Below are 113,213 nucleotides of genomic sequence, written 5' to 3' on the forward strand. Positions count from 1 at the left end.
TGGAACTGGTCGAGCGCACGCTCCGGCAGCTGCGTGACGTCCGGCTCGGCGGTGGCCAGCACCCGGCTCACGTAGCGGGGGACGCCCCCGGTCTGCGCGTGCAGCCAGCGGATCCACTCGGCGGAGGCGTCCCGGACCTGCATCGCGAGCTCTTCCTGGCTGAGCGCGGAGAGCAGCACCGGGGCACCCAGCTCGCCGATCAGCTCGCCGAGCGCGTCGGGCCGCGGACCCGGCCGGTAGGTGACCACCAGCCGGGCCTCCGGTGCCCGGGCGAGCTCGACGAGCCGACCGAGCACGGACTCGTCGAGCCGGTGCGCGTCGTCGACCAGCACCGCGCCCTCGTCCGCCCGGTCCAGGTCCGCCGTGCCGAGCACCGGAACTCCCGCGGCGCGGTAGGCGTCGGCCAGCTCGGCCAGCAGCGCGCTCTTGCCGTACCCGCCGGGGCCCTGGACACCTGCGGTGATCGGCGCGGCAGGCGCGGTGGCGACCGCCGACCGCAGCCCGGCCGCGTGCCCGTCCAGCAAGGAGATCGTCGATTGGTTCACGCCTGGAGTCCCTGTTCGTCCCGTCAGTGGCGCATCAGCTGCAGAAGTCCCAGCAACCCGCCGTTCGGCGGGGAGGTCGGCCAGAGGAAGGTGAGCACGAGGCCGCCGAGGACCAGCACGGCGGCCACGGACAGCTTGATGATCTTCATCCGCCGCGCGCGGTCCTCGTCCGGGGGCTCCAGCGGCATCGGCTCGACCTCGACCGGTGGCCGCGGGGCCTCCGGGACCTCGACCTCCTCCTCGTCCAGGTCCGAGCCCTCGATGCGCACCAGCACGCTGGTCTCGTCGACCGAGCCCTCGTCGCCGGTGGTCGACAGCACCTGCGCGGCGGCCGACGCGGCCCCGCTGGCGGCGGCCAGCTCCGGCGCGACGTCGACCTGCGGCGGCACCGTGAGCCGGTCGGCCACCAGCTGCTTGAGCAGCGGGACCCGGGCGGTGCCGCCGGCCAGCACCACCGCGTCGAGGTCCTCCGGGGCCAGCGTGGCCGACTGCACCGCCTGCAGGACGAGCTCCGGCACCCGCTCCAGGTGGGGCCGGACGAGCTGCTCGTAGCGGCCGCGGGAGACGGCGAACTCGGTGCGCACCCCCGGCAGTTCCACCCGCACCTGCACCCCGGCCTGGTGCGACAGGGCCTCCTTGGCCCGGACGCACTCGGCGCGCAGGTGGAACAGCGCGGCACGCTGGTTCAGGTCGTCCAGGTCCAGGGCGTCGAGCCGCTCACCGAACTGCTCGCGGACCGCGGCGAAGATCTCGTCGTCGAGGTCCTGCCCGCTGGGGTGGTCCGCGGTCAGCGGGGACCCCACCACCTCGAAGCCGCGCTGCCTGCGGCGCAGCACGGTGGCGTCCATGCCGCTGCCGCCGATGTTGGCGACCGCGATCGGCTCGTGCTCCGGGACGCGCTGCTTGGCGGCGTAGTCCAGGGCCACCGCCATCGGCTCCGGGACCATCGTGACGTCGCCCAGCCCGAGCTGGGCCAGGGCCTGCTGCACGAGCCGGACGCGGTGCGGCCCCCAGGTGGCGCTGTGCGCGAGCGCGATGTGCTCGGCCGGGTGCCCCTGCCGGGCGGCCACCGTGTCGGCGACCCACTCGACGAGGGTCGCCACCAGGCTCTGGGCGGGGACGAACTCGTTGCCCACCAGCAGCGGCAGGTCCTCACCGAGGCGGTGGGTGAACCCGCGCACCACCCACTCGTGGTGGGCGATCTCCTGCCGCTGGGCGGCTTCGCCGGCCACGTACGACCCGTCCTGCACCTTGCACAGCACGGTCGGCACCACCGGACCGGACGGGGACAGCGGGACCGGCGTCGCCGCGCCCCACCGGGTCCCATCGCGGCGCGCGATGGCCGCCGTCGTCACCGTCGCGCCCAGATGAACGCCCAGGACGTAAGGCATGCAATCCCTTCGTGTTACCGATCGGCCACCATCGGGCGATACCCGATGGCGGCGCAGGGTGGACACAATCTAGCGCGCTGCGGTTACGCAGAGGTATATGACTCCCCAACGCCGCCCCTAACGGACCACCTAGTGGATCCCCTAATAGAGGTTCAAGTAACTAGGAGTCGTACCCGATGGCGGGGGGGCTCCCGCCCAATAGCGTGATCGACACAGGAGTGAGGGACCGCGCGACCTCACTCGGACATCCCCAGTCGAGAACGCTGAGCATCGGAGGCCCAACGATGGCGAACTCTCAGCACGAGACCGGTCGGGCCGAGTCCTCCACTCCAGACCCCGGGACGCACTCTGCCGGCCTTCCGGACCAGCCGACGCTGCACGAGTTCCTCACGCGCCTCGTCAGCGACCCGGCGGCCCGGTCGGCCTTCGACGCCGATCCGCGAGCCACGTTGGATGCGGCCGGACTCGGGGACATGAGCGCGACGGACGTGCTGCAGGCGACGTCACTCGCTCTCGACTACGCGCCGGTCGAGGTGGTGGCGGAGTACGGGCGCTCACTCCAGAGCAGCGTCGAGAAGTTCGCTGCGAGCTCCCAAGCCGTCGCGTTCAACGAACTGCATCCCGCACATCCACTAGAGCAGGAAGAACAGAGCATGCTGCAGAACACCCCCGCACAGCCCGGCGACTTCGACAAGGACAACGACGTCGACGCGAACCTGCCGGCTCCGGCTCCGCAGGAGAACACCAACGTCGACGTCGACATCGAGCAGAACGACTCGCACAACCTGATCAGCGTCCACCACGTGCTGAGCGGCAACGACATCGCCAACGGCAACGTCATCGGCTCGGTCCTGGGCGACACCGTCGGCCAGGTCGGTGACACCATCGGTGGCGTGGTCTCCGAGGTCAACTCGACCGTCAACAACGTCTTCGACACCACCGTCGACGTCGCGGTCGGCGCCACCTCCACCGTCTACGGCGACGTGACCAACGTGGTCGGCGACATCGCCAGCGGCAACGCCACCGGCATCGTCGGCGACGTGACCAACGTGGTCGGCGACGTCACCGGTGTCGCGGGCGACGTGACCGGTGTGGTCGGCGACGTGACCGGCAACGTCGCGGGCGGCGACGTGACCGAGATCGTGGCCAACGTCCCGGTCGTCGGCGACGTGGCCGGCGAGGTCACCAACGTCGTGGGCAACGTCCCGGTCGTGGGCGACGTGGTCGGCGACGTCGCCAGCGGTGACGTGACCGGTGTGGTCGGCGACGTCACCGGCGCGGTCGGCGGCGTGACCGGCGTGGTCGGCGACGTGGCGGGCAACGTCCCGGTCGTCGGCGAGGTGACCGACGTGGTCGGCGGCGTCGCGAGCAACGTCCCGGTCGTGGGCGACGTCGTGGGCGGCATCACCGGCGGCGACGTGAACACCCTGCCGGTCGAGGACGCCACCTCCGCGGCGGCCGAGCCGGTCGAGGCCGTGACCGACACCGTCAGCAGCCTGCCGGTCGTCGGCGACGTGGTCGACACCGCCACCGACGCCCTGCCGCTGGACGTGGACGGCCTGCTCTGAACCACGCAGTGAGCGCCTGAGTGCCGGGATCCGCCGGACGGTGGATCCCGGCATTCCGCGCATTCCGCGCATTCCGCGACGATTCCCCGTCCCTCGGCGGCCCGGGGCGGTGTGAGTTCAGCCGATCGGGTTTCTTCCGCCGCGACGGCACGCCACAATCGACGCCGTGATCGAGACGGCGTTGGTGGATCTCATCGATCGCGCGACTGCGGAGTGCGCCGAGCAGCAGCGTGCCGATCTGCACAACCGCCTGCGCCAGATCCGCACCAGAGTCCTCGACCCGACCCAGCTCGTGCTGGTCGTCGGTGAATCGGGACAGGGCAAGAGCGCCCTGGTCAACGCCCTGGTCAACGCGCCGGTGTGCGCCTCCGGGGACGACGTCACCACCGTCGTGCCCACGCTCGTCCGCTACGCCGACGAACCCACCGCCCTGCTCCTCGAGCACGAACCCACGCACGGCCCGGCCGCGCTGGACCGCACGCCGGTGCCCGTCGAGCAGGTCCGCGAGCACCTCGACCGCGCCCTCGCGAACGGCCGCCCCGTCACCCGCGGCGAGGTCGGCATCCCGCGCGCCGTGCTCAAGAACGGGCTCGCCCTGATGGACACCCCCGGCGTCGGCAGCGTGTCCTCGTCGCTGACCGCCACCACGCTCGCCGTGGTCGCCGAGGCCGACGCGCTGCTCATGGTCTCCGACGCCACCCAGGAGCTGACCACCAACGAGCTGGCGTTCCTCAAGCAGGCCACCGCGCTGTGCCCGAACGTCGCCCTGGTGCAGCCCAAGATCGACCGCACCCCGCACTGGCGCAAGGTCGTCGAGGTCAACCGCAAGCACCTGCACAACGCCGGCATCGCGGCCAAGATCTTCCCGGTCTCGGCCGCCATCCGGATGCGCGCGATGCAGGCCAAGGACAGCAACCTCAACGCCGAGTCCGGCTTCCCGCCGCTGCTGGAGTACCTGCAGACCGAGCTGGCCGGCAAGCACGAGCAGTTCACCCGCCGCCTCGTCGCGCACAACGTCTCCGAAGCGCTGTCCCAGGTCAACGACGCGCTGAAGACCGAGCTCGCCGCCCAGAACCCGCGCACCGCCGCGCAGACCCTGGTCGAGCTGGAGACCGCGCAGCGCCGGGCCGAAGACCTCCGCCGGGTCTCCAACCGGTGGCAGAAGGCGCTCAACGACGGCATCGCCGAGCTCTACACCGACATCGAGTTCGACTTCCGCGAGCGCAGCTGGGCGATCCTGCACGAGGTCAACGAGATCTTCGAGACCGCCGACCCGCTGGAGGTCTGGGACGACTTCCGCGACTGGCTCACCGACCGGCTCCTCGACGCGATCTCCGAGACCTTCCAGTGGCTGGAGGCCCGGCAGGCGCAGCTCGCCGAGGTCGTCGCCGAGGAGATGCGCGCCGAGCACGACGCGATCGTCCCGCAGCTGGTGGACATCCAGCCGCCCAACCCGCTGGACGAGGTGCCGGAGCCGAAGCTGCCGAGCCGCAGCGAGTACAAGCGGTTCGACCAGTTCCTCACCGGGCTGCGCGGCTCCTACGGCGGCGTGCTGATGTTCGGCATGATCACCTCGTTCGGCCTGGGCCTCGGCCTGCTCAACGTGGTGTCCATCTCGGCCGGTGTGCTGCTGGGCCTCAAGAGCCTCGACGAGGAGAAGGACTCCCGGCTGCGCCGCCGCCAGACCGAGGTGAAGACGGCCGTGCAGCGCCACGTCGAGCAGGTGATCTTCCACGTCAACCGGGAGGCCAAGACCGCCATCCGCACGGTGCACCGCACCCTGCACACGCACTTCATGCAGATCACCGAGAACGCCCAGGCGGAGATCAGCCGGGTCATCCAGGAGATCAAGCGCAACGCCGAGCGCAGCGCGGTGGACCGCGACCAGCGGGCCCGGGAGATCCGGCAGAAGCTGGAGGAGCTCACCGCACTGCGCCGCAAGGCCACCATGCTCACCCAGAACCGGATCACCGCCGCATGACCGGGGAAGCCCTGCTGGACCGCGCCCGTGCGCTGCTGATCCGCACGATGACCTTCTACCGGGACGACCCGCGCACCTCCACCTGGCTGCGCGGCCGGCTGGAACGGCTCGACCAACCGCTGCGCATCGCGGTCAGCGGCCGGGTCAAGGCGGGCAAGTCGACGCTGATCAACGCGCTGGTCGGCGCCGAGCTCGCCCCCACCGACGCCGAGGAGCGCACCCAGGTCAGCACCTTCTACCAGTACGGTCCCGAGCCGAGGATCCTGGTGCACACCCCGCACGGCACGGTGCAGAACGTGCCGGTGACCACGCTGGACGCCGGGACCATCCGCGACCTGCAGCACTGGCGGCCCGACGAGGTGGCGCGGCTGGTCATCGAGTCGCCCACCCCCGGTCTGCAGTCCATCACGCTCATCGAGACGCCGGGCGTGGCCTCGGCGGCGGTGCAGGAGACCGGGCGGTCGGCGCTGGCGCAGATCCTGTCCGAGGCCGACGCCGTGCTGTACCTGACGCGCTACCCGCGGCAGACGGACCTGCAGTTCCTGCAGTCGGTCAACGAGCTGGAGACCGCGCGGCGCGTCCCGATCAGCACGATCGTCGCCTTCTCCCGCGCCGACGAGACCGGCGACGGCGGGCCGGACGGGCTGCAGGCGGCCGAGCGGATCGCGGAGACCTACCGCAACGACCCGACGCTGCGGTCGTTCACGCAGCACCTGATCCCGGTGGTCGGGCTGCTCGGGCAGGCGGTCGCGACCATGACCGACGAGGACTTCACCGCGCTGGGCAACCTCTCCCGGCTGTCGGAGAACGACCTGGACGCGCTGCTGCTGTCCGCGGACCGGTTCATCAACAGCAAGATCGAGTCGACGCCCGGGCCGGTCCGGCAGCGGCTCTTCGAGCGGTTCGGCCAGTACGGCCTGCGGCGCGCGCTGACCCTGCTGCGCAGCGGCGTGGAGCGGAAGGACCTGCGGGCGGCACTGCTCGAGGAGAGCGGGCTGAACACGCTGCACGAGACCCTGCACCAGCAGTTCGTGGAGCGCCAGGACGCGCTGCGCGCCCGGTCCGCGCTGCTGGCCGTGGACATGGTGCTGCGCGCCAACCCGCGTCCCGGCGTGCAGCAGCTGCGCGGCGAGTTCGAGCGGCTGCTGCTCAACTCGCACGAGTGGGACGAGCTGCGGCTGCTGTCCGCCCTGGACTCCGGTCAGGTGCGCTTCCCCCGTCCGCTGCAGGCGGAGGCGAAGCGCCTGCTGGGTGCGAACGGCACCAGCGCGTACGCGCGCCTGGGGCGGGACGAGACGACGCTGGCGGTGGACCTGGCCGACGAGGCGGCGGCCGCGCTCGCCCGCTGGCGCCAGCAGTCGGTGAACCCGATGCACGACCGCGTCCACCGCGACGCGGTCCGCACGGTCCTGCGCAGCTGCGAACGCCTGGTCGCCCACCAGATCCACAGCCCCCACCGTTCCCAGCAGTCGGCGGCGCAGCAGGCCGCTCAGCAGCAGGCGGCTCACCAGGCCGCCCAGCAGCAGGCCGCCACCCAACAAGCAGCTCAGCAGTCGGCGGCGCAGCAGCAGGCTGCGGCTCACCCGGCCCGAGCCGCTCGACCACCGGGCCACCAGACCGGCCGACACCAGGTCGCGGAGGTCACGCAGGGCGCGCAACCACCGCGGAGCCGAGCCCAGTCCGCCCACGCGCACGAGGCCCAACCCGAGCAGCCGAGCCAGTCCGGCCGCCGCCACGCCGCGCGGCACCAGGCGCAGCAGGCACAGCACCAGACCCGCCCACCGGCCCACTCCGGCCCGCAACCCCCGGGCGCCCACACCCGCCAGTGACCCAAGGCGCCCCGACGCCACCGCACCGCCCAGCGGCCGCCCGGAACTGCGGCCTCCCCACGGGCAGGCCGCGTCGAGGGGCTGGTGCTGGGCGGTCGGTGCGGGCGACGACCCCAGGAACGAGCGGAGGTCCCGGGAGCCGGGCGCTCCCAGGACCTCCGCGCGTGGTGGTCGCCGCAGTCAGCAGCGGGGGGCCGACGTCGTCGGCCCAGCTCCGGGCCTAGCTCAGCCCTGGACCTTCTCGGCGATCTTGTCGCCGGTGTCCTTGTCGACGTTGCGCCAGTACTCCAGCGCCTTCTCCAGGACCGGCTTGCTCACGCCCTTGGACAGGTGACCGGCCACGTTGTCCACGAACCGGGCCCGCTCCTCGTCGCTGAAGACCTTGCGGACCAGGGTGCCCGGCTGGCCGAAGTCGTCGTCCTCGGCGTGCAGGCGGTACGCCGAGCGGATGACCTCCTGCTCGATGCCGTACGCCGAGTCGTCGGTGCCGTAGGAGGCGTCGGCGTGCGGGCCGCCGTAGGAGTTCGGCGCGTACACCGGGTCGTGGTCGATGCTGAAGCGCATCGCACCGTCCTTGGAGTAGCTGTTCACCGGCGCGATCGGGCGGTTGACCGGCAGGTCCATGTAGTTGGTGCCGATCCGGTACCGGTGCGCGTCCGGGTAGGAGAACAACCGGCCCTGCAGCATCTTGTCCGGCGAGGCGCCGATGCCCGGGACCATGTTGGCCGGCTCGAACGCGGCCTGCTCGATCTGGGCGAAGTAGTTCTCCGGGTTGCGGTTCAGCACGAACCGGCCGACCTTGATCAGCGGGTAGTCGCCGTGCGGCCACACCTTGGTCAGGTCGAACGGGTTGAACCGGTAGTCCGCGGCCTCCTCGAACGGCATGACCTGGACGTACAGCGTCCAGCTCGGGTGCTCGCCCGACTTGATCGCGGTCCACAGGTCGCGGATGTGGTGGTCGGCGTCCTCACCGGCCATCCGGTCCGCCTCGGCCTGGGTCAGGAAGTCGTGGCCCTGGTCGGTCTTGAAGTGGTACTTGACCCAGAACTTCTCGCCGGCCGCGTTGATCCACATGAAGGTGTGCGAGCCGTACATGTTCATGTGGCGCCAGGTGCGCGGGATGCCGCGGTCACCCATCAGCCAGGTCACCTGGTGCGCCGACTCCGGGCACTGGGTCCAGAAGTCCCACTGCATGTCGTGGTCGCGCAGGTGGTTGTCGGCGCGGCGCTTCTGCGAGCGGATGAAGTCCGGGAACTTGATCGCGTCGCGGATGAAGAACACCGGCGTGTTGTTGCCGACGAGGTCGTAGTTGCCCTCGCTGGTGTAGAACTTGATCGCCGTCCCGCGCGGGTCGCGCCAGGTGTCGGGCGAACCCAGCTCACCGGCGACCGACGAGAACCGGACCAGCGTCTCGGTCCGGGTGCCCGGCTGGAACACGGCGGCCTTGGTGTACTGGCTGACGTCCTCGGTGACCTCGAAGAAGCCGAACGCGCCACCGCCCTTGGCGTGCACCACGCGCTCGGGCACCCGCTCGCGGTTGAACTGCGCGTTCTTCTCGATCAGGTAGTGGTCCTGCAGCAGCACCGGGCCGTTCGGGCCCGCGGTCAGCGAGTGGTCGTCGCTGGCAACCGGGATGCCGGCGTTGGTCGTCGTGGGTCGCACCGAACTCACGATCGTCCCTCCTCGTGGTGGTCGTTGTGGTGATCCCCCGGCCGGGCCGCCTGGGACAGGCAGTCGGGGCAGTACCCCCAGAACACGACTTCCGCCTCGTCCACCGCGTAGCCCGCGGTGGTCGAGGGCGTCAGGCACGGCGCCGCGCCCAGGACGCAGTCGACGTCCTCGGTGCGGCCGCACCTCCGGCACACCAGGTGGTGGTGGTTGTCGGCGATGCGCGCCTCGAACCGGGCCGGGTGGCCGGCCGGTTCGATCCGCCGCAGCAGGCCCGCGCTGCTGCACGCGTTGAGCACGTCGTAGACGGCCTGCGTGGACACCGAACCGAGTTCCCGCCGCACCGCGGTCGCCACCTGGTCCGCGGTGGCGTGCGGGTGGTCCGCGAGCCACCGCAGCACGGCGAGCCGCGGCTTGGTGACGCGGAGTCCGGCGGCGCGCAGCCGCTCCTGCGGGTCTCGTGCGCCCGCCGAGCCGGTGCCGGTGGATGCTCTGAGGGTCATGACGGCACCCAGTCTGCCACAAATAAACTGGAATGAGTCAAGAAAACACTCGGAAGTGTCGTTCCCCTCATCGCCCCCCGCCTGCCCGGCGGGTCAGGATCAGAGCGGCAGGTCACGCAGGGTCTCGTAGATCCGCTCCAGCGCCACCCGGCGCCGCGCCATGAGCCGCGCGGCCTCCTCGTCCGGCGTCGCCCGGCCCCCCACCACGACCAGCTCCGCGGCGCGCTCCAGCGAGTCGAACTCGCCGAGCGCCCGCCACCCGAGCAGCACCGCGCCGAGCCCGGAACCGCCGCTGCCCTCGGCCAGGCCGAGCTCCATGCCCAGCGCCGTCGCGATGGCGTCCGCCCACAGCGCGCTCCGGAACCCACCGCCGGTGGCCCGCACCGAGTGCACCTGGGCACCGGAGTCGCGCACCGCGTCGAGCACGAGCGCCAGCTGCTGCGCCACGCCCTCGACGACCGCGCGGGTCATCTCGGCGCGCCCGTGCGAGCGCCGCAGCCCCAGGAACGAGCCGGTCAGGCCGGGCTCCCACCACGGCGCGCGCTCGCCGAGCAGGTACGGCAGCGCGATGAGCCCGTCCGCCCCGGGCGGCACGGCGGCCGCCTCGTCGAGCAGGTCGGCCACGTCCACGCCGAAGGCCTCGGACGCCCACTGGGCGACGACCGCGCCGTTGCTCACCGCACCGCCGACCACCCACAGCCCGTCGGCCAGCGCGTAGCTGAACGTCCGGCACCGCTCGTCGACGCCCGGCTTGTCCCGGGTCACCCGGAGCGCCCCGCTGGTGCCCAGGGACAGCGCCGCCACCCCCGGCTGGACCGCACCGACGCCGAGGTTGGCCAGCGGCCCGTCCCCGCCGCCGAGCACGACCGGCAGGCCCGTCGGCAGCCCCACGGCCGCGGCGACCCGCGGCGCCAGCGGCATGGTCGTGGTCGGCGAGTGCAGCTCCGGCAGCTGGTCGGCGCGGACGCCCGCCACCTCCAGCGCCGGTTCGTGCCACTGCAGCGTCGACATGCCCTGCAGGCCGCTGCCGGAGCTCAGCGAGTGCTCGGTGACCAGCTCGCCGACGAAGTCCGCGACGACGAAGTCCTTCAGCGCGCACCACCGCACCACGTCGCGGGTCAGGTCGGGGCGGCTGCCGGTGAGCCAGGCCAGCTTCACCATGACCGACTGCGTGTGGACCGGGGTCCCGGTCGCCCGGTGCAGCGCGGCGGCGGTGTCGCGGTCGGACCGGATCCGCGCCGCGACCTCGGCCGCCCGGGTGTCCGCCCAGGTGAACGCCCGGGTGGCGGGAGCGCCGGAGCGGTCGAGCCCGACCAGCGTGTGCATGGCGGTGCTGAACGACAGCCCGGCCACCTCGTGCCCGTGCTCGGCCGCCCAGGCCGCGCACTCGGCCAGCGCCTCGACCGCGGCGTCGCGCACCTGCACGGCGTCCTGCGTCGCCTCCCCCGGCTCCTCGGTGCGCAGCGGGTACCCCCGCTCGGTCTGGTGCAGGACGTGCGCATCGACGCCCGCCGCGACGACCTTCGTCGCCGTGGTGCCGAGATCGATGCCGAGGACAACCGGGGCAGAGCTCATGGGCCCAACCTATCCGCCGGTCGCAGCCGATCCGGCCACGCCTCCACAGCGGACACCGCCCGGCGGTCGCGCTTGTCGTCGAACGCCGGTCGAGCGGCCACCCGCCCTCCGCTCACCCGCGACGACGAGGGCGCCTCCCTCCTGCGACCGGGGAGGAGGGAGGCGCCCTGTCGAGCCGGATGTGCTCAGGCCACGAGGGTCTCGGCGATCTCGTAGGTGTTGAGCGCCGCGCCCTTGCGGAGGTTGTCCCCGCAGACGAAGAAGTCCAGCGTGTTCGGGAAGTCCAGCGCCTGGCGGACGCGACCCACGTAGGTCGGGTCCTCGCCGACCACGGCGGCCGGCGTCGGGAACACGCCGTTGTCGTGGTCGTCCTGCAGCACGATCGTCGGCTGGGCCTCGAACACCCGGTGCGCCTGCGCCACGGACACCTCGCGCTCGAAGGTGGCGTGCACCGCCAGCGAGTGCGTGGTGACCACCGGCACCCGGACGCAGGTCGCGGAGACCTTGAGGTCCGGGATGCCCAGGATCTTGCGGGACTCGTTGCGGACCTTGAGCTCCTCGGAGGTCCAGCCGTCGTCCTTGCGCGACCCGGCCCACGGCACCACGTTGAGCGCCAGCGGGGCCTTGAACGGCGTCTCCGCGGGCAGCCCGGCCGCGGCCAGCGCCTCGGCGACGTCACCGGACCGCGCCCCGACGCCCTTGCCCGCCACCGCCGCGATCTCCGCGTGCAGCCGGTCGATGCCCTCCTGACCAGCACCGGAGGCGGCCTGGTAGGAGGAGACGACCAGCTCGCGCAGGCCGAACTCGCGGTGCAGCGCGCCCAGCGCCGCCATCATCGACAGCGTGGTGCAGTTCGGGTTGGCGATGATGCCCTTCGGGCGCTCGTGCACCTTCTCGGCGTTGACCTCGGGCACCACCAGCGGCACGTCCGGGTCCATCCGGAACGCGCCGGAGTTGTCCACCGCGATGGCGCCGCGCTCGGCGGCCACCGGGGCCCACTGCGCCGAGACCTCGTCCGGCACGTCGAACAGCGCGATGTCCACGCCGTCGAAGGCCTCCGGCGCGAGCTCCACGACGGTGCGCTCCTCACCGCGCACGGTGATCTTCTTGCCCGCCGAGCGCGCGGACGCGATGAGCCGGACCTCGCCCCACGGCACCGACTCGCGCTTGTTGATGATGTCGATCATCACGGTGCCGACCGCGCCGGTCGCACCCACGATCGCCAGCGTCGGCGCCATCAACGACCACTCCCCGCGTACACGACGGCTTCCTCGTCACCACCGAGCTCGAACGCCTCGTGCAGGGCACGCACCGCGTCGTCGAGCTGGGTGTCGCGGATCAGCACCGAGATCCGGATCTCCGAGGTGTTGATGATGTCGATGTTCACCCCGGCGTTGGACAGCGCCTCGCAGAAGGTCGCGGTGACGCCCGGGTGCGAGCGCATCCCGGCGCCGACCAGCGAGACCTTGCCCACCTGGTCGTCGTAGACGACCTCCTCGAAGCCGACCTCGTCCTTGATCTTCTCCAGCTCGGCGACGGCCACCGCGCCGTTGCTGCGGGCCACCGTGAAGGTGATGTCGGTGCGCCCGGACGAGGTGCTGGAGACGTTCTGCAGCACCATGTCGATGTCGATCTCGGCGTCGGCGACCACGCGGAAGATCCGCCCCGCGACGCCTCGGTTGTCGGGCACACCGCGCACGGTGACCTTCGCCTCCGACCGGTCGTGCGAGACGCCGGTGATCATGGCCTGTTCCACGGAAAGATCCTCCACTGAGCCGGACACGGTCGTACCGGGCTTGGGCGAGTAGGACGAGCGGACGTGCAGCGGCACGCCGTAGCGGCGGGCGTACTCCACCGCGCGCAGGTGCAGCACCTTCGCGCCGGTGGCCGCCATCTCCAGCATCTCCTCGTAGGTGATGCGCTCGAGGTGCTTGGCGTTGGGCACGATGCGCGGGTCCGCGGTGTAGACACCGTCGACGTCGGTGTAGATCTCGCACACGTCGGCGTTCATGGCCGCCGCCACCGCGACCGCGGTGGTGTCCGACCCGCCGCGGCCGAGCGTGGTGATGTCCTTGGTGTCCTGCGAGACGCCTTGGAAGCCCGCGACCAGCACCACCTGGCCCTGGTCCAGCGCCTCCTGCACGCGTCCCGGCGTGACGTCGATGATCCGGGCGTTCTGGTGCGCCGAGGTGGTGATCACCCCGGCCTGCGACCCGGAGAACGAGCGGGCTTCCGCGCCGAGCGACTCGATGGCCATCGCGACCAGCGCGTTGGAGATGCGCTCCCCGGCGGTCAGCAGCATGTCGAGTTCGCGCTCCGGCGGAGCCGGGTTGACCTGTTTGGCGAGGTCGAGCAGCTCGTCAGTGGTGTCTCCCATCGCGGAGCACACGACCACGACGTCGTTGCCCGCTTTGCGGGTCTCGACGATGCGTTCGGCGACGCGTTTGATGCGATCAGCACTCTCGAGCGAGGAACCGCCGTACTTCTGGACGACGAGCGCCACGTGAAACAAACCTCCTCGGCCGTCGCGGTCGTCCCGGGCACGGGTTGTACCCGCACTGACACCGGTGACGAAGAGCGCCGACGCCCCGTTGGTGCGCCGGGCCGCCCCATCGACCGAGCAGTCGGCAGCGTCGGCCGTGTACCGGCCGAAACGGCCTCTACCAGGTCGCTCCGCTGCCGGAACAGCCTACCGAACCGATCCCGCTCGACCCCAGTCCAGGCGACCGCCACTACGCTGTGGACCTCGATTGTCGACAAGCGCGGAGGACTGGGTTGCCCGCCACTCCAGGTGCGATCGAGCCGCCCCGGGGCAGTTCTGGACACAGCCCCGCTACGCAGCGGAAACACACCGAGCCTCGAACCCCGGGTCGATCGCTGGACGACTCGCCGCAGCAGCGCCGGCTCGTCACCGCGGCCGCACCGGCTGTGGTTTACCTCGCAATCCGGGCGGTCGGCCTGTTGGTGCTGGTCTGGCTGTCGGCGGCCAACGACGAGTCGATCGTGGACAACCTGACCGCGTGGGACGGGCAGTGGTACCTCGAGATCGCCCAGCACGGTTACGGCGGCGTGGACCCGAACATGGTCGACGGGTTCGGCAACCGCTACCCGGAGACGCCGCTGGCGTTCTTCCCCGGTTACCCGTTCCTGGTGGTGGCGTTCTCGCTCCTCCCGGGGTTCAGCCCCACGGGTGGCGCGATCACCGCGAGCCTGGCGTGCGGGGTGGCCGCCGCCTACGGGCTGGCGCGGCTGGGGCGCCGGATCGGCGGGTCCGAGGGGGTCGGGCTGCTGCTGGTGGCGCTGTTCGCGGCGGCGCCGATGTCGGTGGTGCTGTCCATGGCCTACTCGGAGGCGCTGTTCTGCGCGCTGGCGATCTGGGCGCTGATCGGGATCCTCGAGCGGAACTGGCTGCTCGCCGGGCTGTGCTGCGCCGCCGCGGGCCTGGTGCGGCCGACCGCCGCTGCCCTGGTCGGGGTGGTCGGGCTCGCCGCGGTGGTGGCCGTCGTGCAGCGCAAGGACACCTGGCGGCCGTGGCTGGCGCTGCTGCTCGCGCCGAGCGGGATGCTGCTCTACATCGGGTGGGTCGGGGTGCAGACCGGCAGCCCGACCGGGTACTTCGCGCTGCAGCAGCGCGGGTGGTCCTCGCACTTCGACGGCGGGGTCGCCACCGGGCAGTTCGTGCTGGAGTCGCTGACCACCGAGGCGTCGGTGTTCGAGACCTTCACCACGTGGGTCGTGGTGGCCGCGGTGGTGCTGTTCGTCATCAGCCTGTGGCACCGGCTGCCGTGGCCGCTGCTGGTGTTCGCCGCCGCGGTGCTGGTGCTCGACCTGGGGTCGGACGGGCTGATGTACTCCAAGGTGCGCCTGATGCTCCCGGCGTTCCCGGTGGCCATCGGGCTGGCCCGGCGCCGGACGACCACCGCGGTGGCGACGGCGGTGCTGCTGGTGTTCTTCGGCTCGTGGTTCGGCGCCTACTCGCTCACCGCGTGGCAGTACGCGATCTGACCGTTGGACAGCGGCGGGTGAGCGGGACAGACTCGCGGACGACGACCTGGGAGGTGCCCCGTGACCGCTGAGGACCGCACGCTCGAGGTCCCCCCGAGCAAGCCCGCGCAGACGTCCGTGCCGGTGCACCCGCTGCTGGCCGAGCGGTGGAGCCCGCGCGCCCTCGACCCGGAGACGACGGTGACCGACGAGCAGTTCACCGCGTTGTTCGAGGCCGCCCGGTGGGCTCCGTCGTGGGGCAACACCCAACCGGCGCGCTACATCGCCGCACGGCGCGGGGAGCCGACCTTCGACCGCATCCACGGCACGCTCTCGCGCGGCAACAAGGGCTGGACCAGCAGCGCCGCCGCGCTGGCGATCGGTGTGACACGCGTGGTCGACGAGGACGGTGAGCCGATGCCCTACGGCGAGTACGGCCTGGCGCTGGCGACGGAGAACCTGGTGCTGCAGGCCGTGGCCGAGGGGCTGTGCGCGCACCAGATGGCCGGCTTCGACCGGGACGCGGCGCGCGCCGAGTTCGGCATCCCGGCCGAGTTCGAGCCGATGGTCGCGATCGCGGTCGGCGGCCTGGGCTCGTTGGCGGGCATGCCCGAGCGGCTGCAGGAGAAGGAGCTCCGGCCGCGCACCCGCCTCCCCCTGTCCGAGCTGGTCTTCACCGACTCCTGGGGCACGCCGCGCTTCTGATCGCGCCCCAGCCGGCGGTCGCGGGCCGCGGCGAGGCTGCCGGTGCGCCGCGCTGGACCGGCCGGAGCGCCTCGCCACTTCACCGTCCACTTCGGACTGAACGGGTGGTCCGCCGCAGCGCGAGGAAGCCGCCGACCCCGGGGACCACGGCGAGCCACCGGGCGCTCGGCGGGGCCGGGACGAGGAACGTCGCCGCGATGACGACCAGGTAGGCGGTGCCGTGCACCGGCCCCAGCAGGGCCGAGACCTCGTCCACGTGCACCGTGACCAGGTTGAGCAGCAGGAGCGCGAGGGTCGCGGTCTCGGCCGCGGCGGAGATCTGGAGCGTGCGCACTCAGGCCCCCGTGGTCGAGCCGGGGCGGACGACCATCAGGACCACGACCACGGCCCAGAGGACGTTGAACAGCCCGGTGGTCATGGCCAGTCGCCCCACCAGGCCGGCCGCCTCGCGCGGCGCGTCGAGCAGGCGGCGTTGCGCGGGCAGGACCACCAGCGCGAGCACGGCCGCCGCGGCGGCGGTGAGCACGATCGAGGCGAGCAGCCAGGCGTCGGCCAGCACCCCGAGCTGCGCACCGGTGGCGACCCCGAAGACCGGGACCGCGAGCCCGAACACGGCGTAACCGCGGCAGATCCGGTGCAGCAGCGCGGCGACCGCGGCCGAGCGGTCGTCGGTCCGCCCGCCGAAGCGGGGGAACACCGAGGCGGCGACGGCGATCGGCCCGACCGCCAGGATCGCCGCGAGGACGTGCAACGACAGCAGCACCTTGGTCACGGACGGCTCCTCTCCCAATGCGTTGGCAGACAACATATACGGCCGAGCCGCCGATGTGTAGGCTGTCGACTCATGAGGGATGGTGCGGTGCGCGGGCACCTGGACGGGCTGCTGCTCTCGGTGCTCGAACCCGGACCGCTGCACGGGTACGCGATCATCACCGCCGTCCAGCGCCGCAGCGGCGGTGCGCTGACGCTGCGCACGGGCACGATCTACCCGGCGCTGAACCGGTTGGAGCGCCTCGGTCTCCTGCGCAGCAGCTGGGAGTCCACCGGCGAGCGGCGGCGGCGCTGCTACGAGCTCACCGACCCCGGTCGCCGCTTCCTGGCCTCCGAGCGCAGCGCGTGGCGCGAGTTCGCCACCGTGATCGGCTCGGTGCTCGACCCCGGGGGCGCCACGTGAGCGATCCCGTCGAGCACTACGTGGCCGAGCTGGCGGCAGCGCTGCGCGGACCGGCGCGGGCCAAGTCGCGGATGCTCGACGAGATCCGCGACGGGCTCACCGAGACCATCGCGGCCCACTCCGACCACGGCGTGCCGCACGACCACGCCGTCGCGCGCGCGCTGCGCGAGTTCGGCACCGTCGACGAGCTCGTGCCGAGCTGCCAGCAGGAACTGACCGTCGCCCAGACCCGGCACGCCGCGGCCACGCTCGTCGGCGTGGTCGGTTCCCTCCTCGCCTGCGGGCACGTGGCCTGGACGGTCGGCGGCTGGCAGCTCCCGGCCGCGGCGCAGCTCCTGGTGGGCATCGCGGCGCTGGCGGCCACGCTCGCCGCGGCGGCGCTCGCCGCCACCGGGGTGCTCACCCGCTGGGTCCCGGCTCCGCCCGGCCTGCCGACCCTGGTCGGCTGGGCGAGCAGCACGGCCAGCGTGGCGATGCCGTGCACCGCGATCGCGCTGTCGACGACCTCGCCGCTGGACACCACGTGGCCGTCGACCGGGCTCACCGCCGCGGTCGCGGTGGCGGCGCACGTGGTCCTGGCGGCCTCGGCCCGCACCTGCCGGGAGTGCGCCCGGCTCGGCTGACCCCGCGTTGTCGTACCGGGGGGCCACACTGCGCTCGCCTCGTCAACCGCACCGTGCAGGTGCCCGACCCGGCGGGAGATCCGACCGCATGACCGTCCTGGACGCCCGGACGCTGAACCGCGCGACGCTGGCCCGGCAACTGCTGCTCGACCGCTCCGACACGACGGTGCCCGACGCCGTCGCGCACCTGTGCGGTGTGCAGGCGCAGGAACCGCAGGAACCGTTCGTCGGGCTCTGGTCGCGGTTGCGCGCGTTCGACCCGGCGTCGCTGTCGGACCTGCTGGTGCAGCGGCGCGTGGTGCGCACGCACCTGATGCGCCGCACCGTGCACCTCGTCACCGCGGACGACGCCCTGGCCTGGCGGTCGCGCCACGACGCCATGCTGCTGCAACGGGTCCTCGGGGTGTACCGCGACGAGCTCGCCGGGGTGGACCTGGAGGAGCTCGCCGCTGCGGGGCGCGCCGCCCTGGCCGACGGCGAGCCCCGGCCCCTGGCCGAGATCGCGCGGGAGTGCGCCGACCGCTGGCCGGGACCGAGGCCGCGGGCACTGGGCGAGGCCCTGCTCGCGCTCGTCCCGCTGGTGCAGGTGCCGCCGCGCGGCCTGTGGCGGAGGAAGGCGGGCGTGCGCACCGCCCTGCTCTCGACCTGGCTGGGACGCGACGTCGACCCGCTGCCCGAGGACGGCACCGACCCGGTCGGGCGAGCGCTGGTGCGGCGCTACCTCGCCGCGTTCGGACCCGCGACGTCGACCGACCTGCGCACCTGGTGCGGCCTGGCCGGGCTGCCGCGCGCGGTGGCGGCCGTCCGCGAGGAGCTGGTCTCGTTCCGCGACGAGCGGGGGCGCGAGCTGCTGGACCTCCCCGACGCACCGCGCCCCGACCCCGACGTCACCGCACCGGTGCGCTTCCTGCCCGCGTTCGACAACGCGCTCCTCGGCTACCACGACCGCAGCCGGATCGTCGACGACGACCACCGCGGCCTGTCCGTGGCCGGCGAGCGCGTCGTCCTGGTCGACGGCCGCGTCGCCGCCACCTGGACCGTCGCGGACGGCACCGTGCAGGTGACACCGCTGCGGCGCTTCTCCCGCGATGAGCGCGACGAGGTCGCGGAGGAGGGCCGACAGCTCGCGAAGTTCCTGTCCGACGGCGACAGCGACCGCGTCAGCACCACCGCGGAGTGAGACCCCGGCGGTCTCGCGGCCCGGGGGGGTGCCGTTCCGCCTAGCTCGCGGCCCAGGGGGTTGCCGTTCCGCCTGGAACGGCAGCACCGGACACGCGGCAGCCTCGCCCCACTTGTGCGGGGCCACCGCCGAACGATCTGTCCGAACAGGACTCCCGCGTTCGCGAACCCCACCACGGGCACCGTCCGGCCCCACCACGCCACAGTGGACTGCCCCCGCGGAACGGGAAGCCGCCCCGTCGGCGTCCACCCCGGTCCACCGCCCACGCACCACTCCACCCACCTCGATCCGCACGAACCCCCACGAAGACCGCGCGGCCTCCCACCGAAAACCGCGCGACCTCCCACCGAAAACCGCGCGACCTCCCGACTGAACTCGCGCGGTCCTCTGTCCGCGAGCGCGCGACGCGTGAGCCCGGCACCACACAGGTCGTGAGTGCTCAAACCGGCCAGAGACGGCCTACCCACTCACGACCCCCAGCACCACCGAAGCGCGCACACGTAAGCCCGGTGCCACACAGGTCGTGAGCGCTGAAACCGGCCAGAGACGGCCTACCCACTCACGCCCCCAACACCACCGAAGCGCGCACACGTAAGCCCGATGCCACGCGGGTCGTGAGCGCTGAAACCGGCCAGAGACGGCCTACCCACTCACGACCCTCAGCACCACCGAAGCGCGCACACGTAAGCCCGATGCCACGCGGGTCGTGAGCGCTGAAACCGGCCAGAGACGGCCTACCCACTCACGACCCTCAGCACCACCGAAGCGCGCACACGTAAGCCCGATGCCACGCGGGTCGTGAGCGCTCAAGCCGGTCAGAGGCGGCCTACCCACTCACGACCCTCAGCACCACCGAAGCGCGCACACGTAAGCCCGATGCCACGTGGGTCGTGAGTGCTCAAGCCGGTTGGAGGCGGCCTACGCACTCACGACCTCGGGAATCGCGGCTGCCACTTGTCCTCGATCGCCCGCTCGACGTCGGCGTCGGGGGACCGGGCGAGGAGCAGCGCGTGGCAGACCACGTCAGCTGGCTCGGTGCGGAAGTCCTCCTCCAGGTCCTCGGCGCTCGTGCCCTCGTCCCGGGCCCGCCCCGTCCGCACCAGGAACGCCTGCGTCAGCTCACCGACCTCTTCGTGCCGCTCCACCAGGAACCACGCGCCTCCACCGGGCAACCACGCGCCGTCCCGCCCGAACCCGAGCCTGGGCGTGCAGCGCGCCGACACCACCTCGAGCTCCTCGGCCAACTCCCCCAGACGCACGCCGGCACGCCGACCACGTCCCCCCGACACCGGATCAGGGAAAGCGTGGAGGGCACCTCGTCACCATCACACGAACGGAGCGGCCGTGGAGGGCTCGGGGTCGTCCGGATCCCCTTCTGTGCGCGTGAGGTTCGGGGTTCCGCGGTCGACCTGTTCGTCGGGTCTGGCCGGGTGCGGGATCACCCGGCACCCCGGGTTCCCTCACCGCCGTGGTCACACCGCGTGCGGCGATGCGGTAAGAATTCACACGTGTGGACCAAGACCAGATCCGTCGCCGAAGCGCTCGACCATGCCGATGCGCTCGCCGATCTGCGCGTCCGCTACGACCTGCCACCCGGCCTGATCCGCCTCGACGGCGACAGCGGCGGTCCGCTGCGCACCACCCCCGCGCGACTGCGGCGGTTCGTCATGCACCACCACGGGCCGCACACCGGGCGCCCGCGCGGTGAGTCCGAGTGGCGGCGCGAGGCCCGCCTCGCCGCGATCGCGCTCGCCCCGCTGATCGGTGCCGCGCCCAAGGAGATCACCGTCGGCGAATCGACGTCGATCAACCTGTTCAAGGCGCTGCTCGCGGCCTCCCGGCTGCGCCCCGGCCGGCCGATCCTCGCGGTGGGCCGGGACTGCTTCGCCGCGGACCGCTTCCTCGCCCAGTCCGCCGCCGACTTCATCGGCGGACGCCTGCACCTGTTCAGCGACCTCTCCGAGCTCGCCGAGCTGCCGAGCGACCAGGTGGCGGTGGTGGCGCTCTCGCACACCGACCTGCGCACCGGCGCGGTGCGGGACTCCGCGGCCATCACCGCCGAGATCCACCGCCGCGGCGCGCTGGCGCTGTGGGACCTGAGCCACTCGGCGGGCGCGCTGGACGTGGACCTGCACGGGTGGCAGGCGGACTTCGCCATCGGCTGCGGCCACAAGTACCTGGGCGGCGGCGCCGGGGCACCGGCCTACTCGTTCGTCGCCGACCGGCACCGCGACGCCTTCCCGGTGTGCACCACCGCCGGGGTGCTGCACCCGCTGGCGGCCGGCTTCACCGGCTCCGCGTCCACGCTGTCGGTCTCCGAGCTGCGCACCGGGTTGTCGATCCTCACCGGCATCGCCGTGGAGGACCTGGCGGCCAAGACCGCGTCCCTGGTTGAGCTGTTCCTGGACCGCCTGGACGACTACTGCGCGGACACCGGGCTCGAGGTCGTCCGGCCGTCGGGGCCGACCGGCGCGCAGGTGATCCTGCGGCACGAGCGCGCCCAGCACCTCGCGGACGCGCTGTTCGACCGGGACGTCCTCGTCGAGCTCCCGCGCCCGGACGTGCTGCGGATGAACTTCGCCCCGTCCTGGATCCGCTACGTCGACGTGTGGGAAGCCGCCGAACGGCTCCACGCCGCCCTCCACGACGTGGGCTGAGCTCGTGAGTGCGCAGACCGGCTGGAACCGGCTTCCGCACTCACGACCCCCGGTGAGCGGCTAGCGGGGGTGCCCGCCGAGGGCGGCCAGGATCTTGGTCGCGATCGAGGTGATGAGCAGCCAGAACAGCGACGCCACGCCGTAGTTGACGACGACGGCGACCTGCGGGTCCGCGGGCGTGAACAGGTCCTGGAACCCGAGCGCCAGGCGTTCCGCCCACGACGCGACGAACTGCGTGATGCCGTTGTCGGGGTTGGCACCGCCGACCGTCAGGACCACGTGCACCGCCAGCAGCCCGGCGCACACCGTGCCGAACCACCGGACGACCGTGATGAGCACACCGAGGGTGCGGTGCCACGCCCGGCGCACGTCAGCCCGCCGCACACCGCCCCGGTGCATCCCGGAACCCACGTCTTCGGCCACGACGACCAGTGTGGCACGGGGCACTCGATCAGCCGAAGACCCGACCGAGCACCCCGCCCAGCAGCACCCAGAAGCACGCAGCCAGGCCGTAGTCGAGCAGCACCTGCAACGCCGGGACGTCGACCGTCAGCAGGCCGGGGAAGAACAGGGCCAGCGGTTCGGCCGCCTGCGCCACGGAGCTCGCCAGCTGCCCCTCACCGGCGAACCCGGTCAGCAGGAACAGCAGGTGCAGCACCAGCAGCGCGGCGAACAGGAAGCCCACTCCCTGGAACAGCACCGCCACCCCGCTCTGGCCCTTCTTCGCCGCCATCAACCCGCTCCCTTCGCGTGAATCCGCTCTCACTCTGCCAGCTCCGGACCACCTCACGGCCCCACGCGCTCCCAGCATGTGGAAAGGGCGGTTGCATGGTGGACCGCTGCTGGGTTTAGCCTGTGTCCGTGGCTCGCGTTCTCCTGCTTCGCCGCCGCGACGGGGTCTGATCAGACCGGCCCCTCGTCGCGGGGTTCGAACGCGCCGGTCGCCTGACCCGAGATCCCCGATGACCGAGCAGGAGAACTTTCCTCATGAGCAGCATTTCCCCGGAACCGCAGGCTTCGTTCGCTGAGCGGGTGCGCAAGCCGTCCCGGCCGGCCCCCGCCGACCAGAAGCCGTGGAACCCGCAGCAGGGCAGCTCCATGCCCTACCACCGCTACCGCCCGTTCCACGAGCTGGTCGAGAACGTCTCCCTGCCGGACCGGACCTGGCCGGACAAGCGGATCACCCGGGCCCCGCTGTGGTGCGCGGTCGACCTGCGCGACGGCAACCAGGCGCTGATCGACCCGATGTCGCCGGCCCGCAAGCGCCGCATGTTCGACCTGCTGGTGCAGATGGGCTTCAAGGAGATCGAGGTCGGGTTCCCGGCGGCCAGCCAGACCGACTACGACTTCGTGCGGGAGATCATCGAGGACGGCGCGATCCCGGACGACGTACGCATCCAGGTGCTGACCCAGTGCCGCCCGGAGCTCATCCAGCGCACCTTCCAGGCGCTGGAGGGCGCGCCGCGGGCGATCGTGCACATCTACAACTCCACGTCGATCCTGCAGCGCCGCGTGGTGTTCCGGGAGGAGCGCGAGGGCATCAAGAAGATCGCCACCTCGGGCGCGGAGATGGTGCAGGAGCTCGCCGCCAAGTACCCCGACACCGACTTCCGCTTCCAGTACTCCCCGGAGTCCTACACCGGCACCGAGCTGTCCTACGCGGCCGAGGTGTGCAACGCGGTCACCGAGATCTGGCAGCCCACCCCGGAGCGGCCGGTGATCCTCAACCTGCCCGCCACCGTGGAGATGGCCACCCCCAACGTCTACGCCGACTCCATCGAGTGGATGCACCGCAACCTGGAGCGGCGCGACTCGGTGATCCTGTCGCTGCACCCGCACAACGACCGCGGGACCGGCATCGCCGCCGCTGAGCTCGGCTACCAGGCCGGCGCGGACCGCATCGAGGGCTGCCTGTTCGGCAACGGCGAGCGCACCGGCAACGTCGACCTGGTGGCGCTGGGCATGAACCTGTTCAGCCAGGGCATCGACCCGCAGATCGACTTCTCCGACATCGACTTCATCAAGCGCACCGTCGAGCACTGCAACCAGCTGCCGGTGCACGAGCGGCACCCGTGGGGCGGCGAGCTCGTCTACACCGCCTTCTCCGGCAGCCACCAGGACGCCATCAACAAGGGCCTGGACGCGCTGCGCGACGCGGCGGACAAGGCCGGGACGCCGGTCGACGAGTACCCGTGGGAGGTGCCGTACCTGCCGATCGACCCGAAGGACGTGGGCCGCACCTACGAGGCGGTCATCCGGGTCAACTCGCAGTCCGGCAAGGGCGGCGTCGCCTACGTCATGAAGACCGAGCACCAGCTGGAGCTGCCGCGCAAGCTGCAGATCGAGTTCTCCAAGGTGGTGCAGGCCCGCACCGACTCCCAGGGCGGCGAGGTCAACCCCACCGAGATGTGGGAGGTCTTCTCCGCCGAGTACCTGGAGGCCACCACACCGGTGCGGCTGGTCCGGCACCAGGTGACCGGGGACAACGGCAACGAGTCGATCACCGCGACCGTGGTCCTGGACGGCGAGGAGCAGGAGATCACCGGTTCCGGCAACGGCCCGGTTTCGGCGTTCGTGGACGCGCTGAGCAGCGTCGGCTACGACGTGCGCGTCATGGACTACCACGAGCACGCGCTGACCGCCGGTGACGACGCCCGCGCGGCCGCGTACCTGGAGTGCGCGGTGGGCGACACGATCTTCTGGGGCGTCGGCGTGGACACCTCGACGATCACCGCGATGCTGCGCGCGGTGGTCTCCGCGGTCAACCGCGCCCACCGCTGACCGACGGCGAACTCGGGGACGGCCTGTGCACCGCGCGTGCGCAGGCCGTTTCCTTGTCCACAGGCCTGTGGACAACTGGGCACAGGGCTGTGGACAGCTCGGACGGGACTGTGGCGGGACCGCCCGGCGCGCTCAGACCTTCGCGCCGGTGTCGGCTGGTTCGGCCTCTTCGGTGTCGTCGGCCTGCGCCGCCCGGCGGTGGACGGTGCGCACGATCACCGAGCCCAGCAGCACCGTGACCACCAGGGCGATCCACGAGAACCGGTGGAACCACTGGCCGGCCACCAGTCCGAACACGTACGCCAGGGTCGTCACCGTGCCCGCCCAGGCGATGCCGCCGGTGGCGTTGGCGAGGAGGAACTTGCGGTACCGCATGCCGAGGATGCCCGCCAGCGGCCCGGCCAGGATGCGCAGCAGCGCGACGAACCGGCCGCCGAACACCGCCCACGCGCCCCAGCGGTCGAACATCCGTTCGGCCTGGCGCACCGGGCCCGGCCCGAAGTGCTTCGGCATCTTGCGCCCCAGCCAGCCCAGCAGCGTCCGGCCGTAGCGCTTGCCGACCGCGTAGCCGATGGAGTCGCCGACGATCGCCCCGCCCGCCGCGACGGCGCCCAGCGCGATCGGCTCGACCACCCCCTGCGAGGCCGCCACCCCGGCGCTGACCAGCACGATCTCCCCGGGCAACGGGATTCCCACGCTCTCCAGCCCGATGATCAGCGCCACCACCAGGTAGATCACCCCGGGCGGGATCGCGTCCAGCAGTTCGATCATGGAGGTCCGTTCTGGTCGGTTCCGCGCGGTCGACGGCTGCGACAGAGCCTCCGGCCAGGGTACGGACCCGTGCTCGAGGTCGCCCGGGACCCACGTGGCCGCGCGTGCGAGGTCGCGCATCCGGTGTGACTGTATCCACCAGACGGACGTGAGCGCTGCTCACATGCCCGAGGGGGAGGGGCGTCGTGCGCATCATCGGCATCCGGCACATCCCGGTCGCCGTGCCGTTCCACGACGGCGACCAGTGGCCGCCCGGACAGCGGCGCGGCGTGGTCAGCGTGCTCATCGAGATCGACACCGACGAGGGCATCACCGGGCTCGGCGAAGCTCCGGCGCACCCGTCGGCGGAGATCGTGCTCGCCGTGCTGCGGGCGGTCGAGCGGTTCGCCATCGGCGAGGACCCGTTCCACGTCGAGCGGCTCACCCGCGTCGGCGAGGCCATCAGCACCCGGCACCCGGCGGGCGCGACCAGCCCGGCGCTGGCCGCGATCGACATGGCTTGCTGGGACATCATCGGCAAGGCCTGCGGCCAACCGCTGGTCAACCTCTTCGGCGGCGCCCTGCGCGAGGACGTCGAGTACCTGCACCAGGTCCCCGCCGACACGCCCGAGCGGATGCGCGAGCGGGCCGCGCTGGGCGCCGCCGCCGGGTCCCGGAGCTTCCAGGTGCAGGTCGGGTCCGGTGACCTCGCCACCGACGTGGCCCGGGTCGCGGCGGTCCGGGACGGCATCGGCACCGGCCGGTCGCTCCGGGTCGACGCCGGCGGGGCCTGGTCCACGTCGACGGCGCCGCGGGCGTTGCGCGCCCTCGCGCCGTACGACATCGAGTTCGTCGCGCACCCGGTGCCCGCCTGCACCGTGGCCGAGCTGGCCCGGCTGCGCGCGCACACCGGGGTGCCGCTGCTCGCCGACCAGCCGTGCCGCGCCCGCCAGCTCGAGGTGGTCCAGCAGGGGGCGGCCGACGCGATCGCGGTGGACAACGCGCTGGACGGCGGGCTGCTGAACCTGAAGCGCTCGGCGGGCCTGTGCGACGCGGCGGGCATCCCGGTCGTCAAGCACAGCCTCGGCGAGCTCGGCGTGGCCACCTGCGCGGCGGCGCACCTCATCGCGGCCACGCCCGGGTTCGACCACGCCAACCAGTCCTACCGCGCCCTGCTGTCCGACGACGTGGTCGACGGCGGTCCGCTGCCGCACCCCGGCGGCCGGCTGCGGCTCCCGGACGCGCCGGGCATCGGGGTGCAGCTCGACCGCGACCGGCTCGCCCGGTACGCGGAGCTGTACCAGGTGGCGGGCGAGGAGTTCGAGACCGCGCCGAGCTGAGCGCGTACTCCCGGAGTCGTACTCGAGACGCAGCAAGGTCAGCGTCCGGTCCGCTCAACACACTCGACCAAAGACGGTACTGCGCGCGCGGTCCGCTCGGCAGGATGGAGCCACGTCGCGGGATGCTTCAGCGACGCCCCTGGGGAGAAACGGGGTCAGGGGGACGGGCCGGAGGGGACGGGGGTTTCGAAGTCGGGGACCGGCCCTCCCTCTGCCTCCCGCTGGGTCGCCACTGCTCGGTGCGTGTGAACCTGCGGCGATCTCCACCGCCCGCGCCACTCGATCGGGGTATCGAACTTGATGCGGGGTTGCGCACGGGGTTCAGTCAGGCACCGGAAGACAGCCGTGCCGAGGTGAACATGTGGCCGACCGAAGACCCGTGCGAGCAGTTGCGGTGGCGCATCCCGTGCCGACCGCCCACGACCGGGACCATGTCCGTGCTCGTGGTGGGTGACCGGGTCGCGGTCGTGCTGCCCCCGGGCGGAACGCTCGTCTTCACCGCCGACGAGGCCGACGGGCTCGCCACACTGCTGGACCAGGCCGTCGGGTTCGCCACCAGCGGCGGACCGAGCCGATAGGAGGGCGCCGCGTGGGACTGATCGACACCGACCTCAGCTTCGATCCGCGCGACCCCTACTTCCCGGTCCCCGGCGCCCCCGGTGTCGAATGGGCCCTGCAGGTGTTCACCACCACCAACGGCTACGGCCTCACCAGCGCCCGGCTCAGCGAGGACGGGCGGCGGCTGCACGCCGACCGGTACGCCCGGCTCGGCCAGCAGGTGCCGGTGGAGGCCGGCTCGGTCGACGTCGAGATCAGCGACGACGGCGGTGCCCTGCAGTGGTCCATCGCGGCGCGGCACACCGAGCCGATCAAGTCCGTCAAGCTGCTGCTGCGCGGCCTGCCCGCCGAGCAGCTGCGCGCCGGGTGGTGGGCGCCGAACACCGCGCGCGGGTGGGCGCACGGCGTCGACGGCCAGCGCTTCCAGCTCGAGTACCCGGGCCCGGACTGGGCCACCCCGTGGGTGGCCGCGGGCACCGAGCAGAGCGGGCTGACGCTGAGCGTCCGGGACCCGCTGGTGCGGCGGCAGGTCCTGCACGTGCACCACCCGCCCTACGCGCCGGGCCCGATCGCCGAGCTGGTGCACCTGCCGATGGCCAGCGCTCGCGCCACCAGGTACCAGGTGCCGCCGATCCGGCTCCGGCTGGGCACCGACGGGTACGCCGCGGACGCCGACCTGGACGCGCACCTGGCGTTCGTGGAGAGCGCGCAGGGCCTGCAGCCGTGGAGCACCCGACCGGACGTGCCGGAGTGGGTGCGCCACATCGCGCTGGTGGTGACGCTGCACGGCCAGCACTGGACGGGGTACGTGTTCAACACGTTCGCGCAGATGGCCGAGGCCCTGCGGTTCGTGGCGCAGCACATCGAGCCGCACCGCGTGCTCGCCTACCTGCCGGGGTGGGAGGGCCGCTACTACTACGCCTACCCGCAGTACCGCCCCGGTGAGGACCTGGGCGGCGTCGAGGGCTTCGCCGCGCTCACCCGCACCGCGCGGGAGCTGGGCGTGCGGCTGATGCCGATGTACGGCGGCCACGGCGCGAACGTCGTCCAGTACCCGGGATGGGAGCGCGCGGTGCTGCGCAACGACACCGACCGCTACGTGGAGCTGCTGAACCGGCCGGACTGGGACGCCGACCGGGTCGGCGAGGGCGACCAGGTGTTCCTCAACCCCGGTGAACCCGCGTTCCGCGCGCACCTGGTGGAGTCGATCTCCGCGACCGTGCGCGACTTCGGGGTCGACGCGGCGTTCCTGGACACCCTCGGCTTCTGGTTCAACGACCCGCGCTACGACGTGGTGGACGGCTGCCGCCGGCTGGTCGCCGAGCTGCACGAGCGGCACCCCGAGCTGCTGCTGGCGGTGGAGGGGTGGTGGGACGCGCTGTCGGCGGTCTTCCCGCTGAGCCAGCAGTGGTACGGCGTGGACCGCGACCTGCGCAAGCCCCGCGTGCTCACCCGCTACGCCCGCACCACCGGCCACCTGGCGGAAGGCACTCCCGGGCCGGGCAGCACGGGGGTGCACGAGAAGGGCTTCCTGCCGCGCCCGGACGACGTCTTCCACGACGGGCACATCCCGGTGGTCGGCATCGCGGACACCACCCTGCCGGACCAGGCCGAGGAGGTCGCCGCGATCTGCCGCTGGGCCGCCGACCACGGCCCGGCGTAGCCGGCACCAGGCCGCCCACCGGAGCGGGGGAAGCGCGAAGGGCACCGTGCGAGAGGCGCCCTTCACCCCACGATGCGGCCGGCTTCGGCGGTGAGCTCGTCGAGGACGAGCCGGACGGCGGGGCGTTCGGCGGTGCCGCGGCGGGAGACGACCTCGATGTTGCGGCCGGCGCGGACGCCGCCCAGCGGGCGCAGCGCCACCGCGCGGCGGTTCGCCGAGTAGCGCGGCAGCAGGGCGACGCCGTGGCCGTCGGCGACCAGCGCCTCGGTGACCCGGAAGTCGTTGATGCGCTGCACGACCCGCGGCCGCACGCCGGTGCGGACGGCCAGCGAGCGCAGCACGTCGTCCACCGGGAACCCCACGTCGACGCTCAGCCACGGCTCCTCGACCAGCTCGGCCGGTTCGACGCGCTCCTGCGCCGCCAGCGGGTGGTCGAGCGGGAGGGCGACGTCCAGCGGCTCGCGCAGCAGCGGGGTGATCGCCACCCGCTCGCCGTCGAGCGGCGGGGCCTGGTCGTCCCGGTGCGTGACCACCAGGTCGAAGTCCGCGGTCAGGCCGGGGACCTCCGCCGGGGTCATGTCGACGTCCCGGCACTCCAGCCGCACCTCCGGGTGCGCGGCCATCCGCCGCAGCAGGCCGGGGAGCAGCAGGAACGCCCCGGACGGGAAGATCGCCAGCCGCACCACCCCGCGCGGCGTGGACCGGTAGCTGTCCAGTTCGGCTTCGGCCCGGTCGAGCGCGGCCAGCACCTCGTCGGCCCGCGCGGCCAGCGCCCGCCCGGCGTCGGTGAGGCGCAGGCCGCGACCGGCGGGCTCGGTGAGCTGCACGCCGACCTCGGCCTGCAGGGCCCGGAGCTGCTGCGACACGGCGGACGGCGTGTAGGACAACGCCGCGGCGACGGCGGTGACGGTCCCCCGGTCGGCCAGCTCCCGCAGCAACCGCAACCTGCGCACGTCCATGAAGGAACCCTACACAGATGTTGCAGACACTGTTGCTTGTCCTTCACGGTTCGGCGGCTCAGGGTGGAGGACGTGCATGCCCGGGACCGTTCGCTGGCCTTGTTCGTCGCCGTGCTGTGGGGCGCCAACTTCATCGCCCTCGACGTCGGGCTCGGGCACTTCCCCCCGCTCTTCTTCGCCGGGCTGCGGTTCGCCGTGCTGCTGCCGCTGCTGCTGTTCGTGCCGCGACCGCGGGTCCCGTGGACGTGGCTGGTCGGCTACGGGCTGTTCTTCGGCGCCCTGCAGTTCGCGTTCCTGTTCGTGGCGATGCGCATCGGCATGCCGACCGGACTGGCGTCGCTGGTGCAGCAGGCGTCCGCGCCGTTCACCGTGGCGCTCGCGGCGCTGCTGCTGCGGGAGCGGATCTCGCCGCTGCAGGTCGTGGGCATCCTCACCGCCGTGGCCGGCATGGTGCTCATCGGCTGGCACCGCGCGCAGAACGCCGCCCTGCTGCCGGTGCTGGTGACCGTCTGCGGCGCGCTGTCCTGGGCGGTGGGCAACCTGTGCGCGCGGAAGGCCAACGCGCCGAACCCGCTGCACCTGACGCTGTGGATCGCCGTCGTCCCGCCGCTGCCGATGTTCGCGCTGTCGGCGCTCTTCGAAGGCCCCACCGCGGGTTGGGAGGCGCTGGCGAGCGTCGCCGAGTCCCCCACCGGCTGGTCCGCGCTCGGCGGCCTCGCCTACACCTCGCTGCTCGCGACGATCGTGGGCTCCGGGCTGTGGACGACGTTGCTGGGCCGCTACCCGGCGAGCCGGGTGGCACCGTTCTCGCTGCTGGTGCCGGTCGTCGGGTTCACGCTGGCGTGGCTGGTGCTGGGCGAGCGCCCGCACCCGGTGGAGCTCGCGGCGGGCGCCGTGGTGGTCACCGGGGTGTTCCTCGGCAGCCTGCAGCGCTCCCGGCGACCCGCCCCGGTCCCCGCGGGAGCGCCGGGTGCCCCGGGGCCGGTTCCCCGCTGAGCGTGCCGGGGAGGCGGGCGCTGGGCTCGGCACCCGCGAGTCCGCCGGGCAGGCATCGCCCACGTCGTCACGGCCTCCTTCGGCGGCGTGGGCGGCCGCGCCGTGATCGGCCCGACCACGATCGACGTCCGGCGCCCGCACGCGGCGGTCGCCCTTCCCCGCCGCCGGAGCGGGTGTCGGTGATGTCGTCGACGAGCCAGGCGGCCACCGGCGGACTCCCGCTCACCGCGGCGTCCGGCCCGCTGGGTCGGCCTCCGTCAGGACCGGCGGCTCCCGATCCGCTCGAAGTCCGGGTTGCAGACGTGGACGCCGTTGCCCTCCGGGCACTCGTAGGCCACCAGGGTGCGGCCCGACTCGGCGACCAGCCGCTCGGCCGTCGCCGCCGCGAGGATCGCCCGCTGGTCGCACGCGCTGCACCGCTGGGCGCTGCTGTACCTCACTCGCCACCTCCGTTCACGCCTGCGGTCCACTGGGACGACGCCGGGTGGTGCCGGGTTCCCGCGGGCTGCGGGGGCCTCATCCGGCCGAGGTGAGGTCCCGGTCGCCGAAGTCCGTCGGGTCGACCGCCTGCGCGACCACCTCGTGCGGCTGGATGCGGCCGTCGCGGATCTCCTCGGCGTAGTGGCAGGCCACCCGGTGCCCGGGCTTGAGCTCGCGCAGCGCGGGACGCTCGGTGTCGCAGCGGCTCGGCTGCCGCCACGGGCAGCGGGTGTGGAAGCGGCAGCCCGACGGCGGGTCGGCCGGGGACGGCAGGTCGCCGGAGAGCAGGATCTGCTCGCGGGTGTCCTCCACCACCGGGTCCGGCACCGGGACCGCGGACAGCAGCGCCTTCGAGTACGGGTGCAGCGGCTCCGCGTAGAGGTCGTCCGATGTGGACTCCTCCACGATGCCGCCGAGGTACATCACGCCGACCCGGTCCGCGATGTGCCGCACCACCGCGAGGTCGTGCGCGATCACCAGGTAGGTCAGGCCGAACTCCTCCTGCAGGTCCTCCAGCAGGTTCAGCACCTGCGCCTGCACCGAGACGTCCAGCGCCGACACCGGCTCGTCGGCCACAACCAGCTCCGGGCCCACCGACAGCGCGCGGGCGATGCCGATGCGCTGCCGCTGGCCGCCGGAGAACTCGTGCGGGTACTTGCGCAGCGACGTCGAGGGCAGGCCCACCGCCGAGAGCAGCTCGCGCAGCTTCCTGTCGGTGGCCGCGGGGTCGGTGGCCAGGCCGTGCGCGCGCATGCCCTCGACCAGCAGCGACTGCACCGACTGCCGGGGGTCGAGGGAGGACAGCGGGTCCTGGAAGACCATCTGCATCCGGCGGCGCATCCGGCGCAGCGGCTCGCCCTTCATGCCGGACAGGTCGACGCCGTCGAACACCACCCGGCCGGCGGTCGGCTTCTCCAGCCGCAGCACCGCGCGGCCCAGCGTGGACTTGCCGCAGCCGGACTCCCCGACCAGGCCGTAGGTCTCGCCGCGTTCGATGCGCAGCGACACCCCGTCCACCGCGTAGACGTGGCCGACGGTGCGGTCCAGCACCACGCCGCGCTTGATCGGGAAGTGCACCGCGACGTCCTCGACGTCGACCAGCACGTTCCCGTCGGTCTCCGGCTTCTCCGGCGCTGCCGTCATGACGCCTCCGTGGTGTTCGACCGAACTCCGCCCGCGGGCTCGGGGGAGGTCGGTGACCCCACCGGAGCCGCAGCGGCTCGTCCCCGGACACCGGTCCGAGACCGGCGCCCCGCGCGTTCCCTTGACGTTGGACGTGAGCTCCCCACGGGAGCCGCGGAGAGTCCCCCGCAGCCACCCACCCGGGACCGGGAGTCCGCAACTCCCGTGGGGACCGGACCCGCGATCCCCGTTGCAGTCGCGAGGAGTCCACAGGGGACACCCGACCTGGACGAGCGGTCCGCAACTCCCGCGGGGATCGAAACCCCAGAACCCGTCGAAGACGTCGGACGTCCACAGAGGACACCCGACCGGGGTCCGTGCTCCGTGAGGTCCACTGACGTTGGACGTGCGATGTCCACCGGGGCTGCGGGAGGACGCGGGGTCACGGGGCCTCCACCGGGGTGCGGGCCTCGCGGACCGGGTTGTGGCAGCGCAGCAGGCGCGCCCCCACGTCGACGCTCACGTCCGGGGTCTGCTGCTCGCACACCTCCAGCGCGTTCGGGCAGCGCGGGCAGAACGCGCACCCCGCGTCCCACGGGATGTTGTCGCTGATCGAGCCATCGATCGGCGACAACCGCTGGCCCCGCGGCGCGTCCAGGCGCGGGATCGAGGCCAGCAGCCCCGCGGTGTACGGGTGCCGCGGCCGGGCGAACAGCTCGTGCCGCGCAGCGCGCTCCACCACCCGCCCCGCGTAGAGCACGTTCACCTCGTCGCAGAGCCCGGCCACCACGCCCAGGTCGTGCGTGATCATGATCAGCGCGGTCTCGGTCTCGGCGACCAGCTCCGCCAGCAGCCGCAGGATCTGCGCCTGGATCGTCACGTCCAGCGCGGTGGTCGGCTCGTCGGCGATGAGCAACCGCGGCTTGCACGCCAGCGCCATCGCGATCAGCGCGCGCTGCCGCATGCCGCCGGAGAGCTGGTGCGGGTACTCCTTGAGCCGGCGCCGCGGGTCCGGGATGCCCACCCGGCGCAGCAGGTCCTCGGCCTCCGGCAGCGCCTCCCTGCGCCGCAGGCCGCGGTGCCGCTCGATGACCTCCGACACCTGCAGGCCGATCGACACCACCGGGTTCAGCGAGGTCAGCGGGTCCTGGAACACCATGCTCAGGTCGCTCCCGCGGCGCTGGTCGAGCTCCCGCTTCGGCAGCGCGAGCAGGTCGGTGCCGTCGAAGCGCACCGAACCGGAGACCTCCGCGCCGCGCTCCGGCAACAAGCCCATGATCGCCAGCGAGGTGACCGACTTGCCGCACCCGGACTCGCCGACCAGGCCGACGGTGCGGCCGGGTTCGACGTCGAAGGAGATGCCGTCCACGGCGGTCACCGGCGGCTCGCCCTTGCGGGCGAAGACCACCGAGAGGTCGCGGACTTCCAGCAGTGCCATGTGTTCCCTCCGTCAACGCCGGCGCTTCGGGTCCAGCGCGTCCCGGAGGGACTCGCCGACCAGGGTGAAGCCGAGGGCGACCAGGATGATGCAGCTCGCCGGCCAGAACGCCAGCTGCGGGTGGGAGTCGATGATGTTCTGCGCGCCGCCGAGCATCTGCCCCCACTCCGGGATCGAGTCGTCGGCCGCGCCGAGGCCGAGGAACGACAGCGCCGCCGCGTCGATGATCGCCACCGCCAGCACCAGGGTGGCCTGCACGATCACCGGGCCGAGCGCGTTCGGCAGCATGTGCCGGAACACGATCGAGCTCTCCTTCACGCCCAGCGCCCGCGCCGCGAGCACGTGGTCGCTGGAGCGCTGCGCGAGCATCGTGCCGCGCAGCAGCCGCCCGAAGATCGGCACCTGCACGATCGCCACCGCCAGGATCACCGTGAACTGGGTCTGCTGCGCGAACAGCGCGCCGATGGACACCGCCAGCAGCAGCGACGGCACCGACAGCATCACGTCCACCACGCGCATGACCAACGCGTCCACCCAGCCGCCGAACGCGCCGGCCAGGACGCCCAGCACCAGCCCGCCACCGAGCCCGATCACCGTGGCCAGCACGGCGACCAGCAGCGTCTGCTGGGACCCCAGCAGCAGCCGGGAGAACAGGTCGCGGCCGTACTGGTCACCGCCGAGCGGGAAGCCCTCCTGCGGCGGCGGGATCGTGTTGTCCGCGCGCGACACCTGGTCCACCAGCAGCCGGAGCGCCGGGTCGTGCGGGGCCAGCAGCGGTGACAGCAGCGCCACCAGCACGAACACCGCGATGATCACCGCCCCGACGATGAACACCGGGTTGCGCTTGAGCCGCCGCCACGCCGACGCGGCCAGGCTCACCCCGGCGTCCGTCGACGCTTCGGCCAGCGCGTCGATGCGTTCCTTGCGCTGCGTCTTCAGAGCCATGACCTCACCGTGTCCGCAGTCGTGGGTCGATCAACGCGTACGAGAGGTCGACCAGCAGGTTGACCAGCACGTACACCATCGCCGAAGCCAGGATCACCACTTGCAGCACCGGGAAGTCCTTGCGCTCGAACCCGAGCGCGACCGCCTGCCCGATGCCGGCGATGTTGAACACCCGCTCGGTGAGCACCGCCCCGGCCAGCAGCGCACCGGTCTGCAGGCCGATCGTGGTGACCACCGGCAGCATCGCGTTGTGCAGGATGTGCCTGCGGCGGATGACCATCGAGGTCAGGCCCTTCGCCCGCGCGGTGCGCACGTAGTCCTCGTCCATCACGTCCAGCACCGCCGCCCGGGTGATCCGGAAGATCACCGCGAACGGGATGGTGGACAGCGCGATGGCCGGGAGGACGAGGTGCACGAAGGAGTTCCACGCGGCGTCCCACTCGCGGGTCATCAACCCGTCGAGGATGTAGAAGCCGGTGATCCGCGTGGCGTCCAGCCCCGCGTCCTGCCGGCCGGACGCGGGCAGCACGCCCAGCTGCACGGCGAAGACGAACTTCAGCAGGAACGCCAGGAAGAACACCGGCACCGCGACGCCCACCAGCGACCACGTGATGCTCAGGTTGTCCAGCCAGCTGCCGCGCTTGCGGGCGGCCAGGTAGCCCAGCGGGATGCCGACCGCGACCGCCAGCAGCAGCGCGAGGACCGACAGCTCCAGCGTCGCCGGGAAGCGGGTCAGGAACACCTCGAGCGCGGGCGTGCCGCGCTGGACCCCGGTCGAGACACCGAAGTCGCCGGTGACGGCGCGTTCGAGGAAGCGCCAGTACTGCACGAAGATCGGTTGGTCGAGGCCGAGGTCGGCTTCGAGCTGGGCCCGCGCCTCCGGCGTGGCGCGGTCTCCCAGCAGCGCCGACACCGGTCCGCCGGGCAACGACCGCAGCCAGGCGAACAGCAGCAGCGACAGGACGAAGACGACCAGCACCATCTGCGCCAGTCGCCGGACGGTGTAGCGGAGCACGCGAACCCCCGTTGCTCAGATCGGCAGCGAACGTGGTTCCGCGCGGAAGCCGGCGACCCCGGTGCGGGACGCCGGTTCCGCGCGGACCATCAGCTCACTGACCCGAGACGCTCACCGAAGCGAACCCTTCGGCCGTCAGGGGCGAGGTCTGCAGACCCTCCACTTCGGAACTGGTGACGATCGCCGGCGGCGAGTGCGACAGCGGGATGGCCGGCAGGTACTCGGACATCAGCTTGCGGTTGATGTCCTGGTACATCTGGTTCCGCTTGGCCTCGTCCGGCTCGCTGTCCGCCGCCTTCAGCTGGTCGGCCAGCTCCTGGCCCCACGGGGACGCCCCGGTGAAGAACCGGTTGTCGGTGGAGCCGAAGAAGGTCCCGATGAAGTTGTCCGGCGTGTTGTAGTCACCGGTCCAGCCGAGCAGGAACAGGTCGGCCCGGGCGTTGTCGACGTCGTCGATGTAGCCGCCGTTCCACGGCTTGCTGACCGGGTTCACGGTGATGCCGACCTCGCGCAGGTCCTCGGCCAGGGCGTTGTAGATGCCCTGCGGGTCCGGCATGTAGGGCCGGGTGACCTCGGTCGGCCAGTAGAAGGTCACCGTCAGGTCCGGCACGCCCGCCTCGGCGAGCAGCTGCCGGGCCTTGGCCGGGTCGTGCGGGTACTGCTGCACGTCCGGCGCGTAGCCGTCCACGGTGTCCGGGTAGAACTGGGTGGCGACCGAGGCGCCCTCCGGGAGGTTGGCCTTGACCAGGGTCTCCCGGTCGAGCGCGTAGGCCAGCGCCTGGCGCACCCGCAGGTCCCGCAGCGCCGGGTTGTTCTTCTGCGTGATGCCCAGGTACATGATGTTGAACGGGTCGCGGACCTGGACGTTGTGCCCGGCGTCGCGCAGGGCCTTGAGGTCCGCGGCGTTCGGGAAGTCGTAGCCGTCGATGGCGCCGGACTCCAGCTCCTGCTTGCGCACCGTCTCGTCCGGGATGATCCGGAAGATCAGCTCCTTGACCTTGGCCTTCTCACCCCAGTACTCCTCGTTGCGCTCCAGCTTGATGGTGCCGTTGCCCTCGTCGTAGGAGACGAACTTGAACGGCCCGGTGCCCGTCGGGTGGGAGCGGGAGTACTCCGGGTAGATGAAGCTGTCGCCCTGGGCCTGCACGTTGTTGGCCTGGTACTTCTCCATCGCCGTCGGCGACTGCATGCTGAACGACGGCAGCCCCAGGATGTCCGGGAACTTCGAGCTGGCCCGGGTCAGGTGCAGCACCGCGGTCGTCGGGTCGGGCGCCTCGCAGGACTCGTACAGCGACGGGTTCTTCCCGTCGGAGAAGCCGCCGAAGTTCTCGATCCAGTAGTAGGACAGCGCGTAGTTCTGCCCGGCACCGGTCTGCTCGTACATGCGCTGGAAGTTCTTGCACACGGCCTCGGCGTTGAAGTCGGTGCCGTCGTGGAACTTCACCCCGGTGCGCAGCTTGAACGTCCACGTCTTGCCGTCCGGGCTGTGCTCCCAGGACTCCGCGAGCTCCGGCTGGACGTCGGCAGAGCCCGGCTTGAACCCGACCAACCCCTCGGTGATCTGGCGGGTGACCCGGAAGGTCTCGCCGTCGGAGGCGTAGAACGGGTCGAAGCCGTCCGGTGCGCCGGCCGCGCCGAAGGTGAACGTGCCGCCTTCACCGCCGCCCGCACCGCGCTGCGACTCCGCGCACGCGGCCAGCGAGGCGGCTGCGACGAGGGCGACGCCGACGGTGGCGACACGGCGCCTCGTGGTCGCGCGACGCTGTCCCGATGGAGCTCTGCTCATGGAAGTACCTCGGGTGTGTCTCAGGTCTCAGAGTTCCGTGAGACTAACTCGCATCACGCTTTCGGTGGAGTCCCCGAAGTTACGATCCGGCTACTCGCAGCCTGCCGCGGAATCGGTGCACACCGGACACGAACCCATTCGGACCAGCGACTTCGACCCCTCCGCGAGGTCTCCTCGCCCACCGGGGCATCCGGTAAATACGGGAAAAACTGCCACCGCCCCGACCGCGAGCCGCCGCGCCCGCGGGGCCCCCTGACCGCACGCGCGCACAGCGCCCCGGCACTCGGACGCGGCACCCGCGAGCCGGCGTTCCCAGGAGCGCCCGGCGCGCCCGCGGGACACCGCCTGGGCGCGGGCTTCAGAGGGCGCGGCGGCCGGAGAGGGCCCGGCCGAGGGTGAGCTCGTCGGCGAACTCCAGGTCGCCGCCCATCGGCAGGCCCGAGGCGAGGCGGGTCACCGTCAGGCCCGGGAAGTCCCGCAGCAAGCGCACCAGGTACGTCGCGGTCGCCTCGCCCTCGGTGTTCGGGTCCGTCGCGATGATCACCTCGGTGATCTCGTCCGTGCCGATGCGGGCCAGCAGCTCCCGCACCCGCAGCTGGTCCGGGCCCACGCCGGACAGCGGGTCCAGCGCACCGCCGAGGACGTGGTAGCGCCCCTTGAACTCGCGGGTGCGCTCGATGGCCAGCACGTCCTTGGGTTCCTCGACGACGCACACCAGCGTCTTGTCGCGGCGGGTGTCCCGGCAGATGCGGCAGGTCGCCTCCTCCGAGACGTTGCCGCAGACGTCGCAGAACACCACGCCTTCCTTGACCTTCTGCAGCACCTCCTGCAGCCGGGTCACGTCCGCGGGCTCGGCCGCGAGCAGGTGGAAGGCGATGCGCTGCGCGCTCTTGGGACCGATGCCCGGCAGCCTGCCGAGCTCGTCGATCAAATCCTGTACCGGACCTTCGTACACTTCTCGCTCGTTTCCAGGGCTCACGCAGTTCGCGCGGCGACTGCGGTCACTGCCGGGCGGCCGCTCCGCCCGGCACTGCGGGGACTCACATGCCCGGGAGGCTCAGCCCGCCGAGCCCGCCACCACCGAGGCCGCTGGTCAGCGGGCCCATCTTCTCGGCCTGCAGCTCCTGCGCCGCGCGGTTGGCGTCGCGCACCGCCGCGACCACCAGGTCGGACAGGGTCTCGGTGTCCTCCGGGTCGACCGCCTTCGGGTCGATCGTGAGCCCCTTGAGCTCACCGGCGCCGCTCACCGTCGCGGTGACCAGACCACCGCCGGCGCTGCCCGTGACCTCCGCCTCGGCGAGCTCCTGCTGCGCAGTCATCAGCTGCTGCTGCATCTTCTGCGCCTGTTCCATGATCTGCTGCATGTTCGGCTGGCCACCTGGCTGCACCGTGGTTCCTCCTCGTCTCGCGGGACCCGCGCCCGGTCGGGCGGCACGAGGCTCACCCCGCACGGGGTACACCACCAGCCTAGAGCCTGCCGGTGTCCGCACCGTCCCCGGAGCGGTCCTCGCCCCCTGGGCTCCGCGGGCGCCGCATGCCAGGGTGTCGGCATGGGGCTGGACATCGTGCGGTTGCTGGAGCTCACCAGCTGGCGGGCGTTCGACGTGGCCGGCAGCGGCCGGGTGCTGGCCGGCACCGACGAGTCCGGTTCGACGCAGCTGGTCGAGCTCGCCGACGGCGCGCGCACCCGGCTGACCGCGCTGCCCGGCGCGGTGACCGGCCGCTACCTGCCCGGCGAGCGCGCGGTGGTGGTGCAGCACGACGCCGACGGGGACGAGCGCGCCCAGCTGTCGCTGCTGCGCCTGGACCAGCCGCGGCCGGGGCCGGCGCGGCTGCCCGAGCTGTGCCCGCTGGTCCGCGACCCCGAGCACGTGCACCGGCTGCTGGACGTGCTGCCCGGCCGGGTGGTCTACAGCACCAACCGCCGCAACGGCGTCGACTTCGACGTGGTGGTCCGCGACGTGGCCACCGGCGCGGAGCACGTCCTCTACGACCGGGGCGGGATGGTGCTGGAGGTCGCGGCGGCACCGGACGGCCGCAGCGCGGCGCTCACCGTGCCCGGCGGGCCGCCCCTGTCCGACCAGCTGCTGGTGGTCGGCCCGGACGGGGTGCGGGAGCTCACCGGCCGCGACGTCGCCGCCCGGCACACCACGGTCCGCTGGCTGCGCGACGGGCTGGTCACCACCACCGACGTCGAGCGCGACCGCACCGGCGTGGCCCGCGTCGACCCGCGCACCGGGGCCCGGACCTGGCTGGTGACCTCCGAGGAGCACGACCTGACCGGCTGGGCCTCGCCGGACGGGTCGCTGCTGCTGGTGCAGGCCAACGACGACGGCGCGAGCCGCCTGGCGCTGCACGACGCCGCGACCGGCGAGCGGGTGCGCGAGGTGCGGTTGCCCGCGGACGGCTGGTGCGCGCACCCGCTGCCGCCCCCGGTGTGGTCCCCGGACTCGCGGTACGTCGTGCTCACGTTCAGCGGGCCGGCCGTGCCCGGTGACGTGCTGCTGGTGGACGCGGCCACCGGCGAGTGCCGCGCGCTGACCGACTCCGCGGCGCAGCTCGACGACCAGGCGGTGGCCCCCACCGTCCACCGGGTGCCGACCCGCGACGGCGAGCGGGTGCCGTGCTTCCGCTACTCGCCGCCCGACCCGGACCCGCGGCTGGCCGGGTCCGCGGTGCTGGTCCTGCACGGCGGACCGGAGAGCCAGTCGGTGCGGGCGTTCACCCCGATCGTCCAGGCGCTCGTCGCGCAGGGCCACGAGGTGCTGGTGCCGAACGTGCGCGGCTCCACCGGCTACGGCAAGCGCTGGTACTCCGCCGACGACGGCCGGAACCGGCTGGAGGCGGTGGCCGACCTCGGGGACCTGCACGACTGGCTGCCGGAGATCGGCCTGGACCCGCGCCGGGCCGCGCTGTGGGGCGGGTCGTACGGCGGCTACCTGGTGCTGGCGGGGCTGGCCTTCCAGCCGGACCGCTGGGCGGCCGGGGTCGACGTCGTCGGCATCTCGTCACTGGTCACGTTCCTGCAGAACACCGCGCCCTACCGGCGGGCGCACCGCGAGCGCGAGTACGGCTCGCTGGAGGCCGACGCCGACTTCCTGCACCGGGCGTCACCGCTGACCGCGGCCGGGGCGATCGCGGCCCCGCTGTTCGTCCTGCACGGCGCCAACGACCCGCGGGTCCCGCTGTCGGAGGCGGAGCAGATCGCCGAGGCGGTCCGGGCGAAGGGCCTGGAGTGCGCGCTGCTGGTCTACCCGGACGAGGGGCACGGCCTGGCCAAGCGCGCCAACCGGCTCGACGCCTACCCGAAGGCCTTGGAGTTCCTGGCCCGCCACCTGGCGGCGTGACCGGGTCAGTCGATGCGGCGGGCGCCGAGCTCGCGCTCGAGGAGCTCGACCGCGGCGGTCTCCGGGTCCGGGCCGACCGGGGCGTCGGCGTCGTACGGGGAGGACTCGGCGAGCATGGTCTCCGGGTCGTCCTCGTCGTCGGCCGGTGGTTCCGGGGCGCGCTGCGGCGCGGACGGCTCCGGCGGGGGCGGGACCTCGTCCGGTGGGGGTTCCTCGTCCGGCGGCTCGGGCGGCGGTGGGATGTCGTCGGGCTCCGGCGTGCGCGGCACCGACCCCTGGCGGGGCGCCTGGGGCGGACGTGACTGCTGGGCCGGGCTGTTCGCCGACCTCGGCGGCTCGGCGGACGGCCGCTGCGGGGGCTGCTTGGGCGCGGCGGGGCGCGCCGGAGCCTGCGGCGGTGCCGCACCGGCCTCGACGCACTGGATCTCCCAGTCGCCGGGGCTGATGACCTGGCTCAGCGCCTGCCGCACGAAGTCCAGCCGCCGCTGCTGGGCGAACTGCTTGACCAGACCGGACGTCGGCATCGACAGCACGAGCACGCCGTCGCGGATGTCCTGCACGGTGGCGTTGAGCAGCAGCGCCTGCGTCGGCCGGTTCAGCTTCGCGACGGCCTGCAGCACGTCGTTCCACACCTGCCGCACCTTCGCCGCGTCGTGCCCGGGGGCCGCGCTGGGCTGCTCGGCCTGCGGCGCAGGGCTCGGCGGTGGCTCGGCGGGCCGCGGCGGCGCGGCGCTCTGCGGTCGGGCGGGCTCGGCGGGCCGCTGCGGCGGCTGCTGAGCGGCGGACCCGTCGCCCCGCTCCGCGGTGGCCTCCTCCGCGGCGCGCGCTTCCGCGGCCGCGCGCTCGTGCGGGCGCTGGAACACCCGGCGCGGCTTGCCGTCCTCCGCCGCCTCGGGCTGGGGCGCGGGCGCGCCGCCGTCGCTCGGGGCGACGGTCGCCCGGCGTTCCAAGCGCTCGATCCGCTGCAGCAGCGCGGTCCCCGAGTCCGAGACCGCGGGGAGCAGCATCCGCGCGCAGAGCAGTTCCAGCTGCAGGCGGGGGGCGGTGGCGCCGCGCATCTCGGCCAGTCCGGTGTGGACGATGTCGGCGAACCGGGACAGCGTGGCCTGTCCGAACTGCGCGGCCTGGGCGCGCATCCGCTCCAGCTCCTCACCGGACGCCTGCACCAGACCGCGGTCGGCGGCGTCCGGGACGGAGTTGAGCAGCACCAGGTCGCGCAGCCGGTCGAGCAGGTCGGAGCCGAAGCGGCGCGGGTCGTGCCCGGCTTCCACGAGCCGGTCGATGGTGGTGTAGGCGGCCGCGGAGTCGCCGGCGGCGAGCGCCTCGACCATGTCGTCGATGAGGGCGACGTCGGTGACGCCGAGCAGCGCGACCGCCCGCTCGTAGGTGACGCCCCTGTCGGTCGCCCCGGCCAGCAACTGGTCGAGCACGCTCAGCGTGTCGCGCGCGGAGCCGCCCCCGGCCCGGATGACCAGCGGGTACACCGCGGGGTCCACCTGCACGCCCTCGTCGTGGCAGATGCGCTCCAGCAGGTCGCGCATCACGCCGGGCGGCAGCAGCCGGAACGGGTAGTGGTGGGTCCGGGACCGGATGGTGGTGAGCACCTTGTCCGGTTCCGTGGTGGCGAAGACGAAGATCAGGTGTTCGGGCGGCTCTTCGACGATCTTCAGCAGGGCGTTGAAGCCCTGCGTGGTGACCATGTGGGCCTCGTCGATGATGAAGATCCGGTACCGCGACTGGGCGGGCGCGTAGAAGGCCCGGTCCCGCAGTTCGCGGGTGTCGTCCACACCACCGTGGCTGGCCGCGTCGAGCTCCACGACGTCGACGCTGCCGCTGCCCTCGGGAGCCAGCGCGATGCAGGACTCGCACTCCCCGCACGGGTCGGCGGTCGGGCCCTGCGCGCAGTTCAGCGACCGCGCGAGGATGCGCGCGCTGGAGGTCTTGCCGCACCCGCGCGGACCGGAGAAGAGGTACGCGTGGTTGATCCGGCCGGACGACAGCGCGGTCCGCAGCGGCTCGGTGACGTGCTCCTGCCCGACGACCTCAGCGAAGGTCGCCGGCCGGTACTTGCGGTAGAGGGCGAGCGCCACGACCAGAACCCTACGCGGTACGCCTGACAGGCAGGACACGGGGAAAGAAAGGGGACCCCGTGCACCCGCCAGAGCCCGCTTACCCTTGCTGCCTTCCGGCCCTGGGGGAGTTCACAGGATGGACGCCGCACGAGGTCCGCACACAGCATAACAAAACCCCCACCCACCCCCGCGACGAGACCTCCCCCACCCCGAGTCGCCCAGGTCAGCCCACCTCGGGCGTCAGCGGGCGCTCCAGCGCAGCAGGCCCCAGCCGCCGAGGGTCAGCACCGCGGCGGCGCCGAGGCACGTGCCCCCGATGACCAGGCCGTCCTCCCGGGAGCTCTCCTTGCGCCGCACCATCTCCTCGTAGCCGGCCTGGGAGCGCTCGTCCCCGACGACGACCAAGCACTGGTCGCCGGGGTGCATGGCCGCACCGTCACACGTCGGCGGTCCGTCACTGGTGCTGGTCAGCCCGGCGACCAGTGCGACCGCTCCACCGAACGCCGCACCGAACGCCGCGACCCACATCAGCGCGCCGACGACCATGGCGAGGAGCTTCCCGGCGGTCATCGTGAGTCCCTTCCCCAGCGGGCGCCCACGCGCCGCGCGGGCGGTGCGCACCCGGACGGCTGTGGTCCAGCACCGGCAGACGCTACCCCGATCACGAGCCCTGGCCCCCGGTTTCGCGAGGAACCAGCCGTTCGACCCGCAGCGACCCGAGCCGACCCCGCCCGGCCGACCGCCGCCACCCCGTCGGCCCAGGTCACGACCCATAGCCGCTGTTCACCGGGGCACCTGCTAGGCTTCCGCACGGAGGATTGGCCGAGCGGCCTAAGGCGCACGATTGGAAATCGTGTTGGGTTAACAGCCCTCACGGGTTCGAATCCCGTATCCTCCGCTCTGCGTGGCGGACGCCCCGCGAGACCCGGTCTCGCGGGGCGTTCGTCGTCTCGGGCCGGTCAGCGGACGGTGAAGCGGGCGACCTGGGGGTCGTGGTCGCTGACCTGGTCGGCGAACTCCGCGTTGACGTGCACCACGTCGTAGTCCGCCCGGAGCGACGGCGTCGCCAGGACGTGGTCGAGCTGCTGCGCGTTCCCCTCGTACACGTAGCTGTAGCGCTCGAGCGGGGGCAGGGAGTCGGCCAGCGGGACGAGCGCACCGCCCGCGGTGAGGCGCTGCACCGCCGGGGAGAAGCCGTGGTCGTTGAGGTCGCCGAGGACCACCACGCGGGCCCGCTCGTCGATGGCCAGGGCCTCGTCGACGAAGGCGCGCACCGCCTGCGCCTGCTGCTCGCGCTGCACCTCGGACCCGCGCTCCGGCGGCTGGAAGCGACCGTGCAGCGGCTGGTCACCGCCCTTGGAGCCGAAGTGGTTGGCCACCACCAGGACCGTCCGGCCGCGGAACAGGAACTCGCCGACGAGCGGCTTGCGGCTGTCCCGCCACGCCTCGTTCCCCGGGTCGATGCGGCCCGGGGACGCGCTCAGCCCGACCCCGCCGAGGCGCTCGACCGGGTGCACCGGGGTGGTCGCGTCGCCACCCGGCCGGTCCACGAACGACACCCGCGCCGGGTTGTAGAGGAAGGCCACGCGGATGTTGCCGCCGGGCTGGCCGCCGTCGGCACCGTCCTGCGGGTCGATCTGGCGCCACAGGTAGCGCGGGCCGCCGGCCGCCGCGATCGCGTCGGTGAGCTCGCCGAGCGTCTCGTCGGCGGCCACCACGCCGTCGTCGACCGGACCGCTGTTGTCCTGGACCTCCTCCAGCGCCACGACGTCCGGCGACGCCAGGTGCTCGACGACGCCCTCGGCGAGCCGGTCGAGCTTCGCCGGGTCGTCGCCCGGCGCGAGGTTCTCCACGTTGTAGGTGGCGATCGCCAGCTCGTCCTCCCCCTGCGGGCGGCTCGACTCCGGCTGCAGGCCGCCGGGCTGGTGCTCGCCGAGCCGCGTCGCCTCCAGCACGTACCCGCCGTAGCTGGTGTAGTCCAGCGGCCCCTCGGTGCTGCCGCGCAGCAGGTCGCCGACGTCGGCCGCGGGGAACGGGCCGTCGGCCAGCGACTCGACCTTGAGCCGACCGGAGTTCGGGTCGGCGTAGCCGGTGTAGGTGGTGCCGCCGCGGCTGTTGGCGTGCTGCCCGGGCTTGCTGGTGACCCACAGCGCCCGGTAGGCGTCGGTCGGCCCGACCACCCGCGCGTCGTCGACCCGCAGCAGCATGCCCTCGCGCGACTCGTAGTGGTCGAGCGCGAAGCGCTGCGGCTCCAGCTCGCGCTTGTCGATGTTGCCGTCCAGCGGCGCGTGCTCCTCGGGCACCGAGTCCGGGCCGACGACCTCGGCGGGCACCGCTCCCCTGCCGGTGACCTGCCAGGTCGCGTCGACGAGCTGGGTCACCGACTGGTTCGCCGTGGTCTCCGGGGTCTCCTCGGGCGCGGTCGGGTAGTGCTCGGTGACCGTGCCGTCGACCGCCACGACGTCCCCGACCGCCACCGCCGGCGTCTGCTCACCGGTGAAGACGAACAAGCCCTCGCTGGTGCGGGGATCACCGTCGGGTTCCGGGTCTTGGAACCAGAACCCGCGCGCCGAGCCGAACCCGCGGACCCCGGTGACGACCCCGGGAACCCCGGTCACCCGCTGCCCGACGAGCGGGGACACCCGCGTGGTGCCCTGGACGTCGTGGATGCGGACGGCCGGTCCGGCCACGGCGGCGGGAGCCGAGCACAGCAGCACCCCGGTAGCGACGAGCAGTGACGTGACGCGCACTTCGGTTCCCCTCGCCGAGCGACATGATCGAAGCGACGCTACTCGCCCGACACGCCCAACGACACACGATCTTGTGAACGAGGCGAGTTCTGACCACCGCGGGGTTGAGCAGTTCCACGCTTGTCGCCCGGGCGCTGATCACCTGCACTGGACGGCGTGATCGAGACGAGGAGCCCCCACGCGCCACCGGTCGGTGCGCGGATCGTGGTCGCCGTCGCCACGTGCGTGGCGCTGGCGCCCTGGGCGATGTTCTGCCTGCTCATGCTCGGGTTCTCGGCGATGTGCACCGACGACGGCGACGACTCCGACTGCGCCCGGGCAGTGGCCGTCCCGATCCTGCTGGGCGTCCTCGGCCTGGGGCTGGCCGTGCTCCAGCTGGTCGCGGCACTCCGCGGGCGGACGACCAGGTCGGTCCTGCTGCGCGGTCTCCCCGTCCTGGTGCTCGCACCCCTCGGGGTCATCGCCTGGTCCGCGTTCCTGGCGTCGGCATGACGGACGCGCGACTTCTCGCCGGATCTACGGACACCAGTTGCGCACACTGCGATCATTGACCGGGTGACGAAGGGGATGTGGACGGCGCTCGCCGTGGGATGTTCGGCGGCGACGGGTCTGGGCATCGTCATGGTCCTGATCGGGCTCGGCAACGCGGACAAGGTCGGGAGTTCGGTTGGCGGCGTCTTCGGACTGCTGTCCGCGGCCCTCGCGGCCGTGTCGATCCTCCAGACTCGGAGAGCCACAGCGTCGTCGTCAGATCCCGCCGGTTCGGCCGAGATCACGAACACCGTGGGCTCTGGCACGACGGTCCGGTCGGCGGTGCAGAGCGGAACGGTCGGGGACGTCGCGATCGACCAGGGCGTCATCGCCAAGGGCAACGCACGGGTCTACCTCACGCCGCCGCGGGAGGATCCTGCCCCGCTGCCACCGCCGCACGTCGAGCTGTGCCTGGGCCGGGATCGAGAGGTCGCCGAGGTCGTGGCCGCCTGGATGGTCGGCCGGGCTGTCGCTGCGGTCGGTGGTCCGGGGATGGGCAAGTCGACGGTGCTCGGGCACGCGCTCACCCGCGAGGAGGTCGAGGACCGGTACGGGGCGCGCCGCTACGTCGTCTCGTGCGACGGTGCGCCGTCGGCCGGTGCCGTCATCGACAAGCTCGCGCAGACGCTCGGCATCACCTCGACCGGCGCTGACCTGCGCGGTCGAACGCTGAAGTTCTTGCACGCGGAGCCGTGCGTGCTCGTGCTGGACAATTTCGAGACCGTGCTCGACGGCGACTACTCCGGAGCGGTCGAGCTGCTTCGCCAGTTGCGGTCGGCTCCGGACCGGGTCGCGCTCGGGCTCGGCTACCGGGGCAGCCGGCTCCCGCATGGCATCGCGAACATCCCGTCGGTCGTGATCGGCCGGCTGCCTGAGGAGAGCGCGGCGGAGCTGTTCCAGACCACGGCCGGGAGGACGTTCGAGGAGAGCGAGCTGACGCCGCTGCTGCGGGAGCTGGACGGTGTTCCGCTGGCCATCGTGCTGCTGGCCTCGCTGGCCGGGTTCGAGGACGACCTCGGCACGCTTCGGGCAGCGTGGCAGGCCAAGCGCACGGACCTGCTGCAGCACGGCACGGACCGCGCGTCGAGCCTGCCGGTCTCGCTGGAGCTGTCCTGGGACACGCTCAGCACCGACGCGCGGGCCACGCTGTCGCTGGCTGCGGAGCTGCCGGACGGCTGGCCGACGGGTGGCTCGAGCCTGTACCTCTCCGACGAGCTGGTGGCCGGGGTTCCTGAACTGAGCCGTCGAGCGCTCCTGCACACCGACGACGACCGGCAGCGCTGCCTGGCGCCCGTACGACAGCACGTACGCACCCACCACCCAGCACACGAACGGCACCTCCAGCACCTCTACGGGCGGGTTTGCGCGCTTGCATCGCGAGCCCGGGACGTTGGTGGGAATGACGGCGCCGCTGCCGTCAGCGAGGTGCTGCCGGAATTCGCCAACGTGGTCGAGGTCACTCGAAATCACCTTGATCAGGACATGGGACTGCTCAGCGCGGTTCCCGACCTGTTGGAATACCAGCGATTCAGTGGACTGGGGAATGACGAACTCGCGCACGCCGCGCTCGCTCTCGAACACGACACAACCCTGAAGGCAAGAATCACATCACAACTCGCGGAACTTTACTCCGCGCGATCCGACAACCAGCGCGCGCGACATCTCTACGGACAGGCTCAACAACTCTACCAAAAAACCGGCGACCTGCTCGGCCAAGCCGACTGCCTTCTCAACCTCGGCGAGATCGCGTTCATCGAGTCAGACAACAATCAAGCACGAAACCTCTTCCAACAAGCCCAACCACTCTACCAACAAACCGGCGACCTGCTCGGCCAAGCCGACTGCCTTCTCAACCTCGGTAAGATCGCGTTCATCGAGTCAGACAACAATCAAGCACGAAACCTCTTCCAACAAGCCCAACCACTCTACCAACAAACCGGCGACCTGCTCGGCCAAGCCAACTGCCTTCTCAACCTCGGCGAGATCGCATTCATCGAGTCAGACAACAACCAAGCACGAAACCTCTTCCAACAAGCCCAACCACTCTACCAACAAACCGGCGACCTGCTCGGCCAAGCCAACTGCCTTCTCAACCTCGGTAAGATCGCGTTCATCGAGTCAGACAACAATCAAGCACGAAACCTCTTCCAACAAGCCCAACCACTCTACCAACAAACCGGCGACCTGCTCGGCCAAGCCAACTGCCTTCTCAACCTCGGCGAGATCGCGTTCATCGAGTCAGACAACAATCAAGCACGAAACCTCTTCCAACAAGCCCAACCACTCTACCAACAAACCGGCGACCTGCTCGGCCAAGCCAACTGCCTTCTCAACCTCGGCAAGATAGCGTTTCGCGAGTCAGACAACAACCAAGCACGAAACCTCTTCCAACAAGCCCAACCACTCTACCAACGCATCAATGCTAGGTATTCACAAGCGTTTACCCATGCGTGGTTGGCACGAGTAACCACGGGAGAGGAACGAACTGAGCACCGCTTGAGAATGGACAAGCTAGCCGAAGACCTTGGACATGACTGGCTGAAGCAGCAACTTCACGACATTGCAGACGACTGAACCCTCGTCTAGTGACCAGACCGGGCGATCAGCGAACACCGATTGGAGGTACAGCTGAAGTATTGCTGCTCGATCCGCCGTTACTCGGCTCTCGCAGGACCCTATGCCGGGAGCCGTGACTCCGACCGGTGCCCTGTCCGCGCTGCGCCCGGTTCTCCGGAACGCCAGCTGGGTTCGAGTGCCCTTCCGGCGCCACCGGAAGTCCGCTGTCAGAGCGCACAGGGTGCTGACACGGTTTGGGTGGCGCTGATGCCAGCGGACGGAGGTGCACTTCAGAAGGGCAGCAGCAAGCGCTGTCCAGATGAGGTGGGGACGTCAGTCGCCGCCGAGCCTCACCCTCTCTCGCGACACCCGCTCGAGCGGAGCCGACGCCCCACCTCGAGACTCGCACCAAGAGGGCCGGCCCCCGGTGGGGACCGGCCCTCGTCGAGCGGTAGCGGTGGGATTCGAACCCACGGTGGCTGTTGACCACACGCGCTTTCGAGGCGCGCTCCTTAGGCCGCTCGGACACGCTACCGCCGACTAGGCTACATGTCCGGTGCGCGCGCCTCGGACCGGGGGTCAGCGCCAGGCGCGGAGGGCGCCCGCCAGGGCGGCCCGGGCGCGGAACAGGCGGCCGCGCACCGCCTCCTCGCCTGCGCCGACGCGCTCGCCGATCTCCTGGTAGGACAGGCCGTCGATCTCGGCGAGCAGCCACACCTCGCGCTGCGGGGGCGGCAGGGCGGCCAGGGCGCGCATCAGCTCCAGCACCCCGGCACCGGCCTCGGCCGCGCGCTGCGGGTCGGCCAGCGGCGCGCCGCCGGCGACCGACCGCTGCTCCGGCACCGACCACACCAGGTCGGTGCGGCGGGTGCGACGGGTGCGCAGCAGGACCAGGCACTTCCGGCGGGCGATCTGGAACAGCCAGGCGCGCAGCGCGGCCGGTTCGACCAGCTCCCCGGCCTGCGCCCACACGGTGATGAACGCGTCCTGCACCACGTCCTCGGCGTCGCCGCGGTCGCCCAGCATCCGCAGCGCCATGCCCAGCAGCGGCGCGGAGCAGCGGCGCACCAGCTCCTCGAAGGCCGCGTCATCACCGGCGGCGATGCGCTCCGCCAGCACCGCATCGGTCGGCTCCACGTCCCTCCCCCCCCCCGGCAACGCGATGGGTCCGCCCCGGCGAAGCGGAGCGGACCCATCGTCACAGCTCGGCGCGGCACCGGCTCGGACAACTCGCCCGAAACGGTGCGAAGTTCACTTGTTGTCGTCGTCGTTCAGACGGTCTTTCACGTCGTCCACCGCACCGGCCGCGCGGTCCTTGACGTCGTGGCCGGCCTCCTTGGCCTTGCCCTCGACCTCGTCCCGCTGACCAGCGCGCTTCACCTCGTCATTCCCGGTGGCCTTGCCGAGGGCTTCCTTGGCCTGCCCAGCCAGCTGCTCCGCCTGCTGCTTGGCCTTGTCGAACACACCCATCGGTCACTCCGTTCCTCGGGGAACTCGTCCACCCAGACCGCCTACCCAGGAGCGCGCACCGAACACCAGGTCAGTGGTCCACGTCACCCCGATGGGTCGCGAAGAACTCCTCCAGCACGGCTGCGCACTCCTCGGCGAGCACCCCGCCGACGACCTCCGGCCGGTGGTTCTGCCTGCGGTCGCGCACCACGTCCCACAGCGAGCCGACGGCCCCGGTGCGCGGCTCCCACACCCCGAAGACCACTCTGGCCACTCTGGCCAGCACGAGCGCACCCGCGCACATCGTGCAGGGCTCCACCGTGACCGCGAGCGTGCAGCCCTCCAACCGCCAGCCGTCGCCGTGCGCGGCGGCCGCGGCGCGCAGCGCGAGGACCTCGGCGTGCGCGGTGGGGTCCTGGAGGGCCTCCCGCTGGTTGTGGGCGCGCGCCAGCACCCGCCCGTCCGGGGCGACCACCACCGCGCCGATCGGAACATCCCCTGTGGACGGTGCTTCGGCGGCGACCCGCAGCGCGGCCCGCACCAGCTCGACGTCACCGGCGCGAGGACCGGAACCGCTCACTGCGTCAACTTCTCCAACAGCTTCTCGAAGTCCTCCCCGAACCCGCAGCGCTGCGCGATCATCGTCAGCTGCTCGTCCGGGTAGAGGTCGACCTCTTCGATGATCACCAGCAGCTCGCCCTCGGGCAGACCGAGGTCGGACAGGATGGCGAGGTTGCCCTCCGGCCAGACCTCCTCGTCGTCCTCGTCGGGCGGGTCCACGCGGAGCAGGTCGAGGACGTCGGCCGCGATGTCGTAGTCCAGCGCCGCGGCCGCGTCCGACAGCAGCAGGTCGACCCCACCGGGCACCGGGCGGACCAGCACGAAGAACTCGTCGTCCACATTGCACATGCCGAACACCGCGCCGGTGGAACGCAGCTCGCGCAACGCCGTGATCGAGGCGTCGAGGCCGGTCAGCACGGAATTGTCCATCGCGCTGCACCGCCACCGCCCGTCTTCGCGCACCACGGCGACGGCGAAGCCCGCGACCGGCTCCTGCACCGTCATGTGGACACCGTAGAGCGTACGAACGCCACCCGAAAGCACTACCGCGGGCTCGTCACCTTCCGGGCTTCGAACACCGCTCGACCGGGTGCGCCACGACCCGCCGAGTCGGGCAGTATGGGTGGATGCGTGCCGTGTGCGTGATCGGACTGGGACTCATCGGCGGTTCGGTGCTGCGGGCCGCCTCCGCCGCCGGACGCCCCGCCTGGGGCACCACCACCTCCGCGGACGACGCCGAGGCGGCGCGGGCGGACGGCTTCGACGTCGTCGAGGTCGACGCCGCGCTGCGCCGGGCCGCCGCCGAGGACGCGCAGGTCGTGGTGGCGACGCCGCTGACCGCCGTCCGCGGGGTGCTGCGGGAGGTCGCCGAGCACGCGCCCCAGGCCTGGCTGACCGACGTGGTGAGCGTCAAGGACCCGGTCGCCGCCGAGGTCCGCAGCCTGCTCCCGCAGGCCCGCTACGCGGGCGGCCACCCGATGGCCGGGTCGTCGAGCTCCGGGTGGGGCGCGAGCTCCGGGCACCTGTTCTCCGGCGCGGCCTGGGCGGTGACCCTCGAGGACGGCACCGCGCTCGACGCGTGGCGGGAGGCCGCGCAGCTGGCGCTGGACTGCGGCGCGCAGGTCGTGCCCACCACGGCCGGGGCGCACGACTCGGCCGTCGCCCGCATCTCGCACCTGCCGCACGTGTTCGCCGCGATCCTCGCGGCCGTCGGCGCGGACGGCGGACCGCTCGCGCTGTCGCTGGCGGCCGGGTCGTTCCGGGACGGCACGCGGGTGGCGGGCAGCCCGCCGGACCTGGTGCGGGCCATGACGGAAGGCAACCGGAACGCCTTGCTGGACGCGGTCGACGACGCCCTCGGCCGGCTGGGCGCGGCCCGCGGTTCGCTGGCCTCCACCGGCGGCCTGAAGTCCACAGTGGATGAGGGCTACGACGCCCGCCGCTACCTCGAGGACCTGGCGACCTGCGACCGGACGACCGAGACGGTCCGGCTCGACGCCGCCGCCCCGCAGCGCTTGCGCGAGCTCGGCGAGCTCGGCGGCCGGGTGGTGGCGCTGACCGACGACACCGCCACGGTGGAGGTCCCGACCGCCGCCTGACACGCAGAGAGGCCGCCCAGTGCGTGGGGCGGCCTCTCCATGATCCGCTCCGACCACTGCGCCGGGACACCCTCACCTGGTCCCGTTCCGCAGCCTGGGCCGGGCGGCGATGCCCAGTCGCCTACTGACCCGGCTCCTGCTCCGAGTCGTCGCCGACGAACTCCTTGCCCTTCTGCGCGGCCTGGTCGACCTGTTCGTCGTGGCCGAACTTCTCCTTGGCGCCGCTCGCGGCCGCGTCCACGCCCTTGTCGACCTGGTCGCTGTGCTCCCTCCCCAGGTCCTGCACGCGGTCCTTGAAGTCTCCGAGCCCCATGGCGCTCCCTTCCCGGTCGCGAGGTGGGTCCTCGGGCCGTTGCACGCCGAACGTAAGCCCGATGTGCGCAGCGTGCACGCCGTCACCACCTTCCGTGGCCCGGTCGAGGGGGCTTGTGGTCGCGGCCGGACAGGTCTACCTTGAGCGGTGACCAGATGACCAGATTTCGAATCTGGTCACGAAGTCAAGGAGGTGCCCGTGCCGAAGACCGCCGACCGAGCCGACCGCATCCTCGACGCGGCCGGTGAGCTCATGCTCCGGCTGGGCTACCGCAAGGTGACCATCGAGGACGTCGCCCGCCGGGCCCACGTCGGCAAGGGCACCGTCTACCTGCACTGGCGCACCAAGGGCGAGCTGTTCGAGGCGCTCATGCTGCGCGCGTCGACGGGCATGCTCACCGAGATGGCCGCGCGCCTGCGGCAGGACCCGCGCGAGATCCAGCCGCACCGCTACCTGCGCAGCGCGTTCCTGGTCATCCAGCGCGACCCGCTGCTGCGCGCGGCGGTCACCGCGGACACGGAACTGCTCGGCAGCCTCACGCAGTCGCCCGTGCGGGCCCAGGAGCAGAAGATCCACGAGCGGTACTGCGCGCTGGTCACCGAGCACGGCCTGGTGCGCGACGACGTCCCGCACCTGGAGTACGCGCTCAACGCGGCCAGCCTCGGCTTCTTCACCCTCGACTCGCTCGACGCCGGCACACCGCACCTGGACGCCGAGACCACGGCGGACGTCCTGGCCCACACCGTCAAGCACGCCTTCGAACCCGAGGGCGAACCCGACCCGAGCTCGCTCACCTCGGCGGCGAACGAGATCGCGGACCTGTTCGACGCCCTCAACACGACCTTTCGGGAGCGGATCTACGGCCCGGAGGACGAGCGGGGCTGATCCCACGCTCGGACCCACCACGAGGAAGGGACGGCAACATGACCACCCTCGCCGACACCTGGGGCATCAACGAGGCGCAGTTCTGGCTGCGCGGCGTGCGCCCGGACGAGCCCGTGCAGTACGACGACAAGACCGGGCTCTGGAACGTCTACGGCTACCCGGAGATCGTGCAGGTGCTCAGCGACCACGCCACGTTCTCCTCCGCCACCCAGCGCCTGGTCCCGGACGTGGCTCCGAAGCTCACCACCGAGGGCAACCTGGTGCAGATGGACCCGCCGGAGCACAACAAGCTCCGCAAGCTGGTCAGCCACGCCTTCACGCCCAAGGTCGTCGCGGACCTCGAACCGCGCATCGCCGAGCTGACCCACGAGCTGCTCGACGCGGTCACCGACCGGACCGAGCTGGTCGCGGACCTGGCCTACCCGCTGCCGGTCATCGTGATCGCCGAGCTGCTGGGCGTGCCGAGCAGCGACCGGGGGCTGTTCAAGCAGTGGGTCGAGGCGATGTTCGACACCACCAACGGCTTCACGCTGAAGGAGCGGTCGCAGGAGCAGGAGGCCTACCTCGCGCGGGCGATGGAGCAGGTCGAGCACCTGCGCGACTACCTGCTCGAACACGTCCAGCAGCGACGGCAGCAGCCGCGCGAGGACCTGCTCACCAAACTGGTCCAGGCCGAGGTGGACGGGGCGCGGCTCACCGACGGCGAAGCGGTCAACTTCGCGATGGTGCTGCTCATCGCCGGGCACATCACCACCACGATGCTGCTGGGCAACACGGTGCTGTGCCTGGACGCGCACCCCGAGCAGTTCGCGGCGGTGCGGGCGGACCGGTCGCTGGTGCCGCGGGCCATCGAGGAGTCGCTGCGGTTCCTCAGCCCCTTCGCCACCGTGTCCCGGGCGACCTGGAAGGAGTCCGAGGTGGGCGGCCAGGTCATCCCCGCCGACCAGCTGCTGATGGTGTGGGTGGCGGCCGGCAACCGCGACCCGCGGCAGTTCGAGGACCCGGACACCTTCGACGTCACCCGCGACCCGAACCCGCAGATCGCCTTCGGCCGGGGCATCCACTTCTGCCTCGGCGCACCGCTGGCGCGGCTGGAGGGCCGCGTGGCGCTGAACATCCTGCTGGACCGGTTCCCGGACCTGCGGACCGATCCGGACGCGCCGCCGGAGTTCATGCCCACGCCGACCATGACCGGGGTGCGCCGGCTCCCGCTGCTGCTCTGACGCTCACGCGGGCGCGGCCTCGCGCTCGGCGGCGGTGACCGGGGCGGCGGCCGGGGCGGTGGGCGTCCGCCAGAACAGCCCGAGGGCCAGCACGGACACGACGGCCGACGCCGGCCCCAGCGCCCACCAGCCCCACTGCGCCACGACCGCACCGCCGGTGATCCCGCCGAGGCCCATGCCCAGGTAGAGCGCGGAGGAGTTGAACGCGATCACCACCGCCGCGCCCGCCGGGGCCAGCGAGATGAGCCGGTGCTGCACCGCGGGCATGATCCCCCAGCCGCCGAGGCCCCACAGCACCAGCAGTGCCGCGGTGGCCACCAGCGACCCGCCCGCGAGCGGCAGGAACGCGAGCCCGGCGGCGAGCAGCAGCAGCGACCCGGCGATGCCGACGCCCGAGCCGAAGCGGTCGGTGATCCGGCCGACCACCGCGTTGCCCATCGCACCCGCGACGCCGTAGACGAACAGCAGCACGCCGAGCGTGCCCGCGCCCGCGCCGGTCAGCGCGGACAGCATCGGCGAGGCGTAGGTGTAGGCGGCGAAGTCCGCGAGGGAGGCGAGCATCGACACCGCCAGGACCCACACCACGGCGCGGTCGCGCAGCACCCGCACCCGCTCGCGGAGCCGCAGCGCCGCCGGCGCCGGGACCGGCGGCAGGGCCAGCAGCGCGGTCGAGGCGAGCACGCCGAGCCCGGCGACCACCCAGAACAACCCCTGGTGGCCGACGGACGACTCCAGCAGCACGCCCAGCGGCACACCGATCACCGTCGCCAGCGTCAGCCCGGCCAGCACCAGCGACACCGCGCGCCCGCGCCGGTCCAGCGGCACCAGGTCGGTGGCGATCACCACCGCGGTCGGGGTGAACAGGCTCGCGCCCAGCGCGCCCAGCACGCGCGCGGCGGTGAGGGTGCCGAAGTCCGGCGCGACCGCGGTGGCGGTGCTGCCCACCACGAACAGCCCCAGCGACAGCCACAGCAGCCGCCGCCGCTCCCAGCGACCGACCACAGTGGACAAGATCGGGGCGCTGATCGCGTAGGTCAGGGCGTGCACGGTGACCAGCTGGCCGGCGGTCGTCACCGGCACCCCGACGTGCGCGGCGATCGCCGGGAGCACCCCGGCGACCAGGTACGACCCGGTGTTGATGACGAAGGTGCCGACGGCGAGCACCAGGAGCCGGACGTGCATGGGCATCCCTCGGGACGGTGGGGCGGGCAGCGCGAACCGCACGACGACCCGCGGGGCGGTCGCGTGAGGTTCCGGGGACCGCGACCTCGCCAGGGCGTGGCGGACCGCGGGAGGACTGTTCGGTTGGACACCGACCCTGCAACTGCGGACGGCCGGGAAGGCCAGACCCGTTCTCGGTGTCAGGTGGGAACGACGACCGCGGAGCGCGGCCGCACCCCGCATGTCGACCGGGTGCCGACCTGCGTTAACAGCAGTGGGTCGGATCACTCGTCACGCGGGGTGACGGGCGGGGGTTCTCGATGCGCGGCAGCGGTTCTCGGCGGGCTCGCGCTGCTCCGTCCGGAGGGATCGCCTTGCCGTTCCCGCAACGGGCTTTGCCGGTGCCGCGCCGGCGTGCGCACCGTGGTGGCGACACGCAGCACGACAGAGGTGAGGGATCGTGGACCAGCAGTTCTGGGACGCGCGGTACAGCACGCGCGACCGGCTCTTCAGCGGCAACCCCAACGGCGTGCTCGTCGCCGAGGCCGGCGACCTGCCGCCCGGGCAGGCGCTGGACGTGGGGTGCGGCGAGGGAGCCGACGCGCTCTGGCTGGCCCGGCGCGGGTGGCAGGTCACCGCGGTGGACATCTCCCGGGTCGCCCTGGCGCGGGCCGCCGAGGCCGGCGCGGACCTCGGTGACCGCATCTCCTGGCAGCACGGCGACCCGACGACCACACCGCCCCCGGCCGGTGCGTTCGACCTGGTCTCCCTGCAGTACTTCCCGCTCCCGCACGAACCGGGGCACACCGCGCTGCGCGGCCTGCTGGCCGCCGTCGCCCCCGGCGGCACCCTGCTCGTCGCGAGCCACGACATCGCCGAGGTGCCACCGGACTCCGGGTTCGACCCGGCCGGCTACTACCAGCCCGCCGACATCGCCGCGCTGCTCGGCGAGGACTGGGAGGTCCTGGTCGACGAGACCCGGCCGCGGACCGCTCCCCCACCGCCGGGCACGCAGCACACGCGCGACACCGTGCTGCGGGCCCGGCGGTTGCGGTGACCGGGGCTGGTCGCGGCGATCCTGCGGGCGGCGCCTGTCGTGGCGGCGGGCGCCAGCCCGGGGCGGGGTGCCTGCGGTGATCGCCGATCCGCGCGGCCAGGCCGTGCCGCGTCGGCGGTCCGCGAGGGCCGGCCCGACGCCGAGCCGTCCTGCCCGGACCGCACGGTCCGGTGATCCTGCGCCCAGCCCCGCGGCGACCGCGGGGAAACCGGCTTGCCCGGGCCGCGCGGCGTCGACGATGCTGCGCGGCATGAACAGTGCCACCGCCACCTTCGCCGCCTGCCTGCGCGAGCTGGACGTGCCCGGTCAGGTCGTCGAGTTCAGCACCGAGGTGCCCACCGCCGCCGCGGCTGCCGAGCAGCTCGGCTGCCCGGTCGGCGCGATCGCCAACAGCCTCGTGTTCACCGTCGACGACGAGCCGCTGCTGGTCGTGGCCAGCGGCGCGCACCGGGTGGACACCCGGCACGTCGCGCGGGTCCTCGGGGTGGGCAGGATCCGGCGCGCCAGCCCGGAGTTCGTGCAGGAGGCGACCGGCCAGCCGGTCGGCGGGGTCGGGCCGGTGGGACACCCGGAACCGATCCGGACGGTGGTGGACCGGACGCTGGCCGACCACCCGGTGGTCTGGGCAGGAGCGGGCTCCAAGCACGCCATGTTCCCCACGACCTTCGACGAACTGGTCCGCATCACCAACGGCCTCCCCATGGAGGTCGTGAAGCCCTGACCCCGGTCCGGCGGCTGCGAGGGGGCGTGACCGTTCCGCCGGGAACCGGCACGCCCCTTTCGCGCCGGACTGGGGGAACCGGGTGCTGGTCGGGGTCAGACGTTGGGGTCGTAGCGGCCGTCGACGGCGGTCCAGCCGCCCTCGACGAGCTGGAGGCTGCCGGTCACGTAGGACGAGGCGTCCGAGGCCAGGTACACGACGGCACCGGCGATCTCGTCGGCCTTCGCCCACCGCTGCAACGCCGTCTTGCGCGCGTACGCGCCGTACCAGTCCCCGTCGGCCTTGATCTGCTCGGTCAGCGGCGTCTCGAACGGGCCGGGCGCGACGGCGTTGACCCGCACGCCCTTCGGCCCGAGCTCCGCGGCCAGCGCGCGGGACAGCTGCACCACGCCGGCCTTCGTCGCGGCGTAGATGCCCTGGCCGGGTTCGACGATCTCCGCGCGGAAGCTGGCGAAGGTGATGATGCTGCCGCGCCCGCGCTCGGCCATCCGCGCGCCGAACTCGCGCAGCAGCCGGTAGGTGCCCTTGAGGTTGAGGTCGACGACCCGGTCGAACTCCTCGTCGACGGTGTCCAGCAGGCGCTTGCGGACGTTGATGCCGGGCGTCACGACCAGCACCTCGGTGTCCGGCTCGGACTCGGCGAGCTGCCGGACCTGGTCCGCGTCGCGCACGTCGAGCTCGCGGGTGGTGGCCTCGTGGCCCAGCTCCCGGATCTCCTCCGCGGTGCCCGCCGCACCGGCGGTGTCCACGTCCGCGATCACCACCTGCGCGCCGAAGTCGGCCAGGCCGACCGCGCTGGCGCGGCCCAGTCCGCTGCCGCCGCCGACGACCACGGCCTTGCGTCCGTCGAGCTGGAAGAGGTCGGCCGGTCGGTCCGCCATGAGCTGCCTCCGATCGTCCACATGGGACACTGTGGTCCTCTGGTCGGCGCATCATGACCTCCCGGACGCACCGGGGCAAGGGTCCGTCCGCGTGCCCCGCCACCGGAGCGGGGACGCGTGAAGGCGCCCTCCACCGCGACGCCGATCACCCGGTCAGCTGGCGAGGGGTGTGCCGCGGAAGGTGTTGCGGTAGGCGCTCGGGGAGACACCGAGGGCGGCGTTGAGGTGCTGGCGCAGCGACGCCGCGGTGCCGAACCCGGCGTCGGCCGCGATCCGCTCCACCGGCAGGTCGGTCTCCTCCAACAGCTGGCGCGCCCGCTCGATGCGCTGCTGGGTGAGCCACTGCAGCGGCGAGATCCCCACCTCGTCGCGGAACCGCCGGGTGAAGGTGCGCACGCTCATCCCCTCCTGGGCGGCCAGCTCGCGCAGCGTCAGCGGCCGGTCCAGGTGCTCCAGCGCCCACGCGCGCGCCCGCCGCGTCGACGAGACCTGCGGCTCCGGCACCGGCCGCCGGACGTACTGGGCCTGGCCACCGTCGCGGTGCGGCGGCACGACGGTCGCCCGCGCGACCTCGTTGGCGACCGCCGCCCCGTGGTCGCAGCGGATCATGTGCAGGCACAGGTCGATCCCGGAGGCCTCGCCCGCCGAGGTCAGCACGTCGCCCTCGTCGACGTAGAGCACGTCGGGTTCGAGCTGCACCTCGGGGAAGAACTCGCGGAAGCGGTCGCTGGACATCCAGTGCGTCGTCGCGCGGCGCCCGTCCAGCAGGCCGGCGGCGGCCAGCACGAAGGCCCCGGTGCAGATCGAGGCGATGCGCGTCCCCCGCCGGATCTTCGCGAGCGCGGCGGCCAGCTCGGGCCCGAGCCGCCCCTCGGTCTCGGTCTCGTCGTGCTCGTGGGTGGCCAGCACGATGACGGTGTCGGCGTCGGCCAGCGCCTCCGGGCCGTGCGCGACGTGGATCGGGAAGTCCGCGTCGGTGCGCACCTCGCCGGGGGTCAGCGCGCAGGTCCTGACCTCGTACAGCGGTTCCCCGGTGGGCGCGAGCGCCCGGCCGAACAGCTGGTGCACCAGCCCCAGCTCCATCGGCATGACGCCGTGCCGCACGAGGACGGCGATCCTGGACATGGCCCGATTCTTGCACAGGTTGGCCATCAGGCCACTCGTTCTGGGACGCCGGACGGCGCAGGGTCGGGGGCATGGGAGTCGAAGTGCACCGCGCCTGGTGGGTCGCCGCCGTCACCGCCCTGGTCGTCGTGGCCGCGGGGGCCTGCGCCACCACGGCGGGCCTGCTGGTCACCCCGCTGCACCACGAGTTCGGCTGGTCGCGCGCCACCATCGGGGTGGCGGTGTCGGTGAACATGGCGCTCTACGGCCTCACCGCGCCGTTCTCCGCCGCGCTGGTGGACCGCTCCGGCATCCGGCGGGTGGCGGCGGGCGCCCTGCTGCTCATCGCCGCCGGGGCCGCGACCACCACCGCCGTCGCCCACCCCTGGCAGCTGGTCGTCGAGTGGGGCGTGCTCGTCGGCGTCGGGTGCGGGGCGCTGGCGATGACGTTCGCGGCGACCGTGACGCACCGCTGGTTCACGACCCGGCGCGGGCTGGTGACCGGGTTCCTGACCGCCGCGAGCGTCTTCGGCCAGTTCGCGTTCCTGCCGGTGATGTCCTGGGTGATCGACCGGTTCGCGTGGCGGACGGCCACCGTCGCGCTCGCGCTGCTCGCGCTGGCGGTGGCGCCGCTGGTCTGGGCGGTGCTGCGCGACCACCCCGCCGACCTCGGCCTCCGGCCGTACGGCGCGACGAGCCCCGTGCCGAAGCCGCTGCCCGAGCCGGGCGCGGCCCGCCGCGCGGTCCGGCTGCTGCTCGGCTCGGCGCGGACCGGCCCGTTCTGGCTGCTGGCAGGCACTTTCGCGGTCTGCGGCGCGTCCACGAACGGGATCATGTGGACCCACTTCGCCTCCGCCGCGCACGACCACGGCATGCCGACCACCCTCGCCGCCTCCGTGCTGGCGGTCATCGGCGTGGTCAACGTGGTCGGCACCATCGCGTCCGGCTGGCTCACCGACCGGTTCAGCCCCCGCCTGCTGCTGGCCTCCTGCTACGGCCTGCGCGGCGCGTCCCTGCTGTCCCTGCCGTCCCTGCTGGGGCCGACGGTGCAGCCCGGGATGGTGGCGTTCGCGGTGCTGTTCGGCCTGCTGGACGTCGCCACGGTCCCGCCGACGATCGCGCTGTGCCGGGAGGCGTTCGGCGCGGGCGGCGCGGTCGTCTTCGGCTGGGTGAACGCGGCCCACCAGGTCGGTGCGGGGCTGGTGGCGATCGGCGGCGGCGTGGTGCGCGACGTGCTCGGCTCCTACGACGCGGTGTGGATCATCGCGGCCGGCCTGTGCGGGCTGGCGGCCCTGCTGGCCACGGCCATCCGGACGCCCGCCACCCAGCCGGTGTGACCGCGCCCTACTGCATCGCCCGCACGACGGCGGCGGCGACGGCCTGCGCGCCGTCGCGGACCCGCTGCCACGCCGCCGAGGGCTCGTCCGGCCACTCCAGCTGCTGGTGCTTCTCCAGCAGCGCGGCCAGCTTCGGCGAGTGCTCCTGCGGCACCGCCGTGCCCTCGCGCAGCGCCTCGACGATGCGCTTGAGGTCGTCCGGTGCCGCGCTGCGGCCGTCGAGCACGGCCCGGGCCAGGTCCAGCGCGGCCATGTCGGCGATCAACCAGCCCCCGGGCGGGGCGGCGCCGATCTCGGCGGTGACGTGGGCCTCGATGAGGTCGGCGAGCAGCCCGGAGTCCTCCGCGGGCAGCACCGCACCCGTGCGCAGCGCGCGGATCGCGCGGTCCATGTCGTCGCCCTTGGCCATCGAGAACCTCCCCATCGCGGTCGACCGACAGGCATTCTGCCCCTGCCGCTCACGACCACCCGGAACCGGGAGCCCGGATCTCGACCCTGTGGGCTTCACCACGTCGACCCGCGCCGGTGCTGACGGTCCAGCCGGAGTGGACACCGGCGTGACGCGGCTCACTCGACACCGAACCGTCCCGGAACAGCAAGAAGCCCCCTGCGTGAGGGGGCTTCTCGCTGTCTCGACCAGACGCGCGCCCGTAGGGATTCGAACCCCAAACCTTCTGATCCGTAGTCAGATGCTCTATCCGTTGAGCTACGGGCGCTTGTTCAATTGTGGGCCCCCACCTCGCGGGGGGAACCTCTGCGGAGGCTCCGGGATTTGAACCCGGGAGGGGGCGTAACCCCCAACCGCATTAGCAGTGCGGCGCCATAGACCAGACTAGGCGAAGCCTCCCGGCGTCCTTCGCGGCCACCGGAGAAAAGAGTACACGCCCCGTTCAAGCCCTCCGCAAGGGGGGGTCACTTCCGCGTCGATCACCCCCGCTTCCCCGCGCTGAACTGCACGAACGTCTCCAGGGCGGCCGGGTTCTGCAGGGCGTCGCGGCTGACCGCCCGCTCCGGCGGGGTGCCGGCGAGGATCTTCTTCACCGGCACCTCCAGCTTCTTGCCGTTGAGGGTGCGCGGCACCTCGTCCACGACGATGAAGCGGTTCGGCACGTGGCGGGGCGAGAGCTCGCGGCGCAGCGCGTCCCGCAGGGCCGGTTCCACGTCGTCCAGTGCGGCGCCTTCGGCGAGCACCAGGAAGCACAGCAGCTCGCCGTCGGTCTCGCCGGCGCCCGAGGTGTCGATCACCAGCGAGTCGACGATCTGCTCGAAGCCCTCCACGACGCGGTAGAACTCCGCGGTGCCCATCCGGACGCCGCCGCGGTTGAGCGTCGAGTCGCTGCGGCCGTAGATCACCAGGGACCCGCGGTCGGTGATCCGCACCCAGTCGCCGTGCCGCCAGACACCGGGGTAGGTGTCGAAGTAGGCCTCGCGCAGCCGCGTGCCGTCCGGGTCGTTCCAGAAGAACACCGGCATGGTCGGCATCGGCTTGGTCAGCACCAGCTCGCCGACCTCCTCGTGCAGCTCCTCGCCCTTCTCGTCGTAGGAGGCCACCGCGGCGCCGAGCATCGGGCAGGAGATCTCGCCCAGCCACACCGGGACGTCCGGGGACGCCCCGACGAACGCGGTGCACACGTCGGTGCCGCCGGAGACGCTGGCGATCTGCACGTCCGCGCCGATCGCGTCGGCCACCCAGCGGAAGCCGTCGGTGGTCAGCGGCGCACCGGTGGAGCCGACGGTGCGCAGCGCCGACAGGTCGACCTCGTCCTTCGGGCGCAGGCCCTGCTTGAGGCAGCTCTGGATGAACGGCGCCGAGGTGCCGAAGAAGGCCACGCGGTGGCGGGCCGCCAGCTCCCAGAGCACCGACAGCGACGGGTAGCCGGGGCTGCCGTCGAACAGCACCAGCGTGGTGCCGCTCAGCAGGCCGCCGACCAGGAAGTTCCACATCATCCAGCCGGTCGTGGTGAACCAGAAGAACCGGTCGCCCGGGCCGAGGTCGCAGTGCAGCCCGAGGACCTTGAGGTGCTCCAGGACCATGCCCCCGTGCCCGTGCACGATCCCCTTGGGCAGGCCGGTGGTGCCCGAGGAGTACAGCACCCACAGCGGGTGGTCGAACGGCACCGCGTCGAACTCCAGCGGGGCGCCGCGGTGCTTGGCCAGCAGGCCGTCCCAGTCGAGGGCGCCCGGCAGCGACGCGCCCTGGCCGAGGTAGTCGACGAGCACCGTGGCGGCCAGGCCCGGCATCGCCTCGCGCAGCTGGTCCACCGTGGGGCGCACGTCGAAGGGGCGGCCGCCGTAGTGGTAGCCGTCGACGGCGATGAGCACCTTCGGCTCGATCTGCACGAACCGGTCCGCGACCGCCCGCGCACCGAAGTCCGGCGAGCAGGACGACCACGTGGCGCCGAGGCTGGCCGCGGCGAGGAAGGCCACCAGCGTCTCGGGGCAGTTCGGCGCGAGCGCGGCCACCCGGTCACCGGTGCGCACTCCCAGCTCGACCAGCGCGGCGCGCGCGGCCGCCACGCGGGCCCGCAGCTCGCCGTAGGTGATCTCCTCGGTGCGGCCGTCCTCCCGGGCGAACACGACCGCGAGGTCGTCGTCACCCTTGCCGTCGCCCTCACGCAGGGCGTGCTCGGCGTAGTTCAGCGTCGCGCCGGGAAACCACTCCGTGCCCGGCATCGTCTCGTCGGTCAGCACCCGGTCGGCGCGGTCGTGGAAGCGGACGTCGAAGAAGTCCGCGACGGCCGCCCAGAACCCGCTCAGGTCCGACACCGACCACTCCCACAGGGCGCGGTAGTCGGGCAGGTCGAGGTCGCGTTCGGTGCGCAGCCACTCGCGGAACGCGGCCATCCGGCTGGCGGCCGCGCGCTCCTCGCTCGGCTGCCACAGCACTTCGGGGGTCGAGGCGGGCTCGGTGCGCGAAGTCATGCGCCATTCCTAACCCACCGCACCCCCACCCGACCACCCCTGAGAAGGGGTTTCCGCAGCGCACCCCGCCCCTGGCTGGGAGGGCGCGACTCCGGTGGACATCACCTGAGGTGGAGGTCGAGCCAGTTGCGGGCTCGGCGCCAGGCCTCGGCGGCGGCGTCCTGGTCGCGGTCGAAGCGGTGGCCCGCGCCCGGGAAGCGGACCACGTCGGTCACCACCGACGCCGTCTCGGCGACCTCCCGGAGCTTGTCCACCTCCTCGGCCTCGACGCCCTCGTCGTCGCCGTACAGGCCCAGCCACGGGCAGGACAGCTCGCCGGCGATCTCCACCAGCGGCGGCAGCGCCGCCGACAGCGGTTCGAGGACGCCCCGGCCCCCGACGCTCACCGCCGCGCCCAGCGTGCGGCTGGCGGCCACCACCAGCGCCGCGGTGCCGCCGACGTCGAAGCCCATGATCCCCTGCCGGTCGGCGGGCACGCCCTGGTCGGACAGCCACACGAACGCCGCGTCGGTGTCGGTGAGGATCGACTCGCCGGACAGCTTCCGCACGTCGTCGGGCCCGTCCTCGCGGTGGTAGAGGTGCGGTGCGACGGTGAGCCAGCCCTCCTCCGCGAGGGCGCTGCACACCGCCCGCACCCGGTCGGTGACCCCACGGGCCTCGTGCAGGAAGACGAGCCCCCCACGCACCACGTTGTCCGGTTCGGCGACGGTGAGGCGCAGCTCGGTGCCGTCGGTGAGGGGGAGGGTCTCGGTCCGGGTTTCGGTCATGCCGTGCAGGTAATCACGCCCTGGTGAACACGAGTCAACACCGTCATCCGGTCGGACCAGCGAGTTCCCCCGCACGGTCACCCGAACGCGCCGACGGGCGCACCCACCGGAGGCACCGGGGATCGGGCTGCTGCTCGGGGCCGCGGCGCGTTAACGTCACCGTGACCGAGTGAAGGAGTCCGCAAGATGAGCGTGCGCACCCGTGCCGACCTCGACCAGCTGCCCGCCTACGTGGCGGGACGGACCGTGCCCGGTTCGATCAAACTGGCCAGCAACGAGGTCTCCGAGGGCCCGCTGCCGAGCGCGGTGGCGGCCATCAACCAAGCGGCCGCGGAGGTGCACCGGTACCCGGACATGGGTGTCGGCAAGCTGACCGAGGCGCTGGCCGCGCACTACCGGGTGGAGCCGGAGCGGATCGCCGTCGGGTGCGGCTCCGTGGCGCTGTGCGAGCAGCTGGTGCAGGCCACCTGCACCCCCGCGGACGAGGTCGTCTTCCCGTGGCGGTCGTTCGAGGCCTACCCGATCATCACGCAGGTCGTGGGCGCCAAGCAGGTGCGGGTGCCGCTGACCGGGGAGCACGCGCTGGACCTGGAGGCCATGCTCGCCGCGATCACCCCGGCCACCCGGATGGTGTTCGTGTGCACCCCGAACAACCCGACCGGCACGCTGCTGCGCACGGCCGAGCTGGAGTCGTTCCTGGACCGGGTGCCGGAGGACGTGCTGGTGGTCCTGGACGAGGCGTACTTCGAGTTCGTCACCGACCCGGACGCCCCGGACGGCGTGGAGATCACCCGCCGGCGCCCCAACGTGGCGTCGATGCGCACCTTCTCCAAGGCCTACGGCATGGCGGGCCTGCGCGCCGGCTACGCGATCGCGCCGCCGCAGGTGGCGGAAGCGCTGCGCAAGGTGTGCATCCCGTTCAGCGTCAACGCCCTTGCCCAGGTGGCCGCGGTCGCCTCCCTGGCGGCGCAGGACGAACTGCGGAAGCGCTGCGCCGCCGTCGCCTCGGAGCGCGAGCGGGTGCACCGGGAGCTGGTCGCGCTGGGCTACGAGGTGCCGGAGACGCAGGCGAACTTCGTCTGGCTGCCCCTGCGGGAGCGCACCGAGGAGTTCAACGAGCACTGCCTGCAGAACCGCGTGGTGGTCCGCGCGTTCGCGGGCGAGGGGGCGCGCGTGACCATCGGGCAGCCGGAGGAGAACGACGCCTTCCTCGCCGCCGCGAAGTCCTTCGCCTGAGGCGGTCCTACCCGGGGCTGCTGACCACTGGTCGACGCGCGGCTGGTCGAGCGGGGACCAGACCAGGGCGATCCGGTCTCGGGAGACCACGAACGCCATGACCGAGACCGGCCGGCCGTGGGAGCACGACGCCCGGGCTGCCGTTCACCGTGATCGGCTCGACCCGGGCGTGCGGGACCGCGAACGCCGCCGCGCGCTTCGCCACGTCCTGCGGACCGCGGGCCGTGGCGGTCGCGTCCGGTCTCGTGGCCCCACCGTCGGCCCGGAACGTGACCTCGGGGTGCAGCAGCGCGACGAGCGCCTCGAGGTCACCGCGGCGGGACGCCGCGAAGAAGGCGTCGACCCGGTGCGCCGGCGGGCGGGGTCGGTCTCGACCTCGGCCGGTCGCACGGCGTGCACGCGTCCACGGGCGCGGCTGGCGAGCTCGCGGGTCACCTCGGGCGTCCGGCCGAGGATCTCGGCGATCTCGCGGAACGGCATCCCGAACGAGTCGTGGAGCACGAAGGCGAGGCGCTCGGGTGGGGCCAGGCTCTCCAGGACGACGTGGAGCGCGAGACCGACCTGCTCGGCGAGCACCGCCTCCTCCGCGGGGTGCGGGTCCTGGTCCGCTCGGACGTGGAGGTCGGGTCCGGACGGGGTGAGGCAGGTCCGCGAGACGGTCCTGGTCATCCACCCGTCGAGGTTGTCGACGGCCGTGACGTCCGTGGCGCCCGGCCGGCTGAGGCGCACCCAGGCGTCCTGGACGGCGTCCTCCGCGTCCGCGCTGCTGCCGAGGACCCTCTGGGCCAGTGCGGTCAGCCGGGGCCGGTCCTCCTCGAAGCGCCGGTCGAGTTCTGCTGCGGGTCCCACCGGTCACGTCCTCGTGTCGCGGGGTGTCAGTCCGTCTGGCACGCCTGCCGACGAGACCGTGCCAGGAGGACGACGTGGCGACCCCGTCCACACCCCTCCCCCAGACCCGGCGACGGCGGGTGGCGCTGCTGGCGCTGTGCCTGGCGGGGTTCGTGGTCCAGCTCGACGTCACCATCGTCACCGTCGGCCTCCCGACGGTCCAGCAGGCGTTCCGGGCGGATCCCGGTGCGCTGGAGTGGGTCGGCAGCGGGTACGCCCTCGGGCTGGCTGCGCTGGTCCCGGGGGTGGGCGCGCTCGGTGACCGGCTCGGCCACCGCCCGTCCTGCTGGGTGGTCTCGTCGTCGTCGGCGGCTGCTCCGCGGCAGCGGCGCTGGCGCCCGACCCGGCCGCGCTGGTGGGCGCGCGTCGGCGAGGGCGCGGGTGGCGCAGCCGTCGTGGCGCTCACCCTCGCGGTGCTGACGGACACCTACCCGCCGGACCAGCGCGGCCGGGCGATCGGCTGGTGGGCCGCGATCGGCGGCCTCGGCTCCGGCGGGGGCCCGGTCGCGGGAGGCCTGCTGCTGTCGTCCGCCGGGTGGTCGAGCATCTTCTGGACCACCGTCCCGATCGTCGCCGTCACGGCCGCTCTGGTCGTCCTGGCGGTCCCGGGGACCACCGCGGCCCCCGAGCCGCGGCCGCTCGACGTGCCGGGTGTCGCGCTCGCCTCGGTGGGGCCGGTGTCGGTGACGTTCGGGCTCATCACCGCGACCGCGGTCCCCGGGGACCCGGCGCGGACCGTGGTGTCCCTCGTCCTCGGCGGACTCGCTCTCGCCGCGTTCGTCCAGTGGCAGCGCCGCGCCCGCGAGCCGCTCGTGCCGAGGGCGGTGCCTGGCCTCCAGCGGCACGCTCCACCACGTCACGCTGCTGTTCCAGGACCTCCTCGGCTGGTCCGCGCTCCGCACCGGCCTGTCGTGGCTGCTGATGAACGCCCCGTTCCTGGTCGCGGCGCAGGCGGCCGGGCCCCTCGGCCGGCGCTGGAGCCCGCGGGTCCTCGTGACGACGGGCTGCGCGGCGGGAGCGCTCGGTGTGGCAGCCCTGAGCACCGTCACCCCCACCACGCCGTTCCCGGTCGCGGGCGTGGGACACGTGCTCGCCGGGGTCGGTTTCGGGCTGCTGGTCCCCGGCACCACCCGCGTGGCCCTGCGCGATGTGCCCCGTCACCGGTGCGGCGTCCGCGGTGCTGAACTCCGCCCGCCAGCTCGGGCGCTGCTGCGGGACCCGCGGTCGCCGGGGCGGTCGGTGCGGCAGACCCGCCGCGCGTCGTCGCGGTTCGAGTTCGCCGGCGCCATCGCCACCGGAGACCTCCGCGGAGTCCCCGCGGACCTGGTGGTCCCGGCTCGCGAGGCGTTCGAGGCGGGTGACCACGTCGCGCTCGCGGTCTGCGTCGGGTGCCTGGCGGTCGCCGTGGGGTTCGGACGGTCCCGGGCGGGAACCTGGAAGTACGGTGGTGCCCAGCGAAGAGAGGGGGAGTACTTCGCCGGGCACCACCGCAGGGGGTGTGGCCGTCCGAGCCGGGACGACCACGTGGAGCGCGTAGCGATCTACGCAGCTCCGGAATGTAGTGAGGACGCACCGCGCCCGCCAGCCCGAACCAGGTGTTGTACCCGTTCAGGTGGCGGGCGGTCGCGATCAGCCCGTGACGGCGTGGTGGCCGCGCACCGGAGCCGGGGACGGCGCCGTGGGCAGCGTGGGGTCCGTCCCCTCGGACGGCGGGGTTTCGGCCTCCACCGGCGGCACCCACGGGTCGCCGGGCGGCGTCTTGCCGTCGGACGGGGGCGTCGACCCGTCGACCGGCGGCTCCGAGGCCACCGGAGGGACGTCCGGGTGGTCCACGACGGGGGCGTTGACGCAGTGGCTGGACTGCGGCGACACCAAGGAGACGATCGCTCCGACGACCGTGATGTCGTTGCCGCACAGCTGGACCGGCAGCACGCTCAGGTTGTTGTCGTTGCCCACGTTGATGCCGTCGTTGTCCGCGCTGTCCGCGAACGCCGGAGCGGCTCCAGCGATGAGTCCTGCGCCAGCGACGAGTGCGCCTGCGAGGCAAGCACTTCTACGCATAGCTCCCTCCCATTTCCTGTTCATTCGGGGTGTTTCCATCCGCAGCGATCACCGCAGGTGGACCAAGGTGCCCAGCGGCAGAGTGGTGAGCAGCTGGAGCGCGTCGCTGGGCACCCGGACGCATCCGTCGCTGCTGGCCTGGCCGAACACCGACGGGTCGGGCCAGCCGTGCAGTGCCACGGTGCCGGGGCCGCCGCCGTAGGTGCTGAAGGTGTTGGAGTGCGTGCCCAGCGGCAGGATGATCGGGCTGAACGTGGTCACCGTCTCCTCGATCGCGGCCATGATGTAGGTCCGGCCGCGCGGCGTGGGCGATTCCGGCGCACCGACGCCGACCACCCACTCGCCGATGGGCGCCCCGTCCTCGCGCACCACGAGGCGACGCGCGTCGATGTCGACGTCGACCACGTAGGGCGTGCGGGCGCGCTCCACGGGCCCGTCGGTGCGGACCCAGCCGGTGCTGCCGTTCGGGCGGGACGGGAGCAGCACCTGCGCCCACCGCCCGCGCTCGGCGATGACCGGCACCCAGGTGGGGTTCTCCAACTGCTTGGCGGGCAGCTTCGCGAACACCGCCCCGCCGGGGGCGTGGTGCACCGCGATGTCCTGCTTGACGTGCAGGACGACGCCACCGGTCTCCCCGTGCGGTGCGGGGTCCCGCGGCGCGGTGGGGAACTCGGTGAAGGTGGTGGCGGGCGCCTGCATGCCCAGGTCCGCCTGGGCCATCACCTGGGCGGGCTGGGAGGCCGGAGCGCTGCCGCATCCCGCGAGCACGACGCACAGCGCACCGAGTGCAGCACCCAGCTGGATCCTGCGCCTGGTGAAGGACGTTCGTGGACTCATGATCGGCTCCTGGCCCTGTGAGGTACTCGGCAGCATCCGGCGGCGGCCGGGAAGCACCGGCGCGAGCGGCGTTTCGATCCGGGGAGATCAAAAGCCGAACGGACGCTAACCGGTGCGCCTCCGGGGCCGGTGCGGGCCGATCTGGAGCGCGATCACCACGATCTGCCGCCTGATCAGGACAAACGGGTCTGCTCGATCGGGAGGATGCGATCGTTACTCGTTTCCGATCACCCGAATGTGTGGCTTTTTTAGCTCTGTCGAGCGACAAAAAGCCGGGTCGTTCCGGCCCTTCCGAGGGCTTGAACGACCCGGCCAGGACGCCGGACGCGTCACTTCCAGGTGCCGAGGACCCCCATCGGCTGCTCGTTGGAGTCGGTCGGCGCGTACTCGACGGTGAACCCGGTCGCGTCCACCGGGACGTCGTAGACGATCGTCCCGGACACCGGCTCTCCCTCGGTCAGCAGGTGCAGGAACATGTTGTCCAGCGACACCGTGGCGGGTTCGTAGCGGTTGCCCTGCGCGTCGACGAGCGTGAACTCGTCGTCGCTGATGTTGTCGATGGCGCCGGCCAGCAGCTCGGCCCGGGCGTCGACGGCGACGTACTTGCCCACCTCCGGCGGGAAGCTCGCCTGCGCGGGGTCGAGGTCGGCGGGCGCCCCGATGGTCACCGTCAGGCGCGCCCCGGCGTCCTTGGCGACCTCGACGGACTCGCCGAAGGCCACCGGTCCACCGGTGCTCTTCTCCTCGGCCTGCTGCTCGGGCGTGGAGTCCTCCACGGCGCTGCCGGGCTGGGTCTCCGACGACGTGGGAGCACTGCAGCCCGCCAGTCCGACCACCAACGCCACGGACAGGGATGCGATCAGCTTCTTCAACGTTCCTCACACAGGGGATGTTCGGTTGTCAGCAGGACCCCAACGTGTCACGTCGCGGCGCGATGTTTCCCCGGAACGCCCGATGTTCTGGAGAAATCTTGAGCTGAACTCGAGATGGCAGAAGCACGTTCCCCGCGAGCGCAGTCGATCCGTCGCAGTCGCCGGGCCCCTGAGCCGGACCGCGTGGTGGCTGCCCCGGGGTGGCCGGTCGGCACGCGGGGAGGGACGACGTGCCGACCGGCCGACCGGCTCGACGCAGGTCGGGGGCATCAGCGACGAGCCGGCATCCAGGTGGTCAGAGGCGGCGCAGCCCGTCCAGGACGCGCCGCTGCAGCTCCAGCGGCGGCCACGGACCGTCCGGTGTGGACACTGTGGGCCCACGGAGTCGGTGACGGCCGGCGCGTTCCCGCTCCTGCCGCTCGGCTTCCACGTGTGCCACGAGCTGCCAGACGGTCACCGTGCCCTCGCCACCCCTGGCGTGCTGCGCGCGGCGCGGTCGCCAGGTCAGGACGAGGTAGCAGGCGAGGACGGCCGCGACGCAGCCGATCTGCGGCACGAGGTCCACCATGTCGAGTCCTCCCGGGTTCAGTCAGCGTTGTCGGCGATCCGCCGCGCGGCGGCGTTGCAGTCTGCGCAGGTGCTCCAGAGCCAGGCGACCTCGGAGTTGTCGGCGACGAGGTCGGCCCCGCACAACGTCCGGACCCCGGTCCCGCTCGGGTAGGCCAGCGCCCCGTCCGGCCGCGCATCGGTACTCGCATGCCGCGCCCCACCAGCAGGGACCCAATGGAACGGATACACGGCCATCACCCCAGACCTTCGTTTCGCAGTACGGCGAGATCAGCGATGCTGCGAAGCCTATGGGTGCAATTACAACTTTGGTATCGCTTGATCAGGTGCAACTACACCTCTCTACGGAGAGCTAGGCTCCTGCCATGCCAGCCACTCCGACGCGCCGCAAGAAGCGACTGGGGCAGTTGCTCGCCCGACTTCGCAGCGACGCCAGCAAGTCGCTCGGCGACGCGAGCGCTTTGCTCCGCGTCAGTGAGCCGACGATCAGCCGCTACGAAACGGGGCACGTCCGCCCGGGTTGGGCTGCCCTGCAAGCACTGCTGGCGCTCTACAACGCGACCGATGAGGAACGCCTCGAAGCTGGTGCGTTGTGGGATGACGCAGGTGAACGCGCCACTCAGGTCATCACCCCGTCTGGTTCCCCGAAGGCGTTCCGGGCTTTCCTGCGTGCTGAAGCGGAAGCCCACAGCGCCCGGACGCTGGAGCCGCACGTAGTCCCTGGACTGCTGCAGACCCACGCCTACGCTCGGGCTGTCAACGAGAGCGGGCAGCAGTTCCACACCGCCGAACCCGCGCGCTACGTAACGGCTCGGCTGAGTCGTCAAGCGCGGTTGGCCCCTCCGTCACCACTCCGCTTCCACGCGTTGATCGACGAGGCAGTGCTCCACCGAGCTGTGGGCGGACCCGAGGTGATGGCCGAGCAGCTCCACTACCTGGACGACTGCGCTGCTCGCGAGAACGTGACGATCCAGATCCTCCCGTTCAGCATGGGCGCGTACGGCACCATGTCCGGCGGCTTCACGATCATCGACTACGCCGACCCCGAAGACCCGCCCGCGGTCTACCTGGACTACGTCGCCGGCGGCGTCTGGGTGGAGAATGTGAATGACGTACATCATTTCGCGGAGATGTTCTCGGAGATCGCTTCATCGGCGCTCCGCACCGATGAGTCCGTTGAGCTGATCCGCGAACGAGCGAAGGCATTGGGATGAAGGACTTGAACTGGCGCAAGAGCAGCCGCAGTGGCAGCGGTGCCAGCAACTGCGTGGAGCTGGCGATCACCGAGTCCGCGACCTACGTCCGGGACACGAAGGACCGGGACGGTGGCACGCTGCGCGTCGACCAGCCAGCGTGGGCCTCGTTCCTCGCCAGCCTCAAGGCGGGCCGCCTGGACCGCTGAGCTCTGGCCGGTCCTCCGCGCAGCACCGGAGGGGCACCTCGCCGGGCGGCGAGGTGCCCCTCCGGGCTGTGATCAGGTGGCGAGGCGGGTGAGGTGGATCGGCAGGCCGTCGGTGGGCATCGGGCCGGTGCCGTAGCGCATCGGCGGCTCGTAGTCGGGACTGACCGTCCAGCGGTACCGCAGCAGCAGCTGGTGCAGGATCGCCTTGACCTCCATGGTCCCGAAGTGCATGCCGATGCACTTGTGCGCGCCGCCGCCGAACGGGGCCCACGCGTAGCGGTGGACCTTGTCCTCGCGGCGGTGCTCGGCGAAGCGCTCCGGGTCGAACACGTCCGGGTTCGGCCACCACTCCGACATCCGCTGCGTCGCGTAGACCTGGGCGACGAGCTTGGTGCCCGCCGGGATGTGGTGGCCGAGGACCTCGGTGTCCTTCACCGTCTCCCGGAACAGCCCGCCGACCGGCGCGTTCATCCGCAGCGACTCCTTGACCACCATGTCCAGCAGCGGCAACCGGTCCAGGTCGCCGTACTCCAGCGCGGGCTTGCCGAGCGCGCGGGCCTCCTCGCGGACGCGGTCCTGCCACTCCGGGTGCTGGCCGAGGTAGAGCGCCGTCATGGCGAGCGTGATGGTGCTCGTGTCGTGCGCGGCCATCAGCGCGAAGATCATGTGGTTGACGATGTCCTCGTCGGTGAAGCGGTCACCGTCCTCGGACTCGGCCCGGCAGAGCACGCTGAACAGGTCCTGCCCGTCACCGGCGCGCTTGGCCGGGAGCCGCCTGCGGAAGTAGTCCTCCAACCACCGGCGTCCGCGCAGCCCCTTCGCCCAGGTCCCGCCGGGCACGTCGGCGCGCACGATCGCGTGGCCACCGTGCACCGCGGCCACGAACGCCTCGCTGAGCCGGTCCGCTTCCGCCCCGGGCTCCTCGCCGACGAACACCTCGGTCGCGATGTCCAGGGTGAGCCGCTTCGCCGCGGTGTAGATCGGGAAGCGCTCGCTCGGCCGCCACTGCGCCAGCTCGCGCTCGATGGCCGGCGACATCACGTCGAGGTAGCCGACCAGGCGCTGGCGGGTGAAGGCCTGTTGCATGATCCGCCGGTGGTGCAGGTGCTCGTCGAAGTCCATCAGCAGGATGCCGCGGCGGAAGAACGCACCGATCAAGTAGTCGTAGAAGCCCTCGTTGGCGAAGGCCTTGTCGCGGTTGGTGACCACCGTCTCGATCGCGTCCGGGCCCATCACGGTGACCGCCTTGGTCCCCAGCGTCACGCCCCACGACACCGGCCCGAACTCCGCGTACCGGCGGCGCGAGGCCGCGAGCAGGTCGGTCAGCACGCTGACGGTGTGGCCGAGGACGGGCAGGCCGCTGTTGCCGAACACCGGCTTCAGGCCCGATCCGGGCGGTGGCATGGCCAGCGGGCGGACCGTGGACAGCTGCTCGGCCCGGTAGATGGTGTCCCGCAAGTGCCTGACGAGCGCCTGAGTCACCGGTGACCTCCCTGGAGCGGGCGAACCTCCCCTCCACGGAAGCACGACGACCACCCCGGGATCATCCGCCGCTAGGAGGAACATGTTCCACCACGCGACCACGCTCCGCTGCGAACCGGAGGCGCAAGCGCTTTCCGTTGTCACGACGGCGAAAGCGCTCGACGACCGTCAGTCCAGGGCGCGGCGGAGGAAGAACGTGATCCCGAGCGCTCCGAAGACCGCGCAGGACACCAGCAGGGCCAGCACGCAGATCCACGGGGCCATGTGCGGCACGTCCGGCAGCAGCGCGCCGCGCATCCCCTCGCTGACGTAGGTCAGCGGGTTGATCGCGCACAGCACCTGGAACCAGCGCAGGTGCCCCAGCTGCGCCCACGGGAACTGGGTCGCCCCGGTGAACATCAGCGGCGCCAGGATCACCGCGAACATGATGTTGATGCGGCGCGGCGGCACCGCGGCGCCCACGGTCAGGCCGACCGCGGCCCCCGCCAGCGAGCCCAGCAGCACGCAGAGCAGCGCGAACCCGAGGCCGCGGTGGTTCCAGTCGATCTCGCCGAGCACCACCATGCCGATCGGCACCATCAGCACCGCCGCGAGCAGTCCGCGCAGCGCGCCGAAGAGCATCTTCTCCACCGCCACCCAGCTGATCGGCAGCGGCGCCAGCAGGCGGTCCTCGATCTCCCGCGAGTACGAGAAGTCCAGCACCAGCGGGAAGGAGGTGTTCTGCAGCGACACCAGGAACGCGTTGAGCGCGATCATGCCCGGCAGCAGGATCTGCGCGTAGCCGGGCTGGGCGTAGCCGAGCTCGCTGAGCACCTTGCCGAAGATGAACAGCAGCGCCACCGGCTGGACCAGCACCTGCGCCAGGAAGCTCGGCAGCTCCCGGCCCGTCACGAACACGTCGCGGCCCAGCACCGCGGCGAAGGCGCGCACCGGACTCATCGCAGTTCCCTCCCGGTGAGGTCGATGAAGACGTCCTCGAGCGTCGCCGTGCCCAGCGACAGGTCGCTGACCGGGACCCGCTGCTCGTGCAGGACCTGGGCGACCGGGCCGAGCAGCGCGGCCGGCTCACCGCCGACGTAGAGCCGCAGCCGCAGCTCGGGCTCGCCGTCGGCCGCGGTGCCATCGCCGACCTTCTCCACCCGGTGCACACCGTCCACCGCGGACAGCAGTCCGGTGAGGCGGTCCGGCTCGTGGCCGTTCGGCCGCACCGTGGCGTCCACCGTGCCGCTGCCCGGCAGCGACTTGATCAGCGCCTCCGGGGTGTCCAGGGTCAGCAGCCGGCCGTGGTCGACCACGCCGACCCGGTCGGAGAGCTTCTCCGCCTCGTCCATGTCGTGCGTGGTGAGCACGACGGTGACGCCCTCGGCGCGGAGGTCCCTGATGCGGTCGTGCACGAACAGCCGGGCCTGCGGGTCGAGCCCGGTGGACGGCTCGTCGAGGAACAGCACCTCGGGCTCGTGGGTGAGGGCGCGGGCGATCATCAGCCGCTGCGCCTGCCCGCCGGACAGGTCGTCGACGCGCGCCTTCGCCTTGTCCGCCAGCCCCATCCGCTCCAGCAGCTCGTCGGCGAGGCGGTGCCGCTCGGCCCGCGGCACCCCGTGGTAGGCGGCGTGCCAGACGAGGTTCTGCCGCGCGTTGAGCGAGCGGTCCAGGTTCACCCGCTGCGGGACCACGGCGACCTTGCTGCGCGCGGCCACCGGGTCGGCGGCCACGTCGACCCCGGCGACGCGGGCGGTGCCGCTGGTCAGCAGCACGCGGGTGGTCAGGATGCCGACCGTGGTGGTCTTGCCCGCGCCGTTGGGGCCGAGCAGCCCGAAGACCTCGCCCGCCTCCACCTGGAAGCTGAGCCCGTCCACCGCGTTGGTGCGGCTCTTCGGGTACCGCTTGACCAGGCCGATCACTTCAACCGCAGTGGTCACGTCCGCCTTCTCCCTCGGCCAGCCCGCTGAGCACGGCCCGCGACGGCGTCGGTGCTCCCCTGGTGATCGCGGAACCGGCTCGACGCGGTGCTGCGCGCCACGAGCGCGACGGGCGCCCCTCGGTCAGCGGCGTTCGCCGCAGACCGTGCTCCGCGGAGCCGGGCACGCCCCGATGGTATCGGCGCCGAGCGGTCCGGCGGCGAACGATTTTCGCGGGCGCCGGTCCGCCTAGTAACCTGATCAAGTGACAGAGGGCACTCGATGGCTGAACGATCGTGAGATGGGGGCGTGGCGCGCCTACATCGTCGGCAGCGCGCTGCTGGAGCATCGTCTCAACCGGGACCTGCAGCTCTCCCACGACCTGTCGATCGCGGACTACGAGATCTTGGTCCGGCTCTCCGAGAGCCCGGACCAGCGGATGCGCATGAGCGAGCTGGCCAACGACGTGGCGCACTCCAAGAGCCGCACCTCGCACCAGGTCCGCCGCCTGGAAGCGGCCGGCCTGGTCCGCCGCGTCGAGTGCCCGGACGACGGCCGCGGTGTCCTCGCGGTGCTCACCGAGGCGGGCGCGGCGAAGCTCCGCGAGGCGGCCCCCGTCCACGTGGCGAGCGTCCGCGAGAACCTGATCGACCTCCTCGACGAGCACGAGCAGGAGGTCCTGGGCCGGATCTTCGACCGGCTGACGGCTCACCTGGGCGGCATCAAGTAGCGGCCCGCCTGCGCGCCGACGCGGGCTCGTTGGCTACGCTGCGGCCTGGAAGCGTGGCAGAGCGGCCGAATGCACTCGCCTTGAAAGCGAGCGTCCCGAGAGGGACCGCGGGTTCGAATCCCGCCGCTTCCGCTCCAATGACCAGCGCAAACAGAGCCCGGCGGGGACCTCCCCGACCGGGCTCTGTCGCGCTTCGTCTCAAATTTCGTCTCAGTCCTGGTCTCGATCGACTCTTCCTGGTGCGTCCTCGTCGGGGCTGGTGACGAGCTCAGCGCGGCGGTCGCTGCCTCGGCGCGGCCAGGAAGAGGATGCTCACGGCACCGAGCATGCCGCCGACGGCCATGGCGGCTCCGGCCCAGATCCGGGTGGTGCCCGACACCGCCTGGTCACCGTAGGGCCGCTCCGCAGGCGGGACCTCGGCGGCGATGCTGTCCACGAGCCGCTGGACCTCGTCCTGGTCCTCGGCCGACAGCCCGTCGTCCCCGAGCTGCTCGACCAGGTCCTGCACCTGATCTTCCTGGTCGTCGGTGAAACCCGTCAGGTGGACCCGCCCCGATCCGAGGCCCCCTTCCGGAACGCAGTCCAACACCTCCCCGTCCTCGATCCTGAGGTACAGGTCGTGCGCGTCACCGCACCCGGAACCAGGGACGAACCCGACCACGTAGGCCCGGTCGACGTAGCGCTGCTCCCCGAAGCCGACCAGCACGGACGTCGCACCGTACGCGGCCAGCGCCACACCGGCCAGGGCGCCGAGGAACGCCAGCACGAACCGCATCCACACCGCAGTCTCCCGCCCTCGGCCCACTCCGTCGCACGGAAGTGAAGCACGCGCACGACCGGTTCCGGGACGAGTCGGAGGAAGAACCCGCTGGCTCGACCTGGTCGTCTTGCTGGACGCCCGTGCTCGCAGCGCTGGGTCCAGGGGCTGGACCCGCTGGTCACGGCAGGCGCCAGCGGTGCTCGCCGTGCGGGTCGTCGATCCACACCTGCTGGTCGTCCGGAGTGACGGTCATGCCGAGGCGGGGCCAGTCCGGCTCGCCCGCCTCTCGCCACAGGTGGTGTGCTCGCTCGACCGCCCGCCACAGCGGGGTGGGGCCGCTCTCGGTCACCGACCACGTGCCCTCGCGCGTCGGTTCGAGCGCCACGAGAGCGTGCGACCCGTCGGGCGCGGTGACCGTCCCGGCCGTGGGCCGACGGGTGTCCGGGTCGAACCGCACCCCGGGGCGGACGCCGCTCGGCAGTCCGGTGAGGTGGGCCAGGAACCACACCACCCGGTCGCGCTCCCAGGGGTTCGGCGGCGCGGTCGTGGTGCGCGTCCGCCCGTCCTGACCGGCTGGCGCGCACTGTGCGCGCAGCCGCTCGTGGGGGTGGCGCATCGTCATGAATGCCGCCCACCGGTCCGTGAACCGCCCCGAGAGCCGGTCGCCGTCGCGGCGCAGCAGCACCAGGTTTCCCGCGCCGGTACCGACCTTGACGTCGACGAGCAACAGGCCGCCGTCGGCGAGCTGGTCCCGCCAGGCCACCGGCACGGCCGGCACCGAGCACGTCGCGATGATGCGGTCGTAGGGCGCGTGCTCGGGCAGTCCCCCGGCGCCGTCACGGGTGACGAGCGTCGGGTGGCGCCCGATCGAGGCGAGCCGGTCGCGTGCCGGGTCGACGAGCTCGGCGTCCAGGTCGACGGAGAACACCCGCTCGTCACCGAGCCGGTGCGCCAGAAGCGCCGCGTTGTAGCCGGTGCCGGTCCCGATCTCCAACACCCGGTGCCCGTCGTGGACGTCGAGGGATTCCAGCATCCGCACCATGAGGTCGGGTTTGGTGCTGCTGGAGATCCCCTCGCGGTGCGTGCCCCGGTCGGCGAGGGCGGTCACCAGCGTGGTCGCCGAGTAGACCCGATCGAGCCCGCTCGGCGAGGTCAGGTCGAGCGGGTGCCACTCGCCGGTCGCGTCCTGCTCGTGGGCCTCCGGGACGAGCACGTGCCGCGGGGTCGCGGCGATCGCGGCCTTCCACGCCGGATCGGTGAGGTCCCCGCGGGCTTCGAGCTCGTCGGCGAGCGCCTGCGCACGGCTTTCCCACGCGACGTCGAGCGTGGTCATGGTCGCCCCTCCGTCAACAGGTCGGCGAGAGTCCCCGTCAGCGGCGCACCGGTGCAGGACTCGATCCACCCATACTGCCCACCCGGATTGACCTCCAGGAAGACCCACTCGCCCTCGGGGGTCACCACGAAGTCCAGCGCCCCGTACACCAGCCCGAGGCTCCGCATGAGTGCGTGGATCCCCTCGGTGACGCCGCTGGGCGGCTCGATCAGGTCGTACGACAGGGCGTCGTAGTCCGAGCGCCAGTCGACGCGGGAGGCGGCGTTGCCTGCGTAGATCGCGGCCGCGGTGAGGTGGTGGCCCAGGACGATGACGCGCACCTCGAACGCCTTCGGCACCCATCGCTGCACCAGGTGCGTGGTGACCTCGATCCCCCGCAGGTCGGCGAGGTCGTCCTCGACGAGCACACGCGTCCACGACAGCTTGCGCATGCCCTCTTCCGAGATCGTGTTCGCGCCCAGCAGCTTGGTGACCGTGCGTCCCTCGGCTGCGAACCGGCGCACGGTGTCGGCTTCGTTGGTGATGGCCGTGTCCGGGACCGTGAGCCCGCACTCGTACGCCCGGACGAGCTGCACAGGCTTGTACGCCGCGTCGGCCATGCGAGCAGGGTGGTTCACCCAGAACACGGGCAGGCTGGACAGCACCCCGCCGAGGCCGTACTTGGCTTCCACGGAGGCGTGCTGGCGTTCCGGCGCCGACAGCTCGTCGGGCATCCGGTACGCCTCAGGACTGCGGTACCACACCGCGTGGACTTCTTCCAGCTCCACGCAGTGCGCCGGTGTCCGCAGGTACCCGGACCAGCGTCCGCCGCGCAGCCCAGCGGAAACACTGAGCTGCGCGGGGAACCACGCGGTGTTCACCCTGACCACCGGTGTGCCGCGTTCTCGTAGTGCGAGCACCACGGCGTCGGCAGACGGGTCGAGATCCCTCGCGAGGACCAGGACCGTCATGCAGGTGTTCCCGGTGCGTCTCCGATGAAGTCGTGCACCCAATCCTCGTTCGGCCCCTCGTCACCGTCGAGGCTCGACACCGAGTCCGCGGACGGGTCCGTGCGCAGTTCGTTGAGCGCAGTCCCGTCGAGGTCCACCGCGATCTGCCTCTCGTGGTCATAGCGCCACGCAGGCAACGGCTCCACCGTCTTGTTCGACAGCGCTGACATGCCCCGCAACCCCCACGGGCGGACTCCCTCCCCGGAGGCAGGGGCGGTGTTGTTCGACGCCCCCAGCGGGCGGCCGAGCGGGAACTGCGCGCTGTCGGGTGCGATCGGGTCGTGCGCGAAACGCGTCGTCATCACAGCAGAGTTCATGATCGAACTCTCGCGCACCCGAAGCGCGAAGGCGGGTATGTCGTGCACGCCTACCCGATCAGCGGACCGCCCCTACCCGATCAGTGGACGGCGGCGAACGCGGGCAGGTGGGGCTGCGGTGATCTGGTCGGCGGGCTCGGTGCCTCCGCTCGACCGGTGCGCTGGTGGGGTTCGGGGGGCTACCGTGGCGGCATGATCCGTGGTGCGCGGCTGGTCTCGGCGGTGGCGTTCGTGTTCGTGGCGGCGGCGTGCGGGACGGCTGCGCCGCCTGCTCCGGCGCCGCCCAGTCCGCCCGCGGAGAGCCCGGCTCCGCCGAGCCCCGCGCCGTCGAGCCCGGCGGCCGAGGTGGAGCACGCGCCGGCCGGGTTCGTGCGGTTGCGGGACGTCGATCCCTCGATCATCGAGGAGATGCGCTACGCGACGCCGCACAACTTCACCGGGGACCCGGTGCCCGGCTACGACGAGCCGATGTGCGTGGTGACGCAGCCGCTCGCCGACGCGCTGCACCAGGCGCAGCAGCGGCTCACCAGCCAGGGCTACAGCCTCAAGGTCTACGACTGCTACCGGCCGCAGCGCGCCGTGTCGCACTTCGTCGAGTGGTCGAAGGACGTCGACGACCACCGCATGAAGGAGGAGTTTTACCCGGGCCTGGACAAGTCGCGGCTGTTCGCCGAGGGCTACATCGCCGAGCACTCCGGGCACAGCCGGGGCAGCTCCGTCGACCTGACCATCGTCACGCTGCCCGCCGCGCCGCAGCGCCCCTACCAGCCCGGCGAGCCGCTGACCCCGTGCACCGCCCCGGCCGGGGAGCGGTTCCCGGACAACAGCGTCGACATGGCCACCGGCTACGACTGCTTCGACAGCCTCGCGCACACCGACGACCCGCGGGTGACCGGCGAGGCCAGGGCCAACCGGGACCTGCTGCGCGACGTGCTCACCGCGGCCGGGCTGGAGAACTACGAGTACGAGTGGTGGCACTTCAACCTGCCGGAGGAGCCGTTCCCGGACCAGTACTTCGACTTCCCGGTGAACAGCGCCGCCTTCCGGTGAGCCCCGCTAGTCGAGGGTCGGGTACCAGTCGCCGCGACCCCGGGTGGTCAGGTCGAGGACGTGCCAGACCGGGCTCAGCAGGTCGATGCCGCGCTCGGCGATCCCGTCCGACATGCGCGGGTGCGCCGAGTAGACGTGGCGCAGCACGCCGTCCTCGTCGCGGGTGAACACCGACACCTCCGAGTCCTGGCGGCCCTGCTCGTCCTCGCTGCCCAGGTCGCGCTTGAAGGTGTTCTTCGCGGCGCTGAGCAGGCGCAGCTGCGTCCAGCCGCGCTTGCGGGCGTGCTCGCGCAGCTCGGGCAGGCCGGCCGCGGCCACCACCGCGAAGTCGACGGTGCGGCGCAAGTGCTGGGCGACCCCGTTGAAGCCGTCGACCCACATCGTGCACATCGGGCACGGCTCGGTCTGCGCCTTGCCGTACATGAGGTGGTAGAGGACGAGGTCGCGGTCGGGCCCGGTGAACAGCTCCCTCAGGTGCACCTCCCGCACCGGCTCGTCGCCGGCGTCCAGGTCCGCCGGCCCCTCCTCGAACGCGTAGTCGTCGACCACCGGTCCCATGGGGAGCTGACGGCGCTGCTCGGCGACCCGCTCGCGGTGGTGCATCAGCTCGACCTCGGCCTTGCGCAGCTCCTCGCGGGCGCGGACGTACTCGGCTGTCTCCCTGACGAGGTTGGTCTGGCGCATCGCTGCCTCCCCTCGCACGCTGCCGCCATCGTCTGCCCCGGAGCCGGGTACCGCCAGGTGGGCGGAGCCGGACGACGGCCGCGGTGTGCCCGGGGGTGGGCGACAGGGCCCGCCGCGGGGGTCAGTGGTCGTAGGCGATCTGGACGGCTTCGACGGCTGTGGTGCGGCCCTCGGTGACCAGGTCGAGGTTGGCCAGGGAGGCCTCGTGCACCGCCTCGTCGGCCGCGGCCACGCAGTCGCTGACGACCCGGACGCGGAAGCCGAGGTCGGTGGCGTGGCGGGCCGTCTGCTCCACCGTCAGGTTCGTCGCGACCCCGGTCAGGAACAGCAGGTCCACGTCCCGCTCGCGCAGCCAGGTCGCCAGGTCGTTGCCCGCGAGGCCGGAGAGCTTCTGGTTGTCCACCACGTGGTTCGTCGGGTGCTGCATCTCGGGGATCAGCGCCGAGCCCGGCGCGTCCGGGCGGAAGGCCTCCTGCGCGTCGGCCACGGCCCGCATGAACGCGGTGTTGCGGACCAGCTGCCCCTCGCCCTCCGGGACGGTGAAGCGGGTGTGCACGACGTCCGCGCCCGCTTCCTCGATGGCGCCGTGGAACCGCGCCGCGCGTTCCACCACCCCGCTGCGGGCCACGGGCTCGGCGAACATCCCACCGAAGAAGCCCTCGGGCTTGATCACGTTGACCTGCCAGTGCAGTGCCAGCACGGCACACCTGCGCTCACTCACCCCGACGATTCTGCCGCAGTCCGCGGTGAGCAATTCCCGACAAACCGCACCTTCTTCGTCAACTCCTGCCATCCTGCGGGCCCTGGTCGTCGATCCGGATGGGAGTTGCTCATGTCCACAGGTCCGTGGCGGCTCGTCGCCGCACTGGCGATGGCCGTGCTCGTGTTCTCCGGCGTCTCCGCCACCTCCGCGCCGGAAGCCGCCGCCTACGAGTGGAGCCGTGAGCTCCGCGAGGGCGACAGCGGCGACGACGTCACCGAACTGCAGATCAGGGTCGCCGGCTGGGCCGCCGACAGTGCGGAGCAGACCTCCGTCGCCGTGGACGGCCAGTTCGGGCCCGGGACCAAGGCCGCCGTCATGCGCTTCCAGAAGGCCTACGGGCTCGAGGCCACCGGCGTGGTCGACAGCACCACGCAGGAGGCGCTCAACGCCCTGGAGGACTCCGACGGCTCGACCGCGCACTTCGACTTCTCCGAGTTCCACTCCAAGGACGGGGCCGGGTTCAACAGCGGGAACGTCGGCGCCAGCACCGTCAAGGAGAACGTCCGGCGGCTGATGTACAAGCTGGAGGCCGTCCGCAAGAAGGCCGGCGACGCGCCGATCACCATCAACTCCGGGTTCCGCAGCACGGCGCACAACGACAGCGTCGGCGGCGCGCCCAACAGCCAGCACACCTACGGCATCGCCGCGGACATCGTGATCAGCGGCAAGAGCGTCAGCCAGACCATCGCGCTGGCCCAGACCTCCGGCCTGTCCGGCATCATCCGCTACGACACGTTCACCCACGTCGACAGCCGGGTGGAGTACCCCTACGGGGCCCAGAGCTGGTACTGGAACGTCTGATCACGAGCCGGGGGCGCAGCCCGTACCGGCTGCGCCCCGGAAACGCACTCGAGTGCACTCGGAACAAATGCAAGAACTGTTCCGGGAAAAGGGGTCCGAAGCCGATCTCCGTTGCCATCGTTTCCGGGTCCCTGACCCGTGAACTGATGAGGAGGAGTGAAGAAGTTCATCGCGCCTGTGGTCGGAGTGGTCCTGGTGGGTCTGGCCGGATGCGGCGCTGCCAGTGAGCCCACCACCCCCGCGCCGGAGCCGCAGTCCCAGTCCGAGCAGAGCGAAGCCGGCACCCCGCAGGTCGGCGGCAAGGACGTCGCGTGCGGCGAGACCGCAGGCATCGAGGAGGAAGGCGGCCAGTACGCCGTCACCGCCACTCCGCTGCAGGACGTCACCGAGTGCACCACCCCGCCGGAGGGGGCGAGCACGTCTCCACCGACGTCTGGCGGGACCGGGGGCGTCGTCGCCTCGGTCGACTTCGTGCTGGTCGACGCGGCGGGCAACCAGTACCCGAGCGCGGCGCCCAACGGGACCGACATGACGGGCGTGCTCTTCACGACGCTGCTGACCGTGGGCGATCCCGACAGCGGGAAGGTCTCCTTCGACGTCCCCGCCGACGCCACCGGCCTGCGGCTGCTCTACCAGCCGCTCACCGCGCCCGAACTCATCGGCAGCTGGAGCTGAGCCGCGAGCTCACACCCTCACGTCCACCCACACCAGGTGGTGGTCGGAGGCGTCGTTGAGGCGGGACAGCTCCTCGGCCGCGGTCGGCCAGAACACCCCGGAGCGCAGCGGGACCAGCGGAGCCGACGGCAGGACGTAGTCGACGCGGATGTTGCCCGGTGACTCGTCGTCGAAGTCGCCCGTGTCGAACCACGGGTTCCCGCGGTGGTCCGCGTTCGCGCCGCCCTGGGTCACGCTCGCCTCGACCGCGCCGGCGCTGCCGGGCCGCGGGTCGATCACCCGCGGGGCCCGCAGCAGCTGGCGGGCACCGTTGCTGTCCCCGTCCAGCGGGTCGGAGTTCTGGTCACCGGCGATGACGAACCGGGCACCGGGCTCCAGCCCACCGCGCACGCCCTGGTCGTCGTAGACGTGGTCGCCGCGCCCCGGCGTCACGTAGTCGGCCCAGAACCGGATCTCGTCCTGGTTGCGCAGCACGTTGCGCTTCTCCGGGCCGTCGAAGGCCGGCGGGGTCGGGTGCGAGACGAGGAAGTGCACCGTGCGGCCGCCGACGTCGATGGGCAGGTCCCAGTGCGACTTCGACGACAGCCGGACCTGCGCCAGCTCCTCCGGGGTGAACCAGTCCGCGGGCTCCGGCGTCGCCGGGTCGTCCGGGAGCCGCGCGCCCGGCAGGTCCGCCCAGCGGAACTGCTGGAACGTGCGGGCCGGGCCGATCGGGTACTGCGACAGCACCACCATGCCGTACTGGCCGGGGAACTCGCCGAAGCCGTGCGCGTCGCCCGGACCGCCGACCTGGCCGTCGTTGTCGAGGTCCATCCCCGACGGCACGCCCGTGTTCACCGGCGCGGTGTAGGCGTAGGGGTAGTCGATGGGGTCGGCACCGTGCTGGCTGCGGGCCAGGTAGTTGGTGCGGAAGGCGTCGACCGCGCCCTCGGCGTGGTCGAACTCGTTGAGCAGCACCACGTCCGGGCGGACCCGCTGCAGCACCTCGGCCACCTGCTGGGCCTGCTCGTCGTCCGGTGTGGACAGGTCGGCGAGCAGCTCGCCCTCGGTGGCCCGGTTGAGCGAGGCGTTGAACGTCGCGAACCGCACGGTCGCGTCGGCGCTCGCGGTCGGGGTCACCAGCGCGGCGGCCACCGCGGCCGCCACCACCAACACCGCGCGTCGCACGGCACCCTCCTTCTGCGGGCAGGGACGTGCGGGGCGCGCGGCGGCGCCCCGCACGCCATCGGTCAGGACAGGTCGTGGCCGTGGCCGACCTTCGGGGCCTGGGCGGTGCTCTGGGCCATCAGCGTCGCCTGCGCGGCGCGCAGCTCGGCGCGCTCCTCGCGGGACTGCATGCCGTTGACCGCCTCGGTGCTCTGCGCGTAGGCCTGCACCACCTCGGCGATGCCCTTGGTCATCCGCTCCAGCGCGACCCGGTCCACGTTGGACAGGTCGTCCCCGGCCGCGTGGTAGTTCGGGTCGAAGGCGATGCCCGCGGTGCCGCCCCACTTGGCGGCCTGCTCCTCGGTCTTCAGGTCCTCGACACCGGTGTGCATGCCACCGGACGGGATGCCCACGGCGATGAACTCACCGTAGTCGGAGCGGCCGTTGAACTCGCTGGGCTCGGCCTCGATGCCCTGCTCGGCCATCGCGGCGAGGAAGTCCTCCTTGATCTGGCCCGAGCCCTGCGGGCCCTCCGGGCCACCGGTGGACCCGTCGCCGTCGTAGACGAAGTAGCCGGCGTTCGGCGAGCCGATCATGTCGAAGTTCACGTACAGCGCGATGTCGAGCTGCTGCTCGAAGGTCAGGCTCTGCACGTACTTCGTCGAGCCGACCAGGCCCGACTCCTCCGCGCCCCACCAGGCGAAGCGCACCGCGTTCTCGACGTCCGGGCTGCCGCCCATCTTCAGCGCGGTCTCCAGCAGCCCGGCGCTGCCGGTGGCGTTGTCGTTGATGCCCGGGCCGTCCGGCACGCCGTCCAGGTGCGCCCCGGCCATCACCACGTTGTCGGTGCGCCCGGTCTTGGTCTGCGCGATGACGTTGCGGGTGGTCACCGTCTCCAGCCGGGCCTGGATGTCGAGCTGCACCTCGGCACCGGCCTGGCCGGCCAGCGCCTCGCCGACCTCCTTGGTGACCCCGACGGTGGGGACACGCCCGGCGTCGGCGTCACCGAGGGTGCCGTTGAGCGCGCCCTCGACGTTGTTGTAGATGATCGCGCCGACCGCGCCGGCGTCGGCCGCGATCTGCTGCTTCACCGCGAAGTCGCAGGCACCGCGCTGGATGAGCACGACCGTGCCGGTGACGTCGGTGCCGTCGTAGTCGGTGGCCTCGCAGCCCGGGGTGTCGTCGACCGGCAGCACCGACAGCGGCGCGGTCAAGCCACCCTCCGGAGTGGACGGGGAGTACTCCATGACGTCGCCCTCGGTCGGCTGCCCCCCGACCGACAGGCTGGAGGAGTCCTCGAAGTACGCCTCGTAGGTGAACTCCGGGGTGGTCACGTCGAAGCCCGCGCGCCGCAGCTTGTCCACGACGTAGTCCACGCTGGCCTCGTAGCCCGGTTGCCCGGACGCGCGGTTGCCGCCGTTCTGGTCGGCGATCCGCTGGAAGGCGATGAGGTGCCGGTTCACGGCGTCGCCGTCGATCGTCGCGGCGAGGTCGGCCGGGGCCGCACCGGCCGGGGTGACAGCGAGCGCAGCCGCCGCGCAGCTCGCGGCGAGAGCGGTGATCGCACGCCTGGATGTGATGGTTCGCAAACTCATCATGCTCCCCGTTTCGGGTGGATTTCGTGACGCAAGCCTTGGGAGGATCACATTGCGAAGTCAAGGACTTACCGGCAAGAGTTGAGAACCAGGGACCAATTCCCGTTTTTCCCGTATTGTGCGTCCTGCCCGGTCCCCGCGCACCGCGCGAACCGTCCGGTTCGGACTACCGTCGCGGACATGCATGCGATCGCGATCCGTGAACCCGGTGAACCGGACGTCCTGGAGTGGACCGAACACCCCGACCCGCGGCCAGGTCCGGGCGAGGTGGTCATCGACGTGGCCGCCAGCGCGGTCAACCGCGCGGACCTCAGCCAGCGCGAGGGGAACTACCCGCCGCCGAAGGGCGCCAGCGAGGTCGTCGGGCTGGAGTGCTCCGGCACCATCGCCGAGCTGGGCGAGGGCGTCGAGGAGTGGCAGGTCGGCGACGAGGTCTGCGCGCTGCTCGCCGGTGGCGGTTACGCCGAACGTGTTGCGGTGCCCGCCGAACAGGTGCTGCCCAAGCCCGCCGGGGTGGACCTCGTCGAGGCCGCCGGGCTGCCCGAGGTGTGCTGCACCGTCTGGTCCAACGTGATCATGGAGGCGGGGCTCCGAAGTGGACAGCTGCTGCTGGTGCACGGCGGTTCGGGCGGCATCGGCACCTGCGCGATCCAGGTCGGGCGGGCGCTCGGCGCGCGCGTCGCGGCGACCGCGGGCTCCGAGGCGAGCCGCCGGCTGTGCGCCGAGCTCGGCGCGGACCCGGTGATCAGCTACCGCGACGAGGACTTCGTCCCGATCGTCAAGGAGCTCGGCGGCGCCGACGTCATCCTGGACAACATGGGGGCGTCCTACCTGGACCGGAACCTGTCCGCGCTGGCCCCCGACGGGCACCTGGCGGTCATCGGCATGCAGGGCGGCCGCAAGGCCGAGCTGGACCTGGGGAAGATGCTGGTCAAGCGGCTGCACCTGTCGGTGCTGGGCCTGCGCGGGCGGCCGCTGTCGGGCCCGCACGGCAAGGCCGCGATCGTCACCGACGTGCGGGAGCGCCTGTGGCCGCTGGTCGAGGCCGGCCGGGTGCGGATGCCGGTGCACGCCCGGGTCCCGCTGCCCGAGGCGGCCCGCGCGCACGCGATGCTCGAAGCCGGCGACGTCCGGGGCAAGATCCTCCTGGTCCGCTGACCCCGGGGGCAGCCAGCTCCAGTGCGCCCGGCCGGTGGCGGGTGTCGGTTCCGCCCACGACCGGCACCCGCCCCGGGGTCTGCGCGCAGTCGGCCGCGAGGGGCGGGTTCGTCGGTCAGGCGAGGTCGGCGACTGCGCGGACGAGCTGGTCGACCTCGGCTGCGTTGGTGTAGTGGGCCAGGCCGACGCGGACCGCGCCGCCCACCTCGCCGACGCCGAGGACCGCGAAGACCCCGTGGGTGCCCGGGTCGGCGAAGGCGCAGATGCCGCGCTCGGCGAGGTGGTCGACGGCGTCGACCGCCTTCACCCCGTTCACCGTGAACGCCATCGACGGCACCCGGCGCATGGCGTCGCCGATGACCATGACGTGGTTCATCTTGCGGAGCCCGTTGGTCAGGTTCGCCAGCAGGCCCGCCTGGTACGACTTCACCGAGCCCAGCGAGGTCAGCAGCCGCTCCCGGCGCGGCCCGACCGCGGCGTCGTCCAGCGCGGCCAGGTAGTCCACCGAAGCCACCAACCCGGCCAGCAGCGGGTACGCGTGCGGGCCGAGCTCCAGGCGCTCCGCACCGCGCGCACCGGGCTCCAGCGCCACCGACGGCAGCTGGTCGAGCATCGCCGCGTCCCGGAACACCAGCGCGCCCACCGGCGGCCCGCCCCAGGCCGAGGCGTTCACCGCCATCACGTCGGCGCCCATCGTGGTCATGTCCAGCGGGACGAACGGCGCGGCCGCCGAGGCGTCCACCACCACCAGCGCGCCGTGCTCGGCCGCCGCCTCCGCGGCCTGCCGCACGTCCGGGCGGGTGCCGACCGCGCCGGAGGCCGCGGTGAGGGCCACCACCTTCGTGCGCGGGGTCACCAGCTCCTGGTACTGCCAGGTGGGCAGCTCGCAGGTCTCGATGTCGACCTCGGCCCAGCGCACCGTGCTGCCGGAGCGCTGCGCCGCGCGCACCCAGGGCGCCACGTTGGCCGGGTGGTCCAGCCGGGAGACGACCACGTCGTCACCGATCATCCAGCCGTCGCCCAGCGCGTCGGCCAGTCGTTGCAGCAGGACGGCGGAGTTCGGGCCGAGCACCACCCCGGCCGGGTTCGCCCCGACCAGGTCAGCGATCGCGCGACGGGCGGCCTCCACGATCGCCTCGGCGCGCTGCGAAGCGGGGAAGATCCCGCCCGGACCGGAGACCGGGGCCCGCAGCGCGGTCGACGCCGCGGTCGCCACTTGTTCAGGGACCTGCATGCCTGCCGGGGCGTCCAGGTGCACCCACCCGTCGCCGAGCGCGGGGAACAGCCCGCGAACCGCCGCGACGTCGAACGCCATGGAGGACACGTTACGGACGGGGCGGTCGGCGCTGGCTGCGGGGTGGGTGCCCGCGTCGCGCCGCGCACGTCACGCCCGTCACCCCCGCGCGCGACGTCCGTCCGTGGTGTATTGGAGCTGTGAGGGCCGGGCGGATCGGCTCCGGCACCGCCCGTGCACAGCGTCCGACCAACCCGCCAGGATGGAGACATGACCCGCGAAGACAGTGAGGGCAGAGCGCAGGTGTTCGTGGTCGGCGAGGACGGCAAGCCCCTGGGCGCGATCGCCGAGGGCGAGCAGACCGAGCGCGGCGAGGACATCAACGACCTGGTCGAGCAGCCCGCCAAGGTGATGCGCATCGGCACCATGATCAAGCAGCTGCTGGAGGAGGTCCGCGCGGCGCCGCTCGACGAGGCCAGCCGCACCCGGCTGAAGGAGATCCACCAGTCCTCCATCCGCGAGCTGGAGCAGGGCCTGGCGCCGGAGCTCATCGAGGAGCTGGAGCGGCTGTCGCTGCCGTTCGCCCAGGAGCAGACGCCGTCCGAGGCGGAGCTGCGGATCGCGCAGGCCCAGCTCGTCGGCTGGCTGGAGGGCCTGTTCCACGGCCTGCAGACCGCGCTGTTCGCCCAGCAGATGGCGGCCCGGGCCCAGCTGGAGCAGATGCGCCGCGGCCTGCCGTCGGCCGGCGGCGGCGGGGACGACCACGGTCACCACCGCGGCACCGGCCAGTACCTGTGAGCCACGGGTGACCGCGGTCCCACCGGCCACCGCGGTCACCCACAAGGGTTGCCTACGCGCGATTCACCCGGGGATCTCCGTGCCCGGTTCCCACGGGGACCGCGGTCCTCGCGAGGTCCGTGCACGGGGCGTGGAGCAGCTGCTCCGGGGGCTCGCGCCGTGGAGTGATGCCCTGGCCTGGAGGGCACTCCACCGATCGGTACTCTGACGCACTGTGCAGTCCACGAGCACGGTAGAGACCCCCCCTCCTCCAGCGGCCGAGTCGTCCCGGTCCTGGAGCAAGGCGTTCAGGGACATCCGCGACGGCCTCAAGCAGCGACAGCTGTGGGCACACCTCGGCTGGCAGGACATCAAGCAGCGCTACCGGCGCTCGGTCATCGGCCCGCTGTGGATCACCATCGGCATGGGCATGACCGCCACGGCGCTCGGCCTGCTCTACTCGCAGCTGTTCAGCCAGGACCTCAAGACGTTCCTGCCGTACCTCACGGTCGGTTTCATCGTGTGGAACTTCATCCTCGGCTGCCTGACCGAGGGCACCGAGGTCTTCATCGCCAACGAAGGGCTGATGAAGCAGCTGCCGTCGCCGATCAGCGTGCACATCCTGCGGCTGGTGTGGCGGCAGTCGCTGTTCTTCGTGCACAACATGGTCGTCTACCTGGTCGTGCTGGCGATCTTCCAGATGCCGATCAGCTGGACCATCATCACCGCGATCCCGGCGTTCGGCCTGCTCATGCTCAACGGCGCGTGGGTCGCCCTGCTGTTCGGCATCATCGCGACCCGCTTCCGCGACATCCCGCCGGTGATCAACAGCCTCTCGACCCTGATGTTCTTCATGACGCCGATCGTGTGGAACGCCGAGATCCTGCAGAGCAAGGCGCCCGAGCTCGGCTGGCGGTCGAACCTCGCGGACCTGAACCCGCTGTACCACTACATCGAGATCATCCGCGATCCGCTGATCGGGCAGGACCAGATGCTGTACCACTGGGTCATCGTCCTGTGCTGCACCATTGTCGGATGGGCGGTTGCGCTGGTCGTGATGCGCAACTACCGCGCCCGCGTCACGTACTGGGTCTGATCGGGGGCTGAGGAACTGTGGTCAGCATCGACGTCTGGAACGCAGCGGTCGACTTCCCGATCTTCGACGCGAAGTCCCGCTCGCTGAAGAAGGCCGTGCTCGGCAAGGCCGGCGGCAAGATCGGCACCGACAGCCGGGTCCCGATCATCGAGGCGCTGCACGACATCACCCTGTCGCTGCGGCACGGCGACCGGGTGGCCCTGGTCGGCCACAACGGCGCGGGCAAGTCGACCCTGCTGCGGCTGCTCAGCGGCATCTACGAGCCGACCCGGGGCAGCGCGCGGGTGGTCGGCAAGGTCGCACCGGTGTTCGACCTCGGCGTCGGCATGGACCCGGAGATCTCCGGCTACGAGAACATCATCATCCGCGGGCTCTTCCTGGGCATGACCCGCAAGGAGATGGAGAAGCGGGTCGACGACATCGCCGAGTTCACCGAGCTCGGCGACTACCTCGCGATGCCGCTGCGCACCTACTCCACCGGCATGCGGGTGCGCCTGGCGCTGGGCGTGGTGACCTCGATCGACCCGGAGATCCTGATCCTGGACGAGGGCATCGGCGCGGTCGACGCGGAGTTCCTGGAGAAGGCCCGCGACCGGCTGCACGACCTGGTCCGGCGCTCCGGCATCCTGGTGTTCGCCTCGCACTCCGACGAGTTCCTGATCGAGCTGTGCAGCACGGCGATCTGGATGGACAAGGGCGGCATCCGCGAGCAGGGCTCGCTGCGCGAGGTCCTGACGCACTACAAGGGGTACGACCCCTTCGAGCACCTCAGTGAGGAAACCCTGGCGCGGATCGGTGAGTCCGCGGCCACGATCGGGAGCAACGAAGGCGCATGAGCACCGACTCCGCACAGCAGCTGCCGGCCGGGTCCGTCGTCGCGGTGATCGTCACGAGGCACCGCCGGGAGCTGCTGGCCGAGTCCTTGAAGGTCATCGCGAGCCAGACCCGGTTGCCCGACCACCTGGTGGTGGTCGACAACGGTCCGGACCAGCCCGCCGAGGACGTGGTGGCGGACTGCCCCGTCCCGTCGACCTACATCCCCTCGCACCGCAACCTGGGCGGCGCGGGCGGCTTCGCGCTCGGCATGCTCACCGCGCTGTCGCTGGGCGCCGAGTGGGTGTGGCTGGGCGACGACGACGGCCGCCCGGCCGACGAGCACGCGCTGGAGACGCTGCTGGACGTCGCCACCAAGCGGCGGCTGGCCGCGGTGTCGCCGGTGGTGGTCAACATCGACACCCCGGACACCCTGGCGTTCCCGCTGCGCCGCGGGCTGACCTGGAAGCGGCGGGTCAGCGAGCTCGGCGACAGCGACTTCCTGCCCGGCATCGCGTCGCTGTTCAACGGCGCGCTGTTCCGCGCCTCGACCCTGGACGTGGTGGGCGTGCCGGACTACCGGCTGTTCTTCCGCGGCGACGAGGTGGAGATCCACCGCCGCGTGCTGCGCTCCGGGCTGCCGTTCGGCACCACGCTGAAGACGACGTTCCTGCACCCGGACGGCTCGGCGGAGTTCAAGCCGATGCTGGGCGGCCGGTTCCACGCGCAGGACCCGTCGGACGCGAACAAGCGCTACTACACCTACCGCAACCGCGGGTACCTGCTGTCGCAGCCGGGGATGCGCAAGATCGGGGCGCTGGAGGTGCTCCGGTTCGGCCTGTACTTCGTGGGGCAGAAGCGCGACCCGAAGGCGTTCAAGGAGTGGCTGCGGCTGGTGCGGCAGGGCCAGCGGGAGCACTTCTTCCGCCGCTGAGCGGACGACCGCGGTGGGTGGCCGGACTGGTCACCGAGCGCTCACGGGACGCTGAGAGCCACCTGAGAGCAACCTGAGACCGCAGCTCACGAGGTCGGCCCGGGTGTTCTCGTGCACACCCGCGGAATGCCGCGAAAGCCCTCGTACCAGCAACTACTATTCTCCACCCGTGCTCAGTGGCCAGGAGGAAAGCCGCCGAACGGACGACACTTCGGCGCACACCGAGACGAACCGGCAACCGTCCGCGAAGCGGCTCAAGCTGTTCGCGACGGTCTTCGGCTTGCTCGGCACCGTGCTCGCCCTGGCGGTGCCCTTCCTCCCGGTCAACTACGACATCACCACGCTGAAGTGGCCGACGGCCGAAGGCACCAAGTCCGTGTCGGCCCCGCTGCTGAGCTACTCGCCGGTGTGGCTCAACGCCGACATCGCCTGCGCCTCGGCGCGCGACCTGGACGCGCGCACCAACGGCCCGGGCATCCTGCTGAGCACCAACCCGCCGTCGTCGGACTACGGCAACCTGACCGGCCTGGTGCTGCAGGTCGACGACGGCCACCTGACGCTGCTCAACAAGGGCCAGCAGGTGGGCACGGTGCCGCTGCCCGACGGCGACTGCTCGATCCAGCTGCGCTCCGACGCCTCGGCCACCACCGCCACCGTGGGCAGTGAGTCGCTGGCCAACCTGCGCGGGGACCAGCGCCCGCAGCTGACCGGCATCTACTCCGGCCTCAACGACGCCATCGACGACGTGCGCGGCCTGTCCTTCGAGGCCCGCGTCGACAACCGCTACGAGAGCCAGCCGACCGCGGTGAAGCTCGCCGCGATGGCGGGAGCGGTCCTCGCGTTCATCGCCTCCGCGGTCTGCCTGCGGCGACTGGACGTGCGCGCGGGGCGGCGACCGCCGAAGTGGGCCCCGGCCGGCTGGTGGAAGCCGACCTTCCGCGACGTCTCGGTCATCGGCGCGCTCGTCGTCTGGTGGGTCATGGGCGCCATGACCTCGGACGACGGCTACATCCTGAACATCGCGCGGGCGCGCGAGAGCTTCGGGTACGTCAGCAACTACTACCGCTGGTTCGGCGGTCCGGAAGCGCCGTTCGGCTGGTTCTACGAGCTGTACGCGCTGTGGGTGCAGATCTCCACGGCCACGCCGTGGGTGCGGCTGCCCGCGCTGCTCATGGGCATCGTGTCCTGGCTGCTCATCAGCCGCGAGGTGCTGCCCCGGCTCGGCCAGCAGGTGCGGCGCTCCAACGCCGCCGGCTGGGCCGCCGCCGCGGTGTTCCTGGCCTTCTGGCTGCCGTACAACAACGGCCTGCGGCCCGAGCCGGTCGTGGTGCTGTTCTCGCTGCTGGCGCTGTGCGCCGTGGAGCGCGCGGTGGCCACTGGCCGGCTCATGCCCGCCGCGCTGGGCCTGGTCGTGGCCGCGCTGTCGGTCGGCGCGAACCCGCACGGCCTGGTGTCCGTGCTGCCGTTCATCGCGGCGCTGAAGCCGCTGTTCCGGCTGGTGCGCAAGCGCGCCCAGGAGTTCGGCTGGCTGCCGGTGCTGGCGCCCATCGCCGCGTCCGGGTTCGTGATCCTGGCGCTGGTGTTCTCCGACCAGACGTTCCGGTCGGTCATGGACGCCACCGAGCTGCGCACCGACCTCGGCCCGAGCCAGAGCTGGTACGAGGAGCTCAGCCGCTACAACCTGCTGTTCAGCCCGACGCCGGACGGCTCGATGACCCGGCGGTTCCCGGTGCTGCTGGTGATCCTGTGCCTGGTGACCTGCGCCGTGGTGCTGCTGCGCCGCGGCCAGGTCCGCGGCGCGGCGCTGGGGCCGAGCCGGCGGCTGCTGGCCGTCGTCGCGATGGCCTTCGGCGTGCTGGTGCTCACCCCGACCAAGTGGTCGCACCACTTCGGCATCTTCGCCGCCTTCGGCGGTGCGCTGGCCGCGCTGACCGCGCTCGCCACCAGCACCACGGTGCTGCGGTCCAAGCGCAACCGGGCGGCGTTCGTCGCGATGCTCATGGTGATCCTGGCGTTCGCGGCCACCGGCCCCAACGCCTGGTGGTACGTCTCCGGCTGGGGCGTGCCCTGGTTCAACATGCCGCCGGTGCTGGCCGGGTACCGGCTGAGCACGATCTTCCTGGTCATCGCGGCCATCGCGCTGGTCGTGGCGTTCATCGAGCACCTGCGCATCGACGAGAACAACCCGAAGGTCGTCGACGAGAGCTCCACCGGCGAGGAGAAGCGCAGCCGCGCGCTGCGGCTGGGCACCGCGCCGCTGTCGATCGTGTGCGCGCTGCTGGTGCTGTTCGAGCTGGCCAACTTCGGCAAGGTCATCCAGAAGCAGTGGGGCAGCTACAGCATGGGCGCCGACAACGTGAAGCAGATCGTCGGCTCCAGCTGCGGCCTGTCGGACTACGTCTACGTGGAGACCAACCCGCAGTCCGGCATGCTGCGGGTCTCGCCCGAGCAGCCCGAGAAGGGCGCGCCGTCGCAGGACGTCCGCATCCCCATCCCGCCGAAGCGGCTGGAGGGCAAGGAGGACATCGACCAGTACATGCGGGCCAAGATGGTCGGCTTCAACCGGCCCGGCCTGCCCGCCACCGACGACGACAGCGGCGACCCGCAGGAGCCCGACTGGAAGCCGCCGCACCAGTTCGGCAACGACCGGGCGCCGGTGTGGGGCAGCTACGACCAGGCCGGCACCGGCACCGGCGAGCTGCGCACCCAGTGGTACGACCTGCCCGAGCGCGCCCGGACCGGCGAGGTGCCGGTGGTGATCTCGCTGGCCGGCAACGAGTTCGGCGCGAACTCGATCTCGCTGGAGTTCGGCCACGACACCCCGGAGGGCTTCCTCATCACCGCCCGCAAGTACGTGGTGCAGCCGGGCGGCCCGGGCTGGCGGGACTTCCGCTACACCGTCGGCGGGCTGTCCGAGGGCGCCACCAAGATGCGCGTGGTGGCCACGGACAACTCGGTCGGGCCCAACGGCTGGATCGCGGTCAGCGCGCCGCGCGCCCCGCAGCTGGTGAACATGACCGACTTCGTCGGCGACCAGCCGACGTTCGTGGAGTGGACCGCGGCGCTGGTGCACCCGTGCCTGCAGCTGCCCGGCGTGCACAACGGGGTTGCGGAGATCCCGAAGTTCCGCGTGTCGGCCGGCGCCGAGGTCCGCGAGATCGGCCAGGGCTGGTCGTCGCCGGACGCGGGCGGCCCGTTCGGCTGGCTCAACGTGGCCACCAGCATGCGCGAGCTGCCGACCTACCTGCGGAACAACATCCACCGGGACTGGGGCTCGCTGTACGCGGTGGACCCGTACGAACCGGACGCCCTGCCCGCCCAGGCGGCGATGGACGTGCACCGCGAAACGCACTGGGGCACCTGGACCCCGGGCCCGCTGTCGAAGACGGTGTACCTGCCGGGCGACGTCCCGAGCAGTGACGACCGCAACGACGTCAAGGCGTTCGAGGCGCCCGAGGAGGACGAACCCGAGCAGTGAGCGGGGCCTCCGGTACGCCCTGGGCGAAAACCGCTGGTGAGCGGGCTCGGCGACCTCTGCCGACGGCGAAACCGGCTGTCCCGGCCGGGCTCGCCGTGGTGCGCTGGGATCCCCGGTCCTCGACCGAGGAGGACCGCTGCGACCGGAGGTTCCCATGCCCGAGAAGCGACCCGGCCTGGTGCTGCACCTCGCGGGCGTCAGCCAGCCGCTGCACATCGCGCTCGCCCAGGAGGAGGCCGACGCGCTGCGCGACGTGCTCGCGGACCTGATGGCCAACGGCGAGACCAAGGCGCTGGCCACCGCGGACGGCGGCAGCTTCGCGGTGAACTTCGCGCACGTGGCCACCGCGCACGTCGAGACGACGCGCTCCCACGCGCACGCCTACGGCGCCCCGGCCAGGGGCACCGGGTTCCGCAACGGCTGAGCGCCCCGGGGGCGGCGGGCGCGCGGCCGCCACCTGCGGCCGCGCACCGACCCTCGCCGGGGCGCTCGAACACGGGTTCAGGTCCGGGCGCCGGGGCACCCGGTGCTCCGCGTCACTCGCGGAAGACGACCCACTTGAGCATCACGAAGTTGATCAGCGTGCCCAGGCCCTGCGCGACGACCCAGCAGACCGCGTAGCGCAGCTGCTCGTGGAACTCGGGCAGCGTCAGGTACAGCAGCTGGTTGGTGCCAACGTTGACGAAGAACGTCGCGGTGTAGACGATCGCGAACCCGACCGCCTTCGCCCGGGTGTTGCCGGTGCTCGCGCCGCTGAAGGTGAACTTCCGGTTGATCAGGTACGAGGCCGTGGTGCCGAGGATGAACGACACGGCCTTGGACACCCAGTTCGGCAGGCCGAACGAGAGCAGGAGCGCGTAGGTCCCGGCGTCGATGATGGCGCAGAAGCCGCCGATCACGACGAAGCGGACGAGCTGGTTCAGCACGCCCAGCCGCTTCGGTTCCGCTTGGTCCGTCTGGGCTTCAGCCACGGCCACTGGTCCACCTCGGGATTTCGACGGCAGGTCGTTCGGCGCCCGGGCTCCGTCACGCTCTGGAACACCCGCACGGGCACCCGGGGCGCGGGAGACCGAGCTCCACACGCGCCCCGGGCGAGTGTAGCGATGACGCATCGCACACCGCCGAAGACGGCGCGCACCCGCGGCGGTGGCCCCAGCCAGCGCGGATAGACTCGGCTGGGTGGGATCGGCAAAGGACGAACTTCAGACGCTGACGGGCTGGGGGCGCACTGCGCCGACCAGGGCGCGCGTCGTGCGCACCCCGGACGTCGAGGCCATCGCCGAGGCCGTCCGCACCGCCGGTGACCGGGGCGTCATCGCTCGCGGCCTGGGCCGCAGCTACGGCGACCCGGCGCAGAACGCCGGCGGCACCGTCATCGACATGACCGCCCTCGACCGCGTGCACCAGATCGACGTGGACGAGGCGACGGTGGTCGTGGACGCCGGGGTGTCGCTGGACACCCTGATGCGTGTGCTGCTGCCGCACGGGCTGTGGGTCCCGGTGCTGCCGGGCACCCGGCAGGTCACCGTGGGCGGCGCGATCGGCTCCGACATCCACGGCAAGAACCACCACTCGCAGGGCTCGTTCGGCAGCCACGTGCTGTCGATGGACCTGCTCACCGCCGACGGCCAGATCCGCACGCTCACGCCGGAGGGCGAGACCGCGGAGCTGTTCTGGGCCACCGTCGGCGGGATGGGCCTGACCGGCATCGTGCTGAGGGCCACGATCCAGCTCAAGCGTGTGGAGACCGCCTACTTCCTGGTCGACAACGTGCGGACCACGAACCTGGACGAGCTGCTCGAGCACTTCACCGACGGTTCGGACGACAACTACGTCTACTCGGTCGCCTGGTTCGACTCGCTGGCCCGCGGCGAGCAGCTGGGGCGCGCGCTGCTGACCCGCGGCAACTCGGCCAAGCTCGAGGACCTGCCGAAGAAGCTGCGCAAGGACCCGCTGGCGTTCCACGCCCCGCAGCTGATGACCGCCCCGCCGATCTTCCCCAACGGTCTGGTCAACAAGTTCACCATCACCGCGTTCAACGAGGTCTGGTACCGCAAGGCGCCGACCGAGTTCGGACTGGTGCAGAACATCACCCAGTTCTTCCACCCGCTCGACCTGGTCGGCGAGTGGAACCGGGTGTACGGCCCGAACGGTTTCCTGCAGTACCAGTTCATGGTGCCGTTCGGCCAGGAGGCGATGTTCCGCCGTTCCATCGACAAGATCAGCGCATCGGGCCACGTGTCGTTCCTGAACGTGCTCAAGACGTTCGGCGAGGGCAACCCGGCGCCGATGTCGTTCCCCCGAGAGGGCTGGACGCTCACCGTCGACATCCCCATCACGCCGGGCTTGGACCGGCTGTGCAACGAGCTGGACGACATGGTCCTGGAGGCGGGCGGACGCCTGTACCTGGCCAAGGAGTCCCGCACCACGGCGGAGATGATCGAGCGGATGTACCCGCGCATCGACGAGTGGCGCACGACCCGCGCTTCCGTCGACCCGGAGGGCGTTTTCCGCTCCGACCTGTCCCGGAGGCTTGGCCTGTGACGACCACGTTCGAAACCAAGAAGCTGATGGGCTGGGCGCGCACGGCCCCCACGCAGGCGCGCGTGCTCAGCACCACTGACCTCGACGCCATCGCCGAGGCCGTCCGCACCGCCGGTGAGCGCGGCGTCATCGCCCGCGGCCTGGGCCGCAGCTACGGCGACGTCGCGCAGAACGCCGGCGGCGTGGTCATCGACATGACCCGGCTGAACCGGATCCACGAGATCGACCCGGACACCGCGACCGTCGACGTCGACGCCGGGGTCAGCCTGGACCAGCTGATGAAGGCCGCGCTGCCGTACGGCCTGTGGGTCCCGGTGCTGCCGGGCACCCGCCAGGTCACCATCGGCGGCGCGATCGCCAACGACATCCACGGCAAGAACCACCACAGCGCGGGCAGCTTCGGCAACCACGTGCTGTCGATGGACCTGCTCACCGCCGACGGCCAGGTCCGCACCCTGACGCCGGAGGGCCCGGAGTCGGAGCTGTTCTGGGCCACCGTCGCGGGCATCGGCCTGACCGGCATCATCCTCCGGGCCAAGATCCGCATGACCCGGACGGAGACGGCCTACTTCATCGCCGACGTCGACCGGACCAACAACCTCGACGAGACGATCGAGCTGTTCGACGACGGCTCCGACGACAAGTACACCTACTCCTCGGCGTGGTTCGACTCGATCTCCACCGGGCCGAAGCTGGGCCGCGCCGCGTTCGGCCGCGGCTCGCTGGCCACGGTCGACCAGCTCCCGGCGAAGCTGCGCTCGAACCCGCTGAAGTTCGACGCCCCGCAGCTGCTGACGCTGCCGGACGTCTTCCCGCCGCGGCTGGGCAACAAGCTGACGTTCAGCATGATCGGCGAGCTGTACTACCGGAAGACGCCGAAGCGCGGACGGGGCCTGGTCCAGAACCTCACCGCCTTCTACCACCCGCTCGACCTGATCGGCGAGTGGAACCGGGCGTACGGCTCGCAGGGCTTCCTGCAGTACCAGTTCTCCGTGCCGTACGGCAAGGAGGACGAGCTCAAGCGGATCATCCACAAGATCGCGCACTCCGGCCACGTCTCGTTCCTCAACGTCATCAAGAAGATGGGCGAGGGCAACCGGGCACCGCTGTCCTACCCGCACCCGGGCTGGCTGGTGTGCCTGGACTTCCCGATCGTGGACGGGCTGGGCCGGTTCTGCACCGAACTGGACGAGGACGTCCTGGCGTTCGGTGGTCGGCTGTACACCGCGAAGGACTCCCGGACCACGGCGGAGAACTTCCACAAGATGTACCCGCGGGCGGAGGAGTTCACGAAGATCCGCCAGACCGTAGACCCCGAAGGCGTTTTCGCCTCAGACATGAGCCGGAGGCTTGAGCTGTGATCGACGCAGTTGGAAACCCGCAGTCGCTGCTGCTGCTCGGTGGCACGTCCGACATCGCCCTGGCGACGGCGAAGCGGTACGCCGAGGCCCGTCCGCTGCGGATCATCCTGGCGGACCGCCCGGAGGAGCAGGAACGTCTGGACGCCGCGGCCGAGCAGCTGCGCGCCACCGGCAGCACCGTGACCGTCCTGCACTTCGACGCCCGCAAGCCGGAGACCCACGCCGAGGTCATCGACAAGGCCTTCGCCGACGGCGACATCGACGTCACGCTCATCGCGTTCGGCATCCAGGGCGACAACGAGAAGGGCTGGACCGACGTCGAGGCGGCCCGCGCGGTGGCCGACGTCAACTACGTCGCGCCGGTGTCGCTGGGCGTGCTGCTGGCCGAGCGGCTGCGCAAGCAGGGCCACGGGCACCTCGCGGTGATGTCCTCCCCGGCCGGCGAGCGCGCGCGGCGGTCGAACTTCGTCTACGGCTCGTCGAAGGCGGGTCTGGACGTGTTCTTCTCGGGCCTGGCGTACGCGCTGGAGGAGTACGGCGTCAAGGTGACCGTCGTGCGGCCGAACTTCACGCACACCAAGCTGACCGAGGGCATGAAGCCGGCGCCGATGTCGAACACCCCGGACAGCGTCGCCAAGGCGATCGTGGACGGCGTCCGCAAGGGCAGCCCGGTGGTCTACGCCCCGGCGCAGTTCCGGTGGGTGATGACGGTGCTGCGGCACGTGCCGCGCGCCCTCTTCCGCCGTCTGCCCATCTGATCGGCTCTGACGAACGGGGCCCTCGGGAGCATCCCGGGTGGCCCCGTTCGTCGCATCCACGGCCGATCCATAACATTTCGGTCGTTTCGGCAACGTTTCGCCGTCGTGGAGCGATCTCTTCCGGTGACGGCGCTGTTCTTCCGCCGCCCGACACGCTTCCCACCCGCGGCGCGCTGGGGGAAGCGCGGGCACCTGGAGAAGTGGGGTTCACCGGGTGCTCGCGTCCGTGGGCCCTCCCACCTGCCCGTTCGACCGGAGGGCCCACGGAACGTCGCGTCTCCCCTGCTGCGTCCGCGGCCGTCCACGTCGGTCGGACGGACGCGGGATTCCACGAACAGGACAACCTGGACGCTCCGTCGCGCGATCACAGGGTGACCGAGTGAAAGGGGATGCACGTGATCGCACGACGCATCGCTGCGGCGACCGCCGCGGCAGCAGTCCTCGCCCTGATCGCCCCGGCCGGCGCGACGGTGGCCGAACCGACCAGCACGGCGCCGCCGAGCGCGTCCACGACCGCCGATCCGGGCGACGGCGCGATCCAGCAGCGCTACGAGTCGATGACCGACGAGGAGAAGGCCCAGGTCGGTGAGCCCGTCGCCGAGGAGGTCGTGGTCGACGAGGGCCTGCGCTACCAGGACTTCACGCACGCCCGCTTCTACTGGACCCCGGACTCCGGCGTCACCGTCGTCCGCGGCCTGATCTACCAGCGCTTCCTCGAACTGGGCGGGCACGACGAGGTGGGCGTGCCGATCACCGACGAGCTGGCCAGCAGCGGCGGTGGCCGCTACAGCGACTTCCGCACCCGCGACGGTGCCGTCCACTCCGCGATCTACTTCTCCACGGAGACCGGCGCGCACCTGGTCACCGGCCCGATCCTGGAGCACTTCCGGGAGCTGGGCGAGGACGCGCACTTCGGCTCCCCGGCGACCGACACCCAGCTCACCCCGGACGCCTTCGGCGCCTACAACCACTTCGTGATGCCGGGGTCCGACCGCGAGGACGCCTCCATCTACTGGACCCAGCCGACCGGCGCGAACGCGGTGCAGGGCGCGATCCGGGACGCGTGGGCGGCCAGCGGCTGGGAGGCCGGGCCGCTGGGCTACCCGGTGACCGACGAGCTGACCGCGCCGGACGGCACCGGCCGCTACAACCGGTTCAACGGCGACGGCCGGTTCCCCGCCGGGATCGTGTGGAGCCCGGACACCGGGGCGCACTCGGTGCAGGGCGTGATCGCCCAGCGCTACCTCGAGCTCAGCGGGCCCGGCGGGGTGCTCGGCTACCCCACCACCGACGAGCTCGGCACGCCGGACGGACGGGGTCGCTACAACCACTTCACCGGCACCGGTGGGGCGTCGGTCTACTGGACGCCGGAGACCGGGGCGCACGAGGTGTACGGCGGGATCCGCGTCCGCTGGGCGGAGCTGGGGTGGGAGCGCTCCTACCTGGGCTACCCGGTGAGCGGTGAGCACGACGTGCCGGTGGGCCGGGCCACCGACTTCGAGCACGGCGTCATCGAGTGGCACCGCGACACCGGCGAGGTCACCGACCGCCCGAACCCGTGATCCCGGGTCGTGGGCGGCGCCCTCCCACCGCCGCCCACGACCACGCTCCTGGCCCCACCCGCGCGGGCGACGACCGCGCAGTCCCGCCGAGAGGCGGCGGGTCACCCGCCGGGGACGGCCTCCGTCGCGCGGACGTGGGACGCGACTCCCCGCGCGCTGGTCGGTGAAGGGCACCTTCCCACCGACCCCGTTGGCGGGAGGTTCCCGTCACCTCTCCACCAACGGGGGACGACGACACGCCCGGGAGCTTCGACCTGCGTGGCCACGAGGTCGTCGTCCACGGCTGGGGGGAAGCGCTGACGCACCCGCCGGACCGTCAGCGCACGGGCTCGAGGACCAGGTGGGACTCGCCCGCCCAGGTCGAGCGGATCGTCCACTCCCCGGGCCCCGGTTCGCGGCGCAGCACGTGCGTGACCGGCCGCGGCGGTTCCGGCCGGAAGTGGCGGTAGTTCAGCCGCAGCAGCGCGCGCACCGGCGGGCTCGCCGCCGCCACGCGCTGCTGCAGCTGCTCGGGCAGGTAGCCGCGGTCGGAGAAGCCGTCCACCACCGCGCACTCGCAGAAGTACGCGAGAGTGCCGATCTCCCCGGGACTGGTCACCGTGCCCGAACCGACCAGGCGGCCCACCTCGGTCCCGATGCGGGCGTACTCCGCCGCGCTGCCCCAGTTCGTCGCGATCGCCGCCTCGCGCCACGGCGTCCCGTGGTCGACCGCGAACCCGGCCTGCACCGCCAGCAGGGCGCAGCCGATCAGCAGCGACAGCTCCCACCACACCGCACCCAGGACACCGGCCAGCAGCAACGACAGACCGATCAGGCCCGGCGCGTAGTACCAGTGGTACGGCGGCACGCCGAGCAGCGTGTAGACGTGGTGGTGCGCCACCCCGCCGGCGCCGAGCAGCGCCCACGGCCACAACCGCACCGCGCGGCGGAACGCGCGCAGCGCGCCCAGCACCGGCAGGCAGACCAGCCCGAGCAGCGGCGGCAGCAGCGACACCACCACCGCGGTGGGGAACGCGCCGTGGTAGAGCCACAGCCCGTTGCTGAAGTCCCAGTCGCCCCACGACCTCTGCAGCTGCTTGATGACCAGCGTGTCGGGCACCGCGGAACCGAAGGCGAACCAGCTCCAGGTGAACCAGGGCAGCGCGACCGCGCTCGCGGTCAGCAGCCAGCGCCACCACCCGCGCCACAACCCCGGTCGGCCGAGGAGCACCAGCAGCGCGAAGACGACCAGGTCCAGCCGGGTCAGCGCGAGCAGTCCCGCCGCGACCCCGAACAGGACCGGCCGGACCCGCACCGCCGCCAGCAGCAGCACCCCCAGCAGCGCCGCGGCCAGCGTCATCTCCAGGCCGACCGTGGAGAGCACCAGCGGGTTGCCCACCACCAGCAGCGCGCCCAGCGGCCCCACCCAGCCGGGCAGGCCCGAGCTGCGGGCGGCGGCGCGCAGCAGCAGCGCCAGCGCGACGCCGGCCAGCACGAACACCACGCCCAGGGCGAGGACGGCGTCCCGCAGCACGACCGTGAACGCCGCGAGGACCAGCACGTTCAGCGGCGCGGTCGCCGAGTTCGACACCTCGGCCTCGATCAGCCCCCAGTGGCCGTGGAACGCCAGGTTGCGGGCGTAGCTGAGGGTGATGTAGGCGTCGTCGACCAGCGCCGCGTGCACCAGCCAGAACGCGCCCGCGGCAACGGCTCCCACCACCACCGTCCACACCGGCCACCCGCGCCGTTCCGGCCGCGGGGTGGTGACCGCGGGCTCCAGGGGGCGGGGGACCGTGACTCCGTCTGCAACACGCACGTCGGGCCTCCTGTCTCTCGACAGGTCCACGCCGGTGCGAGGCGGGCCGTTGCCCCGATCGGGCAACCTGCTGGGTCGTGCCGGTCGTCCATCAGCAGGACGGGTTCGGCGCGCCGACACCGTGATCGCACACCGCGTTCGACAAGATTGCCCGCGGCGCACCCTGCGAGCCGGGAGGACAGTTGGAGCACCCGAGCAGCTCCGCGCAACTCGAGCGACCCATCGAGCCCCAGCCTGCCGGGCCGCTGCGGCGGTCCCGCCGGCTCGGGCGGTGGCTGGCGCACCTGCTCGCCCTCTGCGTGGGCGCCGCCGGTCTGCTCTGCGCGGTGTCCCTGCCGTTCGCGCCCGTGTCGGTGGAGCGCACCGAGGTCCACTGGCCCGGCCCGGAGGCCGAGACCACGACGGCGTTCTTCGCCCCCTACCGACCGGCGACGTTCGAGGCGACCGTGCCGTGCCCGGTGCTGCGCAGCGCCCTGGACCGGCCGGGCCGGACCACGGTGCTCACCACGCTGCCGCCCGGCAGCGACCGGGAAGGGCTGGTGCTCACCACCGAGGACCGCCGACCGCACCTGGTCCTCGGCCAGCGCGATGTCCCGCTCCCGCCGGGCGCCTGCGGGCTGCGGATCAGCGCCGACGCGCAGCGCTCGCTGGTGGCCGTCGACGGCCGCGACCCGATCGCGCTGCCGGGCACCGCCGCGCCGGAGATCTTCACCTTCGCCACCGACCTCGACCCCGAGCAGCTGACCGGCACCTCGGTCACGGCCCGCACCTTCTCCTGGTTCGACACCTCGCCCACCGAGCTCAAGACCGCGCTGGTCGGCGCGGCGCTGGCGCTGGCGCTGGTCTCGCTGGTGCTGCTCCTGGTGCACGCCCCGCCGGCGTTCGGCGCGGTGCGGGTCGCGCTCACCCCGCTGCCGGTGGACGCCGGGGTCGCGGCCGTGCTGGCGGCGTGGCTGGTCATCGGGCCGCTGACCGACGACGACGGCTTCGCGATGATGACCGTCCGCAACTACGACGCGGCCGGGGACATCGGCAACTACTACCGCTGGTTCAACGCCTCGGAGACCCCGTTCACGCTGGTCCAGCACGTGATGCGGTGGTGGTCGGCGGACGACCTCTCCCCCGTCTGGCTCCGGGTGCCCAGCGCGGTGGCCGGGTTGCTGACCTGGCTCGTGGTCAGCCGCGGCATCGTGGCCCCGGTGTGCCGGGGCGTCCGCCGGTTCCCGCTGCACCTGGTGACCGCGGTGTTCTTCCTGGCCTGCTGGCTGCCGTTCGGCCTGGGCGTCCGCCCCGAGGCGTTCCTCGCGCTCGGCACGTCCGCCCTGGTCGCCGCGCTGCTGAAGCTGGAGCGGACGCAGGCCCGGCAGCTGTGGCTGGGCGTCGCGGCCCTGGTCGCCGGGCTGACCGTGGCCGTCACGCCCACCGGCGTCAGCGCGCTGCTCGTCGTGCTGGTGTTCGCCCCGCGGATCGGGCGGGTGCTGATCCAGCCCGGTCCGCTGCCGCGCTGGGTGCTGGTGCCGACCCGGGCGGCGCTGGTCGCCTGCCTGGCGTCGACCGGCCTGGTGGCGATGTTCGCGGACTCGACGCTGCGCGGGGTGCTGGCGGCGACCGAGATCCACCACGAGTTCGGCCCGAGCCTCGGCTGGTACCAGGAGGTCGAGCGGTACTCGGCGCTGCTGGGCACCGGGATCTGGGGCACCGCGACGAAGCGGCTCGTGGTGCTCCTGGTGGTCACCGCCGTGCTGCTGGCCGGGGCCTGCGCGGTGCGGCAGGTCCACCGCTGGACCTCGGTGGGCGACCTGCCGGTGCTGCTGGGCTCCGTGCTCGCGGTGCTGGCCGGGCTGTGGCTGACGCCGTCGAAGTGGACCCACCACTTCGGCGCGCTGGCCGGCCTCGGCGCGGCGCTGCTCGCGGTGGTCGTGGTGGTGCTGGTGCGGCTCGGCGGGCTCGGCCACGCCAAGCGGGAGTCGCGGCTGCTCGGCGCGGTCGGCGCGGTCGCCGCGGCGCCGGCGGCGGCCCTGGCGTTCACGGGCCCGAACACCTGGCCGATGCACTCGGACTTCGCGGTGCCGTGGTCGGACACCCCGGTGCGGCCCCGCGTGCCGCTGGACAGCCCGGTGTTCTGGCTGGCCGGGGCCGTCCTCGTCGGACTGCTCGTGCTCGGGGTCGTGCACCTCCGGGCCGCGGTGTGGTCCCGCCCCCGGAACCGTCTCATGTGGACGCTGATGCCGGCGTCGGTGCTCAGCGGCGCGGCGCTGGCCTCGGTGCTGGTGCTGCTCGGCTCGTTCGCGACCGCGCCGCAGGTGATGGGCGACCGGTTCTCCGTGGCGCGGATGAACTGGCAGGCCCTGCACGGCGGCACCTGCGGGCTGGAGGACGAGGTGCAGGCGCTGCCCATCGCCGAGCAGCTGTGGCCGCTGGTCGGCGAGGCGGAGCTGGAGGGCTTCACCGAAGGCGGGGCGCCACCGCAGGAGGCGGACCTGCGCCGCGCGGGTCCGGAGGGGCCGCTGGAGGTGGTGCCGCCGGAGACCGAGCCCGAGGAGGGCCCGCGCGACGAGGTGCAGGCGACCTCGGCCAGCGAGCACGCCTGGACCAGCCTGTCCGGCGGCCCGCAGACCACCGGCTCGCTGGTCAGCCCGTGGTTCGGCCTGCCGCAGCTGACCCGTGACCAGGAGCTGTCGCTCTGGGTCGCCGGGCGTCCCGAGCAGGGCAACTCGCTGGCGCTGGAGTTCGCCGCCGCGGACCGCACGCTGGCCGTCCGCGAACTGCGCGACCCGCCGCCGACCGCGCTGCCGTTCGACGACCCGCGCCACGGGCGACCGGACGACTGGCGCGACTTCCGGCCCTGGCGGCTCCTCGGCGTCGACGCGCGCGACGTCCCGCGGGGCGCGGACCGGGTGCGGGTCCTCGCCGAGGACCGCACCACCGACCCGCAGGGCTGGCTGTCGGTGAGCGGTCCGGTGGTGCGCGACGTGGTGCCGCTGCGGCAGGCGCTCGACGTGCAGCAGCCGACGCTGATCGACTGGACGATGAGCTTCGTGTTCCCGTGCCGCAGCGACTACCCGCAGGTGGCGGGCGGGGTGGCGAGCAGCCCGCGGCTCATGGTGACCCCGCCGTCCGGCGACTGGGGGATGGCCGTCGACCCGGACTGGGGCGGGGTGTTCGCGGGCGCGACGATGCTGTCCCGCCGCATCGAGGTGCCCACCCGGCTGCGCGACGCGCCCGGCCACTCCTGGGGGCACCTCTACGCGGTCCAGTACGGGGTGGAGCGCGACGCCTACACCACCACCCGCCACCGCGAGGTGGTCGGCGGCGCCGACGGCGACCCGCCGTACCCCTTCGACGAGGGCTGACCCGCGTCGCTCGGCCGGGCGAAGGTTCTAGGCCCGGGCGGTGACGCCCGTTCAGCCGCTGCGGGATCGGCTCGGCTGGCCAAGACTGGTGCACGTCGGGCATCCAGCCAGCCGACCAGGGGGCAGCGTGGTGGACGGCGTCGGACGGGCAGAGCTCGACCCGCCGCGCCCCGGTGCTGCTCCCCCCGGTGCCCGCCGTGGTGAGCGGAGCGCTGCTGCCCGGCGCGGCCCTGACGCACGTGCCACCGCTGTGCCTGGCGCTGGGCGTCGCGCTGACGAGCGCGACACCCTCCGGGTGGACGCACCGCTTCGGCGCGCTGACCGGGGCCGGAGCCGCTACGCTGACCGCGAGTGCGGTCCTGATCACACTCGCCGCCCGGCGGTTCGCCCGCGACCGGGTGGTGCTGGTGGCGAGCGGGCTGCGCACCGCGCTCGCCGCGTGCGCCACGGCGCTGGCGTCCGCCGGCGAGAACGACTGGTTCCTGCACTCGCAGTACGGAGTGCCTTGGGGAGAGCAGCCGGTGCGGCCGCTGGACAGCCCGGCGTGGTGGCTGGTCGCGGTGGTCGTGCTGCCGGCGGTGTCCGTCCTCCGTGGACGCTCCGACGGCGATCGGCCGACGCGGCTGCTCCTCCAGATGCCCGCGCTCGCCGGCGTGGGCGTGGTGGGGGTGACGGTGGCGCTGGTGGTCGGTCCGTTCGTCGTCGCGCCCGCCCGGCGCGGGGCCACCCTCACCGGCGGCTGCGACATCGCCGACCACGTCGTGGCCACCCCGAGCCTCCCCGGTGGTGCGCTCCGCGCCGGCGGTCCCGCCGTGGGCCGCTCGGCGTCGTCGCCGGGGTGTGGAGGTCGGCGACCGGAGAGAGGTGCCGACTCGGTTGCTCGGCGGCGAGACGACCCCCGAGTACTCCGAACGGGGACACCTGTTCGAGGTCAATTACCCGATGTCGGGCAACCAGTACGACGTTCGAGGCGTTCCTGTTCCACGGTGGGGTTGGCGAGGGGAGTGACCATGGCCGACACGATGCGCCAGCAGGTCCGGGTTCCGGTGCCGCAACAGCGACCGCACCGCCGCGACCCGGGCGGTCCCCGGCTGGTCTCCTACGTGCTCCCGGTGTTCAACGAGGTCGACGGCATCCGCCACTTCCACGAGGAGCTGACCCGGACCACCGACACCCGGCCCGAGTTCGACTACGAGTTCGTCTACGTCAACGACGGGTCGGACGACGGGTCGCTCGACGTCCTGCGGGACATCGCCAAGAACGACCCGCGGGTGCGGGTGGTGGACTTCGCGCGCAACTACGGCCACCAGATCGCCATCACCGCCGGGCTGGACCACGCGCAGGGCGACGCGGTGATCGTGATGGACACCGACCTGCAGGACCCGCCGCGCGTCAGCCTCGAACTCATCGACGCCTGGGTGGCGGGCGCGGAGATCGTCTCCGCCCGCCGCCGCACCCGCCGCGACACCCCGTTCAAGCGCGCCACGGCCGCGGGGTACTACCGGCTGCTGCGGCGCTGCGCCGAGGTCGACATCCCGGTGGACACCGGCGACTTCCGGCTGCTCGACCGCCGGGCCGCCGAGGAGCTGCGCAAGTTCCGGGAGCGCAGCCGGTTCATCCGCGGCATGGTCGCCTCGATGGGCTTCGAGCAGCGGGAGGTGCTGTTCGACCGGGACGAGCGGGTCGCGGGCGAGACCAAGTACCCGATGCGGAAGATGCTGCGGCTGGCCGCCGACGGCGTCACCGGGTTCTCCACCGTCCCGCTCAAGATGATCACCCGGATGGGGTTCATCACCCTGGGACTGGCGCTGCTCGGCATCATCTACGCGGTGACGCTCCGGTTGTTCTTCCCCGCCATCACGGTCTCCGGCTGGACCATGCTCATGGTCGCGATGCTGTTCCTCGGTGGGATGCAGATGCTGTCCCTCGGCGTGATCGGCAGCTACGTCGGGCGCATCTACAGCGAGGTGCAACAACGTCCGCTGTACATCGTGCGGGACGTGATCCGGCATGACGCCGACTGAGCAGCTGGCGCGGCGCCGGCCGCTGGTGAGCCGGACGCTGCTGCGCTACGCGGTGATCGGCGCCAGCGGCGTGCTGCTGGACTACCTGCTCTTCCTGCTGCTGTTCAACGTGGCCGGGCTGCACGAGCAGCTGGCCAACGCGATCAGCACCACGGCCGGGATCACGAACAACTTCCTGCTCAACGCGTGGTTCAACTTCCGCAAGCGGGACCGGCTCCTGGTGCGGTTCCTGCGGTTCTACGCGGTCGGGCTGACCGGCATCGCGCTGACGTTCCTGCTGCTCGGCGTGTTCTCCGGCTGGCTCGGCGTCGACCCGAACCTGGTCAAGGCCGGCTCGCTGCCGGCCGTGCTGCTGCTGCAGTACACCGTCAACAAGAAGTGGAGCTTCGGATGAGAGTGGGCATCGTCGGCGCGGGGGCGACCGGGCTGACCGCGGCCTACGACGCGGTCAAGGCGGGGCACGACGTGACGGTGCTGGAGGCCTCCGCGGAACCGGGCGGCCTGGCCGCCTCGATCGAGGTCGGCGGCACCCCGCTGGAGCGCTTCTACCACCACAGCTTCCGCACCGACCGCGCGATGATCGAGCTGGTCGAAGAGCTGGGGCTCGGTCACCTGCTGTGGTTCCACCGCCCCACCACCGGGGTGTACTTCGACGGGCAGCTGCACGACTTCAGCACCCCGCAGGAGATGCTGCGGTTCCCCGGCTTCTCGCTGCTGGACAAGCTCCGCTTCGGCGCGTCGTCCGCGGCGCTCAAGGTGGTGCGCGACGGGCAGCGGTTCACCGAGGTGCGGGCGCTGGACTGGATGCGCCGCTGGGCGGGCCGGCGCGTCACCGAGTCCATCTGGGAACCGCTGCTGGTGGGCAAGTTCGGCAGCCACGCCGAGCAGGTCTCGATGGCCTGGCTGTGGGCCCGGATCCACTACCGCACCTTCGAGCTCGGTTACGTGCACGGCGGTTTCGACCAGGTCTACCGCGCGCTGCTGGACGCGGTGACCGAGCGCGGCGGCAAGGTCGAGTTCGGCAAGCCGATGGCCACCGTCCGCCAGCCCGGCGCCACCGTGCTGATCGGCGCGAAGGACGGCAGCAGCTACGAGTTCGACCAGGTCATCGTCACCGTGCCGCAGCCGGTGTTCGCCCGGGCCGCCGGGATCCCGACCGACGACGTGCTGTGGCGCAACCAGTACCTGGGCGCGACGTGCTTCGTGCTGGAGTGCGACCGCAGCCTGATCCCCTACTACTGGCTCAACATCAACGACACCGCCTTCCCGTTCCTGGCGGTGGTGGAGCACACGAACATGGTCGACCGCGCCGAGTACGGCGGGCGGCACATCGTCTACGTGGGCAACTACGTGCCGCGCAGCGACTGGCGCTTCACCACCGAGCCCGCCGAGCTGCTGGAGCGCTACCTCCCGTGGCTGCGCAAGCTGAACCCGGACTTCGACCGCTCCTGGATCCTGGACTGGCACTTCTCCAAGGCCGGCTACGCCCAGCCGATCGTGACGCCGGAGTACCGCGCCTCGATCCCCAGCCACCGCACCACGATGCCGGGCGTGACGCTGGCGACGATGTCGCAGATCTACCCGCAGGACCGCGGCCAGTCCTACGCGATCGCGATGGCCCACGAGGTGACCGACCGCCTCGGCCTCAGCGACCGGCGGGCGTAGTCACTGGGCGGTCCCCCCGCCGTCGACGGCGACCAGCGCGCCGGTGATGGAGCTCGCCGCGTCGGAGGCCAGGAACGCCACCGCCTCGGCGACCCCGTCGGGCCGTCCGATCCGGCCGACCGGGTGGGGACGGGCCGACGGAGGCGCGCATCTCGCGGCCGTTGTCGACGACGCCCGCCGTGCTGTCGGTGTCGATCACGCCGGGCAGCACGGTTTTGGAGCGGATGCCCTTCGGCCCGCCCTCGATGGCGAGCACGCGCGTGATCTGCGCCAGAGCACCCTCGGAGGCGGCGTGGGCGGTCTGGGTCTCGGAGGCGACGACCGAGGGCACCGAGGCGATCGAGCCGCCGCGGTCCCCCACCCGGAACGCCTCGCGCGCCTGGACGGAGTTCCCGCGCGCGTTGACCCGCACGATGGCTTCGAAGTCGTGGTGGTCTCGGTGACCGGCTCGTTCAGGGTGCGGCCCGCGTTGTTGACCAGGACGTCGTGGCGGCCGAACCGGTCCCGGGCCAGTTCCGCGGTCCCGCGCGCCAGGCCCTGGTCGGGCGACGTCGCCCGACCAGGGCGGCCACGCCGTCCGCCGGCAGCACGCTGCACCGCGAGAGGCACGACGACCTCCGAGGTCCGGCAACACCGCCACTCCCGTCCCGACCGGTGGAGCCGTCCTGCCCGGCGGGTGATCGCCGGATGAACAGCACCCAGCACAGCGACCCGAACACGACGGCGCCCCCGGTCCGGGGACCGGGGGCGCCGTGCGGGGTGGGTCAGAGGTAGAAGGCGAGGAAGAGGCAGCCGGCCAGGACAAGGCCGAGCACCATGAGGACCCGGTCCTTGAGGACCACTTCCTCCGGCTCGCCCGCCACGCCCTTGTCGATGTCGACGGCGTACCGCAGGATCGCCACGACCATCGGCACGATCGAGATCAGGCCCCAGCGGGACATCTCGAACTCGCGGATGTCGTAGGCCCACAACGCGTAGGACATGATCGTGATCGCGGCCGCGATGGCCCACACGAACCGCAGGTAGGACGGCGAGTACGCCTTGAGCGACTTGCGGATCTTCGCGCCGGTCTCGGCCGCCAGCTTCACCTCGGCGTAGCGCTTGCCCGCCACCATGAACAGCGAGCCGAACGCCACGATCAGGTAGAACCACTGCGTGATGACCAGGTCGGCGGCGGCACCACCGGCGATGGCGCGCAGCAGGAAGCCGGACGCCACGATGCACAGGTCGATCACCGGCTGGTGCTTCAGGCCGAAGCAGTAGCCCAGCTGCACGCCGATGTAGACTGCCATCACCACCAGCAGCGGCGTGCTGGTGAAGGCCGAGATCACCAGCGACCCGCCGAGCAGCAGCACGCACACCGCGTACGCGACGGGCACCGGGATCAGCCCGGCCGCGATCGGCCGGTTGCGCTTGGTCGGGTGCTGGCGGTCCGCCTCGACGTCGATCGCGTCGTTGACGAAGTAGATGCCGGAGGCGGCCATCGAGAACACGATGAACGCCACCACGGAGTGCCACAGGATGTCGGGGTCCAGGATCTCGCCCGCCGCGAACGGCACGGCCAGCACCAGGACGTTCTTCACCCACTGCTTGGGGCGCAGCTCCTTGACCAGGCCGGTGAGCAGGCCCGCCGTGGTGCCCGCCTTCGCGGCCACCTTCGCGTGGTAGGCGTCCGAGGACTTGTCCTTGATGTCGTCGGACTTCGTCGGCGCCGGCTCCAGGACCTCGTCGCCGAACTCGGCGCCGATGGTGCCCTCCGCGTCGGTCTCCACCTCGATCGCCTTGCCGGCACCGCCGGACCCGTCGGTCACCGCGTCGCCGAGGCGGGCACCGTCGCCGCCGGTCGCACCCGCGCCGGCCGCGGTGCCGTCGTTGGACGTCTTCCCGACGCGGGCACCGCCGCTGCCGCCGGCCTCGGCCGACGCGTCGGTCTCACCCGTGTCGACCTCGGTGTTCTCGTTGTCAGCCACGGTTCCTCCGCCGTTTCATGAATCGCCGCACGCCCCACGCCACGGCACCGCCGAGCGCGGAACCGGCGACCACATCGCTCGGATAATGAACCCCCAGGACAAGGCGGCTGACCATCATCGGCGGCACCAGCGCCGGGGTCAGCTTCTTGCCCGT

General features: G+C 72.2%; 104 protein-coding genes, 5 tRNA genes, 1 other RNA gene and 4 pseudogenes (2 of these 114 only partly in view). 49 read left to right on the plus strand and 65 right to left on the minus strand.

Annotation, left to right across the window (positions count from 1 at the left end; genetic code table 11):
• Nucleotides 1–545 carry the 5' portion of a helix-turn-helix transcriptional regulator gene (locus HNR68_RS02155; protein WP_343049888.1) on the minus strand. The gene continues 1,894 nt to the left of window position 1, outside the view, so only the first 545 of its 2,439 coding nucleotides appear in the window; its start codon is at nt 543–545; the stop codon falls past the left edge of the window.
• 23 nt (nt 546–568) lie between these two features.
• Nucleotides 569–1,936 (minus strand): Hsp70 family protein, encoded by a 1,368-nt coding sequence (locus HNR68_RS02160; protein WP_179717104.1) that lies wholly within the window; start codon nt 1,934–1,936, stop codon nt 569–571.
• A gap of 284 nt (nt 1,937–2,220) precedes the next feature.
• On the opposite strand from HNR68_RS02160, the gene HNR68_RS02165 reads away from it, so the two are divergent.
• From HNR68_RS02165 to HNR68_RS02175, 3 genes are all read left to right on the plus strand, one after another.
• Nucleotides 2,221–3,504 carry an IniB N-terminal domain-containing protein gene (locus HNR68_RS02165; protein WP_218888168.1) on the plus strand — a complete coding sequence of 428 codons (1,284 nt, stop codon included), beginning with the start codon at nt 2,221–2,223 and terminating at the stop codon, nt 3,502–3,504.
• A gap of 166 nt (nt 3,505–3,670) precedes the next feature.
• On the plus strand, nt 3,671–5,485 hold the full coding sequence (locus HNR68_RS02170; protein ID WP_179717108.1) for a dynamin family protein: 1,815 nt from the start codon (nt 3,671–3,673) through the stop codon (nt 5,483–5,485).
• Complete coding sequence (locus HNR68_RS02175; protein WP_179717110.1) at nt 5,482–7,314, plus strand: dynamin family protein; 1,833 nt, start codon at nt 5,482–5,484, stop codon at nt 7,312–7,314. Before HNR68_RS02170 ends, HNR68_RS02175 begins: the two co-directional genes overlap by 4 nt.
• 225 nt (nt 7,315–7,539) lie before the next feature.
• Here the strand turns inward: HNR68_RS02175 and HNR68_RS02180 are convergent, their stop codons facing one another.
• From HNR68_RS02180 to HNR68_RS02200, 5 genes are all read right to left on the minus strand, one after another.
• A complete protein-coding gene (locus HNR68_RS02180) occupies nt 7,540–8,985 on the minus strand; it encodes a catalase (protein ID WP_179717112.1) in 1,446 nt (481 codons plus the stop codon).
• A complete protein-coding gene (locus tag HNR68_RS02185) occupies nt 8,982–9,485 on the minus strand; it encodes a Fur family transcriptional regulator (RefSeq protein WP_179717114.1) in 504 nt (167 codons plus the stop codon). The genes HNR68_RS02180 and HNR68_RS02185 overlap by 4 nt, the downstream gene beginning before the upstream one ends.
• A 99-nt stretch (nt 9,486–9,584) precedes the next feature.
• On the minus strand, nt 9,585–11,060 hold the full coding sequence (locus HNR68_RS02190; protein ID WP_179717116.1) for a gluconokinase: 1,476 nt from the start codon (nt 11,058–11,060) through the stop codon (nt 9,585–9,587).
• Between the two features lie 185 nt (nt 11,061–11,245).
• Complete coding sequence (locus HNR68_RS02195) at nt 11,246–12,298, minus strand: aspartate-semialdehyde dehydrogenase (RefSeq protein ID WP_179717118.1); 1,053 nt, start codon at nt 12,296–12,298, stop codon at nt 11,246–11,248.
• Nucleotides 12,298–13,563 (minus strand): aspartate kinase, encoded by a 1,266-nt coding sequence (locus HNR68_RS02200; RefSeq protein WP_179717120.1) that lies wholly within the window; start codon nt 13,561–13,563, stop codon nt 12,298–12,300. The genes HNR68_RS02195 and HNR68_RS02200 overlap by 1 nt, the downstream gene beginning before the upstream one ends.
• A 425-nt stretch (nt 13,564–13,988) precedes the next feature.
• Here HNR68_RS02200 and HNR68_RS02205 point away from each other — a divergent pair, with 425 nt between their 5' ends.
• Entirely contained in the window at nt 13,989–15,065 is a 1,077-nt protein-coding gene (locus HNR68_RS02205) for a hypothetical protein (protein ID WP_343049889.1), read from the plus strand.
• A gap of 60 nt (nt 15,066–15,125) precedes the next feature.
• Nucleotides 15,126–15,749 carry a nitroreductase family protein gene (locus tag HNR68_RS02210; RefSeq protein ID WP_179717124.1) on the plus strand — a complete coding sequence of 208 codons (624 nt, stop codon included), beginning with the start codon at nt 15,126–15,128 and terminating at the stop codon, nt 15,747–15,749.
• Nucleotides 15,750–15,828: 79 nt separating this feature from the next.
• On the opposite strand, the gene HNR68_RS02215 is transcribed toward HNR68_RS02210, so the two are convergent.
• A complete protein-coding gene (locus HNR68_RS02215) occupies nt 15,829–16,083 on the minus strand; it encodes a hypothetical protein (RefSeq protein ID WP_179717127.1) in 255 nt (84 codons plus the stop codon).
• The gene (locus HNR68_RS02220) at nt 16,084–16,521 is read right to left on the minus strand and encodes a hypothetical protein (protein ID WP_179717129.1); all 438 of its coding nucleotides are present in this window, start codon (nt 16,519–16,521) and stop codon (nt 16,084–16,086) included. It lies immediately after the preceding gene.
• Nucleotides 16,522–16,593: 72 nt separating this feature from the next.
• On the opposite strand from HNR68_RS02220, the gene HNR68_RS02225 reads away from it, so the two are divergent.
• From HNR68_RS02225 to HNR68_RS02235, 3 genes are all read left to right on the plus strand, one after another.
• Nucleotides 16,594–16,923 (plus strand): PadR family transcriptional regulator, encoded by a 330-nt coding sequence (locus tag HNR68_RS02225; protein WP_179717132.1) that lies wholly within the window; start codon nt 16,594–16,596, stop codon nt 16,921–16,923.
• A complete protein-coding gene (locus tag HNR68_RS02230; protein ID WP_179717134.1) occupies nt 16,920–17,546 on the plus strand; it encodes a permease prefix domain 1-containing protein in 627 nt (208 codons plus the stop codon). Before HNR68_RS02225 ends, HNR68_RS02230 begins: the two co-directional genes overlap by 4 nt.
• Before the next feature lie 88 nt (nt 17,547–17,634).
• On the plus strand, nt 17,635–18,726 hold the full coding sequence (locus HNR68_RS02235) for a winged helix DNA-binding domain-containing protein (RefSeq protein WP_179717136.1): 1,092 nt from the start codon (nt 17,635–17,637) through the stop codon (nt 18,724–18,726).
• Between the two features lie 926 nt (nt 18,727–19,652).
• Here HNR68_RS02235 and HNR68_RS02240 read toward each other — a convergent pair.
• On the minus strand, nt 19,653–19,985 hold the full coding sequence (locus tag HNR68_RS02240; RefSeq protein ID WP_179717138.1) for a nucleoside triphosphate pyrophosphohydrolase family protein: 333 nt from the start codon (nt 19,983–19,985) through the stop codon (nt 19,653–19,655).
• A gap of 249 nt (nt 19,986–20,234) precedes the next feature.
• Between HNR68_RS02240 and HNR68_RS02245 the strand changes: the two genes are divergently transcribed.
• On the plus strand, nt 20,235–21,383 hold the full coding sequence (locus HNR68_RS02245) for an aminotransferase class V-fold PLP-dependent enzyme (protein WP_179717140.1): 1,149 nt from the start codon (nt 20,235–20,237) through the stop codon (nt 21,381–21,383).
• A 60-nt stretch (nt 21,384–21,443) separates the two neighbouring features.
• On the opposite strand, the gene HNR68_RS02250 is transcribed toward HNR68_RS02245, so the two are convergent.
• Both HNR68_RS02250 and HNR68_RS02255 read right to left on the minus strand, forming a co-directional pair.
• Nucleotides 21,444–21,806, minus strand: a complete 363-nt coding sequence (locus tag HNR68_RS02250) for a hypothetical protein (RefSeq protein ID WP_179717142.1) — start codon at nt 21,804–21,806, stop codon at nt 21,444–21,446.
• A gap of 28 nt (nt 21,807–21,834) precedes the next feature.
• Nucleotides 21,835–22,116, minus strand: coding sequence for a hypothetical protein (locus HNR68_RS02255; protein WP_179717144.1), 282 nt, complete (start codon nt 22,114–22,116; stop codon nt 21,835–21,837).
• A gap of 254 nt (nt 22,117–22,370) precedes the next feature.
• Between HNR68_RS02255 and leuA the strand changes: the two genes are divergently transcribed.
• Entirely contained in the window at nt 22,371–24,164 is a 1,794-nt protein-coding gene (gene leuA / locus HNR68_RS02260; protein ID WP_179717146.1) for a 2-isopropylmalate synthase, read from the plus strand.
• A 132-nt stretch (nt 24,165–24,296) separates the two neighbouring features.
• Here the strand turns inward: leuA and HNR68_RS02265 are convergent, their stop codons facing one another.
• Nucleotides 24,297–24,935 (minus strand): DedA family protein, encoded by a 639-nt coding sequence (locus tag HNR68_RS02265; RefSeq protein ID WP_179717148.1) that lies wholly within the window; start codon nt 24,933–24,935, stop codon nt 24,297–24,299.
• Between the two features lie 185 nt (nt 24,936–25,120).
• On the opposite strand from HNR68_RS02265, the gene HNR68_RS02270 reads away from it, so the two are divergent.
• The 3 genes from HNR68_RS02270 to HNR68_RS02280 all read left to right on the plus strand — a co-directional run bounded on the left by HNR68_RS02270 (nt 25,121) and on the right by HNR68_RS02280 (nt 28,475).
• On the plus strand, nt 25,121–26,254 hold the full coding sequence (locus tag HNR68_RS02270; RefSeq protein WP_179717150.1) for an enolase C-terminal domain-like protein: 1,134 nt from the start codon (nt 25,121–25,123) through the stop codon (nt 26,252–26,254).
• Between the two features lie 359 nt (nt 26,255–26,613).
• Nucleotides 26,614–26,832 carry a hypothetical protein gene (locus tag HNR68_RS02275; protein ID WP_218888171.1) on the plus strand — a complete coding sequence of 73 codons (219 nt, stop codon included), beginning with the start codon at nt 26,614–26,616 and terminating at the stop codon, nt 26,830–26,832.
• Between the two features lie 11 nt (nt 26,833–26,843).
• Nucleotides 26,844–28,475 (plus strand): hypothetical protein, encoded by a 1,632-nt coding sequence (locus HNR68_RS02280; RefSeq protein WP_179717154.1) that lies wholly within the window; start codon nt 26,844–26,846, stop codon nt 28,473–28,475.
• Between the two features lie 62 nt (nt 28,476–28,537).
• Here the strand turns inward: HNR68_RS02280 and HNR68_RS02285 are convergent, their stop codons facing one another.
• On the minus strand, nt 28,538–29,434 hold the full coding sequence (locus HNR68_RS02285) for a LysR family transcriptional regulator (RefSeq protein WP_179717156.1): 897 nt from the start codon (nt 29,432–29,434) through the stop codon (nt 28,538–28,540).
• Nucleotides 29,435–29,506: 72 nt separating this feature from the next.
• Here HNR68_RS02285 and HNR68_RS02290 point away from each other — a divergent pair, with 72 nt between their 5' ends.
• Nucleotides 29,507–30,430 (plus strand): EamA family transporter, encoded by a 924-nt coding sequence (locus HNR68_RS02290; RefSeq protein ID WP_179717158.1) that lies wholly within the window; start codon nt 29,507–29,509, stop codon nt 30,428–30,430.
• Between the two features lie 257 nt (nt 30,431–30,687).
• On the opposite strand, the gene HNR68_RS02295 is transcribed toward HNR68_RS02290, so the two are convergent.
• The 8 genes from HNR68_RS02295 to HNR68_RS02330 form a co-directional block, all read right to left on the minus strand.
• Nucleotides 30,688–30,870 carry a hypothetical protein gene (locus HNR68_RS02295; RefSeq protein ID WP_179717160.1) on the minus strand — a complete coding sequence of 61 codons (183 nt, stop codon included), beginning with the start codon at nt 30,868–30,870 and terminating at the stop codon, nt 30,688–30,690.
• Nucleotides 30,871–30,946: 76 nt separating this feature from the next.
• Complete coding sequence (locus HNR68_RS02300) at nt 30,947–32,053, minus strand: ABC transporter ATP-binding protein (RefSeq protein WP_179717162.1); 1,107 nt, start codon at nt 32,051–32,053, stop codon at nt 30,947–30,949.
• 421 nt (nt 32,054–32,474) lie between these two features.
• Nucleotides 32,475–33,470: an ABC transporter ATP-binding protein gene (locus HNR68_RS02305; protein WP_179717165.1), complete on the minus strand. Its 996-nt coding sequence runs from the start codon at nt 33,468–33,470 to the stop codon at nt 32,475–32,477.
• A 12-nt stretch (nt 33,471–33,482) separates the two neighbouring features.
• Nucleotides 33,483–34,415 carry an ABC transporter permease gene (locus HNR68_RS02310; RefSeq protein ID WP_179717167.1) on the minus strand — a complete coding sequence of 311 codons (933 nt, stop codon included), beginning with the start codon at nt 34,413–34,415 and terminating at the stop codon, nt 33,483–33,485.
• 4 nt (nt 34,416–34,419) lie between these two features.
• Nucleotides 34,420–35,430, minus strand: a complete 1,011-nt coding sequence (locus HNR68_RS02315) for an ABC transporter permease subunit (protein ID WP_179717169.1) — start codon at nt 35,428–35,430, stop codon at nt 34,420–34,422.
• A 94-nt stretch (nt 35,431–35,524) separates the two neighbouring features.
• On the minus strand, nt 35,525–37,216 hold the full coding sequence (locus tag HNR68_RS02320; RefSeq protein WP_179717171.1) for an ABC transporter substrate-binding protein: 1,692 nt from the start codon (nt 37,214–37,216) through the stop codon (nt 35,525–35,527).
• 358 nt (nt 37,217–37,574) lie between these two features.
• Entirely contained in the window at nt 37,575–38,171 is a 597-nt protein-coding gene (gene recR / locus HNR68_RS02325; protein ID WP_179717173.1) for a recombination mediator RecR, read from the minus strand.
• Nucleotides 38,172–38,256: 85 nt separating this feature from the next.
• Nucleotides 38,257–38,580 (minus strand): YbaB/EbfC family nucleoid-associated protein, encoded by a 324-nt coding sequence (locus HNR68_RS02330; RefSeq protein ID WP_218888551.1) that lies wholly within the window; start codon nt 38,578–38,580, stop codon nt 38,257–38,259.
• A gap of 186 nt (nt 38,581–38,766) precedes the next feature.
• Here HNR68_RS02330 and HNR68_RS02335 point away from each other — a divergent pair, with 186 nt between their 5' ends.
• Nucleotides 38,767–40,563, plus strand: a complete 1,797-nt coding sequence (locus tag HNR68_RS02335) for an alpha/beta hydrolase family protein (RefSeq protein WP_179717177.1) — start codon at nt 38,767–38,769, stop codon at nt 40,561–40,563.
• Nucleotides 40,564–40,568: 5 nt separating this feature from the next.
• Here HNR68_RS02335 and HNR68_RS02340 read toward each other — a convergent pair whose 3' ends face one another.
• From HNR68_RS02340 to HNR68_RS02350, 3 genes are all read right to left on the minus strand, one after another.
• The gene (locus tag HNR68_RS02340) at nt 40,569–42,653 is read right to left on the minus strand and encodes a DNA polymerase III subunit gamma and tau (protein WP_179717179.1); all 2,085 of its coding nucleotides are present in this window, start codon (nt 42,651–42,653) and stop codon (nt 40,569–40,571) included.
• 46 nt (nt 42,654–42,699) lie between these two features.
• An RNA gene (gene ffs / locus HNR68_RS02345) (signal recognition particle sRNA small type) lies at nt 42,700–42,794 on the minus strand.
• Nucleotides 42,795–42,875: 81 nt separating this feature from the next.
• Entirely contained in the window at nt 42,876–43,205 is a 330-nt protein-coding gene (locus HNR68_RS02350) for a hypothetical protein (protein ID WP_179717181.1), read from the minus strand.
• Between the two features lie 242 nt (nt 43,206–43,447).
• On the opposite strand from HNR68_RS02350, the gene HNR68_RS02355 reads away from it, so the two are divergent.
• Nucleotides 43,448–43,533, plus strand: a tRNA-Ser gene (locus tag HNR68_RS02355).
• Nucleotides 43,534–43,594: 61 nt separating this feature from the next.
• Here HNR68_RS02355 and HNR68_RS02360 read toward each other — a convergent pair.
• Entirely contained in the window at nt 43,595–45,385 is a 1,791-nt protein-coding gene (locus HNR68_RS02360; RefSeq protein ID WP_179717182.1) for an endonuclease/exonuclease/phosphatase family protein, read from the minus strand.
• A 156-nt stretch (nt 45,386–45,541) separates the two neighbouring features.
• On the opposite strand from HNR68_RS02360, the gene HNR68_RS02365 reads away from it, so the two are divergent.
• Both HNR68_RS02365 and HNR68_RS27340 read left to right on the plus strand, forming a co-directional pair.
• Nucleotides 45,542–45,877 (plus strand): hypothetical protein, encoded by a 336-nt coding sequence (locus tag HNR68_RS02365; RefSeq protein ID WP_179717184.1) that lies wholly within the window; start codon nt 45,542–45,544, stop codon nt 45,875–45,877.
• Between the two features lie 63 nt (nt 45,878–45,940).
• Nucleotides 45,941–48,490, plus strand: coding sequence for a tetratricopeptide repeat protein (locus HNR68_RS27340; protein ID WP_179717186.1), 2,550 nt, complete (start codon nt 45,941–45,943; stop codon nt 48,488–48,490).
• A gap of 431 nt (nt 48,491–48,921) precedes the next feature.
• Here the strand turns inward: HNR68_RS27340 and HNR68_RS02375 are convergent.
• The 5 genes from HNR68_RS02375 to HNR68_RS02395 form a co-directional block, all read right to left on the minus strand.
• Nucleotides 48,922–49,007, minus strand: a tRNA-Ser gene (locus tag HNR68_RS02375).
• Between the two features lie 44 nt (nt 49,008–49,051).
• Nucleotides 49,052–49,609 carry an RNA polymerase sigma factor gene (locus tag HNR68_RS02380; protein WP_343049890.1) on the minus strand — a complete coding sequence of 186 codons (558 nt, stop codon included), beginning with the start codon at nt 49,607–49,609 and terminating at the stop codon, nt 49,052–49,054.
• Nucleotides 49,610–49,723: 114 nt separating this feature from the next.
• Entirely contained in the window at nt 49,724–49,942 is a 219-nt protein-coding gene (locus tag HNR68_RS02385) for a CsbD family protein (RefSeq protein ID WP_179717188.1), read from the minus strand.
• 70 nt (nt 49,943–50,012) lie between these two features.
• Nucleotides 50,013–50,501 carry a deaminase gene (locus HNR68_RS02390; protein WP_179717190.1) on the minus strand — a complete coding sequence of 163 codons (489 nt, stop codon included), beginning with the start codon at nt 50,499–50,501 and terminating at the stop codon, nt 50,013–50,015.
• Nucleotides 50,498–50,986: a tRNA adenosine deaminase-associated protein gene (locus HNR68_RS02395; RefSeq protein ID WP_179717192.1), complete on the minus strand. Its 489-nt coding sequence runs from the start codon at nt 50,984–50,986 to the stop codon at nt 50,498–50,500. Before HNR68_RS02395 ends, HNR68_RS02390 begins: the two co-directional genes overlap by 4 nt.
• A gap of 122 nt (nt 50,987–51,108) precedes the next feature.
• Between HNR68_RS02395 and HNR68_RS02400 the strand changes: the two genes are divergently transcribed.
• A complete protein-coding gene (locus tag HNR68_RS02400) occupies nt 51,109–52,080 on the plus strand; it encodes a prephenate dehydrogenase (RefSeq protein ID WP_179717195.1) in 972 nt (323 codons plus the stop codon).
• Between the two features lie 121 nt (nt 52,081–52,201).
• Here HNR68_RS02400 and HNR68_RS02405 read toward each other — a convergent pair whose 3' ends face one another.
• Nucleotides 52,202–52,393: an antitoxin gene (locus tag HNR68_RS02405; RefSeq protein ID WP_179717197.1), complete on the minus strand. Its 192-nt coding sequence runs from the start codon at nt 52,391–52,393 to the stop codon at nt 52,202–52,204.
• 198 nt (nt 52,394–52,591) lie between these two features.
• Between HNR68_RS02405 and HNR68_RS02410 the strand changes: the two genes are divergently transcribed.
• Both HNR68_RS02410 and HNR68_RS02415 read left to right on the plus strand, forming a co-directional pair.
• Complete coding sequence (locus tag HNR68_RS02410; RefSeq protein ID WP_179717199.1) at nt 52,592–53,278, plus strand: TetR family transcriptional regulator; 687 nt, start codon at nt 52,592–52,594, stop codon at nt 53,276–53,278.
• A gap of 38 nt (nt 53,279–53,316) precedes the next feature.
• The gene (locus tag HNR68_RS02415; protein WP_179717201.1) at nt 53,317–54,501 is read left to right on the plus strand and encodes a cytochrome P450; all 1,185 of its coding nucleotides are present in this window, start codon (nt 53,317–53,319) and stop codon (nt 54,499–54,501) included.
• Nucleotides 54,502–54,504: 3 nt separating this feature from the next.
• Here HNR68_RS02415 and HNR68_RS02420 read toward each other — a convergent pair whose 3' ends face one another.
• Nucleotides 54,505–55,689, minus strand: coding sequence for an MFS transporter (locus HNR68_RS02420; RefSeq protein WP_246330371.1), 1,185 nt, complete (start codon nt 55,687–55,689; stop codon nt 54,505–54,507).
• Between the two features lie 433 nt (nt 55,690–56,122).
• Here HNR68_RS02420 and HNR68_RS02425 point away from each other — a divergent pair, with 433 nt between their 5' ends.
• Nucleotides 56,123–56,719, plus strand: a complete 597-nt coding sequence (locus HNR68_RS02425; RefSeq protein WP_179717203.1) for a methyltransferase domain-containing protein — start codon at nt 56,123–56,125, stop codon at nt 56,717–56,719.
• A 250-nt stretch (nt 56,720–56,969) separates the two neighbouring features.
• Complete coding sequence (locus HNR68_RS02430) at nt 56,970–57,440, plus strand: YbaK/EbsC family protein (protein WP_179717205.1); 471 nt, start codon at nt 56,970–56,972, stop codon at nt 57,438–57,440.
• A 95-nt stretch (nt 57,441–57,535) separates the two neighbouring features.
• Here HNR68_RS02430 and HNR68_RS02435 read toward each other — a convergent pair whose 3' ends face one another.
• Together HNR68_RS02435 and HNR68_RS02440 are read right to left on the minus strand one after the other, a co-directional pair.
• The gene (locus HNR68_RS02435) at nt 57,536–58,321 is read right to left on the minus strand and encodes an SDR family NAD(P)-dependent oxidoreductase (protein ID WP_179717207.1); all 786 of its coding nucleotides are present in this window, start codon (nt 58,319–58,321) and stop codon (nt 57,536–57,538) included.
• A 153-nt stretch (nt 58,322–58,474) separates the two neighbouring features.
• The gene (locus tag HNR68_RS02440) at nt 58,475–59,473 is read right to left on the minus strand and encodes a GlxA family transcriptional regulator (protein ID WP_179717209.1); all 999 of its coding nucleotides are present in this window, start codon (nt 59,471–59,473) and stop codon (nt 58,475–58,477) included.
• A gap of 44 nt (nt 59,474–59,517) precedes the next feature.
• On the opposite strand from HNR68_RS02440, the gene HNR68_RS02445 reads away from it, so the two are divergent.
• A complete protein-coding gene (locus HNR68_RS02445; RefSeq protein WP_179717211.1) occupies nt 59,518–60,762 on the plus strand; it encodes an MFS transporter in 1,245 nt (414 codons plus the stop codon).
• Between the two features lie 7 nt (nt 60,763–60,769).
• Here HNR68_RS02445 and HNR68_RS02450 read toward each other — a convergent pair whose 3' ends face one another.
• The 5 genes from HNR68_RS02450 to HNR68_RS02470 form a co-directional block, all read right to left on the minus strand.
• Nucleotides 60,770–61,171, minus strand: a complete 402-nt coding sequence (locus HNR68_RS02450) for a hypothetical protein (RefSeq protein WP_179717213.1) — start codon at nt 61,169–61,171, stop codon at nt 60,770–60,772.
• Between the two features lie 234 nt (nt 61,172–61,405).
• A tRNA-Arg gene (locus HNR68_RS02455) sits at nt 61,406–61,478 on the minus strand.
• Nucleotides 61,479–61,519: 41 nt separating this feature from the next.
• Nucleotides 61,520–61,609, minus strand: a tRNA-Ser gene (locus HNR68_RS02460).
• Between the two features lie 80 nt (nt 61,610–61,689).
• Complete coding sequence (locus HNR68_RS02465) at nt 61,690–63,684, minus strand: acetoacetate--CoA ligase (protein WP_179717215.1); 1,995 nt, start codon at nt 63,682–63,684, stop codon at nt 61,690–61,692.
• Nucleotides 63,685–63,785: 101 nt separating this feature from the next.
• Nucleotides 63,786–64,451 (minus strand): dienelactone hydrolase family protein, encoded by a 666-nt coding sequence (locus HNR68_RS02470; RefSeq protein ID WP_179717217.1) that lies wholly within the window; start codon nt 64,449–64,451, stop codon nt 63,786–63,788.
• A 186-nt stretch (nt 64,452–64,637) separates the two neighbouring features.
• Here HNR68_RS02470 and hisC point away from each other — a divergent pair, with 186 nt between their 5' ends.
• A complete protein-coding gene (gene hisC / locus HNR68_RS02475) occupies nt 64,638–65,687 on the plus strand; it encodes a histidinol-phosphate transaminase (RefSeq protein WP_179717219.1) in 1,050 nt (349 codons plus the stop codon).
• A gap of 7 nt (nt 65,688–65,694) precedes the next feature.
• Here the strand turns inward: hisC and HNR68_RS26600 are convergent, their stop codons facing one another.
• Nucleotides 65,695–65,976, minus strand: a complete 282-nt coding sequence (locus tag HNR68_RS26600) for a sigma-70 family RNA polymerase sigma factor family protein (protein ID WP_246330597.1) — start codon at nt 65,974–65,976, stop codon at nt 65,695–65,697.
• Nucleotides 65,977–66,098: 122 nt separating this feature from the next.
• Nucleotides 66,099–66,536 (minus strand): annotated as a pseudogene (locus HNR68_RS26605) (sigma-70 family RNA polymerase sigma factor); the annotation flags it as partial.
• 152 nt (nt 66,537–66,688) lie between these two features.
• On the opposite strand from HNR68_RS26605, the pseudogene HNR68_RS27535 reads away from it, so the two are divergent.
• Nucleotides 66,689–67,285 (plus strand): annotated as a pseudogene (locus tag HNR68_RS27535) (MFS transporter); the annotation flags it as partial.
• Nucleotides 67,286–67,403: 118 nt separating this feature from the next.
• Nucleotides 67,404–67,727, plus strand: a pseudogene (locus HNR68_RS27540) (MFS transporter); the annotation flags it as partial.
• Nucleotides 67,728–68,204: 477 nt separating this feature from the next.
• Here the strand turns inward: HNR68_RS27540 and HNR68_RS02490 are convergent.
• From HNR68_RS02490 to HNR68_RS02510, 5 genes are all read right to left on the minus strand, one after another.
• A complete protein-coding gene (locus tag HNR68_RS02490; RefSeq protein WP_218888174.1) occupies nt 68,205–68,636 on the minus strand; it encodes a hypothetical protein in 432 nt (143 codons plus the stop codon).
• 48 nt (nt 68,637–68,684) lie between these two features.
• Nucleotides 68,685–69,473: a L,D-transpeptidase family protein gene (locus tag HNR68_RS02495; protein WP_179717225.1), complete on the minus strand. Its 789-nt coding sequence runs from the start codon at nt 69,471–69,473 to the stop codon at nt 68,685–68,687.
• A gap of 329 nt (nt 69,474–69,802) precedes the next feature.
• A complete protein-coding gene (locus HNR68_RS02500; protein ID WP_179717227.1) occupies nt 69,803–70,345 on the minus strand; it encodes a DUF4352 domain-containing protein in 543 nt (180 codons plus the stop codon).
• Nucleotides 70,346–70,640: 295 nt separating this feature from the next.
• Nucleotides 70,641–70,913, minus strand: coding sequence for a hypothetical protein (locus tag HNR68_RS02505; protein WP_179717229.1), 273 nt, complete (start codon nt 70,911–70,913; stop codon nt 70,641–70,643).
• Nucleotides 70,914–70,930: 17 nt separating this feature from the next.
• Nucleotides 70,931–71,149, minus strand: a complete 219-nt coding sequence (locus HNR68_RS02510; protein WP_179717231.1) for an HC3 family zinc finger protein — start codon at nt 71,147–71,149, stop codon at nt 70,931–70,933.
• A gap of 128 nt (nt 71,150–71,277) precedes the next feature.
• Here HNR68_RS02510 and HNR68_RS02515 point away from each other — a divergent pair, with 128 nt between their 5' ends.
• Together HNR68_RS02515 and HNR68_RS02520 are read left to right on the plus strand one after the other, a co-directional pair.
• Nucleotides 71,278–72,126: a helix-turn-helix domain-containing protein gene (locus HNR68_RS02515; RefSeq protein WP_179717233.1), complete on the plus strand. Its 849-nt coding sequence runs from the start codon at nt 71,278–71,280 to the stop codon at nt 72,124–72,126.
• Entirely contained in the window at nt 72,123–72,314 is a 192-nt protein-coding gene (locus HNR68_RS02520; RefSeq protein WP_179717235.1) for a DUF397 domain-containing protein, read from the plus strand. Before HNR68_RS02515 ends, HNR68_RS02520 begins: the two co-directional genes overlap by 4 nt.
• A gap of 72 nt (nt 72,315–72,386) precedes the next feature.
• Here HNR68_RS02520 and HNR68_RS02525 read toward each other — a convergent pair whose 3' ends face one another.
• The 3 genes from HNR68_RS02525 to HNR68_RS02535 form a co-directional block, all read right to left on the minus strand.
• Nucleotides 72,387–73,796 carry a cytochrome P450 gene (locus tag HNR68_RS02525; protein ID WP_343049891.1) on the minus strand — a complete coding sequence of 470 codons (1,410 nt, stop codon included), beginning with the start codon at nt 73,794–73,796 and terminating at the stop codon, nt 72,387–72,389.
• A gap of 168 nt (nt 73,797–73,964) precedes the next feature.
• Nucleotides 73,965–74,735 (minus strand): ABC transporter permease, encoded by a 771-nt coding sequence (locus tag HNR68_RS02530; protein WP_179717239.1) that lies wholly within the window; start codon nt 74,733–74,735, stop codon nt 73,965–73,967.
• Complete coding sequence (locus tag HNR68_RS02535; RefSeq protein WP_179717241.1) at nt 74,732–75,715, minus strand: ATP-binding cassette domain-containing protein; 984 nt, start codon at nt 75,713–75,715, stop codon at nt 74,732–74,734. Before HNR68_RS02535 ends, HNR68_RS02530 begins: the two co-directional genes overlap by 4 nt.
• Nucleotides 75,716–75,995: 280 nt before the next feature.
• Here HNR68_RS02535 and HNR68_RS02540 point away from each other — a divergent pair, with 280 nt between their 5' ends.
• The gene (locus HNR68_RS02540; protein ID WP_179717243.1) at nt 75,996–76,424 is read left to right on the plus strand and encodes a MarR family winged helix-turn-helix transcriptional regulator; all 429 of its coding nucleotides are present in this window, start codon (nt 75,996–75,998) and stop codon (nt 76,422–76,424) included.
• Between the two features lie 47 nt (nt 76,425–76,471).
• Nucleotides 76,472–76,556, plus strand: a tRNA-Ser gene (locus tag HNR68_RS02545).
• A gap of 136 nt (nt 76,557–76,692) precedes the next feature.
• Here the strand turns inward: HNR68_RS02545 and HNR68_RS02550 are convergent.
• The 4 genes from HNR68_RS02550 to tgmA form a co-directional block, all read right to left on the minus strand.
• A complete protein-coding gene (locus HNR68_RS02550; RefSeq protein ID WP_179717245.1) occupies nt 76,693–77,205 on the minus strand; it encodes a hypothetical protein in 513 nt (170 codons plus the stop codon).
• A gap of 157 nt (nt 77,206–77,362) precedes the next feature.
• Nucleotides 77,363–78,517 carry a methyltransferase domain-containing protein gene (locus HNR68_RS02555; protein ID WP_179717247.1) on the minus strand — a complete coding sequence of 385 codons (1,155 nt, stop codon included), beginning with the start codon at nt 78,515–78,517 and terminating at the stop codon, nt 77,363–77,365.
• Nucleotides 78,514–79,467, minus strand: coding sequence for an ATP-grasp ribosomal peptide maturase (tgmB, locus tag HNR68_RS02560; protein ID WP_179717248.1), 954 nt, complete (start codon nt 79,465–79,467; stop codon nt 78,514–78,516). The genes HNR68_RS02555 and tgmB overlap by 4 nt, the downstream gene beginning before the upstream one ends.
• Complete coding sequence (gene tgmA, locus HNR68_RS02565) at nt 79,464–79,823, minus strand: putative ATP-grasp-modified RiPP (RefSeq protein ID WP_218888175.1); 360 nt, start codon at nt 79,821–79,823, stop codon at nt 79,464–79,466. Before tgmA ends, tgmB begins: the two co-directional genes overlap by 4 nt.
• A gap of 192 nt (nt 79,824–80,015) precedes the next feature.
• Between tgmA and HNR68_RS02570 the strand changes: the two genes are divergently transcribed.
• Complete coding sequence (locus tag HNR68_RS02570) at nt 80,016–80,873, plus strand: M15 family metallopeptidase (RefSeq protein WP_179717250.1); 858 nt, start codon at nt 80,016–80,018, stop codon at nt 80,871–80,873.
• A 6-nt stretch (nt 80,874–80,879) separates the two neighbouring features.
• Here the strand turns inward: HNR68_RS02570 and HNR68_RS02575 are convergent, their stop codons facing one another.
• Both HNR68_RS02575 and HNR68_RS02580 read right to left on the minus strand, forming a co-directional pair.
• Nucleotides 80,880–81,557, minus strand: coding sequence for a DUF899 family protein (locus HNR68_RS02575; protein ID WP_179717252.1), 678 nt, complete (start codon nt 81,555–81,557; stop codon nt 80,880–80,882).
• Nucleotides 81,558–81,678: 121 nt separating this feature from the next.
• Nucleotides 81,679–82,278 (minus strand): cysteine hydrolase family protein, encoded by a 600-nt coding sequence (locus HNR68_RS02580; RefSeq protein WP_343049892.1) that lies wholly within the window; start codon nt 82,276–82,278, stop codon nt 81,679–81,681.
• 111 nt (nt 82,279–82,389) lie between these two features.
• Here HNR68_RS02580 and HNR68_RS02585 point away from each other — a divergent pair, with 111 nt between their 5' ends.
• The gene (locus HNR68_RS02585; RefSeq protein WP_179717257.1) at nt 82,390–83,121 is read left to right on the plus strand and encodes a D-Ala-D-Ala carboxypeptidase family metallohydrolase; all 732 of its coding nucleotides are present in this window, start codon (nt 82,390–82,392) and stop codon (nt 83,119–83,121) included.
• 156 nt (nt 83,122–83,277) lie between these two features.
• Nucleotides 83,278–83,796, plus strand: a complete 519-nt coding sequence (locus HNR68_RS02590) for a DUF4352 domain-containing protein (protein ID WP_179717259.1) — start codon at nt 83,278–83,280, stop codon at nt 83,794–83,796.
• Between the two features lie 9 nt (nt 83,797–83,805).
• On the opposite strand, the gene HNR68_RS02595 is transcribed toward HNR68_RS02590, so the two are convergent.
• The gene (locus HNR68_RS02595) at nt 83,806–84,963 is read right to left on the minus strand and encodes an endonuclease/exonuclease/phosphatase family protein (protein ID WP_179717261.1); all 1,158 of its coding nucleotides are present in this window, start codon (nt 84,961–84,963) and stop codon (nt 83,806–83,808) included.
• Between the two features lie 62 nt (nt 84,964–85,025).
• On the minus strand, nt 85,026–86,537 hold the full coding sequence (locus HNR68_RS02600) for a M28 family metallopeptidase (RefSeq protein WP_179717263.1): 1,512 nt from the start codon (nt 86,535–86,537) through the stop codon (nt 85,026–85,028).
• Between the two features lie 180 nt (nt 86,538–86,717).
• On the opposite strand from HNR68_RS02600, the gene HNR68_RS02605 reads away from it, so the two are divergent.
• Complete coding sequence (locus HNR68_RS02605) at nt 86,718–87,695, plus strand: NAD(P)H-quinone oxidoreductase (protein WP_179717265.1); 978 nt, start codon at nt 86,718–86,720, stop codon at nt 87,693–87,695.
• 115 nt (nt 87,696–87,810) lie between these two features.
• Here the strand turns inward: HNR68_RS02605 and HNR68_RS02610 are convergent, their stop codons facing one another.
• The gene (locus HNR68_RS02610) at nt 87,811–89,010 is read right to left on the minus strand and encodes a cysteine desulfurase-like protein (protein ID WP_179717267.1); all 1,200 of its coding nucleotides are present in this window, start codon (nt 89,008–89,010) and stop codon (nt 87,811–87,813) included.
• A 189-nt stretch (nt 89,011–89,199) separates the two neighbouring features.
• Here HNR68_RS02610 and HNR68_RS02615 point away from each other — a divergent pair, with 189 nt between their 5' ends.
• From HNR68_RS02615 to HNR68_RS02640, 6 genes are all read left to right on the plus strand, one after another.
• A complete protein-coding gene (locus HNR68_RS02615; protein ID WP_179717269.1) occupies nt 89,200–89,727 on the plus strand; it encodes a bacterial proteasome activator family protein in 528 nt (175 codons plus the stop codon).
• 214 nt (nt 89,728–89,941) lie between these two features.
• Nucleotides 89,942–90,802: a galactan export ABC transporter permease subunit Wzm/RfbD gene (gene wzm, locus HNR68_RS02620; RefSeq protein ID WP_179717272.1), complete on the plus strand. Its 861-nt coding sequence runs from the start codon at nt 89,942–89,944 to the stop codon at nt 90,800–90,802.
• A gap of 17 nt (nt 90,803–90,819) precedes the next feature.
• Nucleotides 90,820–91,638: a galactan export ABC transporter ATP-binding subunit Wzt/RfbE gene (gene wzt, locus HNR68_RS02625; protein ID WP_179717274.1), complete on the plus strand. Its 819-nt coding sequence runs from the start codon at nt 90,820–90,822 to the stop codon at nt 91,636–91,638.
• Nucleotides 91,635–92,549 carry a galactofuranosyltransferase GlfT1 gene (gene glfT1, locus HNR68_RS02630; protein WP_179717276.1) on the plus strand — a complete coding sequence of 305 codons (915 nt, stop codon included), beginning with the start codon at nt 91,635–91,637 and terminating at the stop codon, nt 92,547–92,549. The genes wzt and glfT1 overlap by 4 nt, the downstream gene beginning before the upstream one ends.
• Before the next feature lie 169 nt (nt 92,550–92,718).
• Nucleotides 92,719–96,027 (plus strand): arabinosyltransferase domain-containing protein, encoded by a 3,309-nt coding sequence (locus tag HNR68_RS02635; protein WP_179717278.1) that lies wholly within the window; start codon nt 92,719–92,721, stop codon nt 96,025–96,027.
• A gap of 154 nt (nt 96,028–96,181) precedes the next feature.
• Entirely contained in the window at nt 96,182–96,451 is a 270-nt protein-coding gene (locus HNR68_RS02640; RefSeq protein ID WP_179717280.1) for a hypothetical protein, read from the plus strand.
• A gap of 112 nt (nt 96,452–96,563) precedes the next feature.
• Here the strand turns inward: HNR68_RS02640 and HNR68_RS02645 are convergent, their stop codons facing one another.
• On the minus strand, nt 96,564–97,004 hold the full coding sequence (locus HNR68_RS02645; RefSeq protein WP_179717282.1) for a GtrA family protein: 441 nt from the start codon (nt 97,002–97,004) through the stop codon (nt 96,564–96,566).
• Nucleotides 97,005–97,206: 202 nt separating this feature from the next.
• On the opposite strand from HNR68_RS02645, the gene dprE1 (HNR68_RS02650) reads away from it, so the two are divergent.
• From dprE1 (HNR68_RS02650) to HNR68_RS02665, 4 genes are all read left to right on the plus strand, one after another.
• Entirely contained in the window at nt 97,207–98,571 is a 1,365-nt protein-coding gene (gene dprE1 / locus HNR68_RS02650) for a decaprenylphosphoryl-beta-D-ribose oxidase (RefSeq protein ID WP_179717284.1), read from the plus strand.
• Between the two features lie 26 nt (nt 98,572–98,597).
• The gene (dprE1, locus tag HNR68_RS02655; protein ID WP_179724551.1) at nt 98,598–99,932 is read left to right on the plus strand and encodes a decaprenylphosphoryl-beta-D-ribose oxidase; all 1,335 of its coding nucleotides are present in this window, start codon (nt 98,598–98,600) and stop codon (nt 99,930–99,932) included.
• Nucleotides 99,929–100,690, plus strand: coding sequence for a decaprenylphospho-beta-D-erythro-pentofuranosid-2-ulose 2-reductase (gene dprE2 / locus HNR68_RS02660; RefSeq protein WP_179717286.1), 762 nt, complete (start codon nt 99,929–99,931; stop codon nt 100,688–100,690). Before dprE1 (HNR68_RS02655) ends, dprE2 begins: the two co-directional genes overlap by 4 nt.
• A 395-nt stretch (nt 100,691–101,085) precedes the next feature.
• A complete protein-coding gene (locus tag HNR68_RS02665; RefSeq protein ID WP_380573717.1) occupies nt 101,086–102,252 on the plus strand; it encodes a hypothetical protein in 1,167 nt (388 codons plus the stop codon).
• Nucleotides 102,253–102,568: 316 nt separating this feature from the next.
• Here HNR68_RS02665 and HNR68_RS02670 read toward each other — a convergent pair whose 3' ends face one another.
• Nucleotides 102,569–104,047: a hypothetical protein gene (locus HNR68_RS02670; RefSeq protein WP_343049893.1), complete on the minus strand. Its 1,479-nt coding sequence runs from the start codon at nt 104,045–104,047 to the stop codon at nt 102,569–102,571.
• Nucleotides 104,048–104,229: 182 nt separating this feature from the next.
• On the opposite strand from HNR68_RS02670, the gene HNR68_RS02675 reads away from it, so the two are divergent.
• From HNR68_RS02675 to HNR68_RS02690, 4 genes are all read left to right on the plus strand, one after another.
• Nucleotides 104,230–107,400: an arabinosyltransferase domain-containing protein gene (locus tag HNR68_RS02675; protein ID WP_179717290.1), complete on the plus strand. Its 3,171-nt coding sequence runs from the start codon at nt 104,230–104,232 to the stop codon at nt 107,398–107,400.
• 188 nt (nt 107,401–107,588) lie between these two features.
• Entirely contained in the window at nt 107,589–109,424 is a 1,836-nt protein-coding gene (locus tag HNR68_RS02680) for a glycosyltransferase (protein ID WP_179717292.1), read from the plus strand.
• Complete coding sequence (locus tag HNR68_RS02685; RefSeq protein WP_179717294.1) at nt 109,411–109,818, plus strand: GtrA family protein; 408 nt, start codon at nt 109,411–109,413, stop codon at nt 109,816–109,818. The genes HNR68_RS02680 and HNR68_RS02685 overlap by 14 nt, the downstream gene beginning before the upstream one ends.
• Complete coding sequence (locus tag HNR68_RS02690; RefSeq protein ID WP_179717296.1) at nt 109,815–111,089, plus strand: NAD(P)/FAD-dependent oxidoreductase; 1,275 nt, start codon at nt 109,815–109,817, stop codon at nt 111,087–111,089. The genes HNR68_RS02685 and HNR68_RS02690 overlap by 4 nt, the downstream gene beginning before the upstream one ends.
• On the opposite strand, the gene HNR68_RS26615 is transcribed toward HNR68_RS02690, so the two are convergent.
• The 4 genes and pseudogenes from HNR68_RS26615 to HNR68_RS02705 form a co-directional block, all read right to left on the minus strand.
• A complete protein-coding gene (locus HNR68_RS26615; protein ID WP_425502914.1) occupies nt 111,090–111,170 on the minus strand; it encodes a hypothetical protein in 81 nt (26 codons plus the stop codon).
• A gap of 118 nt (nt 111,171–111,288) precedes the next feature.
• A pseudogene (locus HNR68_RS26620) lies at nt 111,289–111,729 on the minus strand (SDR family oxidoreductase); the annotation flags it as partial.
• Nucleotides 111,730–111,853: 124 nt separating this feature from the next.
• Nucleotides 111,854–113,059, minus strand: a complete 1,206-nt coding sequence (locus tag HNR68_RS02700) for a decaprenyl-phosphate phosphoribosyltransferase (RefSeq protein WP_425502850.1) — start codon at nt 113,057–113,059, stop codon at nt 111,854–111,856.
• Nucleotides 113,052–113,213 carry the 3' end of a phosphatase PAP2 family protein gene (locus HNR68_RS02705; protein ID WP_380573714.1) on the minus strand. The gene runs 420 nt beyond the window's last position, so the window shows 162 of its 582 coding nt (coding positions 421–582); its start codon lies beyond the right edge, outside the window; the stop codon is at nt 113,052–113,054. Before HNR68_RS02705 ends, HNR68_RS02700 begins: the two co-directional genes overlap by 8 nt.

This window comes from Saccharopolyspora hordei, from assembly GCF_013410345.1.
Lineage (GTDB): Bacteria > Actinomycetota > Actinomycetes > Mycobacteriales > Pseudonocardiaceae > Saccharopolyspora > Saccharopolyspora hordei.

What these genes read in the sequence shown, in the direction of transcription:
- HNR68_RS02160 (WP_179717104.1), bottom strand. Translation starts at nt 1,936, where the DNA reads ATGCCTTACGTCCTGGGCGTTCATCTGGGCGCGACGGTGACGACGGCG.
- HNR68_RS02165 (WP_218888168.1), top strand. Translation starts at nt 2,221, where the DNA reads ATGGCGAACTCTCAGCACGAGACCGGTCGGGCCGAGTCCTCCACTCCA.
- HNR68_RS02175 (WP_179717110.1), top strand. Translation starts at nt 5,482, where the DNA reads ATGACCGGGGAAGCCCTGCTGGACCGCGCCCGTGCGCTGCTGATCCGC.
- HNR68_RS02185 (WP_179717114.1), bottom strand. Translation starts at nt 9,485, where the DNA reads ATGACCCTCAGAGCATCCACCGGCACCGGCTCGGCGGGCGCACGAGAC.
- HNR68_RS02190 (WP_179717116.1), bottom strand. Translation starts at nt 11,060, where the DNA reads ATGAGCTCTGCCCCGGTTGTCCTCGGCATCGATCTCGGCACCACGGCG.
- HNR68_RS02195 (WP_179717118.1), bottom strand. Translation starts at nt 12,298, where the DNA reads ATGGCGCCGACGCTGGCGATCGTGGGTGCGACCGGCGCGGTCGGCACC.
- HNR68_RS02225 (WP_179717132.1), top strand. Translation starts at nt 16,594, where the DNA reads ATGAGGGATGGTGCGGTGCGCGGGCACCTGGACGGGCTGCTGCTCTCG.
- HNR68_RS02235 (WP_179717136.1), top strand. Translation starts at nt 17,635, where the DNA reads ATGACCGTCCTGGACGCCCGGACGCTGAACCGCGCGACGCTGGCCCGG.
- HNR68_RS02255 (WP_179717144.1), bottom strand. Translation starts at nt 22,116, where the DNA reads ATGGCGGCGAAGAAGGGCCAGAGCGGGGTGGCGGTGCTGTTCCAGGGA.
- leuA (WP_179717146.1), top strand. Translation starts at nt 22,371, where the DNA reads ATGAGCAGCATTTCCCCGGAACCGCAGGCTTCGTTCGCTGAGCGGGTG.
- HNR68_RS02265 (WP_179717148.1), bottom strand. Translation starts at nt 24,935, where the DNA reads ATGATCGAACTGCTGGACGCGATCCCGCCCGGGGTGATCTACCTGGTG.
- HNR68_RS02275 (WP_218888171.1), top strand. Translation starts at nt 26,614, where the DNA reads ATGTGGCCGACCGAAGACCCGTGCGAGCAGTTGCGGTGGCGCATCCCG.
- HNR68_RS02285 (WP_179717156.1), bottom strand. Translation starts at nt 29,434, where the DNA reads ATGGACGTGCGCAGGTTGCGGTTGCTGCGGGAGCTGGCCGACCGGGGG.
- HNR68_RS02300 (WP_179717162.1), bottom strand. Translation starts at nt 32,053, where the DNA reads ATGACGGCAGCGCCGGAGAAGCCGGAGACCGACGGGAACGTGCTGGTC.
- HNR68_RS02305 (WP_179717165.1), bottom strand. Translation starts at nt 33,470, where the DNA reads ATGGCACTGCTGGAAGTCCGCGACCTCTCGGTGGTCTTCGCCCGCAAG.
- HNR68_RS02310 (WP_179717167.1), bottom strand. Translation starts at nt 34,415, where the DNA reads ATGGCTCTGAAGACGCAGCGCAAGGAACGCATCGACGCGCTGGCCGAA.
- HNR68_RS02320 (WP_179717171.1), bottom strand. Translation starts at nt 37,216, where the DNA reads ATGAGCAGAGCTCCATCGGGACAGCGTCGCGCGACCACGAGGCGCCGT.
- HNR68_RS02330 (WP_218888551.1), bottom strand. Translation starts at nt 38,580, where the DNA reads ATGCAGCAGATCATGGAACAGGCGCAGAAGATGCAGCAGCAGCTGATG.
- HNR68_RS02335 (WP_179717177.1), top strand. Translation starts at nt 38,767, where the DNA reads ATGGGGCTGGACATCGTGCGGTTGCTGGAGCTCACCAGCTGGCGGGCG.
- HNR68_RS02350 (WP_179717181.1), bottom strand. Translation starts at nt 43,205, where the DNA reads ATGACCGCCGGGAAGCTCCTCGCCATGGTCGTCGGCGCGCTGATGTGG.
- HNR68_RS02385 (WP_179717188.1), bottom strand. Translation starts at nt 49,942, where the DNA reads ATGGGTGTGTTCGACAAGGCCAAGCAGCAGGCGGAGCAGCTGGCTGGG.
- HNR68_RS02395 (WP_179717192.1), bottom strand. Translation starts at nt 50,986, where the DNA reads ATGACGGTGCAGGAGCCGGTCGCGGGCTTCGCCGTCGCCGTGGTGCGC.
- HNR68_RS02400 (WP_179717195.1), top strand. Translation starts at nt 51,109, where the DNA reads ATGCGTGCCGTGTGCGTGATCGGACTGGGACTCATCGGCGGTTCGGTG.
- HNR68_RS02405 (WP_179717197.1), bottom strand. Translation starts at nt 52,393, where the DNA reads ATGGGGCTCGGAGACTTCAAGGACCGCGTGCAGGACCTGGGGAGGGAG.
- HNR68_RS02415 (WP_179717201.1), top strand. Translation starts at nt 53,317, where the DNA reads ATGACCACCCTCGCCGACACCTGGGGCATCAACGAGGCGCAGTTCTGG.
- HNR68_RS02420 (WP_246330371.1), bottom strand. Translation starts at nt 55,689, where the DNA reads ATGCCCATGCACGTCCGGCTCCTGGTGCTCGCCGTCGGCACCTTCGTC.
- HNR68_RS02430 (WP_179717205.1), top strand. Translation starts at nt 56,970, where the DNA reads ATGAACAGTGCCACCGCCACCTTCGCCGCCTGCCTGCGCGAGCTGGAC.
- HNR68_RS02435 (WP_179717207.1), bottom strand. Translation starts at nt 58,321, where the DNA reads ATGGCGGACCGACCGGCCGACCTCTTCCAGCTCGACGGACGCAAGGCC.
- HNR68_RS02440 (WP_179717209.1), bottom strand. Translation starts at nt 59,473, where the DNA reads ATGGCCAACCTGTGCAAGAATCGGGCCATGTCCAGGATCGCCGTCCTC.
- HNR68_RS02445 (WP_179717211.1), top strand. Translation starts at nt 59,518, where the DNA reads ATGGGAGTCGAAGTGCACCGCGCCTGGTGGGTCGCCGCCGTCACCGCC.
- HNR68_RS02450 (WP_179717213.1), bottom strand. Translation starts at nt 61,171, where the DNA reads ATGGCCAAGGGCGACGACATGGACCGCGCGATCCGCGCGCTGCGCACG.
- HNR68_RS02465 (WP_179717215.1), bottom strand. Translation starts at nt 63,684, where the DNA reads ATGACTTCGCGCACCGAGCCCGCCTCGACCCCCGAAGTGCTGTGGCAG.
- HNR68_RS02470 (WP_179717217.1), bottom strand. Translation starts at nt 64,451, where the DNA reads ATGACCGAAACCCGGACCGAGACCCTCCCCCTCACCGACGGCACCGAG.
- hisC (WP_179717219.1), top strand. Translation starts at nt 64,638, where the DNA reads ATGAGCGTGCGCACCCGTGCCGACCTCGACCAGCTGCCCGCCTACGTG.
- HNR68_RS02490 (WP_218888174.1), bottom strand. Translation starts at nt 68,636, where the DNA reads ATGCGTAGAAGTGCTTGCCTCGCAGGCGCACTCGTCGCTGGCGCAGGA.
- HNR68_RS02495 (WP_179717225.1), bottom strand. Translation starts at nt 69,473, where the DNA reads ATGAGTCCACGAACGTCCTTCACCAGGCGCAGGATCCAGCTGGGTGCT.
- HNR68_RS02505 (WP_179717229.1), bottom strand. Translation starts at nt 70,913, where the DNA reads ATGGTGGACCTCGTGCCGCAGATCGGCTGCGTCGCGGCCGTCCTCGCC.
- HNR68_RS02510 (WP_179717231.1), bottom strand. Translation starts at nt 71,149, where the DNA reads ATGGCCGTGTATCCGTTCCATTGGGTCCCTGCTGGTGGGGCGCGGCAT.
- HNR68_RS02515 (WP_179717233.1), top strand. Translation starts at nt 71,278, where the DNA reads ATGCCAGCCACTCCGACGCGCCGCAAGAAGCGACTGGGGCAGTTGCTC.
- HNR68_RS02520 (WP_179717235.1), top strand. Translation starts at nt 72,123, where the DNA reads ATGAAGGACTTGAACTGGCGCAAGAGCAGCCGCAGTGGCAGCGGTGCC.
- HNR68_RS02530 (WP_179717239.1), bottom strand. Translation starts at nt 74,735, where the DNA reads ATGAGTCCGGTGCGCGCCTTCGCCGCGGTGCTGGGCCGCGACGTGTTC.
- HNR68_RS02540 (WP_179717243.1), top strand. Translation starts at nt 75,996, where the DNA reads ATGGGGGCGTGGCGCGCCTACATCGTCGGCAGCGCGCTGCTGGAGCAT.
- HNR68_RS02555 (WP_179717247.1), bottom strand. Translation starts at nt 78,517, where the DNA reads ATGACCACGCTCGACGTCGCGTGGGAAAGCCGTGCGCAGGCGCTCGCC.
- tgmB (WP_179717248.1), bottom strand. Translation starts at nt 79,467, where the DNA reads ATGACGGTCCTGGTCCTCGCGAGGGATCTCGACCCGTCTGCCGACGCC.
- tgmA (WP_218888175.1), bottom strand. Translation starts at nt 79,823, where the DNA reads ATGAACTCTGCTGTGATGACGACGCGTTTCGCGCACGACCCGATCGCA.
- HNR68_RS02570 (WP_179717250.1), top strand. Translation starts at nt 80,016, where the DNA reads ATGATCCGTGGTGCGCGGCTGGTCTCGGCGGTGGCGTTCGTGTTCGTG.
- HNR68_RS02575 (WP_179717252.1), bottom strand. Translation starts at nt 81,557, where the DNA reads ATGCGCCAGACCAACCTCGTCAGGGAGACAGCCGAGTACGTCCGCGCC.
- HNR68_RS02585 (WP_179717257.1), top strand. Translation starts at nt 82,390, where the DNA reads ATGTCCACAGGTCCGTGGCGGCTCGTCGCCGCACTGGCGATGGCCGTG.
- HNR68_RS02600 (WP_179717263.1), bottom strand. Translation starts at nt 86,537, where the DNA reads ATGAGTTTGCGAACCATCACATCCAGGCGTGCGATCACCGCTCTCGCC.
- HNR68_RS02605 (WP_179717265.1), top strand. Translation starts at nt 86,718, where the DNA reads ATGCATGCGATCGCGATCCGTGAACCCGGTGAACCGGACGTCCTGGAG.
- HNR68_RS02610 (WP_179717267.1), bottom strand. Translation starts at nt 89,010, where the DNA reads ATGGCGTTCGACGTCGCGGCGGTTCGCGGGCTGTTCCCCGCGCTCGGC.
- HNR68_RS02615 (WP_179717269.1), top strand. Translation starts at nt 89,200, where the DNA reads ATGACCCGCGAAGACAGTGAGGGCAGAGCGCAGGTGTTCGTGGTCGGC.
- glfT1 (WP_179717276.1), top strand. Translation starts at nt 91,635, where the DNA reads ATGAGCACCGACTCCGCACAGCAGCTGCCGGCCGGGTCCGTCGTCGCG.
- HNR68_RS02640 (WP_179717280.1), top strand. Translation starts at nt 96,182, where the DNA reads ATGCCCGAGAAGCGACCCGGCCTGGTGCTGCACCTCGCGGGCGTCAGC.
- dprE1 (WP_179724551.1), top strand. Translation starts at nt 98,598, where the DNA reads ATGGGCTGGGCGCGCACGGCCCCCACGCAGGCGCGCGTGCTCAGCACC.
- HNR68_RS02685 (WP_179717294.1), top strand. Translation starts at nt 109,411, where the DNA reads ATGACGCCGACTGAGCAGCTGGCGCGGCGCCGGCCGCTGGTGAGCCGG.
- HNR68_RS02690 (WP_179717296.1), top strand. Translation starts at nt 109,815, where the DNA reads ATGAGAGTGGGCATCGTCGGCGCGGGGGCGACCGGGCTGACCGCGGCC.